The organism is Klebsiella sp. CN_Kp100, assembly GCF_040065315.1.
GTDB lineage: Bacteria > Pseudomonadota > Gammaproteobacteria > Enterobacterales > Enterobacteriaceae > Klebsiella > Klebsiella oxytoca.
The window spans coordinates 228772-342598 of record NZ_JBEAIJ010000001.1; the positions used below are offsets into that span (position 1 = coordinate 228772).

A 113827-nucleotide genomic window follows, 5' to 3' on the forward strand; every position below is an offset into this window, starting at 1 on the left:
TGCGGTATGCCGACGATATTGACGGTCTGCGCCAGGCCGAAAGCCGGGCCGACGGCGATAATCACTTCGTCCTGCTGGGTTCCCTGACGCGCTTCGCCCACTTCCGTCAGGAAGCCGTCGCCAGCGGGCGGCGTGGCCTGGGGCGCCGCGGAGGCCGCTGGCGCAGTAAACGAGACGGGTTTATCGCTGCCCTTCATCTCGCTGAGCACTTCTTCAATTATCTGGCGCAGCAATTTTTCATTAATTTCCATTTCTCACCCCTTAATCAATCTCGTTGGGATCAAGAGCGCCAGGGATGTTTTTAATCTCTTCCCAGCGTTCGCCCTGCAGGCGATAGCCCGTTGCCGGACCGGCATAGTCGTTAACGTCGTTGACGGCTGACAGCACCTGCCCATCGCCGACGATAATTGCGGAGGTATGCAGATAGTCTCCGGTCAGCTTGGCTTTCTGGATGTTGAGCATGTCCTGGGCAACGTCGGTGAACCCGCCCTGCGCCAGCGCTTTCACTACTTCCAGGCCGTTGCGGTTTTTATTGATGATTTCCTGGGCGAACTTGATGTCTTCGACGATGTTGCGTTCCGGCATATCTTTCGAACCGTGGGCGTAGGTCGCGGCTTCAACTTCTTCATCGGTAATCGGCGGCAGCCCCATTCCGGCAAAAACGGCCTGCAGCGCGCGGGCAGCCTTATTACGGATGGCGATAACATCTTCTTCGCGAACCGGACGCAGACCACCGTCCACCTTCAGGTCGCGCTGGATGACGTTGTAGTCGTCAAAGTCTTCGGCATCTTCGTTGGAACCGGCGAACATGTTGTCGTAGTTCGGCACCGCGGAATAACCGGAAGAGATAAAGTCGGTCCCCGGCAGAAACTGCATCAGCAGGCGCGCGGTACGACGCATATCGGAGTGGGTGAAGGTCTGGTCGTTACTGGAGGCGCACTCCAGATCCAGCGACGAACAGATCAGGTTTTCCGCCAGCACCGCGCGAATGCCGGAAGGTACCGCAGACGGCACGCCGATGCAGCTAACGGAACCGTTTTGCAGGCCCTGTACGCCCGCGGCTTTGGTGATGTAGATGCAGCGCGCTTCCAGGTAAAGCATGGATTTGCCTTCGGCGTAGCCCATCTGCACTTCGGAGCCGGAGCCGGAGGTGAAGCGCATTTTCAGACCGCGAGAGGCGTAGGAGGAGGCTAAGAAACCCTTCGACCACGGCGTGTCGTCGCCGTCGGTAAAGACCGGTTCGGTACCGTAGACGGAGATGGTTTCGGCGTAGCAGGTGTGGCCCAGCATGCCGAGCTTCAGCTCGGTGGCTTCTTCCAGCGAGCACTGAGTCAGTACGCCCGGACGGCCTACCTGCGAGCCGACCAGCAGCGCGATGGCGTTGAACGGCGCGTAGCGCGCTACCGCAACGGTGGTTTCCTGTTCGTCAAATCCGCGCCATGCGCCTTCGGCGGCGTCGGCGGCAATCTGTACCGGGTTATCTTTGACGTTGGTGACGTGCGCCTGCTGGGATGGGGTGCGGCGGGCGCGCATTTTCTGCATCGCCATCATCATCTCAACGACGTTCATATGCGAAACCACTTCGACAATTTTTGCCGGCGTCATCGCGGTGGTCAGCGGGACGATTTCGCTGCGTTTAACGTTCGGATCGCACAGCATATTGGCCAGCTTAACCGAATCCATCGCCATCACTTCTTCGGCGCGATTCAGGTTAATGCCGTAGCGGGCGATAAAGTGGTCGATCAGGTCAAAATCGCTCACCGGTTTCCCGTCCAGCTCGGTCACCGCGCCGTTAACGATTTTTATCGACGGTTTCGGATCGTTCGGGCTTTCCATCGCGATAAAGCCTTCTTCGATCCACTCCTTAACGAAGCCGTCCTGATTCACAGGGCGTTTCGCCAGTGCTTCAAATCTTTTCGATCTCATGAATCAGCCTCGTGGGTATCAGATGTAGGACGGGCGATCGTTTTTCGGTTCAGAACCGAGGGTCGCAAGGACGGTTTTACCGATTTCGCGCGCGGAGGTGACTGCCTGGCGGACCGCGCCGGAGTCGCCGGAAATCACCAGGATGGCTTCGTTACTGAAGCTGGTGCCGTGCGCCGGAGAGCTATACGCCACGACTTCTACGTTGGCTGACTTCAGGGCGGTATCGGCCATCAGCACGCCAACGGAGGCCGGTGCGCCGACGATAATGCCGCAGGCGCGGCCAATCGGCGCGCCGAAGGCTTTTTCCAGGGCGTAGCTGGCGCGGGCGGTGTACTGCAGCTCGATATGTCCGGCTTCATTGCCGTAAACATCGCCGAAGGTGCGGTCGAGCTCTTTCAGCGCAACTTCAATCCCGCGCTTAACGTCGGAAACGTCGTTGCCGCCTAATATAATCAACGAACCGTGGCCTGCACCGCCTTTGGTATCGCGCGGAAGCTCAATGCTGACCACTTCGGTGTTGGTGGCTTTCACCGCTTCGTCCGCCGCCATAATGTGCGGGCCTGCGCCGGTACGGGCGCCGAGAATGCCGATGGAGCGATAGCGCTTTTCAAGCTTCATCGCGTCCAGCAGGGCGGTATCGACGTTGGCGATAACCAGACCCAGGGTGTCGCCAATGGCGGTCCCGACAAATTCCGTTAAACTGCAGCTTTTTTCTGCCATAGCCGTCTCTCGTATTGGATGGTTTTCAGTAGGGATGGCCTGCTGTTCCGGCGTTGCCACGCGGGCAATCACCTGAGCCATGATCTGTTCAACCAGCTCATTGCTGCTCATTGGCTAATTCCCTTCGGTAAGATTTTTTCTACATCGGTGTGAGGGCGTGGGATGACGTGTACGGCTTTCACTTCACCCACGTTACGTGCGGCGGCGGCACCCGCATCGGTGGCCGCTTTTACCGCGCCAACATCGCCGCGCACGATGACGGTTACCAGCCCGGAGCCAATCTTTTCATAGCCCACTAACATCACATTGGCTGACTTAACCATTGCATCAGCGGCCTCTATGGCTGCGGTTAAGCCTTTGGTTTCTACCATTCCTAGTGCTTCTTGTTGCATAAAGACCTCGCATGGAGTGTTCCGATAGTTGGGACTATAAGAAGATGCGAGGAAAAAGAATGGCTGACTTCAATTTGATGGTGAAAAAATAGTGGGTATTGGATAATATAAAATTGTCGTTTATTTATTTAACTGTTTGATGTTATTTGTTATTTTTATTTGTGCTGATGTGATTATCTTGTTTTGTATATTCCATATTTACAAATTTGTTCATGACGATTTTAATTTTATCTGCTATGCGAGAGAATCTGATTTGTGATGTTTGTTGGAAAACGATGAGTTGGTTTTAGCAATATTTTTGCATGCCATGGCGGTGGCATAATTGCGAAAGCCGCGCGTGAGCAATGCAATTCTGAGTTATTTAATGACAATAATTTGTTATTGATGCCCGAATTTTCCGGAGGCTGCCGTCAGCAGGTTGCCAACAATTTGCGGACGGGAGTTCATATAGTGGTGCCCGTTGTACTCTACTGCCAGCAGGATGTTGGCTGGTCAGGACACGAACTCTGCTAAGAAGGTGTCATAATGAATGATTCGTTAAAAGCGCAATGTACCGCCGAGTTTTTGGGCACCGGGCTATTTTTGTTTTTCGGCATCGGCTGCCTGAGCGCGTTAAAGGTGGCGGGAGCCAGCCTCGGACTGTGGGAGATATGCATTATCTGGGGGTTGGGGATCTCGCTTGCCGTGTATCTGACTTCGGGGATCTCCGGCGGGCATCTCAACCCGGCGGTGACCGTCGCTTTATGGCTGTTTGCCTGCTTTCCCGGACGAAAAGTTTTCCCCTATATCGTTTCACAGGTTGCCGGCGCCTTTGGCGGCGCGGTGCTGGCCTATGTGCTGTACAGCACGATGTTTACCGAGTTTGAATCCGCCCACCATATCGCGCGCGGCAGCGTAGAGAGCCTGCAGCTGGCGAGTATTTTCAGCACCTACCCGGCGGCATCGCTGAGCATCTGGCATGCGGCGCTGGTTGAAGTGGTGATCACCTCCATGCTGATGGGGATGATTATGGCGCTGACCGACGACGGCAACGGCGTACCGAAAGGGCCGCTGGCCCCGCTGCTGATCGGCCTGCTGGTGGCGGTAATTGGCGCTTCAACCGGGCCGCTGACCGGCTTTGCGATGAATCCGGCGCGTGATTTTGGGCCGAAGCTGTTTACGTGGATGGCGGGTTGGGGCGATATCGCGATGACCGGCGGAAGGGATATTCCGTACTTTATTGTGCCGATTATTGCGCCACTGATCGGCGCTTGTCTCGGCGCGGCCATCTATCGTTATCTGATTGGTAATAATCTACCGTGTAATACCTGTAAATTAGAGGATTAAGGTCACGGCTGAAATAGCCAAAATTTTTCATGAACCGGTATCACGAACTCGCCAAAAACGTCTCCCACGGATGGGAGACTTTTGCTATCGTATTATTCTTTTATCGTTGGCGGCAATTGATGATGAAAGGAAGTAAATATTAAAGAAATGTTTTATTTATAACAAAAAATTAACTGAGAGGTTTTATCATGATTTCTGCGAGCACACTGAACTCAGAACTCATTAATAAAATCGCACAGGATTTTGCGCAGGCCACCAGTCTGGCGGTGGTGGTCGTCAATATTCATGGTGATGAAATATCTGAACTGTTTAACTTCACACCTTTTTGCCAGCTGATGCGCCAGCATCCCCAGCACAGCACCCGCTGTCGAATGAGCGACCGCTGCGGCGGGCTTGAGGCGTCTAAAACCGATCAGCTCTGTATCTACCGCTGCCACGCCGGGTTAACCGATTTCTCCATTCCTCTGGTCATTGCCGGGCACCTTGTGGGCTTTGTGCTTTGCGGCCAGGTGCGCTTAAGCAACGATGTTGAACTGGTCGATATCCTCAACGTGGATGACCGCTGGCAGGCCGACCCTGAGCTGCTTAAAGCGTTTCGCGACGTGCCGGAAATGGACTACTCCAGAGTGATTGCTTCTGCTGATTTACTGAAGCTCATCGTCGAAAACTGCCTTAAAAAACAGCTCAACTTTGTGGTGATTAAAGATAATCCCCAGCAGCCGGAACCTGCGCGCGCCAGCCGCGTTGCCAGCCCTCATGACAGCAAAATGAAGAAGGCGCTGCGCTACATTGATGCCCATTTATCCGACGAGCTTCGCCTGGAAGACGTCGCCGCTCACGTTTATCTCAGCCCCTATTACTTCAGTAAGCTGTTCAAAAAATATCAGGGTATTGGCTTTAATGCCTGGGTGAACCATCAGCGGATGGTGAGCGCCAAAGAGCTGCTTTGCCACAGCGACTGGAGCATCGCCAGCATTGCGCGGAATTTAGGATTTTCGCAAACAAGCTATTTTTGCAAAGTTTTTCGCCAGGCCTATCAGGTGACTCCGCAGGCCTATCGCCAGCAAATTAACGCCAGATCACAAACTGAGCCATTTTAAATGACAATAATTTGTTATTGCCGATTTTTGTTATACCCGCGTATCTGGCTCATTATAAAATGAAAATATCTCATTCAGAGCAATAAATTGTCATAGCGCAACAAATTAATAATGAGAGAACGATAAGCTGCACCAGTTTTTATTTATTTGATGAGATAGAGTGATATCCGAAATGGCTTTCAGCGCGCCATCGGCGTAATGAAACGGCTTTGGTAATTAAAAATTAAACACGACGGGAGCCATTCTGCTTCCGTAAGATGTTCCGGGAATCATTCGAGTGGGTTTCATCCCGCTCGATAAAACCGACAGGCGCCAGGGAAGGGGGTGTGAATCCCCCGCAGCCCCCGCTGCTGTGATGCTGACGAACCCATATTTAGCCACTGATCTGCTTACCGGATTGGGAAGGATGGGGGAGGACGACGCTAAGCCAGAAGACCTGCCTGTCGGTAATAATCAACAACTTCGGTGGGAAGTGGGTTGCTCAGATGCGTACAGTCGAAAGACTGGGAATGCACGCAGCCCTACCACCCGGCACAGGATCGGGGTATGGCAGCCAGGCAGCACGCATTCATTCTTGCAGGTACCGGCAGCGGTTGTGGTAAAACTACGGTCACGCTTGGCCTGCTCAGCCTGTTGAAGCAGCGCGGCATGCGGGTTCAGCCCTGCAAAGTCGGCCCGGACTACCTCGACACCGGCTGGCACACCGCCGTCAGCGGCGTCGCTTCCCGCAACCTCGACAGCTTTATGCTCCCGGAGCCGGTGCTTAACGCGCTATTTTGCGAACAGATGCAGCGGGCGGATATCGCGGTCATTGAGGGCGTGATGGGGCTTTATGACGGCTTCGGTACCGACCCAGGCTACTGCAGCACCGCCGCGATGGCTAAACAGCTCGGCTGTCCGGTCATTTTGCTGGTAGATGGCAAAGCGGTTTCCACCTCCATCGCCGCCACGGTGATGGGATTTCAACACTTCGACCCCAGTCTTAACATTGCCGGCGTTATCGTCAATCGCGTCAACAGCGAAAGCCATTATCAGCTGCTCAAAGGCGCCATTGAACGCTACTGCGAGCTGCCGGTGCTCGGCTACGTACCGCGAGTGGAAGGGGTGGCGTTACCCGAACGCCATCTGGGACTGGTTACCGCCCGCGAGTCGCTGGTTAACCAGCAGCCGTGGCGCGATTTTGCCCAAACGCTGGCGCAAACGCTGGATATTGAACAGCTTCTTACCCTCAGCCAGCTCTCCATCCTACCCGCCGGGGAGTGGCCGACGCTGCCGTCCCCTGATGCTGGCGCGGGCCTGACGCTGGCGCTGGCCGACGACGAGGCCTTCAACTTTTACTACCCGGACAACCTCTCGCTGCTTGAACGCTGCGGAGTGAATATCGTGCGCTTCAGCCCGCTGCACGATAGCGAGCTTCCACCGTGCCAGATGATTTGGCTCGGCGGCGGCTATCCGGAAATTTATGCTGCCGCGCTGGCGGCCAATACGCCGATGCTGGCGCAGCTGCAGGAGGCGCACCGGCGCGGGGTGGCGATTTACGCCGAATGCGGCGGTCTGATGTATCTCGGCAGCTCCCTGGAAGACGCCAACGGTGATATCTACCCGATGGCCAACCTTATTCCCGGCCATAGCAAAATGGGCAAACGGCTTACCCGCTTTGGCTACTGCGAGGCGCGAGCTATGCGCAAATCGCTGCTGGCGGCGCCGGGCGAAACCCTGCGCGGACATGAATTTCACTACTCGGATTTTACTCCCGAGTCCCCGGCGGTTCTGGCCTGCCGCAAGGTCCGCGACGGTATGACCCTTCAGCAGTGGTCCGGCGGCTGGCAGGTGGGCAACGCGTTCGCCAGCTATCTGCACCTGCACTTTGCGCAGCGCCCCACCATGCTCAACCACTGGCTGGCTGCGGCAAGGAGCGCGCTATGACGCTACTGGCATGGGGCGTTGCCTGGCTTCTCGATTTTATCATCGGCGATCCGCAAAGCTGGCCGCATCCGGTGCGCTGGATTGGCAACCTGATCGCCGCCGTTCAGCGCGGCGTGCGCCGCTATTGCCGTAGCGATGTTGCCTTGCGCATTGGCGGCGGGGTGATGTGGATAGTTGTAGTCGGACTGACGTGGGGCGTCTGCTGGTGCGTGCTGACGCTGGCGCAGAGGATTCATCCGTGGCTTGGCTGGCTGGTTGAGGTCTGGATGATTTTCACCGTGCTGGCCGGACGCTGTCTGGCGCAGTCGGCGCGGGACGTCGAGCGACCGCTGCGCGCGGGGGATCTGGCGGAAAGCCGTAGCAAGCTGTCATGGATTGTCGGGCGCGACACGTCGCAGCTTGCGCCGCAGCAGATTAATCGCGCGGTTGTTGAGACGGTGGCGGAAAACACCGTTGACGGGATTATCGCGCCGCTCTTCTTCCTGCTGCTCGGCGGCGCGCCGCTGGCGATGGCCTATAAAGCGGTCAACACCCTGGATTCGATGGTCGGCTATAAGCACGAAAAATACCGCGCCATCGGCATGGTTAGCGCTCGCCTTGATGATGTCGCCAACTTTATCCCCGCTCGCCTGAGCTGGCTGCTTATCAGCCTCGCCGCTCTCCTCTGTGGTGAAGCGAGTGGCCGCGCGTTGCGCATCGGCTGGCGCGATCGCTACAACCACAGCAGCCCAAACTGCGGATGGTCGGAGGCCGCCGTCGCCGGGGCGCTCGGCATCCGGCTTGGCGGCCCTAACGATTACTTTGGTCAGCGCGTGGAGAAGCCGTGGATTGGCGAGGCGACGCGCGACGTTTCCGTAGACGATATTTCCCGAACGATTCGACTGATGTGGGTGTCTTCGACCCTGGCGCTGGCGCTGTTTATGGCGATCCGGTTCTGGCTGGTCGGCGCAGCCTGAGGACAAATGAATGCACTATATCCAGCAACCGCAGGCGATTGAGGCGAAAAGCTTCGACATTATTGGCGACATTATTGCGCAGACCCGCCCGGACTACCGCTTTGCCAGCCCGCTACACGAAGCCATTATCAAGCGGGTGATCCACACCACCGCCGATTTTGACTGGCTGGATATCCTGTGGTTTTCTCCCGACGTGCTTCCTCGCTTAAGCGCCGCCCTGAGCCAGCCCTGCACGCTTTATACCGATACCACCATGGCCCTTTCCGGGATCAATAAAACTCTGCTGGCGAAATTCGGCGGCGAGTGCCGCTGCTATATCAGCGATCCGCGCGTGGTGGCGGAGGCCAAAGCGCAGGGGATGACCCGCTCGATGGCGGCGGTCGATATTGCGGTTGCCGAAGAGGGCGAGAAGGTGTTTGTTTTCGGCAATGCGCCCACCGCGCTGTTTCGTCTGCTGGAGCATGATGTCGCGGTCAACGGCGTGATTGGCGTGCCGGTCGGCTTCGTCGGCGCGGCGGAGTCGAAAGACGCCCTGACGCAGAGCGGCCTGCCGGGCATTGCCGCGCTGGGTCGTAAAGGCGGCAGCAACGTCGCCGCCGCTATCGTCAACGCCATTTTATACCACTTACAGGGGGCGAGATGAGCGAGCAATCCTTCGACGCCCCGGTGTGGCACAACGGTAAGGCGCTGCGTAAAGGCTATACCACCGGATCCTGCGCGACGGCGGCGGCAAAGGTCGCGGCGCTGATGGTGATGCGCCAGCACCTCATTCATCAGGTCTCCATTGTGACTCCTTCCGGCGTCACCCTGTGTCTTAACGTCGAATCGCCGCACGTCGAAGGGCAGCAGGCGATCGCCGCGATTCGTAAAGACGGCGGCGATGACGTTGATGCCACCCACGGCATGCTGATTTTCGCTCGCGTGACGCTCGACGACTCCGGCGAGATAACCCTGCGCGGCGGCGAAGGTATCGGCACCATCACCCGTAAAGGAATCGGCCTGCCTATCGGCAGCCCGGCGATAAACCGCACCCCGCGCCACACCATTGAGTCGGCGGTGCGCGAAGCGATAGGCCCGTCGCGCGGGGCGACGGTAGAGATTTTCGCCCCGGAGGGCGAGGAGCGGGCGCAGAAAACCTATAACTCGCGGCTGGGGATCCTGGGTGGTATCTCGATTATCGGCACCACCGGTATCGTGACGCCGATGTCGGAAGAGAGCTGGAAGCGTTCGCTGTCGCTGGAGCTGGAAATTAAGCGCGCGGCGGGGCTGGAGCGGGTGGTGCTGGTGCCGGGCAACCACGGTGAACGCTTCGTACGCGAGCAGATGGGCATCGACTCGCAGGTGGTGGTCACCATGAGCAACTTCGTCGGCTACATGATTGAAGAGGCCGTCCGCCTCGGGTTCCGTCAGATTGTGCTGATTGGCCATCCCGGCAAGCTGATTAAAGTCGCCGCCGGGATCTTCCATACCCACAGCCATATCGCCGATGCGCGCATGGAAACGCTGGTCGCGCATCTGGCGCTGTTGGGGGCGCCGCTGGCGCTGCTGCAACTGGTGAGCGAATGCGATACCACCGAAGCGGCGATGGAGCACATTGACGCGTACGGTTTTCAGACTATCTATAACCATCTTGCTGAACGCATCTGCCTGCGGGTGATGCAGATGCTGCGTTTTACCAAAACGCCGCCCGTCTGCGACGCCATCATGTTCTCCTTTGATAACAAGGTTCTCGGCAGCAATCGCCCGGTGGCCGAGATTGCGCGGGAGATGTCATGTTAACGGTGGTTGGCATGGGGCCGTCAGGCCTACATTTGATGACGCCGGCGGCGCAAGATGCGGTCGCCAGTGCGGATGCGCTGGTAGGCGGTAAGCGGCATTTGCAGCAGTTCCCCGGATTTCGCGGCGAACGGTTTGCGCTGGGCGCCAATATTGCCGAACTGCTGGTCTGGCTCGGCGAACGCGCAGCGCAGAAGGTGGTGGTGCTGGCCTCAGGCGACCCGCTCTTTTACGGGATCGGCACGCGGCTGATAGCCCACTTTGGCATCGATCGCGTGCGCATTATTCCCGGCATCAGCGCGGTGCAGTATCTCTGCGCGAAGGCTGGTATCGATATGAACGATATCTGGCTGACCAGCAGCCACGGGCGAGACGTCTGTTTTGATGAGCTGGCGCGTCAGCGCAAGGTGGCGATGGTGACCGACGGGCGCTGCGGGCCGCGGGAAATCGCCGCCCAGCTGGCGGCGCGGGGTAAAGGGTATCGCTGGATGGTGATTGGCGAAAATCTGGCGATGGATAACGAGCGGATCCACTGGCTACCGGTCAGTGAGGTCGATGCCGAATATGAGATGAACGCGGTGGTGATCCTCGATGAAAGATGAGCTTTTTCTGCGCGGCGAGAAGGTGCCGATGACCAAAGAAGCGGTTCGCGCGCTGGCGCTGGCCAAACTTGAACTGCACCGGGCAAGCCACCTGATTGATATCGGCGCCGGTACCGGCAGCGTGTCGATTGAGGCGGCGCTGCAGTATCCCTCTTTGCAGGTAACCGCCATCGAACGCAACCCCGCGGCTCTCCGGCTGCTGGACGAAAATCGCCAGCATTTCACCTGCGGCAATATTGAGATCCTGCCCGGTGAAGCGCCGATGGTGATTACCGAGCGGGCCGACGCCATTTTTATGGGCGGCAGCGGCGGCCGTCTCGACGAACTGATTGACTGGTCGTGGAAGCAGCTCTATCCCGGTGGCCGTCTGGTGATGACTTTTATCCTGCAGGAGAACCTGAACGCGGCTCTCGACTATCTGCAGCAGCGGGGGATTACACAGATTGATTGCCTGCTGCTGAACGTTTCATCGTTGACCGCGCTGGGCAGCGGCCACTATTTCAAACCGAATAATCCCGTTTTTGTTATCGCCTGTCAGAAGGAAGAAAACCATGGCTGAGACATTTGACCCCCGTAGTGTGTGGTTCGTTGGCGCAGGGCCGGGCGACCGTGAGCTAATTACCCTCAAGGGCTACCGCTTGCTGCAGCAGGCCCAGGTGGTGATCTACGCCGGGTCGCTGATAAACACCGAGCTGCTGGAGTATTGTCCGCCCGGCGCCGAGTGTCACGACAGCGCCGAACTGCATCTGGAGCAAATTCTCGACCTTATGGAAGCCGGCGTTAAAGCCGGGAAAACGGTAGTGCGTTTACAGACCGGGGACGTGTCGCTGTATGGCTCGGTCCGCGAGCAGGGCGAAGAGCTGACCAAACGCGGTATCGACTGGCAGGTGGTGCCGGGCGTCAGCGCGTTTCTGGGCGCGGCGGCGGAGCTGGGCGTCGAGTACACCGTGCCGGAAGTCTCCCAGAGCCTGATCATCACCCGCCTTGAAGGGCGCACGCCGGTGCCGGCGCGCGAGCAGCTTGAATCATTTGCCAGCCACCAGACTTCAATGGCGATTTACCTTTCCGTGCAGCGCATTCACCGGGTAGCGGAGCGCCTGATTGAAGGCGGCTATCCGGCAACCACGCCGGTGGCGGTGATCTATAAAGCGACCTGGCCGGAAAGCCAGACCGTACGCGGTACGCTGGCGGATATCGGCGACAAGGTACGCGAGGCGGGGATCCGCAAAACGGCGCTCATTCTGGTCGGGAATTTCCTGGGCTCTGAGTATCACTACTCAAAACTCTACGCGGCGGACTTTAGCCATGAATACCGTAAAGCCTGAATCAATCGCACTTTTCTGCCTGACGCCAGGGGGCGTTCGGCTGGCGAAACGGCTGGCGGCGATGCTGCCGTTAACCTGCTTTACCAGCGAGAAGCTGCTGGAAGAGGGTTTTCTCCCCTTTGAAAACGGTTTTGCCAGCGCCGCGCGCGAGGCCTTCAGCAGCTATTCGGCGCTGATTTTCATCGGCGCCACCGGGATCGCGGTACGCGTGCTGGCCCCGCTGGTCAATGATAAGTTCAGCGATCCGGCCGTGGTAGTGATCGACGAACGTGGCCAGCACGTCATTAGCCTGCTTTCCGGCCATGCGGGGGGCGCGAATGCCCTCAGCCGCTATCTGGCCGGGATGCTCGGCGCCGACCCGGTGATCACCACCGCCACCGACGTCAACGAGTTGGCGGCCCTGGATACGCTGGCATTCCAGCTTAATGCCCGGATGAGCGACTTCCGCGCGGCGGTGAAAACCGTCAACCAGATGCTGGTCAGCCATCAGCGCGTCGGTCTGTGGTGGGACGAAGAGCTGGATGAAGACGTCCGCCACTGCGACCGGCGGGGGTTTATCACCGTGGCCGATCTGCACCAGCTTCCCGAGCTGGATGCGCTGGTCTGCGTCACGCTGCGCAACGAACTGCCGCCGATCGCCGTGCCGCACTGGAAACTGGTGCCGCAGCGGGTGGTCGCCGGAATTGGCTGCCGCCGCGATACGCCATTCCCGCTATTAGCGGCGCTGCTGGCGCGCCAGCTTGAGGCGCAGCGCCTGGATCCGCTGGCGCTGAAAGCTATCGGCAGCGTCACGTTGAAGAAGCACGAGCAGGGGCTGATTCAGCTGGCTTCCTGCTGTCGCGTACCGTTCGAAACCTTTCCCGCTGATGCCCTGCGCGAGCATGAGCATCACTTTCCCGCTTCATCGTTCGTCAGAAAAACCGTCGGCGTGGGGAGCGTATCCGGTCCGGCGGCCTGGCTGCTGAGCCATGGGCAACTGTTAGGCGAAACCCTGCGCGAACAGGGCGTCACTATTACTTTGGGAGTTTCACACTGATGTTAAGCGTAATCGGAATCGGCCCTGGCTCGCAGTCCATGATGACCATGGAGGCCATTGAAGCGCTGCAGGCGGCGGAAATCGTCGTTGGCTATAAGACCTACACGCACCTGGTGAAAGCCTTTACCGGCGATAAGCAGGTGATCAAAACCGGAATGTGCAAAGAGATTGAGCGCTGCCAGGCGGCGATTGAGCTGGCGCAGGCCGGGCATAACGTGGCGCTGATCAGCAGCGGCGATGCCGGTATTTACGGCATGGCCGGACTGGTGCTCGAACTGGTCAGCAAGCAGAAGCTGGATGTGGAAGTCCGCCTGATCCCGGGGATGACCGCCAGCATTGCCGCCGCCTCGCTGCTGGGCGCGCCGCTGATGCACGACTTCTGCCATATCAGCCTCAGCGACCTGCTGACCCCGTGGCCGGTGATTGAAAAACGCATTGTCGCCGCCGGGGAAGCCGACTTCGTCATCTGTTTTTACAATCCGCGCAGCCGCGGCCGCGAGGGCCATCTGGCGCGCGCCTTTGAGCTGCTGTCGGCCAGTAAAAGCGCGCAGACCCCTGTGGGAGTCGTGAAATCCGCCGGACGTAAAAAACAGGAGAAATGGCTGACCACCCTGGGGGAGATGGATTTTGCACCGGTCGATATGACCAGCCTGGTGATCGTCGGCAACAAAGCGACGTATATCCAGGATGGCCTGATGATCACGCCGCGAGGCTACGTGCTGTGAGCCACGGCGAGGTGCTGGTGATGGGCGGAACCAGCGACGCGAGGGCGCTGTGTCAGCAGCTTGACGCGGCGCAGGTCCCCTACACCCTGTCGGTGGCGACGCCCACCGGTCAGCAGCTGGCGGGGGATATTCGCGGCCAGGTGCGCTGCGGGCGCCTCGAGCTGGAGGAGATGATTGCCTGGCTGAAGGCTAACCGGACCCGCTGGGTGATCGATGCTTCGCACCCCTACGCCGAAGCGGTAAGCCGCAATATCGTCCGGGCCTGTGAAACCGCCGGCGTGCTGCTGAGCCGCTATCAGCGCCCAGAGCAGCTGAGCGGCCTGACGCATCCGCTGCTCTATACCGTGGAGAGCATTGAACAAGCCTGCGAGGTGGCGCGGCGTTTCGGCCAGCGCGTGCTGCTCACCACGGGAAGTAAAGATCTGGCGCGCTGGCGGGTGGGATTAGGTGACAAAACGCTGCTGGCCCGGGTGTTGCCGGTCGCCGATGTCATCGCGCAATGCGCCGCGCTGGGGTTTGGCGTAGGCGAGATTTTCGCCCTGTGCGGGCCGTTCAGCGCCGCGTTCAACGCCGCTTTCTACCGCCAGTGCCGGGCCGACGTGGTGATCACCAAAGCCTCCGGGGCCGAAGGCGGCTATCAGGAAAAAGTACAACCCTGTCTGGATGCCGGTATCCCCTGCATCGTGATTACGCGCCCGGCGCCGCTGGTGACGGGTGAAGAGTTACTGGAAAGTCAGGCTGCCTTTGCCCGGCGCTTATCGCGCTGGCTGGCCGCTGCTTAAGGAGTCAGAAATGAAAAAAGCGCTTCTGGTGGTCAGTTTTGGCACCAGCTATCCCGACACCTGTGAAAAGAACATCGTCGCCTGCGAGCGCGAGCTGGCGGCCAGCTGTCCGGACCGCGACACGTTTCGCGCCTTCACCTCCGGGATGATTATCCGCAAGCTCAAACAGCGCGACGGTATCGAGATTGATACGCCGCTGCAGGCATTGCAGAAGCTGGCCGAGCAGGGCTACCAGGATGTGGCGATTCAGTCGCTGCACATTATCAACGGCGATGAGTATGAAAAGATCGTCCGCGAAGTGCAAAGCCTGCGCCCGCTGTTCCTCCGCCTGACGCTGGGGGCGCCGCTGCTGAGCAGCCATAACGATTATGTCCAGCTGATGCAGGCGCTGCGCCAGCAGATGCCGCCGCTTGCCGCCGATGAAACGGTGGTCTTTATGGGCCACGGCGCCAGCCATCACGCTTTCGCCGCCTACGCCTGTCTGGATCATATGATGACGGCGAAGGGATTTCCGGCGCGGGTCGGCGCGGTCGAGAGCTATCCGGAAGTCGATATTCTTATCGATAGCCTGCGCCAGCAGGGGGTGAAGGGCGTACACCTGATGCCGCTGATGCTGGTGGCCGGCGATCACGCCATTAACGATATGGCCTCGGACGAAGAGGACTCCTGGAAAACGCTGTTCAACGCCGCCGGTATCACGGCGACACCCTGGCTGAACGGGCTGGGAGAGAATCCGGCGGTGCGCGCAATGTTCGTCGCTCACCTGCAGCAGGCGCTGAGCCTGGCAATGGAGGAGGCGGCATGAGCGGCAAACTATATGCCTTAAGTACCGGCCCTGGCGCCGCCGACCTGATCACCGTGCGCGCGGCGCGGGTGCTGGGCACGCTGGACATTCTCTACGCGCCCGCCGGACGTAAAGGCGGCGACAGCCTCGCGCTCTCCATCGTGCGCGAGTATATCGGCGAACGGACCGAAGTACGCTGCTGCCATTTCCCGATGAGCGCCGACAGCGCGGAAAAAGAGGCGGTGTGGGATGAGGTTGCCGCCGCGCTGGTTCAGGAAGTGGAAGCGGGCAAGCAGGTCGGCTTTATTACCCTCGGCGACGCCATGCTGTTCAGCACCTGGGTGTTCTTACTCCAGCGTATCGGCTGCCCGGAGTGGCTGGAGATTGTTCCCGGCGTCACCTCTTTTGCCGCCATTGCCGCGCGTTCAAAAACGCCGCTGGCCATGGAGCAGCAATCGCTGGCGGTGATCTCCTGCACCGCGCCGGAAACGGAAATCGAGCAGGCGCTGCGCCAGCATGAAAGCCTGGTGCTGATGAAAGTGTACGGGCGGTTTCCCCGCATCAAAGCGCTGCTGGCGAAAAACGGTCTGCTGGATGCCGCGCTGATGATGTCTGAAGCCACGCTGCCGGGCGAGCAGTGCTGGCGCCATCTCAATGACGTCAGCGACGACCAGCCGCTGCCCTATTTCTCGACCATTCTGGTCAATAAACAGTGGGAGTATGCAGAATGAAACTTGAACAACAGCTAAAACAGCTGTCTTTCAGCGGGTTAGCTGCGGCGCTATTGCTGATAGTGGTTCCCGAAAAGGCTTTCGCGATGCACATCATGGAGGGGTTTTTACCGCCGATGTGGGCCCTGGCATGGTGGCTGCTGTTTTTACCCTGCCTGTGGTACGGGCTGGTGCGCCTGCGCCGCATTGTGCAGGAAGATAACAATCAGAAGGTGCTGCTGGCGCTGTGCGGGGCGTTTATTTTTGTCCTCTCGGCGCTGAAAATTCCTTCCGTAACCGGCAGCTGTTCCCACCCGACCGGCGTCGGCCTGGCGGTGATTCTCTTCGGGCCTGGCGTGGTGGCGATCCTTGGCGCCATCGTACTGCTGTTCCAGGCGCTGCTGCTGGCGCACGGCGGGCTGACGACGCTCGGCGCGAACGGGATGTCGATGGCGGTCATCGGGCCGGTGGTCGGCTATATGGTGTGGAAAATGGCCTGCCGCGCGGGCATTCGCCGTGACGTCGGGGTGTTTCTCTGCGCGATGCTGGCGGATCTGGTGACCTACTTTGTCACCTCCGTACAGCTCGGCGTGGCCTTTCCGGATCCCGCCGCCGGCGCGACCGGATCGATCGTCAAGTTTATGGGGATCTTCTGCCTGACGCAGATCCCGATCGCCATTGCTGAAGGGCTGTTAACCGTCATGATCTACGACCAGTTGACCAAACGTCAGCTGATTACCGCACAGGGGCATTAACATGAAAAAGACGCTGATATTGTTCGCCATGGTGGTGGCGCTGGTGATCCTGCCGTTCTTTGTCGATCACGGCGGCGAATTCGGCGGTTCAGACGGCGAGGCGGAGAGCCAGATTCAGGTGGTCGCGCCGCATTATGAGCCGTGGTTCCAGCCGCTGTACGAACCGGCTAGCGGAGAAATTGAGAGCCTGCTGTTTACGCTCCAGGGCTCTCTCGGCGCGGCGGTAATTTTCTATATTCTGGGCTACAGCAAAGGCAGACAGCGCCGTGATGACCGGGTTTGACCGACTCAGCTATCAGAGCCGCTGGTTTCACGTCGCACCGGAGCGCAAGTTCCTGTTCTGGCTGCTGCTGATGGTGCTGGCTTTTACCCTGCCTCCGTTGGGGCAGGGTATCGAAATGGCACTGATTGCCGCCTTAACCTGCTGGCTGCTGCGGGTCTCGCCGTGGCGCTGGTGCCGTTGGATGGCGCTGCCGTTTGGCTTCCTGCTGATCGGTGTGCTGACCATTCTGTTCAGCGTTAGCCGCAATCCGCAGGATCTGCTGGTGAGCCTACCGCTGGGCAGCGTCTGGCTGGGCATGACGTCGGAGGGGTTGACGACCGCCAATCAGACCTTCTGGCGCAGCCTGGCGGCGCTGGCGTCCACCTTCTGGCTGGTGCTGAATCTGCCGTTCCCGCAGCTTATTTTGCTGCTCAAGCGCGGACGGGTACCGCGGCTGCTGACCGAGCAAATCCTGCTGACCTGGCGTTTTATTTTTATTCTTTTAGACGAAGCGCTGGCGATTCACCGTGCGCAAACATTACGTTTTGGCTACCGTAGCGTGCCGAAGGGCTATCATTCGCTGGCGATGCTGGTAGGACTGCTGTTTACCCGGGTGATGATTCGCTACCAGCAGATGAGCACCACGCTGGATATCAAACTGTATCAGGGTGATTTTCACCTTTAAGGATAAGTATGCTTGCCACGACCGATCTCTGGTTTCGCTATCAGGACGAGCCGGTGCTGAAGGGGCTGACGCTGGATTTTTCCCATCACGCCGTGACCGGACTGGTAGGGGCGAACGGCTGCGGAAAATCCACGCTGTTTATGAACCTGAGCGGTCTGCTGCGCCCGCAGAGCGGGGCGGTGCTATGGCAAGGAAAACCGCTGGACTACAGCAAGCGCGGCCTGCTGGCGCTGCGTCAGCAGGTGGCGACCGTTTTCCAGGACCCGGACCAGCAGATTTTCTATACCGATATCGACAGCGATATCGCCTTTAGCCTGCGGAACCTGGGCGTAGCGGAAGAGGAAATTGCCCGCCGGGTGGACGATGCCCTGACTCTCGTCGATGCCCAGGGGTTTCGTCACCAGCCGATTCAGTGCCTGAGCCACGGGCAGAAAAAGCGCGTGGCGATAGCCGGCGCGCTGGTGCTGCAGGCGCGCTATTTACTGCTCGACGAGCCGACGGCGGGTCTCGATCCTTCGGGACGCGCGCAGATGATCGACATCATTAAGCGTATTGCCGATCGGGGCAACCACGTGGCGATCTCCAGCCACGATATCGATCTGATCTATGAAATCAGCGATGCGGTTTACGTGTTACGCCGCGGCGAAGTGCTGGCGCACGGCGAACCCGGGGAGGTGTTTGCCCGCAGCGAACTGATGGCCCAGGCCGGGCTCACCCAGCCGTGGCTGGTGAAACTGCACGCGCAGCTCGGGCTGCCGTTGTGTAAAACTGAAGAAGAATTTTTTACGCGGATGCGAAGCAACGCGATGAAGGAGGCGTCATGACGCTGGCAATTATGTTACAGGGCACCGCTTCTGACGTCGGCAAAAGCGTGCTGGTCGCGGGGCTGTGCCGCATCTTTTATCAGGACGGGCAGCGCACCGCGCCGTTTAAATCGCAGAATATGGCGCTTAATTCCGGTATCACGCCGGATGGCAAAGAGATGGGCCGCGCGCAGATTTTCCAGGCCGAAGCGGCGGGTATTATCCCGGATGTGCGCATGAACCCGGTGCTGCTTAAGCCAACCAGCGACCGCAAAGCGCAGGTGGTGCTGATGGGCAAGGTGGCGACCGATATGGACGCGGTGAGCTATCACGAATATAAACCGCGCCTGCGGGAACAGATCCTCGCGGTTTATAACAGCCTGGCCGCCGAACATGATGTGCTGGTGCTGGAAGGGGCAGGAAGTCCGGCGGAGATCAATCTGCGCGATCGCGACATCGTCAATATGGGCATGGCCGAGATGGCCCAGTGCCCGGTGATCCTCGTGGCGGATATCGATCGCGGCGGCGTATTCGCCTCTATCTACGGCACGCTCGCGCTGCTGCACGATCGCGAGCGCGCGCGGGTCAAGGGCGTGATTATTAATAAATTTCGCGGCGACGTGGCGCTGCTGTATTCCGGGATCGAGCAGATAGAAACGCTCACCGGCGTCCCGGTGCTCGGCGTCATGCCGTGGCTGGACGTCGATCTTGAAGATGAGGACGGCGTCGCGCTGCAAAAAGGGAAATATCTGCGCACCGACAGGCGCGATATTGAGATTGCCGTGATTCAGGTGCCGCACATCTCCAATTTTACCGATTTCAACGCGCTGGCGGCGCAGCCGGACGTCCGCGTCCGCTATGTTCGCCAGCCGCAGGAGCTGGCGGGCGTGGATATGGTGATCCTGCCGGGCAGTAAAAATACGCTCGGCGACCTGGGCTGGCTGCGCGAGAGCGGCATGGCGCATGCGGTACTGCAGGCCCGGCGTCAGGGCGTACCGGTGCTGGGGATCTGCGGTGGCTATCAGATGCTCGGCGAAACCATTATCGATGAGGTAGAGTCGGGGCTTGGCACGCAGCCGGGGCTGGGGTTGCTAAATACCGTCACCCACTTTGCGCAAAGCAAGACGACGACCCAGGTAACGGCGACCCTGGCAACAGCGCTGCCGGCGTGGCTGGCGGCGACGGCGGGGCTGACCGTAAGCGGCTACGAAATTCATATGGGCGAAACCGAGCTGCGCGACGGCTGCCGTTCGCTGATGCAATTACATAAAGGCAGCCTGAGCGTGGCGGACGGCGCGGTCAGCGATGACGGCCTGGCGTTTGGCACCTATCTGCACGGCCTGTTCGATAGCGATGCATTTACCCGCGCGCTGGTTAACGGCCTGCGCCAGCGTAAAGGGCTGGCGGCGCTGGATAGCGATTTCGAGTATGCGCAGTATAAATCGCGCCAGTTCGATCTGCTGGCGGATACGATGCGTCAGCATATTGATATCGAAAAAATCTACGCCATCATGCGCCAACATCAGGAGCCCGTATGCTGACTTTAGTGACCGGCGGGGCGCGCAGCGGTAAAAGCCGCCATGCCGAAGCGCTGATCGCCCATGCGCCGCAGGTACTGTATATCGCCACCTCGCAGGTCTTTGATGACGAGATGGCGGCGAGGATCCAGCACCACCGCGACGGCAGGCCCGCGCACTGGCGCACCGCCGAGCGCTGGCAGCAGCTTGATGAGCTGATCACCCCGGATATCGCCCCAGAGGAGGCGATTTTGCTGGAATGCATCACCACCATGGTGACCAACCTGCTGTTTGCGCTGGGGGGCGACAGCTCGCCGGACGGCTGGGATTATGCGGCGATGGAGCGGGCGATAGACGCCGAAATCGCGGTACTGATTGCCGCCTGCCAGCGCTGCCCGGCCCGCGTGGTGCTGGTGACCAACGAGGTAGGGATGGGGATTGTGCCGGAGAACCGTCTTGCCCGCCATTTCCGCGATATCGCCGGACGCGTCAACCAGCGCCTTGCGGCGGCGGCAGACGAGGTGTGGCTGGTGGTGTCGGGCATTGGCGTAAAAATCAAATAGGCCAGGCGCGCCGTAACGGGCGTTATTCTTCCTGCTGGCTCTGCTATGAGTCAGCCAACAAGACGAGAACCTCTATGCAAAGCTTAACCTCTCTACTGGGCGCGATCCCTGCGCCTGATGAAAACGCGATGGCGCGCGCCCGACTTCATATTGATGGTCTGCTGAAACCGCCCGGAAGCCTTGGACGCCTTGAAGATCTTGCCGTGCAGCTGGCGGGTATGCCCGGTCTTGAAGGCGTGCCGCAGGTGAAAAAAAAGGCGCTGCTGGTGATGTGCGCCGACCACGGCGTGTGGGACGAAGGGGTCGCCATTTCGCCAAAAGCGGTGACCGCAATTCAGGCGGCGAATATGACGCTGGGCAAAACCGGCGTTTGCGTACTGGCGGCGCAGGCGGGCGCGAAGGTGCACGTGATTGATGTTGGAATCGATGCCGAGCTGATACCGGGCGTCATCAACATGCGCGTGGCGCGCGGCTGCGGCAATATCGCCGTTGGTCCGGCAATGCGCCGCAGCCAGGCGGAAGAGCTGCTGCTGGAGGTGATGCGCTATACCCGGGGGCTGGCGGAGGATGGCGTCACGCTGTTTGGCGTCGGGGAGCTCGGAATGGCCAATACCACCCCGGCGGCGGCAATCGTCAGCGTCCTGACCGGCAGCGATGCCCAGGAGGTGGTGGGAATTGGCGCTAATCTGCCGTTGGCGAAGGTCGGCAATAAAGTTGAGGTGGTACGACGGGCCATCGCCGTTAACCGCCCCGATCCGCATGATGGTCTGGACGTGCTGGCAAAAGTGGGCGGTTTTGATTTATTGGGGATGACGGGTGTGATGCTGGGCGCGGCCTCCTGCGGTCTGCCGGTGGTGCTCGATGGCTTCCTCTCCTACGCAGCGGCGCTGGCGGCGTGCCGAATTGCGCCGCAGGTGAAACCCTATCTTATCCCGTCGCACTATTCGGCGGAGAAGGGGGCGCGTACGGCGCTGATGCATCTCGAGCTGGAGCCCTATCTGAATATGGGAATGCGTTTGGGCGAAGGCAGCGGCGCGGCGCTGGCGATGCCGATCGTTGAAGCGGCCTGCGCGATGTATCACGAAATGGGGATGCTGGCGGCGAGCAATATTGTGTTGCCGAAGGGCTGAGAAGGTGAGGGAGCGGCGCTTAGCCGTTCCCTGAATCAGGTATAAGATTTTGCGAATCGCAGAAACAAAAAAACACCCTTGAGGGTGTTTATGATGTTGGTTGCGGGGGCCGGATTTGAACCGACGACCTTCGGGTTATGAGCCCGACGAGCTACCAGGCTGCTCCACCCCGCGTCACCGTACTGCTTATATTGTCTTAAATTTTGATTGGTTGCGGGGGCCGGATTTGAACCGACGACCTTCGGGTTATGAGCCCGACGAGCTACCAGGCTGCTCCACCCCGCGTCACCGTACTGCTTATATTGTCTTAAATTTTGATTGGTTGCGGGGGCCGGATTTGAACCGACGACCTTCGGGTTATGAGCCCGACGAGCTACCAGGCTGCTCCACCCCGCGTCCGTGGAAGCGCACTATACTCCGCTAACGTTTTGATGCAACCCTTTTTGGCAGAAATCATCAATTTTGTAAAAAATGGTGCATATAGAATCACTTCCAGCCTATTTTTTGCGCAAAATTGCCTTTGCGGTACCTAAGCGCATTTCATTAGCCCTGGGGGTTTGTTATCTTCATCACGCACCCGGGCTTAGCAGCATAAAGAAGAGATACCATGAAAGGACGTTGGGCAAAATATGCAGTAACAGGCGCAATGCTGGCAATGCTGGCCGCCTGTTCCTCAAAACCGACCGATCGCGGTCAGCAGTATAATGAAGGTAAACTCACCCAGCCGTTTTCATTGGTTAACCAACCTGATGCGGTAGGTTCGCCGATCAACGCCGGCGATTTCTCCGAGCAGGTGAGACAGATTCGTAGCGCCTCTCCGCGCCTCTATACCAGCCAGAGCAACGTCTACAATGCGGTTCAGGAGTGGCTGCGTTCCGGCGGCGATACCCGTACGCTGAGCCAGTTTGGTATCGACGCCTGGCAGATGCAGGGAACGGATAACTACGGTAACGTCCAGTTTACCGGCTACTACACGCCCGTGGTTCAGGCGCGCCATACTCGCCAGGGCGAGTTCCAGTATCCGATTTACCGGATGCCGCCGAAGCGCGGCAAGCTGCCGTCCCGCGCCAGCATCTACGCCGGGGCTCTGAGCGACAACTACATCCTGGCCTACAGCAACTCGCTGATGGATAACTTCATCATGGACGTGCAGGGCAGCGGCTACATTGATTTTGGCGACGGCTCGCCGCTGAACTTCTTTAGCTATGCCGGGAAAAACGGCTGGCCCTATTACAGCATCGGTAAAGTGCTGATCGACCGCGGGGAAGTAAAGCGCGAAGATATGTCGATGCAGGCAATTCGCGAATGGGGCGAAAAGCACAGCGAGGCGGAAGTCCGCGAGCTGCTGGAGCAGAACCCGTCGTTCGTCTTCTTTAAACCGCAGTCCTTCGCGCCGGTGAAAGGCGCCAGCGCGGTGCCGCTGATCGGTCGCGCGTCGGTGGCCTCCGACCGTTCCATTGTTCCTGCAGGCACCACGCTGCTGGCGGAGGTGCCGCTGCTGGATAATAACGGTAAGTTTAACGGCCAGTACGAGCTGCGTTTAATGGTGGCACTTGATGTTGGCGGGGCGATTAAAGGCCAGCACTTCGATATTTACCAGGGCATTGGCCCGGATGCCGGGCACCGTGCCGGCTGGTATAACCACTATGGCCGCGTATGGGTGCTGAAAAACGCCCCGGGCGCAGGCAACGTCTTTAGCGGCTAGTGCTCACATTTTCCCCGGTCGCGCTGCGCTTACCGGGGCTACGGTCGCCTGGATAAGCCATTGACGACGTAATCCGGGAATATTTCCCGGAGCGACGGCTGATTTTGTTGCCCGGGTAAGGCCCTTGCCTCGCGACCCGGGAATGTCCACTTATTTTGAGGTTATATGTCTGTTGTAATTAGCGATGCCTGGCGCCAGCGCTTTGGCGGCACGGCGCGTTTATATGGTGAAAAGGCGCTGCAATGTTTTGCCGACGCGCACGTCTGCGTGGTCGGCATCGGCGGCGTAGGCTCATGGGCGGCGGAAGCGCTGGCGAGAACCGGAATTGGCGCGATTACCCTCATCGATATGGATGATGTCTGCGTGACCAACACCAATCGCCAGATCCACGCCCTTGGCGGCAACGTAGGTCTGGCGAAAGCCGAGGTGATGGCGGAACGCATTCGCCTGATTAACCCCGAGTGCCGGGTGACGGTGGTGGACGATTTTATCACGCCGGAAAACGTCGCCGAGTATCTGGGCGTTGGCTTTAGCTATGTGATCGATGCCATCGACAGCGTGCGCCCGAAAGCGGCGTTAATCGCTTACTGTCGTCGCCATAAGGTGCCGCTGGTCACCACCGGCGGCGCGGGCGGACAAATCGATCCGACGCAAATCCAGGTCGCCGATCTGGCGAAAACCATCCAGGATCCGCTGGCGGCAAAGCTGCGTGAGCGTTTGAAGAGCCAGTTTGGGGTGGTGAAGAACAGCAAAGGTAAGCTCAACGTGGATTGTGTGTTTTCCACCGAAGCGCTGGTTTATCCGCAGGCGGACGGCAGCGTTTGTGCGATGAAAAGCACCGCTGAGGGGCCGAAGCGAATGGATTGCGCATCCGGGTTTGGCGCCGCGACGATGGTAACCGCAACCTTTGGCTTTGTCGCCGTCTCCCATGCGCTGAAGAAAATGCTGGCGAAGGCGGAGCGGCAGACGGCGTAAATTCCCGGGTCGCGGCGCAGGCGCCTTACCCGGTCTACAAGACAATTCCCCGGAGGCGGTGCTGCGCACCTGGCCGGGCGACAAAACGGCACGAACCCGTAGCCCGGCAAGGCGCGTCAAGCGCCGCCCCCGGGATGAGCTTAAACCTCAACCTCGCGGGCGGCGGCGAGCACCGCCTCACTCAGGGCGTTGAGCCCCTGGCTGCGCGAGGCGCTCAGCTGGCCGCGCAGCCCCAGCGCATCAAATAGCGCCTGCGGATCCTGCGCCAGCAGATCAGCGGCGCTTTTGCCTTCAATGGCGGTCAACAGCACCGCCAGCATGCCGCGTACGATACGGCCTTCGCTATCGCCGAAGAAATGCAGCTTGCCGTCGACGTCAATGAAGTGTCCCAGCCAGACGCGGTTTTCACAACCGGCAATCTCTTTGGCCCGCGCTTTGAGGTCGTCCGGCAGCGCAGGGAGCTGCTTACCCAGTAAAATTAGCTGGCGGTATTTATCCTCCCACTGGCTGAGCGGGGTAAACGTCTGGAGAAGGGTCGCTTCGGTGACGCGGGTACCAAAAGGGTGAGAAGTCGTCATTAATCCACCAGTATTTCCAGAGCGCGGTCCACGGCGTGCACCAGCGCGTAAACATCGTCCTGCGTGTTATAAGGCGCGAATGAGGCCCGCAGGGTACCGCTGACGCCAAGCGCCGCCAGCAGCGGCTGAGCGCAGTGCTGACCGGCGCGCAGCGCAATCCCCGATTCCGCCAGCAGCGTCACCATATCGCTATGGTGAACGCCGTCAAAATCAAACGCCAGCAGGCTGGCGTCCTGGCAGCGGAACGAACGGAATCCCGGACGTTTCGCCAGCTCCTCTTCCGCCAGCGTCGCCAGCCCACGGCTCCAGTTTTCCGCCTGTGCGATATCCGTCTCGTCCAGCCACTCCAGCGCTGCGCTCAGGCCAATCACCCCGGCGATATTGGGCGTTCCCGCTTCGAAGCGCCAGGGCGCGGGCTGGGTTTTAAAGCCGTCGAAAGTGACTTCGGCGATCATTTTACCGCCGCCGAGCCACGGCGACATTTTCGCCAGCCGTTCGCTTTTGCCATACAGCGCGCCGATGCCGGTCGGCCCGTAGAGCTTATGGCCCGAAAAAGCATAAAAGTCGATATCCAGCGTCTGAACGTCCGCCGGGAAATGCACCGCCCCCTGCGCGCCGTCGACCATTACCACCATCCCGGCATCGTGGGCCAGGCGAATCGCCTGTGCCAAATCCGGACAACCGCCGGTGACGTTGGACATCTGGCCAATCGCCAGCACCCGGCTGCGCGGCGTGATGAGCGCGCCAAGCGCGGCCACGTCCGGCAGGCGATCGGGAGCGATCGGTAGCTTCACTATCCTCGCGCCGGTTTGCTCTGCAACCATTAACCACGGCACCAGATTGGCATGATGTTCCGCTTCGCTGACGATAATCTCATCGCCGGGCTTCAGGCGCGGGCGCACGTAGCATTGCGCCACCATGTTAATGGCTTCAGTGGTGCCGCGCGTCCAGACGATATCCTGGCCGGAAGGGGCGTTGAGCAGCGCCGCCACGCGTTCGCGCGCGTTTTCATAGCGGTCGGTTAGCTGCCGGGCGGCAGCAAACTGGCTACGGTGGACGTTACCGCCGCTGAGGCGATAGAACTGATCGCTGGCCTCAATGACCGCCAGCGGCTTGAGCGCCGTCGCTGCGCTATCAAGATAGACGCCAGCGTCGGCCAGCGCCGGAAACTGAGCGCGAAATTGGGCGGGGTTGAATGCGTTCATGAGACTCCTCGTATCGATACCAGGATCGTCGCGCAAATCAGCGGGTGATACAAGTTTTCTGCTAACTACTGGAATTTTCTGAATATGAATTCGCCGGCGTGAAAGATGGTTATGCTAAATAGTGTTGGGTTTGTGTTTTAACCTGGTACAGAACGAATCATAAACAGTATAAATAGTCGTAAGGAGAGAAAGATGAAAATGAATAAGACTGCCGCCATTATTTCTGCCTGTGTGCTGACCTTTGGCCTGAGCGCCTGTTCCTCTAACTACGTGATGCACACTAACGATGGGCGCACTATCGTTACCGACGGTAAACCGCAAACGGACAATGATACTGGCATGATTTCGTACAAAGATGCCTGGGGTAACAAGCAGCAGATTAACCGTTCTGACGTCAAACAGCTGGGCGAGCTGGATAACTGATTCAGGTATAGCAGGCAAAAAAAAGCACCGCGCAGTGCGGTGCTACATTAAATCACTATGGACAGACAGGGTAAATGTACAGGAAGTGAAAAGGGGTAGCTTCGCTACCATGGTCCGCAAACCCGGACCAATTGCAAACACAACAACACAACATCACAACCGTAAGCCAAAAGCTTGTTGGAACACGCATTCCAAAAAAAGCTCTTCGTTCCGGCTCAGGAAGTGCCGCCACTATAGGTATTTGCTGGTAGAAGCTCAACGGACAAATTATAATAGCTCAGATAAAAAAAACTAATAGGTTAACTGTTGTTTCCTATTTGTTAAATTGCCTTAACATCTAAGCCAGAATAACTATGTCCAAGCGTTTGCCACCTCTGAATGCATTACGTGTTTTTGATGCAGCCGCCCGCCACCTTAGCTTCACTCGCGCCGCCGATGAGCTTTTTGTGACGCAGGCCGCAGTCAGCCACCAAATCAAGTCCCTGGAGGATTTCCTCGGCCTCAAGCTGTTCCGTCGACGCAATCGTTCTCTTCTTTTAACGGAGGAGGGGCAGAGCTATTTTCAGGATATCAAAGAGATTTTTTCGCAGCTCACCGAAGCGACCCGCAAGCTTCAGGCCCGAAGCGCAAAAGGGGCCTTAACCGTCAGTATGCTCCCCAGTTTTGCCATCCAGTGGCTGGTGCCGAGGCTGACAAGCTTTAATTCAGCTTATCCGGGAATCGATGTCAGAATCCAGGCGGTAGACCGCCAGGAAGATAAGCTGGCCGACGATGTCGACGTGGCAATTTTTTATGGCCGCGGCAACTGGCCGGGGCTGCGCGTGGAAAAACTGTACGCCGAATATCTGCTTCCGGTATGTTCCCCGCTTTTACTTACCGGCGATAAAGCGTTGAAAACGCCTGCCGATCTGGCGCAACATACCCTGCTGCACGACGCTTCCCGCCGCGACTGGCAAACTTATACCCGTCAGCTGGGTCTAAACCATATCAATGTTCAACAGGGACCTATTTTTAGCCACAGCGCAATGGTGCTGCAGGCGGCAATCCATGGACAGGGGGTCGCGCTGGCCAACAATGTGATGGCGCAGTCCGAGATTGAGGCAGGCCGACTGGTCTGCCCGTTTAATGATGTTCTGGTCAGTAAGAATGCGTTTTATCTCGTTTGTCATGACAGTCAGGCAGAACTGGGTAAAATAGCCGCCTTCCGCCAGTGGATTCTGGCAAAAGCGGCTAATGAACAAGAAAAATTTCGCTTTCGTTATGAACAATAAATCATCGTAGGGTAAACACATGACCAGCCGTTTTATGCTGATATTCGCCGCGATAAGCGGTTTTATCTTTGTGGCTTTGGGCGCGTTTGGCGCGCACGTTTTAAGTAAAACGATGGGCGTTGCGGAAATGGGCTGGATCCACACCGGCCTGCAGTATCAGGCTTTCCATACGCTGGCTATTTTTGGCCTGGCGGTGGCGATGCAGCGCCGCATCAGCATCTGGTTTTACTGGAGCAGCGTCTTTATGGCGCTTGGTACCGTTCTTTTTAGCGGCAGCCTCTACTGCCTGGCGCTATCGCATTTACGCCTGTGGGCGTTCGTTACGCCGGTAGGGGGCGTCTGCTTCCTCGCCGGTTGGGTATTAATGTTAATTGGTGCAATTCGTCTGAAACGTAAGGGCGTTGTTCATGAATAAAGTTGTCCTCTATTGTCGCCCTGGGTTTGAGAAAGAGTGCGCAGCAGAAATTACCGATAAGGCCTCGCGCCTTGAAGTATTTGGTTTTGCCCGGGTCAAAGATGACTCCGGCTATGTGATTTTTGAGTGCTATCAGGCTGAAGATGGCGAAAAGCTGGTGCGCGAACTGCCGTTCAGCTCGCTGGTATTTGCCCGCCAGATGTTTGTGGTCGGCGAACTGCTGCGCGATCTGCCGCCGGAGGACAGGATTTCCCCAATCGTCGGTATGCTGCAGGGCGTCGTGGAAAAGGGCGGCGAGCTGCGCGTAGAGGTCGCCGATACCAACGAAAGCAAAGAGCTGATGAAGTTCTGCCGCAAGTTTACGGTACCGCTGCGCGCTGCGCTGCGCGAAGCGGGCGTGCTGACCAGCTATGAAACGACAAAACGTCCGGTGGTGCACGTTTTCTTTATCGCGCCGGGCTGCTGCTACACCGGCTATTCGTTGTCTAACAACAACTCACCGTTCTATATGGGCATTCCGCGCCTCAAGTTTCCGGCCGATGCGCCGAGCCGCTCGACTCTCAAGCTGGAAGAGGCGTTTCACGTCTTTATTCCGGCGGATGAGTGGGACGAGCGCCTGGCGAACGGTATGTACGCCGTGGATCTCGGCGCCTGCCCCGGCGGCTGGACCTATCAGCTGGTGAAACGCAATATGTGGGTCTCCTCGGTGGATAACGGCCCGATGGCGCAAAGCCTGATGGATACCGGCCAGGTGACCTGGCTGCGCGAAGATGGCTTCAAGTACCGCCCAACGCGCAACAACATCTCGTGGATGGTGTGCGATATGGTGGAGAAGCCGGCGAAAGTGGCTGCGCTGATGGCGCAGTGGCTGGTGAACGGCTGGTGCCGTGAAACCATCTTTAACCTTAAGCTGCCGATGAAAAAGCGCTATGAAGAGCTGTCGCGCAACCTGGCCTATATCCAGGAGCAGCTGGATGAGCACGGCATCAACGCGCAAATCCAGGCGCGCCAGCTGTATCACGATCGCGAAGAGGTGACGGTTCACGTTCGTCGCCTGTGGGCTGCCGTCGGCGGTCGCCGCGACGAACGCTAGTTTGCCCCTTTTGCAGGCCGGATAGGGTGTTAAGCCGCTATCCGGCGCTGCAATAGCCGTTACGACTGCGACACGTCCGAAACAATATGCGTCACATCATCCAGATGGCCAATTCGGGCCTCCCCTGAACGATTAAACTTGCTCTTATCAATCAGCAAAAGCGATTGCGAGGCGCGCTTAAGCAGCAGCGATTTGAACTCGGCGTTGACCGTATTTGAATCCCAGAGCGCGCCGCCGCTGTCGATACCTTCACAGGAAAAAATGAACAGATCGATCTCCAGCGATTTGAGCTGGGAGATAAGCGATGAACTCACGTAACAGCCGTATTTACGCTGAAGCGTCCCCCCGGAGCAGGTGAGCTGAATATTCTCTCGCTTGCTCAGCTCCTGGCATATCGGCTGACTGTTGGTAAAAACGTGAAGGTTGAGATCAGGTAGCTGGCGAGCCAGGTACCAGCAGGTGGAACTGGCATCGAGGGCGATAACCATCCCTTCGTCTATCCAGGCCAGCGCCTCGCGGGCGATATCCGCTTTGTGCGCATAGTGGCTTTTTAAACGAATATGAAAAGGGTCGCCGCTGTCCTGGCTTTGCCGGTGAATGACTTTTGCCCGACCGTGGTTACGCAGTACTTTTCCCTGGGACTGAAGCTCGCTGAGATCGCGGCGGATGGTTTCTCTGCTGACGTTAAGCTGTAGCGATAAGGCTTCGGTGGTCAGACTATTATGGTTTATGAGCAGGTCTAGTATCGCTTGCTGTCGTGCCGCTTTCATTTTTCTCACCCTGGCGTTCGCTGAGCGCCCGCACCAGACGGGCGCTGCGGCATGAGATTACGGCGTTACTCCTTTTTTTAAAAGAATATTCCCGTACTTAGCGCGCTCACCTGTGATAACGATCGCAAAGGCTTTTTGCGCCCGCTCGTAGAAAGCAAAGCGGTCAATGCGGGCGATCTCAGGGCAGGGCGCGGCGGCGGAAAGCGCCTCGCGATAGCGCGTTTCGACCTGCGGGTCGAGGGTGTCGCCTTCCACGGCGGCCATCATCACCAACGGCGGAGCGTAGCTGTCTAACTCAAACAGCGGAATAATCGCCTGCAGCAGGTCGCTTACCCGCAGACCGTCGGCGCGAATGACCTGTGGACCCATGCTGTGCGCCGGGAAGTGGGCATCGGAAAAGACGATCTCATCTCCGTGCCCCATTTCCGCCAGGACTTTCAGTAGCTCCGGCGATATTAACGGGGAAATCGTTTTTAGCATCTCATACTCCCTCAATCATTTCGGGTTCGGTTTGCGGGTAAAAATAGCGATACTGATAGCTCACCTGCGCTCTGGCCTGTTCAGGGCTGTGGAATTCACCGACGCCGTACCAGCCAAACATGGCGGCGCCAGCCACGGTGGTTTCGGCGTCATCCAGTACTTTGACAGGCATATCGAGCGTATTGGCTTTGATCTGATTCCACAGCGCGTTGCGGCTGCCGCCGCCGACCAGCAGCAGTTCGCTGGCGTTAAAATGGCCGATTTTTTGTAGCGTTTGCAGGTTACGCGCCAGCTGTTCGGCTAATCCTTCCAGCGCGGCGCGATAGAAATGGCCGCGAGTGGTATTCAGCGTGACGCCCTGCCAGCCCGCATTCCGGCAGGAGAGCAGATCGCACTGCATCCTTACCCCCTCAGAACCGGCGGGAATGACGCGCGCTTCTTCAATCAGCGTGCGCCACGGCGTTTCTGGCGTCCACAGCAGCTGGCGTACCCACTCCAGCACGCCTGAAGCCAGCCACTGCATACCGGGGTTATAGCATCCCGGCTGGCTATCCAGTTCGCAGGTCGATCCCGCATAGTGGCTGAGCAGCGGCGTATTCACCTGAACGCTGCGCACCATCAAAATTTCCCACGTACCGGAAGAGAGCACCGGTTCATCCTGCTCCGCGCCAGCGCCAAACAACGCGAACTGGGTATCGTGCCCGGCGGAGATAACCGGGATCCCGGCGGGTAATCCCAGCATCTTCGCGGCATCGTTTTGCAGGGTACCAATCTGCTGGCCCGCCTCCACCAGCCGGGGAAACAGGCGGCGCGGCAATCCCGTCGCCTGCAGAATCTGCGCGCTGAAATCTCGCTGGTGGATATCCAGCATCTGGCTGGTACCCGCCATGGTGATATCGGTCGTGAATTCCCCGGTCAGGCGCTGGTTGATCAGCGAGGAGATGAATAGCCAGGCATGGGCCTGCTCCAGCAGCTGCGGGTGGTTTTCTTGCAGCCATATCAGCTTATAGAGGGTGTTAAAACCAAATGCGCCGACGCCGGCGATCTGCTGGAGCTGCTGCGCGGGCATAAAGCGGCCGATATTGTCCATCACCGCTGCGGTTCGCGGGCATTTCCAGCTGATGACCGGATAGAGCAGCTTGCCCTGTTCATCCACCAGCGCGCCGTCCACGCCGAAGGTGGTGACCGTGATGCCGCGAACCGTGCAGGATGAGAGCGCATCGCCAATCTGCCGACAGCACTCGGCGAAGCGTTGCAGGATGGCCTCCAGCGACCACTGGTGCCATGCGCTGTTCTCCACGGCGATATCGCTGGCGTTAGCCGTTGCGGCGCGGGCGATAATATTCCCCTGGCGATCAACGGCAATCGCCCTGACGTTGGTGGCGCCGCAGTCGAGAACCAGGATGACTTCATTCTTCATAATCTCTCCCGAGACGTTGCCGGATGGCGGCGTAAACGCCTCATCCAGCCTACGGAGACGTTATCATCCGTAGGCCGAATAAGCGCAGCGCCATCAGGCATTTTTAACGTTTATACAGCGGGCCGTAGTTCTGGCAGGCGCGGTAATCCTGGCCTTCGCTATCCATCCCGTGCGCAGCCCAGCTGGACGGGCGGTAAATTTTCGCCTCTTCTACGTTATGCATGCATACCGGGATCCGCAGCATAGACGCCAGAGTGATAAAGTCGGCGCCAACGTGGCCGATGGTCAGCACGCCGTGGTTAGCGCCCCAGTTCGCCATCACCGAGTAGACGTCGGAGAACGGGCCCTTACCGGTCAGGCGCGGCGCAAACCAGGTGGTGGGCCAGGTGGAGTTGGTGCGGGCATCCAGCCGATCGTGCATCTCTTTCGGTAGTTCCACGCTCCAGCCTTCGGCGATTTGCAGAACCGGGCCAAGGCCTTTAATAATATTCACGCGAGTCATGGTAAAGGGCACGCCGCCTTCGGTCAGAAAGCGAGAGGAGAAGCCGCCGCCGCGGAAATATTCATGAATCGCCGGGCACCATTCGGTGGCGGCGAGGCAGGCGTCGGCCTCCTGCTGGCTGATTTCCCAGTGCGGCTTCATGGTTGGCTTGCCATCCGCATCGCGCTGTTTGCAGGCGCCGTCCAGCGCCGCCGAACCGGAGTTGATCAGATGGATAATGCCGTGTTCCGCCAGCCCGGTGAGCGGCTGGCCGGTGACGCGTTCTACCGCTTCCGGCGACCAGTAGGTACGCACGTCGGCAAACACCTGGGCGGTACCGGTCAGCTGATGGCCCATCAGCATCGCCACGCCGTTGAGGCTGTCGTTTTCCGTGGCGACAACGAAGGGTTCGCGTACGCCATTCCAGTCGAACGAGCTGTTAAGCAGCGCCTCGGCGGTGTCGCCGTTAGGGTATTGATCGGTCCAGTGACGCTGGCCCTGGAAGCCTGCGGCAATGGCGTTGTAGCCCAGCGACTCTTCGACCAGTCCTTTTTCCGCCAGCTTCTTGTTGCCCTGCATCATGTCGCGAATGCACATCGCCATCAGCAGGCTCTCTTTGAGTACCGCGCGGCTCTGCTCGGCATTACGTTTATACTGCTGCGCGTTCTGGTCTTCGCCGTAGCGGAAGGTTTTATCCGCCCACGCCAGCGCCATTTCCAGCTCGCTTTCATCATAGATTTTCTGATCGATACGGCGGCGCAGTTCGGTCATATCCACCGCCTGGACCTTCATACCGAGCCAGGACTCGAAGAAGTTGTGATCGACGATAGAACCGGCGATTCCCATCGATACGCCGCCGACGGAAAGATAGCTTTTGCCCTTCATGCTGGCGACCGCTAAACCGGCGCGGGCAAAGCGCAGCAGTTTTTCTTCAACATCAGACGGAATGGAGGTGTCGTCGGCGTCCTGTACGTCGTGGCCGTATATGGAGAACGCCGGGATGCCCTTCTGGCTGTGGGCCGCCAGCGCTGCCGCAAGGTAAACCGCGCCAGGTCGCTCGGTGCCGTTAAAGCCCCAGATAGCTTTTGGCCGCATCGGGTCCATATCGATAGTTTCGCTGCCGTAGCACCAGCAGGGGGTGACGGTGATGGTGACGCCGACGTTCTGGCTGCTGAATTTCTCTTCGCAGGCGGCGGATTCCGCCATCCCCGCAATGCAGCTATCGGCGATGACGCACTCGATCTGCGCGCCGCAGGCGTGGCGCAGCTTTTCCGTAATCAGCGCAGCGGTAGCCTTCGCCATATTCATGGTTTGCTCTTCCAGCGACTCGCGTACCCCCATGCGGCGTCCATCGATCACCGGGCGAATGCCAATTTTCGGTAAACTGATTTTTTTCATTCCAGATCCCTCACGTTATGCGGATAAATGTTTAGTTAGCTGCCGTTTGCGAACGGAAACGGGCAAAGATGAAGATGACGGCAAAGCACAGCGCCGGTACCAGCTCGGCGGTAGGGATGTTGCCGGCGGCGTCGCTGACAAAGCCCATAACCGGAGTGACGATGCCGCCACCAATAATGGTCATGACGATAAACGAGGAGCCGTACTTGGTGTCCTGCCCCAGATTCTTGATGCCCAGCGAGAAGATGGTCGGATACTGAATCGACATAAAGGCACTGCACAGCGTCAAGGCCAGCAGGCCCACATGGCCGCCGCTGAAAGCGGAGATCAGGCACAGGAGCATGGCGAGCAGGGCATAGGCCGCCAGCACTTTATGCGGCGCGAAGCGGCTGATGAGCCAGGTGCCGGAGAAACGGCCGATAAAGAAGCACACCATAGTGCCGGTCAAATAGTTGGCGGCGAAACCGGGCGTCATGCCGGGGATCTCTTCGATGGCGTAGCGAATCAGATAGCTCCAGCAGGCGGTTTGTGCGCCGACGTAGCAAAACTGCGCCAGCACCGCCCAGCGCCAGTGGCGAACGCGCACCAGGCGGGCAATAGAAGCGGAGAAGGAACTCTGGTTGGCATCACTGTGGTCGTCGCTCTGCAGGGCCGGAAATTTGGTCAACATAATCAACAGAGCGACCAGTAAGACAACCGCGACGATGATCATATAGGGGGTTTGCACCGAGAGCACCAGGCTGTGCTTATAAGCGCTAAGCTGCTCCGGAGCCATTTTATCGAGTACATCCTGCGATTGATGCGGCACGTTAGACAAAATAAGGCTTTGCCCAAAGACCACCGCAATAATGGCGCCAAAAGAGTTAAAGGTCTGCGCCAGATTAAGCCGGAAGTGGCCGCCGCTTTCTGGCCCTAACACGGTAACAAAAGGGTTTGCTGCAGTTTCTAAACAGCCTAACCCCGCCGCAATAATAAACAGGCCGATCAGGAATAAGGTATAATTCATGACCTCGGCGGCGGGCCAGAATAGCGCGGCGCCAAAAGCGTATAAGAATAGCCCGGTAATAATGCCGGCTTTGTAACTGAGTTTTTTCATCAAGATCCCGGCCGGGATCGGAATAACAAAATAGCCAAAATAAAAAGCGGATTGAATCAAACCAGCCTGGAAGTTAGTTAAGGTAAAGGCTTGTTGAAATTGTGGTAATAAAATATCGTTAAGATTATTAGCGACCGCCCAAAGAAAAAATAGCGAGCACAGCAGGGCAAAGGGAATAATGTAGCGCTTGCTTTGCCCTGTCTCGACCGCATGAAAACTCTGCGTTTGTATCGTTGTGTTTCCCATAGCATCCTCATTGGTTCAGAAGCGTATTCAGCAGCCGGCTTTGCCCACCAGACCGCAAAAATCAGGTGAGTTCCTGTGACGAGAACGATGATGAAATAAACATCGCGGGATGAACTCATGAATTCATTTTCAAATAAAAAATGCCTTTTAATATGATGGCGGTCACACTAAGCATGCGGTGAGTGATTTTATGTGATTATCATCACTTTAATAATCAGCAAAACATGACCGTTTGAGAAAGATAATTCTAAAACCCACAGAACGAATGCCCGATTTAATTTATAATGTGGAAAACGGTCAGTTGTTAACATTATCGGTAAAATGACCGTTTTTAAATCTATTGATGATAACGGGCATTTTTTCACAACGTAAAAATGAGCAAACGGTTTTTTTAAGCTGAAATAAGTGAGGGGTATCACAGAACCAGTGGATGTAAATTCCTTTCTGATTATTCGGGATGATGATGGTGAGCAATTATTTGATTATTCAACAGCGTCGGCGCGCCATGCCCGGCGAGCGGTCTGTTGTCGTATTGCGCATTATTAAGAGAGGTAAAGAATGGAACGTAATAGACTGGCCCGGCAGATTATTGATACCTGCCTGGAGATGACCCGCCTGGGGTTAAATCAGGGGACGGCAGGCAACGTAAGCGTGCGGTACCAGGGGGGGATGCTGATCACACCAACCGGTATACCTTATGAAAAGCTGACGGAAGCGCACATTGTTTATATCGATGCCGAAGGTCAGCATGAACAGGGCAAACTGCCGTCCAGCGAGTGGCGTTTTCATATGGCGGCTTATCAGACGCGTCCTGATGCTCATGCGGTGGTGCATAATCATGCGGTTCACTGCACGGCGGTATCGATCCTCAATCGTCCCATTCCCGCCATTCACTATATGATTGCGGCGGCCGGCGGTAACTCCATTCCTTGCGCACCCTATGCCACTTTTGGTACTCGTGAGCTGTCTGAACACGTGGCCGTGGCGTTGAAAAATCGCAAAGCGACCCTGCTGCAGCACCATGGCCTGATCGCTTGTGAAGAGAATCTGGAAAAGGCCCTGTGGCTGGCGCATGAAGTTGAGGTACTGGCGCAGCTCTATCTCAGCACCCTGGCCATCATCGATCCGGTGCCGGTGCTTGATGATGAGGCTATCGCCATCGTGCTGGAGAAATTCAAAACCTACGGATTGCGTATCGAAGAGTGATCTCGTACGCGAACGTTTCTGCCGGCTGCGGTGTACAGATTCACCGCCGTCTGCGACTGGGTAACCCGGACAGATGCGCAGCATCGCCTCCGGGAAATTCAGCCACGGTGCACTTTGGTCCCGGGGGCGGCGCTGGACGCGCCTTGCCCGGGCTACAGGTACTCCGCCGTCTGCGGGCCGGTAGTCCCCACGGTTCACCGCCGTCTGCGGTTGGGTAGCCCGGACAGATGCGCAGCATCGCCTCCGGGAAATTCAGCCACGCTGCGCTCTGCTCCCGGGGGCGGCGCTGGACGCGCCTTGCCCGGGCTACAGGTACTCTGCCGTCTGCGGGCCGATAGTCCCCACCATTCACCGCCGTCTGCGATTGGGTAGCCCGGACAGATGCGCAGCATCGCCTCCGGGAAGCTGTGTGCTCCGTAGCCTGATGCTATCGTGCCAGCCGCAGCTGCTGCAGGTTGCCATCCAGCTGTAAATCGGTTTGCAGGCGCGCGATTTCCCGGCAGGTGAAGGCCATCTCTTTGTGTTCTTCCAGCTTTTTACGCCACTTCTCCGGCACGTCCGCCAGCCGGGCGTAGATCCCTTCCAGATCCTGAAAATCGGTTAATAACTGGGCTGCGCTTTTGGGCCCAATGCCCGCCACGCCGGGAACCCTGGAGCTGCTGATGCCCGCCAGCCCCCAGTAGTCGGGTAGCTGCTCCGGCGTCACGCCGAACTCTTTGGCGATAAACGGCGCGTCGAGCCAGCGTTTCTGGAAATAGTCGCGGATGCGGATCGTCGGCGACAGCAGCTGGCAGTAGCCTTTGTCGGTTGAAACGATGGTCGCCTGGTGCCCGGCCTGCGCCACCTTAACCGCCAGAGTCGCGGCAAGATCGTCGGCTTCGCTGCCGCTGAGCGCCCAGCAACGAAACCCGCGCTGCTCAAATGCCGCCCGCAGCGCCGGCATTTCCGCCTCGAGGGTTTCCGGCATCGGCGCGCGCCCGGCTTTATAATCGGGCAGGCGCTGGTGCCGCCAGCCGTGTCCGCGATCTTCGTCATCAAATACCGCCACCACGTGGGTCGGCTGGCTGTGGAGCACCAGCTGCTCGAGGGCATGTAAGCAGGTATCGACGCAGGGTGAACCCTGCACCGCGTGGATGCGGCGAATCAGATTAAGTGCGTCGACGATGAGTAAATGAACGGCCACGATTCTCCCCTTAAAACCTGGCCCATCAGGCTATTTTATTTGCTGGTTTGACGCCGGGCAGTGTGCAAAAGCCTCACGTACTACCTCTACGCTCCGGCTTCTGCGCGCTCTTCGGGCCAAACTGTCTGCAACGATGATGCCTGGTGGGTTAGGCTCCTGTTCTCAATGCTTTTTAGGGTAACATCGCCGCGCCGATGAGGCTATTGGCGCCTGTAAAATCAGGAAGATGACTCGCAGTTTCCGGCTAATCGACGTGCATCAGCAGGCCGAGATCGCTATTGGTGGCTTCGCCGTACCACACGGCTTCGCGCACTGAAACCGGTTTGTTGATAAGCCCCAGCGCGTAAAACCGATCGGCGATACTTTGCTGGGCGCGAATCACTTTAAGGTCCATTGTGCGCGGGCGATGGCTGCGGCGCGCCAGGGCTCGGGTCAGAGAAGCGGCGTTAAGACCCAGCTCGGCGGAGAGCAGCTCCGCGGCTTTTTCCCGATGCTGGTCGATAAACTGCCCGGTCTGCGCCAGCTCGGCGAATAGCCGCTGCATAATATCGCTATTGCGGCTGGCGTAGCCGCGGCGCGACAGATAGAACTGATGGTTGTTGACACGCCCCTCGCCGCTGGCTACTACCCGTAATTCGCCGCTATCTTCCGCGTCGCTAAGCAGTGGATCCCACATCATCCAGGCGTCCACCGCCAGGTAGTCGCTGGCGGTCAGCGGATATTTTGGCGGAATATAGACCACTTTAACGTCGTTTAATCCCAGCCCGGCCTCTTCCAGAATATGCAGCAGCAGCCAGTGCACGTTCGAACCTTTATTCAGCGCGATACGCTTGCCGCGCAGGTCGGCAATGGTGCGAATGTCGCTGTGCTGTGGGACGACCATGGCCACGCTTTGCGGCGCGGGCGGTTCCCAGGCGACGTAGACCAGCTCGCTATTATTGGCCTGAGCGAAAACCGGCGGCGCTTCGCCGGTGGTGCCAAAGTCGATTTCATCGCAGGCCAGCGCGTGCAGGAGCTGCGGCCCGGCGGGAAACTCGCTCCACAGCACGCTGACGCCGCGGCTGGCAAAGGCTTTCTCCAGACTTTGCCGCGCCTTCAGAATGCCAAGATTGCCAAAACGCTGGAAGCCGATGCGCAGTTCCCGATCGCGAGAAACGTTATTGACCGCCGCTCCGAAGAGGGGTTCCTGGCGGCGGCGGCTTTTAATGATGCCAAAATTGGCCAGCTGCGTGCGCAGCGTGTGGCGGCTAATGCCGAGCAGCGCTGCGGCCTGGCTTTGGTTATCGTCGCATTGCGCCATCGCGCCGCGAATCAACGCCCCGGTGACCCTTTCCCACAGCGGCTCGCCCGGCAGGGAGAGTTGATGACGAATAAAGTCGTCCAGTTCGTTATCGCTTACCGCCGGAGAGGCGTCGCTTAGGGTGGTTAACCGGAGCTGAGCGGGGGCGATCTCCTCTTCTTTACTCAGCAATACCGCATTATGCAGAGTGTTCTCAAGTTCGCGAATATTGCCCGGCCAGGGGTACTCCATCAGCCTTGCCAGCGTCTCCGGGGCCAGACGACGAACCGGTCGACCCAGGCGGCGGGCGTAGAGCGTAAGGAAATGGTCCGCCAGAACGGGAATATCCTGGCGGCGCTGGCGCAGCGGCGGCAGCGGGACGATGGCGATATTCAGGCGATAGTAGAGGTCTTCGCGGAAACGACGCTCGCGGATAGCCTGCATCAGGTCTACGTGGGTGGCGGCGATCACCCGGACATCGACCTTAATCGCTTTACGCGAGCCGACGCGGGTAATTTCGCGTTCCTGCAGGACGCGCAGAAGCTTCACCTGGAGCGCCAGGCTAAGTTCGCCGATTTCATCCAGCAGCAGCGTGCCGCCGTCTGCCGCTTCAAACCAGCCGGGATGGCTTTGCACCGCGCCGGTAAACGCGCCTTTTTCATGGCCGAACAGCTCCGCTTCCGCCAGGCTTTCGCTGAGCGCGCCGCAGTTAACGGCGAGAAACGGCCGCTGACGACGCGGACTATGATGATGCAGGTAGCGGGCGACAACCTCTTTACCAGTACCGGTTTCGCCGACGATCAGCACGGTCGCTTCGGTGGGGGCCAGTTTATCCAGCAGGCTCTGAAAGGCTTTTGACGCCGGATCGATGAGCGCGGGCGTGGCGGCTGGGGTTTGCGGATTCAGCATGGGTGACCTCCGGTATGTGATGTCCTGAACTTATCCTGTGCCGGAGACGGAAACCAGAGGGCAAACCTGTCGTGCTGCTGCAAAGGCGGCAGCCTGAACGCATTGGCTGCTGCATTTGCGACAGCGTTATAAAACTAACTTTTATTTAACTCAATGATTTAAATATGTAAATTTTTTATTCACCATTGGCATGATTATCGCTAACACTCATATAACCAAATTAAAACATCTCTTCGATAAATATCGGATATGGTTATATAGGAAATGGATAATGACGCAAAAAACCGACGATAAAATCAATGTGTTCTGGTTTCTGCCTACCCACGGCGATGGCCGCTATCTGGGTACCGCAGAAGGCGGCCGCCCGGTTGACCTGCCTTACCTGCAGCAGGTGGCGCTGGCGGCCGACAGTCTCGGCTACTACGGGGTGCTGATCCCGACGGGGAAAAGCTGTGAGGACTCATGGCTGGTGGCATCGGCCCTGGCGCCGCTGACCCGCCGCCTGCGCTATCTGGTGGCCGTTCGTCCTGGCCTGCAGCCGCCAACGCTGGCGGCGAGAATGGCGGCGACGCTCGATCGCCTGTCGGGCGGCCGGCTGCTGATTAACGTCGTTACCGGTGGCGATCCGGTGGAGAACAAAGGCGACGGCATTTTCCTCAGCCACGGCGAACGCTATCAGGTGACCCGCGAATTTCTCGACGTCTACTCGCGCCTGCTGCAAGGTGAAAAGGTGGACTATCGCGGTGAGCATATCCACGTGGAAGGCGCTGAAGTGCTGTTTCCACCGGTGCAGGAAAACGGCCCGCCGCTCTACTTTGGCGGATCGTCCGAGGAGGCCATCGACGTCGCCGCCGATCAAATTGATACCTACCTGACCTGGGGCGAGCCGCCGGCGCTGGTGGCCGAAAAGCTGGCTGTGGTGCGCGAGCGCGCCGCCGCCCGGGGCCGTACGCTGCAGTACGGGATTCGTTTGCACGTGATTGTTCGCGAAACCGAAGAAGAGGCGTGGGCCGCCGCCGATCGGCTGATTTCTCATCTTGACGACGAGACTATCGCCCAGGCGCAGAAAATTTTTGCCCGTATGGACTCTACCGGCCAGGCGCGAATGAGTTCGCTGCATAAAGGATCGCGCGACAATCTGCGTATTGCCCCGAATCTGTGGGCGGGCGTGGGGCTGGTGCGCGGCGGGGCCGGAACGGCGCTGGTTGGCAATCCGCAGCAGGTAGCAGAACGCATCCGTGAATATCAGGCACTCGGTATCACCAACTTTATCTTCTCCGGCTATCCGCATCTGGAAGAGGCCCATCGCTTTGCCGACCTGGTCATGCCGTTATTGCCGCTGGCAGGCCATGAGCAGCCGAAGGCGCGTAGCGTCAATACCGGCCCGTTCGGCGAAACTATCGGCGGCGATAAACGTCCGGTGAAACAGGTGAGCGCAAGCTGAGGGGGACCGTATGTTGCACAGGTTTCTGAAGGCGGTGGGCTATGCAAACTGAACCGCACGTGGTGATTGTCGGCGGCGGATTTAGCGGCGCGGCGGTGGCGATTCATCTCCTGCGCCTGGCGCCGGTTGGCGTGCGGGTCACGCTGCTGGAGCCGCGAGAGGTGCCCGGCGCGGGCGTGGCCTACTCCACGACCGAACCGAGTCACAGAATCAACGTTCCCGCCGCGCGAATGCAGCTTGCCGGTGAAGAGGAGGGCGCGTTCGATCGCTGGTACCGCAGCCAGCCTGCTTTTGCAGAAGATCCGCAGGCGCTGCTGGAGGATGGCGCGGTTTATCCGCAGCGCGGTCAGTTTGGTCGCTACGTCGCCCAGCGTTTCGCCGAGGAGGCGCGCGCCAGCGCAGGGCGGCTGACGCATCTGCGCGAACAGGCGCTGAGCATTCATCATGGCGAGGTCGTTACCGACAGCGGTCGGCGGCTATCGGCCAATCTACTGGTGCTGGCCATTAGCCATCCGCCCCCCTCTCTGCCGACGCTGACGATGCCGTTTGCGACTCATCCGGCGCTCATTGCTAATCCCTGGCGAGCGGGCGTGCTGGAAGCTATCGCACCGGAAGCGAGCGTCGCGATCGTGGGCACCGGCCTGACGATGGCGGATACCGTTGCCACCCTGACGCGGCTGGGCCATCGGGGGCCGATAACCGCATTTTCACGCCGCGGGCTGCTGTCCCGCAGCAACCTGAGCGGCAGCGGTGACCCCTGGCCTGGCGAATACGATCGCGGATCGCTGCGCCAGCGGCTGCGGCAGATCCGCGAGGATATCGCTCGCGCGGAGCCGCAGGGGCTGGCCTGGCAGGTGGTGATGGACGCGGTACGTAATCAGGGACAACGCATCTGGCAGGGGCTGACGGTCGCCGATCGCCAGCGCTTCTTGCGTCATTTGCGCAGCTACTGGGACGTTCACCGCTACCGTATCGCTCCGCAGGTCGCCGGGGTTATTGAACAGCGCCAGCGCGACGGCAGCCTGCGGGTGCTGGCGGCCCGGCTGACGGCGCTGGAAGGCGATGCGCAAAGGCTGACGTTAACCCTGGCGCTCCGGTACGGTGAAGCACAGCGGGTGAGCGCTGACCACGTTATTTTAACCACCGGCCCGGCGCACGGGGCGCTGACCGATAGCCAGCCGCTGCTGCGCCAGCTAAGCCAGGATGGGCTGATTCGCGCCGACGCGTTCGGCCTCGGCCTGGACGTCGATCTTCGCTCGCGGGCCATTGGCCGGGAAGGGCAAGCTAATCCCAAACTACTGGTTTCCGGCCCTGCCGCGCGGGCCCGCTTCGGAGAGCTGATGGGGCTACCGCAGGTGGCTGACCATGCCGCTGACGTGGCCGCCGAAGCGCTGCAGACTCTGGGCGTCAAACAATCCGTCCGATGTCCGGCGTTCTGAACGCCTTTTATCCCCTGATTCCCTTAACTGATTATGCGCGCGGCCCGACAGCGGGGCGCGCCGTGGAGAAGCGCTATGTCATCACAACGTGAAATTCGTCTGAACGCTTTTGATATGAACTGCGTCGGCCATCAGTCGCCGGGGCTGTGGGCCCATCCGCGCGACCGCTCCTGGCAGTATAAAGACCTCGAATATTGGGTCGACCTGGCGCGTCTGCTGGAGCGCGGAAAGTTTGACGGGCTGTTTATCGCCGATGTGCTGGGCGTCTATGATGTACTGAACGGCAACGGCGATGCGGCGATCCGCCAGGCGGCGCAGGTGCCCGTCAACGATCCGCTGGCGCTGATTACGCCGATGGCGCTGGTGACGGAGCATCTGGGATTCGGCCTGACCGCTTCGCTCTCCTTTGAGCATCCCTATCCGTTCGCCCGCCGTCTTTCGACCCTCGACCATCTGACGAAGGGGCGGGTGGGCTGGAATATCGTGACCTCCTATCTGGAGAGCGGGGCGCGGAACATTGGGCAAAAAGCGCAGACCGACCATGACGCCCGCTACGACTACGCCGATGAATACCTGGAGGTGGTCTATAAACTGCTGGAAGGCAGCTGGGAAGACGGCGCGGTGCTGCGCGACAGGGAGCGCAAGATCTTCAGCGATCCGCGAAAAATTCATCCGATCAACCATCAGGGGAACTTCTTCTCGGTACCGGGGATCCACCTTTGTGAGCCGTCGCCGCAGCGTACGCCGGTGCTCTATCAGGCGGGCGCCTCCAGCCGCGGCAAGCAGTTCGCCGCCGGCCACGCGGAGTGCGTATTTGTCGGCGCGCCGTCGAAGGTACTGCTGAAAAAGACGGTGGCGGATATTCGCCGTCGCGCCGAGGAAGCCGGGCGCGATCCGCGCAGCATCCTGATCTTCAATATGCAGACGGTCATCGTCGGCGAAACCGACCGTGAAGCCCAGGCTAAATGGCAGGAGTATAAACCGTACGTCAGCTACGAAGGGGCGCTGGCGCTGCTCTCCGGCTGGACCGGTATCGACCTTGGCCAGTATCAGCCGGACCAGGTGCTGGAGTATCTGCATACCAATGCGATTCAGTCGATGGTGGAGGCGTTTTCCACTGCCGATCCGAACAGCCAGTGGACCGTGCAGAAGCTGGCGGACTGGGCGGGAATTGGCGGCTTCGGGCCGCTGGTGGTCGGCAGTCCACAGACGGTCGCCGATGAGCTGCAGTCCTGGGTCGAAGAGACCGACGTCGATGGGTTTAATCTCGCCTATGCGGTGACCCACGAAACCTTCCGCGACGTGGTGGATTTACTGGTCCCGGAGCTGCAAAAGCGCGGCGTGTTTAAGCAGGAGTATCGCGAAGGAACCCTGCGCGAGAAGCTGTTCGGCGCCGGCCCGCGGCTGGCTGCGCCGCATCCGGGTGCAGGCTATCGCCACGGCGCGCGGGTGGCGGTCGGGAGCGAAGAGAAGGTGAGTTAATTTTGCTGGTCCCCCTCTCCCCGAAGGGCGGGGGACTGAACTGTGGGGCGGTAGGTTTTTCCCGGAGGCGGCGCTTGACGCGCCTGTCCGGGCTACGGGTCCACCGATGTCTGCGGATCGATAGCCCGGGTAAGGCGCTGGCGCCGGACCCGGGAAGGGAAAGCTTACTGCTTATCCAGCGACCAGGTCGCGCTGCGGACGTCCACCTTCACCGGTAGCAGACCGATGCGGGTGAAAGTGTCCGCCAGCGCCTGCTGCTCGTTATAGACCGCAGGTGTCATCCGCTCGGCGCCATAGGGCAGGCGCGCCAGCGTCTTCAGCCAGATAGCCTTATCCAGCCCGGTAGAGGCCGAGAGGATCCCGGCGGCATCGTCCTGATGGCTGTTGGCCCATTCGCTCAGTTTACCCAGTTCATCGACCACCTGCTTCGCGGTTTCAGGATAAGTGTCGGCAAATTTGCGGCTGGCCAGGTAGAAGGTATAGTGCGGTACCAGCCCTTCGGCATTGCGGATCTGTCGGGCTTTGGCGTTTGTTTCCACCTCGGCGAGGAACGGATCCCAGATAACCCATGCGTCAATCGCGCCACGCTGGAAGGCGGCGCGGGCGTCGGCAGGCGGCAAATAGACCGGAGTGATATCTTTATAGCTTAATCCGGCTTTCTCCAGCGCAGCTACCAGCAGGTAGTTTACGTCGGAGCCTTTGTTGAGCCCCACGCGCTTGCCCTTAAGGTCAGCCACGCTCTTAATCGCCGAGTTTTCCGCCACTACGATGGCCTCGGTTTTTGGATTCGCCGGCGAGTGGGCTAAGTAGACCAGATCTGCCTTCGCCGCCTGGGCAAAGGCCGGCGGCGCATCGCCGGTTGCGGCGAGGTCGATGCTGCCGACGTTCAGCCCTTCCAGCATTTGCGGCCCGGCGGGGAATTCAATCCAGCGCACGGCGATGCCCTGCTTTTTAAACGTTTCATCGAGGGTGCCGCGATATTTCAGCAGCGCGAAGATATTGGCTTTCTGATAGCCGATATTGACGGTTTCCGGCGTTTTCGCCAGCGCGGAAGCGGATACGCCAGCCAGCATGAGCAGCAGCGCCGGACGAGACAGTCTGAGCATGATTTGTTCTCCTTGAGCGGTTTACCGTAAGGTAACAAATCGTCTTTATAACTAATAAATAACTAAATTATCATTTATATAACATAAATGAAGGGGGAGGGCAGGGGAAGGAAACCCGGCATGCCGCAGCATACCGGGAGGGGGCGTTAATCGCAGGCGACAATCTTCATGGCCAGGCCGCCGCGTGAGGTTTCACGATATTTGGCATTCATATCTTTGCCCGTTTCGTACATGGTCTCGATGACTTTATCGAGGCACACCCGCGGCTCGCTGGTGCGGCGCAGCGCCATGCGCGCGGCGTTGACCGCTTTAACCGCAGCGATAGCGTTACGCTCGATGCACGGCACCTGTACCTGACCGGCGACCGGGTCGCAGGTCAAACCGAGGTTGTGCTCCATACCGATTTCGGCGGCGATGCACACCTGGCCCGGGCTGCCGCCCAGCAGTTCCGCCAGTCCGGCCGCCGCCATCGAACAGGCAACGCCGACTTCGCCCTGGCAGCCCACTTCGGCGCCGGAAATCGAGGCGTTCATCTTATAAAGTGAGCCAATGGCGCTGGCGACCAGCATATAGCGTGCCAGCGAGTTGGCGTTCACTTTGCGGATAAATTTGTCGTAGTAGGCCAGTACCGCGGGCACGATGCCGCAGGCGCCGTTGGTTGGTGCGGTCACGACGCGTCCGCCGGCGGCGTTCTCTTCGTTAACCGCCAGGGCGAACATATTAATCCAGTCAACAACCGCCATCGGGTCGCTGCTGGTGTTGTCCTGGCTTACCAGCATCCGGCGCAGCGCGGCGGCGCGGCGGGGAACCCGCAGCTTGCCCGGCAGAACGCCCTCGGTGGTGATGCCGCGTTCAATGCCGCTGCTCATCACTTCCCAGACGGCGGCAAAGTGCTGTTCCAGCGCTTCTTTACTGTGCAGCGCCAGCTCGTTTTGCATCATCAGACCGGAAAGCGACAGCCCGCTTTCACGGCAGTGGCGCTGGAGGTCGGCGGCGTTTTTATACGGAAAAGGTACGGCGACCGGCGCTTCGCGGGTGACGCCGAAATGCGCTTCGTCGACGATAAACCCGCCGCCGATGGAGTAGTACGTCTGGCTGTAGAGAACCTGGTCGCCGGCGAGGGCGGTAATTCGCATGCCGTTCTCATGCAGCGACAGATTGTCGGCATGGAAATTCATGCACTGATCGACCGGGAACGCCACTTCCTGCTGGCCGTTTGCCAGCATCAGGCGGCCATGGGTGTTGACGTCCTGGATAAAACTGGGGATAGCGTCAATGTCGACGGTATCCGGCAGGTTGCCCGCCAGTCCCATAATAATCGCGATGTCGGTATGGTGGCCTTTACCGGTCAGGGAAAGGGAGCCGTAGACATCGACGATGACTTTGGTCACCTCGAAGAGCAGCCCGCGCTCAATAAGATCGTCCGTGAATTGTTTGCCCGCTTTCATCGGTCCAACGGTGTGGGAGCTGGAAGGGCCAATGCCGATTTTAAAAATATCGAATACGCTGATCATGATGCATCCAGTGCTGTCGGGGAGCGCCGCCGTCAGGCGGCGCGGGGATATTAGCTAAACAGAGAGTAGAAAATCGCGGAGATAGCAATCAGGCCCATAATCACCACGAAAACGTTGCTGACGTGTCCGCTGTATTTGCGCATAGCCGGGACTTTCTGAATGGCGTACATCGGCATCAGGAACAGAATCATCGCAATGATCGGGCCGCCCAGGGTTTCGATCATCCCGAGGATGCTTGGGTTCAGCGTTGCCACAATCCAGGTGGTGACCAGCATGAACAGGGCAGTGATTTTGTTCAGTTTATTGATTTCGATGGACTTGCCTTTACCGCGCAGGGATTTAATCACCATGCCGTTAAAGCCTTCGCGAGCGCCCAGATAGTGGCCGAGGAAGGATTTAGTGATGGCTATCATCGCGATGATCGGCGCCATCCAGGCGATGATTGGCGCGTTAAAGTGGTTCGCCAGGTAAGACAGAATCGAGATGTTCTGCTCTTTTGCCGCCGCCAGATCCGCCGGGGAGAGGCTCAGTACGCAGCTGAAGACGAAGAACATAACGGTCAGTACCATCATAATGTGCGCGCGGGCCAGAATGCTGGAGCATTTTTTCTCAGCGCCTTCGCCGTACTCTTCGCGTTTAGCAACGGCGAAGGAGGAGATGATCGGCGAGTGGTTAAAAGAGAATACCATCACCGGTATTGCCAGCCACAGGGTCATCCACAGGCCGTTGCCGGTTGCGGTAGCGCTACTCAGGGAGAGGGTTTCCAGCGCCGCGCCGTTCCACTGCGGGATCAGGTACAGAGCCAGAATCATCAGCGCGACCACGAACGGGAATACCAGCACGCTCATCGCTTTGACGATCATCTGCTCGCCGAAGCGCACGATAGTCATCATGCCGACAATCAGTATCAGGGAAAGAATGGCGCGCGGCGGCGGCGTTATGTGCAACTGGTGCGCCATAAAGCTTTCGACGGTATTGGTGATCGCCACGCTGTACACCAGCAGAATCGGGTAGATGGCGAAAAAGTAAAGCAGGGTAATCAGTTTACCTGCGCCGACGCCGAAGTGCTCCTCGACGACTTCGGTGATGTCTTCGCCCGGGTTCTTACCGGACAGCACGAAACGGGTCATTCCGCGGTGGGCGAAGAAGGTCATCGGAAAGGCCAGAATCGCCATGATGATCAGCGGGATCATACCGCCGACGCCGGCGTTGATCGGCAGGAACAGTACGCCCGCGCCGATAGCCGTGCCGTACAGGCCCAGCATCCACATGGTGTCCGTCTTACGCCAACCGCTACGGGTAGCATCCGTAACGATGGTGCTGGTTTGAGTGGTTTCCATCTGTATCTCCTGGAGGAAGCAACAAAATCTAATGAAAAAAAACGACTAAATAATATGAAATTCGTTTGTGTACGGTTTTTTAGGCATTTTCTCCGTAACAATTGGTGCGGGAAGATACATTTATATGGTGAATGCATCAGTGATCGCGATCCCAAATGCAATAATCCACTTTTAATGTGCGTATTTTTAGTCCAACAGCCTGTTTCTGGTGATCAGCCAGAGAATTGTGGCGCGGAGGCTATCATTTTCAGCATATGAGATAATAGTGGTGTGACGTAATAACGAGGTTTTTACTGTAAAAATGCGATGTTATCGACGTTTTTACGTTAAAAGGCGTTTTTCCTGGTGATATTTATTGCTGTATTTGGAAACGCAAACGATTGGCTTTGTAAAAATGCATCTGGAAAATTCACAAAGTAAATGAATCATTTGGAAATAATACGCGCTGAGTGATGAGCGAGGGAGCGGGGCAGCAGTACTGTGGCCTGGCGAGGAAGCGTTGCCCGGGCAGAGCGCGAACCGCTGCCCGGGAGAAGAACAGAAGAGAACTCAGGAACAGATTTCGTAGCAGGGGATATAGGCGGTGCCGCCCGGCAGCTTCATACGATGCTGAGCGACGAAGCCCTGCAGCAGATCGTCCATGCGGCGCATCATTGCCGGGTCGCCGTGAATTTTATACGGACCGAATTTCTCGATAGCCTGGATGCCCACCTCTTTGACGTTACCAGCGACGATACCGGAGAAGGCGCGGCGGAGATCCGCTGCCAGCACTTCTACCGGCTGGTCCGGATAGAGTTTGAGATTGGCCATATTCTCATGGGTAGGATCGAACGGCATCTGCAGATCCGGAGCAATGCGCATCGACCAGTTGAAGCTGTAAGCGTCGCCGGTCTCGCGACGATTCTCTTTCACCATCGGCATTGCTTTTTTCATCTGGCGAGCTACTTCAGCGGCGTCGTCAACGATAATGCGATAGTGGCGACGGGCGGATTCGCCCAGCGTATGGACGATAAACTCATCCAGCACGCGGAAATAATCGGCGCTCTCTTTTGGCCCGGTAAGAATCAGCGGCAGAACCTGCGACTTGTTCGACGGATGCATCAAAATGCCCAGCAGATAGAGCAGCTCTTCCGCTGTACCTACGCCGCCCGGGAAGATGATAATGCCGTGAGCGATGCGCACGAAGGCTTCCAGACGTTTCTCGATATCCGGCATGATGATCAGCTCGTTGACCAGCGGGTTAGGCGGCTCGGCGGCGATAATGGACGGCTCGGTCATGCCGATAAAGCGGCTGTCTCTGTAGCGCTGCTGCGCGTGGCCGACGGCAGCGCCTTTCATCGGCGCTTCCATGGCGCCCGGCCCGCAGCCGGTACAGATATTCAGCTCACGCAGGCCCAGCTGAGTGCCGACGCGGCGAGCGTAGAGATACTCGTTTTCGTTAATCGAGTGGCCGCCCCAGCAGACAATCATATTTGGCGCTTCGCCGACGTGCAGGGCGCGGGCGTTGCGCAAAATAGAGAACACCAGGTTGGTTATATGCACCGAGCTTTCAAGATCGAGATTCGGGAAGCGGACGGTATTATGGATCTGGCCGTAGACAAACAGGATATCGCGCAGTACGGCAAACAGGTTGGCCTGCAGGGAACGGATAATACGCCCGTCAACGAAAGCATCTTCCGGCGGGTTAATCAGTTCCAGCTTCACGCCGCGTTCGCGACGCAGCACGTTAATATCGAAGTTTTCAAAACGAGACAGGAGCTCCTTGCTGTTATCGGTCAGGCTCCCCGAGTTGAGCACAGCAAGCGAGCAGTTGCGAAATAGTTGATACAGGTCACTGCTGGCGGTGCGTTTAAGCATATCCACTTCCAGCTGCGACAGCATATCCATTGAACCAAGCGGGCTAACATGTGTAATCAAGTGAACTCCTTACAGGACGATTATCGTCTTCCTGTGATTACAATAGCCCTGCTGATGGCGTTTTCACAACCTTGCGCGCGGGTTAACGCACGCAAATTGTGAAAATGTTTACTATTGGCGAGCGAGGCGGCCGATGGCCGGAACAAAATCGGTGTTGCTGCGCCACGGGTTGATGTCCAGGCCGCCGCGTCGCGTATAGCGCGCATAAACGGAAAGGGCTTCCGGCTGGCAGAAACGCTGAATATCGCTGAAGATGCGCTCTACGCACTGTTCGTGGAATTCGTTGTGATGGCGGAACGAAACCAGATAGCGCAGCAGCTTTTCGCGATCGATTTTTGCCCCGCGATAGCGGATCTGTACCGAACCCCAGTCGGGCTGGTGGGTAATCAGGCAGTTGGATTTCAGTAAATGGCTGACCAGCGTCTCTTCTACCACTTTGCCGCCAGCGGCATCCTGCAGGTAATCAGCGCTGAACTGATAGTTATCAATTTCAATATCCTGATCGTCAATACAGGTGCCGTGCAGATGCGCCACCGGCTGGCCTTCGAGTTCATCGAGGCGATACAGCGACACCTTGACTTCCCCTTGCGCACAGGCGCTGAGATCGCGCGCCAGCGTCGCCTCGACCTCCTGCCAGTCGGCAAAACGCGTCTGGTTAAAGCTATTGAGATAGAGCTTAAAGCTTTTTGATTCCACCAGATTCACGGTCGTGTCGCTGAGCTCAACGTGACCCACGGCAACCTGCGGCAGGCCTTTCGCATTCAGCCAGGAGAGTTCATACAGCGTCCAGATATCGGCGCCGTGAAACGGCAGGCTATCGGCGTGCAGGCCCAGCGGATCGCGGTTCAGGCTGCGCGGTACGCCCTGAAGCAGGCTGGCGTCGTAAGTATCGCGGTAATCGGTTGATTTGCCGAGCGTCAGGCCGGCGAGCGCCTGATGGTTATCGTAAGAAGACATGTTTCACCATAGTTAAAGCGGTTACACTATATGCCAAGTGTATCCTGTCTAACGTGAAGAGAGAAACCGGTGGATCAGCAAACCGCAGAAGCGCTACAAGCATTTACCCAACGTTATTGTGAGGCGTGGCAGCAGCAGCGCTCTAGCCTGCCGCGTAGCGAAGAGCTTTACGGCATTCCGTCGCCGTGCATCAGCGCCACGGATGATGATGGCGTTTTCTGGCAGCCGCAGCCGTTTTCTTTAGAACAAAACATTAACGCGGTTGAACGGGCGCTGGAGATTGTGGTACAACAACCGCTTCATGCTTATTATACCACTCAGTTTGCCGGCGATATGCAGGCGCGTTTTGCCGGTGAGAGCATGACGCTGCTGCAAACCTGGAGTCCGGACGACTTCCAGCGGGTGCAGGAAAATCTGATTGGCCATCTGCTGGTGCAAAAGCGTTTGAAGCTGTCGCCCACGCTGTTTATCGCCACGCTGGACAGCGAACTGGACGTTATTTCGGTCTGTAATATGAGCGGCGAAGTGATCAAAGAAACGCTCGGGACCCGTAAACGTACGACCCTTTCTCCCTCGCTTGCGAGTTTCCTTAATTCCCTTAAGCCCGTTCTGTAATCTAAAGTTCCTGAGCTTTTGTGAGAGATCTCTTACAAGACCTGTAAGAGATCGTCATCATTTGAGGCGATCCCCTGCAAATACTATTTCAATAAAATACATTAATTTCAAATGGTTAATGGTTTTATGATTCATCATGAAGACGATAAATCTTAAGATATTGTCTTAACAAGGGTTGTAAGACGGGGCGGAATCAGGGATTCTATACACGTCGACAGGGAGTCGATAAATGAAGTGAACATCAGGATGATGACGCTTCGAGAGGACCCGCCAGGACGGCGTCGCAAGGACAGGCTTCAGGATGAAGCACAGGATAGCGCAGGATTGCGTAAAGGACACCTCCAGGAAGGAGAAAGAGAGCCGGTCAGGATGCCCGGTGGATCAGGAAGATCGGGATAGACTTACGGATGAGTTATTTCACATCGGGGTGGTGTGAAAGCAGGATGCAACAGTTTACGGATGAACATGGTCAGGAGACCTCAGGAAAAGTTTTCAAGGACGAGCAGGGAGCACCAATGTAGCTGGATTGCTGCAAAACGAACCGGGAGCACTGTTTATACAGTGCTCCCTTTTTTTATTTCTCTTCTGAATTTGCTATTCTGCGCCGGTTTTCAACTCATCGAGGTTTCCCATGACTCTTGACCATCGCGTGCGCGAGCGCCTGCTCGCCATTGAAGCGCTGCTGCGCGAAACGGAACACTGGCAGGATAGCGCTCCCGACAGCCGCGCGTTTGCCAGCGAACAGCCGTTTTGCCTCGACACCATGGAGCCGCTTGAATGGCTGCAGTGGGTATTAATACCGCGCATGCATCAGCTTCTGGAAAGCGGCATGCCGCTGCCGCAAAATTTCGCCGTTGCCCCCTACTATGAGATGGCCCTGGATAATGCTCATCCCGTGCGCGAGCGGGTGCTTGCCGAGCTGCTTCTGCTGGATGCGCTGTTTGCCGGCGGCGACGCCTGATGCTGGAGATTTTATATCAGGACCCGTGGCTGGTAGCGGTGAACAAGCCTTCGGGCTGGCTGGTGCATCGTAGCTGGCTGGATCGTGATGAAAAAGTGGTGGTGATGCAGACCGTGCGCGACCAGATAGGCCAGCACGTGTTCACCGCTCACCGCCTCGACAGGCCGACTTCCGGCGTGCTGCTAATGGGACTGTCGAGCGAAGCGGGAAGACTGTTGTCGCAGCAGTTCGAGCAGCATCAAATGCAGAAACGCTATCATGCGATAGCCCGCGGCTGGTTGAGCGAAGAAGCGGAGCTTGATTATCCTCTGGTTGAGGAGCTGGATAAAATTGCCGATAAGTTCGCCCGCGAAAATAAAGATCCGCAGCCGGCGGTCACCCATTATCGCGGCCTGGCGACGGTAGAAATGCCGGTGGCGACCGGACGTTATCCTACCACCCGCTATAGCCTGGTGGAGCTGGAACCGAAAACCGGACGTAAGCACCAGCTGCGCCGTCATCTTGCCCATCTTCGCCATCCGATTATCGGCGACAGTAAACACGGCGATCTGCGGCAGAATCGCAGCGCGGCCGAACACTTTGGCTGCGATCGGCTAATGCTTCATGCCAGCCAGCTATCGTTAACGCATCCTTTTACCGGTGAACCGCTGGTTATTCGCGCTGGCCTTGACGACGTCTGGATGCGCGCGCTGTCGCAGTTTGGCTGGCGCGGCCTTCTCCCGTTAAATGAAAGGGTTGAGTTTGCCGACGACTGCGGTCAGGATGAAGAGATACAGGTCACTTCAGGGAGATAGTCATGGCAGAAGTCGGAATTTTTGTCGGTACGATGTATGGAAATTCGCTCCTGGTCGCCGAAGAGGCGCAGGCTATTTTGAGCGGACTGGGGCATCAGGCGAAAGTCTTTGAAGATCCCGAAGTCAAAGACTGGGAGTCGTATACCGGAAAATATGCGCTGGTGGTGACATCGACCACCGGGCAGGGCGATTTACCGGACAGCATTGTGCCTTTATACGAAGGCATCAAAGATATGTATCAGCCGCATTTGCGTTATGGAATTATTGCCCTGGGCGATAGCACCTACGCTAACTTCTGCGGCGGCGGTTTGAAGTTTGATGCGTTATTGCAGGAACAGGGCGGCACGCGCGTTGGCGATATGCTGACGATCGATGCCAGCGAAGATCCGGAACCTGAAAGCGTTGCTAACCCATGGGTAGCGCAGTGGGCGTCGCTGCTTGATTAACAACCTTATCCCATCAGGGCTATTTTGTTTGCCATTTTGCCCCCGGGCGGTGCTCAGACTGTTTGGCTAATACCCTGGCGGCACAGGTCCTAAAAGTTTCGCCCTCTCCCTACACTAGAGGGCGCCCCTTTTTTTACTGATGTTAAATGCCAGTGGCCAGATAAACGGCCAAAATCATCGTAGCAATTCTTCAGGCGCACGGCTTCGGGCATTTGCCTTAAAACCTGTGTAATGCCATGGTCTTTACCGGGCTATTTCACGGGGTCAAGAGAGTTGATTCACACTCCTGTCTTTTGCACCGCGCTTTGCGTCTATGAACGGGCGCGGCTTTTCATTTCCGTGAACCATCCCCCATCTCATTAGGCATAAGCCATAAATCAGATTTACTCAGGCGGCGAAAGCTGTGTATTTGCACGGTGAGCCCGTCAGCCCCTCTTTTTATACTTTTCCTGCCAGTTAAAAATGCAGTGCCAGATATAACGAAAATTATGAAAAACACTAACACGTCATTCTGAGTACCCTACAGGTTGTGCTGTTCAGAATGAACGTAGCTAACGCTATGATTCAGGAGTGCAACAATGAGTTCATTAAGTCAGGCGGCAGGCGGCGCTGAAAAGCGCACCAATGCTCGCTACTGGATAGTGGTGATGTTGTTTATCGTCACATCCTTCAACTACGGCGACCGCGCCACCTTATCCATTGCCGGTTCGGAGATGGCCAAAGATATTGGTCTTGATGCCGTCGGCATGGGCTACGTCTTTTCCGCGTTCTCCTGGGCCTACGTGATCGGCCAGATCCCGGGCGGCTGGCTGCTTGACCGCTTCGGTTCTAAACGCGTCTACTTCTGGTCCATTTTTATCTGGTCCATGTTTACCCTGCTGCAGGGTTTCGTCGATATCTTTAGCGGCTTCGGCATTATCGTCGCGCTGTTCACCCTGCGTTTTCTTGTCGGCCTGGCCGAAGCGCCTTCCTTCCCCGGCAACAGCCGGATCGTCGCGGCGTGGTTCCCGGCGCAGGAGAGGGGCACGGCGGTGGCTATCTTTAACTCCGCGCAATATTTTGCCACCGTTATTTTTGCGCCGATCATGGGTTGGCTGACGCATGAGGTGGGCTGGTCGCACGTGTTCTTCTTTATGGGCGGTCTCGGCATTATCATCAGCTTTGTCTGGCTGAAGGTGATTCATGAACCTAACCAGCATCCGGGTGTAAACCAAAAAGAGCTCGATTACATCGCCGCAGGCGGCGCGCTGATCAATATGGATCAGGCGGCGGCCAAAGCTAAGGTGCCGTTTAGCGTAAAATGGGGGCAAATCAAGCAGCTGCTGGGTTCTCGCATGATGATTGGCGTCTATATCGGCCAGTACTGCATTAACGCTTTGACCTATTTCTTTATCACCTGGTTCCCGGTTTATCTGGTGCAGGCGCGCGGCATGTCGATCCTGAAGGCCGGTTTTGTCGCGTCGGTTCCGGCGATCTGCGGTTTCGCGGGCGGGGTTCTCGGCGGGATTATTTCCGACTGGCTGATGCGTCGTACCGGCTCGCTGAACATCGCACGTAAAACGCCTATCGTCATGGGGATGCTGCTGTCGATGGTGATGGTGTTCTGTAACTACGTCAACGTGGAGTGGATGATTATCGGCTTCATGGCGCTGGCCTTCTTCGGTAAAGGCATCGGTGCGCTGGGCTGGGCGGTCATGGCGGATACGGCGCCGAAAGAGATCAGCGGCCTGAGCGGCGGTCTGTTCAACATGTTCGGCAATATCTCCGGTATCGTGACACCCATTGCTATCGGCTACATCGTTGGCACCACCGGTTCGTTTAACGGCGCGCTGATTTATGTGGGCGTTCATGCGCTGGTGGCGGTGCTGAGCTATCTGGTACTGGTGGGCGATATTAAACGTATCGAACTGAAACCTGTCGCAGGAAAATCATCATGACAACGCAATCGAGCCCTATTATCACCGACATGAAGGTTATCCCGGTGGCCGGGCAGGACAGTATGCTGCTTAACATCGGCGGCGCGCACAATGCGTACTTTACCCGCAATATTGTGGTGCTGACCGATAACGCCGGCAATACCGGGGTCGGCGAAGCGCCGGGCGGCGAAGTGATTTATCAGACGCTGGTGGATGCCATCCCGACGGTATTAGGCCAGGAAGTCGCCCGCCTGAACAAAGTGGTTCAGCAGGTGCATAAAGGCAACCAGGCCGCGGACTTTGATACTTTTGGTAAAGGCGCCTGGACATTCGAGCTGCGGGTGAACGCGGTGGCGGCGCTGGAGGCTGCGCTGCTGGATCTGCTGGGCAAGACGCTCAACGTGCCGGTTTGCGAGCTGCTGGGGCCGGGCAAGCAGCGCGATGAGGTGACCGTGCTGGGCTATCTGTTCTACGTGGGCGATCGCACCAAAACCGATCTGCCCTATCTGGAAAGCACGCCGGGCAACCATGAGTGGTATCGTCTACGCCATCAGGAAGCGCTGAACAGCGAGGCGGTGGTGCGCCTGGCGGAGGCCTCACAGGACCGCTACGGCTTTAAAGATTTTAAACTGAAAGGTGGCGTGCTGCCCGGCGAGCAGGAGATCGAAACCGCCCGCGCGTTGAAAAAGCGTTTTCCCGATGCGCGCATTACGGTTGATCCCAACGGCGCCTGGCTGCTGGATGAAGCCATCGCCCTGTGTAAAGGGCTGAACGAGGTGCTGACCTACGCGGAAGACCCCTGCGGCGCCGAACAGGGTTTCTCTGGCCGTGAAGTGATGGCGGAGTTTCGCCGCGCCACCGGTCTGCCGGTGGCAACCAATATGATCGCCACTAACTGGCGCGAAATGGGCCACGCGGTGATGCTGAATGCCGTGGATATTCCGCTGGCCGATCCGCACTTCTGGACCCTTTCCGGCGCGGTGCGCGTGGCGCAGCTGTGCGATGACTGGGGCCTGACCTGGGGCTGCCATTCCAATAACCACTTTGATATTTCACTGGCCATGTTCACCCACGTCGGCGCAGCGGCGCCGGGCAACCCCACGGCCATCGATACCCACTGGATTTGGCAGGAGGGAGATTGCCGCCTGACCAAGAATCCGCTGGAGATTAAGCACGGAAAAATTGCTGTTCCGGACGCGCCTGGACTCGGCGTCGAGCTGGACTGGGAGCAGGTGCAGAAAGCGCATGAGGCGTATAAAAAGCTGCCCGGCGGCGCGCGTAATGACGCAGGCCCAATGCAGTATCTGATCCCCGGATGGACTTTTGACCGTAAACGCCCCGTTTTCGGCCGTCACTGATTTGAATAAGGACTAAATTATGAGCGCACAATTTTCGACCCCCGTTGTTTCTTCTATGCAGGTCATTCCGGTCGCGGGTCACGACAGCATGCTGATGAACCTGAGCGGCGCGCACGCCCCGTTCTTCACGCGTAATATCGTGGTAATCAAAGATAATTCCGGCCATACCGGCGTCGGCGAAATTCCCGGCGGAGAGAAAATCCGCAAGACCCTTGAGGACGCGATCCCGCTGGTGGTCGGTAAAACGCTGGGTGAATATAAAAACGTGCTGACCGCCGTACGCAATACTTTCGCCGATCGGGATGCCGGCGGACGCGGTTTGCAGACCTTCGATCTGCGTACCACAATTCACGTAGTGACCGGGATCGAAGCGGCGATGCTTGACCTGCTGGGCCAGCATCTGGGCGTGAACGTGGCGTCTCTGCTGGGCGATGGACAGCAGCGCAGCGAAGTGGAAATGCTGGGCTATCTGTTCTTCGTCGGCAATCGTAAAGCTACACCGCTGCCTTATCAGAGCCAGCCGGATGACCCGTGCGACTGGTATCGCCTGCGTCATGATGAGGCGATGACCCCGGATGCGGTGGTGCGTCTGGCGGAAGCCGCATATGAGAAATATGGTTTTAACGATTTTAAACTGAAAGGCGGCGTACTGGCCGGGGAAGAGGAAGCGGAGTCTATCGTCGCGCTGGCTAAGCGCTTCCCGCAGGCGCGCGTGACCCTCGATCCGAACGGCGCGTGGTCGCTGGATGAAGCGATCAAAATTGGTAAATACCTGAAAGGATCTCTGGCCTATGCGGAAGATCCGTGCGGCGCCGAGCAGGGCTTCTCCGGGCGTGAAGTGATGGCGGAGTTCCGCCGCGCCACCGGACTGCCGACGGCGACCAATATGATCGCGACCGACTGGCGTCAGATGGGCCACACGCTGTCGCTGCAGTCCGTGGATATTCCGCTGGCGGATCCGCACTTCTGGACCATGCAGGGCTCCGTCCGCGTGGCGCAGATGTGCCACGAGTTCGGCCTGACCTGGGGCTCGCACTCTAACAACCACTTTGATATCTCGCTGGCGATGTTTACCCACGTGGCGGCAGCCGCGCCGGGTAAAATTACCGCTATTGATACGCACTGGATCTGGCAGGAAGGCAACCAGCGCCTGACCAAAGAACCGTTTGAAATTAAAGGCGGGATGGTACAGGTACCGACGAAACCGGGGCTGGGCGTGGAGCTCGATATGGATCAGGTGATGAAAGCACATGAGCTGTATCAGAAACACGGTCTGGGCGCGCGCGATGATGCGATGGGAATGCAGTATTTGATCCCGAACTGGACGTTTGATAACAAGCGTCCGTGCATGGTGCGCTAAGGAGATGCCGGTCCCTTCGGGGGCCGGTTTCCTGCACGGCGTCGGGTAATCGTTCATTTTAAGGACAGCATATGAAGATAGTGATCGCACCGGATTCATACAAGGAGAGCCTGAGTGCGCTGGATGTTGCAACCGCGATAGAGCAAGGTTTTCGGGAAGTTTATTCCGATGCGGAATACGTCAAACTGCCGGTCGCCGACGGTGGCGAAGGAACCGTTGAAGCCATGGTTGCCGCGACCCAGGGATGCCGGATAGCGGTCACCGTCACCGGTCCGCTCGGCGAGCCCGTAGAGGCTTTTTTTGGTCTTTCGGGCGATAAGCAGTGCGCGTTTATTGAAATGGCGGCCGCAAGCGGTCTGGAGAGCGTACCGCCGGCGCGACGTAACCCTCTTCTGACGACTTCATGGGGTACCGGCGAGCTGATTCGCCATGCGCTGGACGCGGGCGTCAGGCAAATTATTATCGGCATCGGCGGCAGCGCGACTAACGATGGCGGCGCCGGGATGGTGCAGGCGCTGGGGGCGAAACTGCTGACCCGGGATAACCAGCAGATTGGTGCCGGCGGACAAGCGCTGGAGAGCCTCGCGCGCATCGACGTGAGCGAGTTAGATAAGCGCCTCGCCGGATGCCGCATTGACGTCGCTTGCGATGTCACCAATCCGCTGACGGGCCCGCAGGGCGCGACGGCAGTATTTGGCCCGCAGAAAGGGGCGACGGCGGAGATGATCGCCAGCCTCGATAAGGCGCTGGCCCATTTTGCTGAGATTATCCATCGCGACTTAGAGCTTGATGTGTTGCATCTTGAAGGCGGCGGCGCGGCGGGCGGCATGGGCGCGGGCCTGTATGCCTTTTGCGGGGCTAAGCTGCGGCCGGGCATTGAGATCGTGACCGACGCTTTGCATCTTGCCGATATCGTGGCGGATGCGGATCTGGTGATCACCGGCGAAGGGCGCATCGACAGCCAGACGATTCACGGCAAAGTGCCGGTTGGCGTGGCGCGGGTGGCAAAACGCTATAATCTGCCGGTTATCGCGATTGCCGGGAGCCTGACGGCGGACGTCGGCGTAGTCCATGAGCACGGGCTGGATGCGGTATTCAGCGTTATTTATTCCATTTGCACCCTGGATGAGGCGCTGGAAAATGCCGCCGAAAATGTGCGCATGACGGCGAGAAACGTCGCCGCTGTGCTGAAAATGGGCCAGGTATTATAGATTCTTCCCCGGTCGCAGTGCGCGAGCCGGGGCAGGCGTTTTAGATTCCCTGAAGCTTACAGGCTTCCCGCGCGACGTTGTCCATTTCATCCAGCAGTTCCAGAAGCTCCGGCTCCAGCTCCTCGGCGGCGGTGCCCGCGCGCAGCTGGCTCTCGAGAGTGTGGCAGAGTTTCTTCAGGCGCGGCACGCCGCTATAGCTACAGCTGCCGTGCAGCTTATGAATGAGATCCAGCAGGCCTTCCGGCTGCTCTCCCACCAGCTGTTCTTCCACCTTGTTACGCACTTCCGGCATAAAAGCGAGCAGCATCTGCAGCATTTCCCGCGCCAGATCCGGTTTCATCGCCGCCTGGCGTAGCGCCAGCTGCCAGTCTAGGGTGATGTCATGGTTAACCGGTAGGTCAACCGGCTCCGCCGCGGCCTGCGGCGCAGCGGCCTGTCCCGGCTGGTAGCGCAGCAGCAGATTGTAGAGCTTATCTTCCTCAATGGGCTTCGCCAGATAATCGTTCATCCCCGCGCTGAGCAATTTCTCTCGCTGCCCTTCCAGAGCATGGGCCGTCACGGCGATCACCGGCGTTTGCTGTTGATGAGGGAGCTGATGGATCAATTCGCAGGCGCGGATGCCGTCCATTTCCGGCATTTGAATATCCATCAGAATCAGATCCTGCTGCATTTCTCTGGCTCGTTCAACGGCGTTCTGGCCGCTGTCGCAGAGGATGACATGCTGGACTAAATCTTCAAGCAGAGCGCCGATGAGCTTAAGATTCGCCGGATTGTCATCGACGGCCATTACCGTCATGGGCAGCTTTGTACTACCGGAGCGCGGCAGCAGGAGCGTCGGCTGGGTCTGGCAGGTGGCCGTCAGCGCCGGAAGCAAGCGCGTTGAGGTCAGGGGCTTAAGCAGACAGGCTGCGATACCGTCGTGTTTAAGCGTTTCGGCGCTCACCTGGGCGTGGCACGGTAGCGCCAGCAGCAGATGATCGGCAAGCTTACGGGCTCTGGCCAGCTTATCGCGATGCTGGTTCAGATCGCGTATCGACACCGGAATGCCCGCCAGCAGGATATCGTAATGGGCATCCGGTAGGGCAGTCATCGTCGGACTGTAGACCACCTCCAGCGGCGTTGTCGCCAGCAGCTCCATGGTGCACTGCGCCGCCGCTGCGTTAGCCTCAATGTAGGCCAGCTTTTTACCCGCCAGACATTGGGTCGGTACACTGTCGGGTACCGCGTTAGGGTTGAGATCGAGGCTGATATGGAACCAGAACGTCGAGCCGCGATTAGGCTGGCTATGGAAGGAAATATCGCCGCCCATCTCTTTTACCAGCCGCTGGGTGATAACCAGCCCCAGCCCGGTTCCGCCGTGGCGACGGGAAATACTGGCGTCTGCCTGGCGGAAAGCCTGAAACAGACGCGACTGGTCGCGCTCGGGAATACCGATGCCGGTATCGTGGATCTGAACTTCGATTTGCACTCTTGAATTGCTGATAGCGCGCTGTTCCACCAGCACGTCAATGTTGCCATGTTCGGTGAACTTAATGGCGTTGCCCATCAGGTTAGTAATAATTTGCTGCAGGCGCAGCGGGTCACCAATCACGTTATCCGGCACATCGTTTTTGATGTTCAGGGTCAGCTCCAGCCCCTTATCGTGCGCCGAATGCGCCAACAGCGTGACCACCTCGTCGAGCGAATTTCGCAGCAGGAACGGAATGCTCTCCAGAATGAGCTTCCCGGCTTCGAGCTTAGAGAAGTCCAGAACATCATTAATGATGGCCAGCAGATTGTTCGCTGAACGCTCAATAGTGGTCAGATGATCGCGTTGGGTGGTATTTAAATCGGTTTTCAGCGTCAGGCGGGTAAAGCCAATGACGCCGTTAAGCGGAGTGCGCAGCTCGTGGGACATATTGGCGAGGAATTCGGATTTGATTCGCGCCGCTTCCTGCGCGCGTTTTTTCGCCAGGTCCAGCTCAACGTTCTGGATTTCCATCTGTTCAAGCGTTTCACGCAGGTCGGAGGTGGCCTGATCGACGTTATGCTGCATCTCTTCATGATACGCCGCCAGCGACATCGCCATGGAGTTGATCCCGTTTTTCAGCATATCCAGTTCGCCGAGCATAAAACCTTCCACGCGGCTATCAAGCTGGCCCCGGCGGATGCGGTCAACGGTATTCACCATGTTGCGAATCGGCCCGGTCACGTCGCGCATCAGTCGCCAGCCGAAGATCAGCGCGATGCCGATGCAGAACAGCATCATCACGCTGGAGATGAAGATCTCTTTGTACTGCTGCAGCCGCACCGATTTGAGATCCAGCTCCAGCGCCACGTAGCCCAGCATATTGTCCGGCATCTTGGCATCGCTTCCCGGTGATTCATCCGGTGAATAGCTTTCTGAAATAATTGGGGTGCGCAAAATCATCAAATCGCCGTGACGAATCACGCTTAAACGGCGGGGAAAAGGCGCCCCTTTTGGTAGCTGAAGTTCGCCGGGATCGAGCTGAAAGTTGGAGGTGACAAACAGCCTGTTGTGCGAGTCATAGATGGAAATGGCGCGCACAATATCGGAATGGCGGCGATGCAGCACGCTGATCAGCTGCCCGATTGACTCGCGGTTTTGCAAATTCATGCCATATTCACTGGAGACCGCCAGCGGTTCGATGATACTGGCTCCGGCATCTTCCAGCTGGCGCTGTAGGTCGTTATAGCGGTGTGCGACGAAGAATATACTGAGCAGCAGACCGATCAGAACGGTTGGCGCCAGAATAAGAATCATCATGCGGGCACGAAGGCTGTAGTTGGTCATGCGGTTCCATTATGGGAGAATATATACATCATCCTTACAGGCTGCTGAGGCATTGGTTACGCTGGCTCACCCTGAAAGAACTCGTGTATAGAGTCAGTATATTTAATTGAGACAAATCTCTACGATGGCGCAATTCTACTCTGCAAAACGGCGTGTGACGACGCGCCAGATCATAACCGTTACAGTAAATGACCTTGATCCCTTTGGGCAGGGCGTTGCGCGTCACCAGGGTAAGGCGCTGTTTGTTAGCGGTTTATTACCGCAGGAGCAGGCCGAAGTGGTCCTGGTCGAGGATAAAAAACAGTATGCCCGCGCGCAGGTTAAACGCCGTCTTAGCGACAGCCCGCAGCGGCAGGCGCCGCGCTGTCCGCATTTTGGTATCTGCGGCGGATGTCAGCAGCAGCACGCCAGCGTTGAGCTGCAGCAGCAGAGCAAACGCGCCGCCCTCGCGCGGTTAATGAAGCGCGAGGTTGATGACATTATAGCCGCTTCGCCGTGGGGCTATCGCCGCCGGGCGCGTCTGAGCTTGAATTATCAGCCAAAGACCCAACAATTACAGATAGGCTTCCGGAAGGCCAACTCCAGCGAAATTGTTGATGTGGTGCAGTGCCCTGTTTTGGTGCCCACTCTTGGTGCGCTACTGCCCGCGGTACGAGAATGTCTCAGCGGATTGCAATCGCTGCGTCAGCTTGGCCACGTGGAGCTGGTGCAGGCTGACAACGGCCCGCTGATGGTTTTACGCCATACCGCGGCCCTTCCGGCTGCAGATAAAGAAAAGCTGGAACGTTTTTCGCAATCTCACGGTCTTTCACTGTATCTCGCCCCGCAAAGCGAGATACTGGAACAGATTCGCGGGGAAGCGCCCTGGTATACGTCCGACGGTCTACGCTTAGTGTTCAGTCCGCGCGACTTTATTCAGGTCAACGACGGCGTAAACCAGCTCATGGTGCATACGGCGCTGGAATGGCTGGATATCCAGCCTCAGGATCGCGTGCTGGATCTCTTTTGCGGCATGGGCAACTTTACCCTGCCGCTGGCAAAGCGCGCGGCGCAGGTCGTGGGGGTTGAAGGTGTTCCGGCGCTGGTGGCGAAGGGGCAAGAAAACGCGGCGCTGAACGCGTTGCATAATGTGACGTTCTTTCATGAAAATCTTGAAGAGGACGTCACCCGCCAGGCGTGGGCGAAGCACGGTTTTGATAAAGTTCTGCTCGACCCGGCGCGCGCCGGTGCGGCGGGCGTTATGTTACATATAATAAAATTAGCGCCGCGTCGGGTGGTGTATGTTTCTTGTAATCCGGCGACTCTGGCGCGCGATAGCGACGTTTTATTGCAGGCGGGATATACCATTCAACGCCTGGCGATGCTGGATATGTTCCCGCATACCGGTCATCTGGAATCAATGGTGTTGTTTGAGCACAAGAATCATTCAAATCGCAGTGCAGCGGCATCCACAGGCGCAGGCGACTGAGATAAAAGACGAACGCCAACGTTGATGCGGTTTGAAGGATGAAGTGTAAAAGTTGAGGCTTGCCGACTTCGGCAGGCGGTCCCTTAAGGAGAGGACAATGGTTGCGGTAAGAAGTGCACATTTAAATAAAGCTGGTGAATTTGACCCGAAGAAATGGATCGCGAGTCTGGGAATTTCCAGCCAGCAGTCGTGTGAACGCTTAGCCGAAACCTGGGATTATTGTCGAGAGAAAACGCAGGGACACCCGCAGGCCGATCTCCTGCTATGGCGCGGCGTGGAGATGGTAGAAATTCTCTCCATGCTCAGTATGGACATCGATACGCTGCGAGCGGCGATGCTATTCCCGCTGGCGGATGGCAACGTCGTCAGCGAAGAAATCATGCAGGAGAGCGTCGGGAAATCCGTCGTCACCCTGATCCACGGCGTGCGGGATATGGCCGCGATACGTCAGCTTAAAGCCACCCATACGGATTCGGTCTCCTCTGAACAGGTGGACAACATTCGCCGCATGCTGCTGGCGATGGTTGATGACTTCCGCTGCGTGGTGATTAAAATCGCCGAGCGTATTGCCCATCTGCGTGAAGTGAAAGATGCGCCGGAAGATGAGCGCGTGCTGGCGGCGAAAGAGTGCACCAATATTTACGCGCCGCTGGCCAACCGTCTGGGGATCGGCCAGCTTAAGTGGGAGCTTGAAGATTACTGCTTCCGCTATCTGCACCCGGCGGAATATAAACGCATCGCTAAGCTGTTGCACGAGCGGCGCATCGATCGTGAACATTACATTGACGAGTTCGTCAGCCACTTACGCACGGAAATGAAAACCGAGGGCGTCAAGGCTGAGGTTTACGGTCGTCCTAAGCATATCTATAGCATCTGGCGCAAAATGCAGAAAAAACATCTCGCTTTCGACGAGCTGTTTGACGTGCGGGCGGTGCGGATTGTCGCCGAGCGCCTGCAGGACTGCTATGCCGCGCTGGGGATAGTGCATACTCACTACCGCCATCTGCCGGATGAGTTTGATGATTACGTCGCCAACCCTAAGCCCAATGGCTACCAGTCCATTCATACCGTCGTGCTTGGTCCCGGCGGCAAGACGATCGAAATTCAGATCCGTACCCGCCAGATGCATGAAGATGCCGAGCTGGGCGTGGCTGCGCACTGGAAGTACAAAGAGGGCGCCAGCGCGGGGGCCAGCGGCGGACGCGGCTATGAAGATCGCATTGCATGGCTGCGTAAACTGATCGCCTGGCAGGAAGAGATGGCCGATTCCGGCGAGATGCTGGATGAAGTGCGTAGCCAGGTCTTTGACGACCGGGTTTATGTCTTTACGCCGAAGGGTGACGTAGTGGATTTACCTTCGGGTTCGACTCCGCTCGATTTTGCCTACCATATTCACAGCGATGTCGGTCACCGCTGCATCGGGGCGAAAATCAGCGGACGTATTGTGCCGTTCACCTATCAGCTGCAGATGGGTGATCAGATTGAAATCATCACTCAAAAACAGCCTAACCCAAGCCGTGACTGGCTGAATCCGAACCTTGGCTACGTCACTACCAGCCGCGGGCGTTCCAAAATTCATGCCTGGTTCCGCAAGCAGGATCGCGACAAGAATATTCTTGCCGGACGGCAGATCCTCGATGATGAGCTGGAGCATCTGGGCATCAGCCTGAAGGATGCGGAAAAGTATCTGCTGCCGCGCTACAACTTTAATGAGCAGGACGAACTGCTGGCGGCGATTGGCGGTGGCGATATTCGCCTCAACCAGATGGTTAATTTCCTGCAGGCGCAGTTTAATAAGCCCAGCGCGGCGGAGCAGGATGCGGCGGCACTTAAGCAGCTGCAGCAGAAAACCTATACTCCGCAGAATCGCAGCAAAGACAATGGTCGCGTGGTGGTGGAAGGCGTCGGCAATCTGATGCACCACATTGCGCGCTGCTGCCAGCCGATCCCCGGCGACGAGATTGTGGGCTTTATCACCCAGGGCCGAGGGATCTCGGTGCACCGGGCGGATTGCGATCAGCTCGCGGAGCTACAGTCTCATGCTCCGGAGCGCATCGTTGACGCAGTGTGGGGAGAGAGCTACTCGGCGGGCTACTCGCTGGTGGTGCGGGTCCAGGCCAACGATCGTAGCGGCCTGCTGCGCGATATCACTACTATTCTCGCCAATGAGAAGGTCAACGTGCTGGGCGTTGCCAGCCGCAGCGATACGAAGCAGCAGATGGCAACCATCGATATGACCATTGAGATCTACAACCTGCAGGTTCTGGGCCGGGTACTTGGCAAGCTGAATCAGGTTCCGGACGTCATCGACGCCCGTCGCCTGCACGGCGGGTAAAAGGAAAACGGTAAAAACGCAGCTCAGCTAACAGCTGCGTTTTTACCCTGATAGCCATGGAGCTCCCCGACGGGCGCTGGCTTACTGGATAGGCTTCAATGGATTTGAGCTTAAGTTTCTTTATTCTTTATCTCCTCTCATCCCTCACGCTGATCGCTGTGCAAATCTGGCTGTTTTTTATCGTTTATTCGCCAGACGGATCCTTGAGTTCACACCTGATATGCCGCGCTGCAAATGCCCTTGCCATGTTTGTGCAGCTTTGCGTGACGGTGAAAGGGGAGTTTCCTTTTAACATGCTTTCGTCGCAAATCCGCTATATTGACGACCCGGTGCGCATGCTGGCGTTGGTATTTATCGTGCTGCACGGCATAGTTTATGTATTTTGTAATACGCGGCGGCTTGCCAAAACCGAAACGCGAATGGCGTGACTGAAATGATGAAAAGTGCAGGATCAATAACTATGAAGGCAAATAATGAGATGGAACGGCTGCTCGGCATTATGCAGCGGCTACGCGATCCGGAAAACGGCTGTCCGTGGGACAAAGAGCAGACGTTTGCCACCATCGCTCCCTATACGCTTGAAGAAACCTATGAAGTGCTCGACGCCATCTTCCGCGAAGATTTTGACGATTTGCGCGGCGAGTTGGGCGATCTGCTGTTCCAGGTTGTCTTCTACGCTCAAATGGCGCAGGAAGAGGGGCGCTTTGATTTCAGCGATATCTGCGCCGCTATCAGCGACAAGCTTGAGCGCCGCCACCCGCATATTTTCGGCGATGCCTCCGCCGGTAGCAGCAGCGAAGCGCTGGCCCGCTGGGAGCAGATCAAAAGCGCTGAGCGAGCGGAAAAGTCCCAGCACTCCGCGCTGGACGATATTCCGCATAGCCTTCCGGCGTTGATGCGCGCGCATAAAATCCAAAAACGCTGCTCGGCGGTGGGTTTTGACTGGACCTCTCTCGGACCGGTGCTGGATAAAGTTCATGAAGAAATAGATGAAGTGATGCATGAAGCGCAGCAGGCCGTGGTGGATGAAGCTAAACTGGAGGAGGAAGTTGGCGACCTGCTGTTTGCAACGGTCAATTTATCCCGCCATTTAGGCGTCAAAGCCGAGGTTGCGTTGCAAAAAGCCAATCTCAAATTTGAACGTCGCTTCCGTGAAATTGAGCGGATTGTCGCCGCGCGCGGCCTGGAAATGACCGGCGTCGACCTCGATACTATGGAGCAGGTGTGGCAGGAAGTAAAACGCCAGGAAACTGATCTCTAAAGAGTTTTCGTGATCAAGCGCTATTTGTGTGATTTTTTAAATAACAAGCGCTTGATTTACGTCAAAAACATTTCGCCAAAAGCGGCTATTTTCTCACTCCCCGCGTTTGTGTGGGCCTGATGAAAAGGAGGGATAATGAAAGTTTGTGGCGTCAGTCATGATCGGGTATACTGCTTTCCCGTCCTGGTTATTCCATCGTCTTTTAAACCTAACTTCTCAGGTTCAGCATGACAACGAACTATATTTTTGTGACCGGCGGGGTCGTATCCTCTCTGGGTAAAGGCATTGCCGCAGCTTCCCTCGCAGCCATTCTTGAAGCCCGTGGGCTTAACGTGACCATGATGAAACTGGATCCGTACATTAACGTCGATCCGGGTACCATGAGCCCAATCCAACACGGGGAAGTGTTCGTTACCGAAGACGGCGCTGAAACCGATCTGGACTTAGGTCACTACGAGCGCTTCATTCGCACCAAGATGACTCGTCGCAACAACTTCACTACCGGCCGTATCTACTCTGATGTCCTGCGCAAAGAGCGTCGTGGCGACTATCTGGGCGCGACCGTGCAGGTGATCCCGCACATTACCAACGCGATTAAAGAGCGCGTGCTGGCGGGCGGCGAAGGTCATGATGTGGTGCTGGTTGAAATCGGCGGTACCGTAGGCGATATCGAGTCGCTGCCGTTCCTTGAAGCGATTCGGCAGCTGGCGGTGGATATCGGTCGTGAAAACGCCCTGTTTATGCATTTGACCCTGGTGCCGTACATGGCCGCCGCGGGCGAAGTCAAAACCAAACCGACCCAGCACTCCGTAAAAGAGCTGCTCTCCATCGGTATTCAGCCAGACATTCTGGTTTGCCGCTCCGATCGCGCCATTCCGGCGAACGAACGCGCCAAAATTGCTTTGTTCTGCAATGTGCCAGAAAAAGCCGTTATTTCGATGAAAGACGTCGATTCCATTTATAAAATTCCGGGCCTGTTGAAATCTCAGGGGCTGGACGATTATATTTGTAAACGATTCAGCTTAAACTGTCCGGAAGCGAACCTGGCCGAATGGGAACAGGTTATCTACGAAGAAGCGAACCCGGCAGGCGAAGTCACTATCGGTATGGTCGGCAAGTACATTGAACTGCCGGATGCCTATAAATCAGTGATTGAAGCGCTGAAACACGGCGGTCTGAAAAATCGCGTTACCGTCAACATCAAGCTGATTGATTCGCAGGATGTGGAAACGCGCGGCGTCGAAATTCTGAAGAATTTAGACGCTATCCTGATTCCTGGCGGCTTCGGCTATCGCGGCGTCGAAGGTAAGATCGCTACCGCGCGCTATGCGCGTGAAAACAACATTCCATATCTGGGTATTTGCCTGGGTATGCAGGTTGCGCTGATTGAGTTTGCGCGCAACGTAGCGGGGATGGAAAACGCCAACTCAACGGAATTTGTGCCAGACTGTAAGTACCCGGTCGTGGCCCTGATTACCGAATGGCGTGATGAAGACGGTAATGTCGAAGTTCGCTCTGATAAGAGCGATCTCGGCGGCACGATGCGCCTCGGCGCACAGCAGTGCCAGCTGGCTGAAGATAGCCTGGTGCGCCAGCTGTATGGCGAACCAACCATTACTGAGCGCCATCGTCACCGCTACGAAGTCAACAACATGCTGTTGAAGCCGATTGAAAATGCGGGCCTGCGCATTGCGGGCCGTTCCGGGGATGATCAGTTGGTCGAGATCATCGAGGTGCCTAACCATCCGTGGTTCGTCGCCTGTCAGTTCCATCCGGAGTTTACTTCGACGCCGCGTGATGGTCACCCGCTGTTTGCCGGCTTTGTGAAAGCCGCTGGCGAGTACCAGAAGCGTCAGGCGAAGTAAAAGAGTTAGAACGGCAATGCACCCATCCGGGTGCATTGTTTGTCTGGAGTTTTAGTTTAACTTGTACTGAGGAAAACCTAATGTCCAAAATCGTTAAAGTCATCGGTCGTGAAATCATCGACTCCCGTGGTAACCCGACTGTTGAAGCCGAAGTACACCTGGAAGGTGGTTTCGTCGGTATGGCAGCTGCTCCGTCAGGTGCTTCTACTGGCTCCCGCGAAGCGCTGGAACTGCGCGATGGCGACAAATCCCGTTTCATGGGTAAAGGCGTACTGAAAGCTGTTGCTGCGGTAAACGGCCCGATCGCTCAGGCAATCCTGGGCAAAGATGCCAAAGATCAGGCTGGCATCGACAAAATCATGATCGACCTGGACGGTACTGAAAACAAATCTAACTTCGGTGCGAACGCTATCCTGGCCGTCTCTCTGGCTAACGCCAAAGCTGCCGCTGCTTCTAAAGGTCAGCCGCTGTACGAGCACATCGCTGAGCTGAACGGCACTCCGGGCAAATACTCCATGCCGGTTCCGATGATGAACATCATCAACGGCGGCGAGCACGCTGACAACAACGTCGACATCCAGGAATTTATGATTCAGCCGGTAGGCGCTAAATCCCTGAAAGAAGCCGTACGTATGGGTTCTGAAGTGTTCCACAACCTGGCTAAGGTTCTGAAAGCTAAAGGCATGAACACTGCTGTTGGTGACGAAGGTGGCTACGCGCCGAACCTGGGTTCCAACGCTGAAGCGCTGGCTGTTATCGCTGAAGCCGTTAAAGCCGCTGGCTACGAGCTGGGCAAAGACATCACTCTGGCGATGGACTGCGCGGCTTCTGAATTCTACAAAGACGGTAAATACGTTCTGGCCGGCGAAGGCAACAAAGCGTTCACTTCCGAAGAGTTCACTCACTTCCTGGAAGAGCTGACCAAACAGTACCCGATCGTTTCTATCGAAGACGGTCTGGACGAATCTGATTGGGACGGTTTCGCATACCAGACTAAAGTACTGGGCGACAAAATCCAGCTGGTTGGTGACGATCTGTTCGTAACCAACACCAAGATCCTGAAAGAAGGTATCGAGAAAGGCATCGTTAACTCCATCCTGATCAAATTCAACCAGATCGGTTCTCTGACCGAAACTCTGGCTGCGATCAAAATGGCGAAAGACGCTGGCTACACTGCCGTTATCTCTCACCGTTCTGGCGAAACTGAAGACGCTACCATTGCTGACCTGGCTGTTGGTACCGCTGCAGGCCAGATCAAAACTGGTTCTATGAGCCGTTCTGACCGCGTTGCTAAATACAACCAGCTGATTCGTATCGAAGAAGCGCTGGGTGAAAAAGCGCCGTACAACGGTCGTAAAGAGATCAAAGGTCAGGCATAAGCCTGTCTTAATCTGATATGAAAAAGCCAGCCTACGGGCTGGCTTTTTTTATCTCTACAAAAGTGGCTACTTAAAATCTACCGCCATTTGCTGCGGGATAGAAAGCCCGCGCGTGGTCTGTACGCAGCGGTCAATGTAATCGGTAAAGCGCGGCGGTTTTGGCATACCCATGCTGAGCAGCTTGTCGTTGCTGAATCGTACGTTGAGCGTGGCGAAGGCGCCGTAAAGGCGCATGGCTTTTAGCATCAGCCGTTCGTTGCAGGGGCCAAAAATAGCCTTCAGCTCACGACGCATTTTGACCAGCGTTTCATAGCTGACCTGCGCGTATTTATCGCCGACCGGCGCCTGTTCGAGGGCGGAGGCCATTGCGTTATCGATATCCGCAAACCTTACGCTGTTTTCTTCCCCCGCAGAAATATGCACCACTTCTCCGCGCGCCAGCGGGCTGACAAGCAGCATCAGCAGCGCATCGGCACAGTAATCGACGGGGATCACATCAATGCGGTCTTCCATCGAACACATAAATTTTTGCAGCATCAGCCCCATGCTGAATACCCAGAAAATACTGCTGGAGGGCTGACAGCCGTGATGAGTGTGGCCAACAACAATAGAGGGACGGGCGATCGCCAGCGGTAGGGTTGAGCATTCCTGCCGCATGAGACGCTCAATCATTGATTTAGAGTGCGTGTACTCGACCAGATGCGCAGCGCGTTCACGAAACGCTGTGCTTTCCGCTACCAGAGAATCGGGATCTGGCGAGCAGGACATCGCGGTGCCGACGTGCAGAAAGCGCTCAAGGCGGCTGACCTGAGCCATCCGCCGGGCAAACTGCAGCGTACCTTCGACGTTGACCTTCCAGATAAGCGGGTTGTTACCAAATGAGGCGACGGCAGCGCAGTTGAGCACGTGGGTAACCTGATTCAGGCGCGGGTCGTCGAGAAAGGGCTGCGGATTGGCCAGATCCCCCAGCAGAATGTTGCCTGGCGTCAGGGCCGTTAGTCTCTCTTCGCTAATATTGAATTTTCGCAGATTTTCCTTTACCCGCTCTACGGCAGCTACACTATTATCTGCACGAACTAACAGTAATAGATTAGGCGCATTCTTTTTATTCAGAATGCTTTCTAACACTGCTCCACCGAGAAATCCGGTCGCGCCAGTAATTAATAATGTATTCATGAATGCAGTCTCATTATGGTTGGTTGACTGGATTCTAGGCGCGAAAAATTAAACGGATATTAAATGGGTGAAGATCATAACGTACGGTTTATTAAGGTTATTTTAAGGTTGTTTTACGTCGTGGATCGAATTTGACCCTTCGCTATGGCAATAAATTCATTATTTCGTGTATCCATTTGTACATCATTGAAATTTATTATTTTTAAATTTGTTATTTTTATTTTTGGCTTTCAGGGTGATACATGTTTTGTTACACCAAAAATTTCTGCTATGCCGTTTAATAGTAGCCTTATTATTATCAGGCTAGTTAAATCAGCCGCCCCTGGATAGGGATATCGACCAACTGACGGACGTTTATCAATAAGGATTAGGCTTACCCACCACGCGGCGCAGCGCAGGACAAGATCTGCGCGAGTAAATCTGCGATAATGCGCGCTCTTAACCCAATACAGAGATGATTATGCAGTACCCGATTAACGAGATGTTCCAGACCTTGCAAGGCGAAGGTTACTTCACCGGCGTTCCCGCCATTTTTATTCGTTTACAGGGATGCCCGGTTGGTTGCGCCTGGTGCGATACCAAACATACCTGGGATAAACTTGCCGATCGAGAAGTCTCTCTGTTCAGCATTCTGGCAAAAACCAAAGAGAGCGATAAATGGGGCCCGGCAAGTAGCGAAGATCTGCTGGCCATCATCGGGCGTCAGGGCTGGACTGCTCGTCACGTGGTGATTACCGGCGGCGAACCCTGTATTCATGATTTAACGCCGCTGACCTTGCTGCTGGAGCAAAACGGCTTTAGCTGCCAGATTGAAACCAGCGGCACTCACGAAGTTCGCTGTACGCCTCATACCTGGGTGACGGTATCGCCGAAGGTGAATATGCGCGGCGGCTATGATGTCCTTTCTCAGGCGCTGCAGCGAGCTGATGAAATAAAACATCCTGTTGGACGCGTGCGCGATATCGAAGCGCTCGATGAACTGCTGGAGACGCTGGCTGACGACAAGCCGCGCATCATCGCGCTGCAGCCAATTAGCCAGAAAGAGGACGCGACGCGCCTGTGCATCGAAACCTGCATCGCGCGCAACTGGCGTTTATCTATGCAGACGCATAAGTATCTGAACATCGCCTGATCCCTCCTTTTTTGCCGGGCTGGCTGATAGCTGTCCGGCAAGCACTTTATTCATATATGAATTCATCAAGCCCCCTCGCTTCAGCGTAGTAGTTAAGATTCCCGCTCATACCTGCGGTGGTATAATCGATTCGTACATCAGCCGCCCCGGCGCGCTGTCGATATGTTGACTTAAGGATCGAGTTAAACATGCAGCCAATTGAGCCATCCCATGCTTTTTCTATGGAGTTCTTCTCCCTCAAAGGGAAAACCGCCATTGTCACCGGGGGGAATAGCGGACTGGGGCAGGCTCTTGCCCTTGCTCTGGCCACGGCGGGAGCCAATCTGTTTATTCCCGGACGACGCGTCGATAATGCGCAAATCCGTGAACGCATTGAGCAGCAGGGCGCTGAAGTGGAGTTCATGCTGGCGAATATTACCGACAACGGCATGCCGCAGCGCATTATCGCCGCCTGCTGCCAGCGTTTCGGCACGGTCGATATCCTGGTGAACAATGCCGGTATTTGTCGTTTGAATAAGGTCCTGCGCTTTGGCCGCGCCGACTGGGACCCGATGATTGAGACCAACCTGACGGCGGCTTTCGAGCTCAGCCATGAGGCGGCGAAAATAATGGTTCCCCGCCGCTGTGGCAAAATTATCAATATCTGTTCGGTGTTTTCTTATTTAGGCGGCAGCTGGTCGCCGGCTTATGCAGCAACCAAACATGCCCTCGCGGGGTTAACCAAAGCCTATTGTGAAGAGCTCGCTCCATATAACATTCAGGTTAACGGTATTGCCCCCGGCTATTATGAGACCGACATGACGGCGATCGTCCGCAACACGCCTAAGGAAAACAGGCGCGTCCTGGCGCATATTCCGGCCGGCCGCTGGGGTGAGGCGCAGGATCTGATGGGCGCAGTCGTCTTCCTGGCCAGCCGGGCCTCGGATTACGTGAATGGCCATATCCTGGCGGTAGATGGCGGTTATCTGGTGCGCTAGCCGCGAACTAGCCCAGGCGAGGCGGGAAACGGCGAGAGGTGAAAAGGCCATCGCGCCGCTAACAGGCGACCTACGCGATGGCGAAAGGGATCACTCGCCGCGATAGACGCAGCCCGCCGTGCAGGTTTCTTTGATCATCACCGCGCTGAGTAGCGGAACCAAAGGCTTCATCTGCTCCCAGATCCATTTTGCCAGGACTTCGCTGGTAGGATTGGAAAGTCCCGGAATATCGTTCAGATAGTAGTGATCCAGGCGATCGTAGGTGGGTTTGAATGCGGCTTTCAGCTCGGCGAAATCCATGATCCACCCGGTATGGGGATCGACTTCACCGGTAATCTCCAGGCGTACCATAAAAGAGTGACCGTGCAGGCGTCCGCACTTGTGGCCTTCCGGTACGTGCGGCAGGCGGTGAGCGGCTTCGAAAGTGAAATCTTTAAACAGCGTGGTGGACATCTTTTATTCTCAATATGGCAAAAAAACCGCCGTAGGGTACCGGAAAGTACATTTTTTATCATTAACTAAAACGGTCCTGAACACAAAATGGACATATCCATGCGGTTTATGGGAATTATATCTTTATATTACAGCAGCTTATTTAATCGATTTTGTTGTTAATAACTATAACCAAAACAGGTTAGTCCATTTGGTTATTTGTTATTTCCATCCCTTCTTTAATTGTTACTATCTGCGCCGTTAACCTTCTATTCTCTTCTGTTTTATCACGCTGACAGGGCGTGAATCACAGCTTTGCTTACTGGAACATAACGACGCATGACGACACAGGCCCCACCTTCCAATTTGCTACCGCTGAGTCCGGAGCAAATGGCGCGCCTTCAGGCGGCCACGACTGACTTCACGCCTACCCAGCTAGCCTGGGTTTCCGGCTATTTTTGGGGGATGCTGAATCAGCAGCCCGGCGCGGCGGTTGTTGCGCCAGCCCAGGCGGCTGAAGTGCCGTCCATCACGCTGATTTCGGCCTCGCAAACCGGCAATGCCCGCCGCATCGCTGAAGCGCTGCGTGACGATCTACAGGCGGCGCAGCTGAATGTGAAGCTGATTAACGCAGGCGACTATAAATTTAAACAAATTGCCACCGAAAAACTGCTGGTCGTCGTGACGTCAACACAAGGCGAAGGTGAGCCGCCGGAAGAAGCCGTCGCACTGCATAAGTTCCTGTTCTCGAAGAAAGCGCCCAAGCTAACCGATACGGCATTTGCCGTGTTTGGCCTCGGTGATACCTCCTATGAATTCTTCTGCCAGTCCGGCAAGGATTTTGATAACAAGCTGGCCGAGCTGGGCGGTGAACGCCTGCTGGATCGGGTTGACGCTGATGTGGAGTATCAGACCGCCGCTGCCGAATGGCGCGCCCGCGTGGTTGAGGTGCTGAAAGCGCGCGCGCCTGCTGCTTCTCCGTCTCAGCTGGTTACCAGCGGGGCGGTGAATGAAATCCACACCAGCCCGTATACCAAAGAGGCGCCGCTGACTGCGACGCTGGCGGTGAATCAGAAAATCACCGGCCGTGATTCAGAAAAGGATGTGCGCCATATTGAAATCGACCTCGGCGACTCCGGCCTGCGCTATCAGCCGGGCGATGCGCTGGGTGTCTGGTATCAGAACGATCCGGCGCTGGTGAAGGAGCTGGTGGAGCTGCTCTGGCTAACAGGTACGGAACCGGTCACGGTCGACGGCAAAACGCTACCGCTTGCTGAAGCGCTGGAATGGCATTTTGAGCTGACGGTCAACACCGGCAATATCGTGGAAAACTACGCCACCTTAACCCGCAGCGAGTCTTTACTGCCGCTGGTGGGCGATAAGGCACAGCTCCAGCACTACGCCGCAACCACGCCGATCGTCGACATGGTGCGTTTCTCGCCGGCGCAGCTGGATGCCCAGGCGCTGGTTGACCTGCTGCGCCCGTTGACGCCGCGGCTCTACTCGATCGCCTCTTCGCAGGCGGAAGTGGAAAGCGAAGTCCACGTCACCGTTGGCGTAGTGCGTTATGATATTGAAGGTCGCGCTCGTGCCGGCGGCGCTTCCAGTTTCCTGGCCGACCGCGTCGAAGAAGACGGCGAAGTTCGCGTTTTTATCGAGCATAACGATAACTTCCGTTTGCCTGCGAACCCGGAAACGCCGGTGATCATGATTGGTCCCGGTACCGGCATCGCGCCTTTCCGCGCGTTTATGCAGCAGCGCGCGGCGGAAGGCGCAGAGGGTAAGAACTGGTTGTTCTTCGGCAACCCGCACTTTACTGAAGATTTCCTCTATCAGGTGGAGTGGCAGAGCTACGTCAAAGAAGGCGTGCTGAGCCGCATCGACCTGGCCTGGTCCCGCGATCAACAACAAAAAGTCTACGTTCAGGACAAACTGCGCGAGCAGGGAGCCGAACTGTGGCGCTGGATTAACGACGGTGCCCATATTTATGTCTGCGGCGATGCCAATCGTATGGCAAAAGACGTTGAGCAGACGTTACTGGAAGTGATTGCCGAATACGGCGCGATGGACGCCGAAGCGGCGGACGAATTTTTAAGTGAGCTGCGCGTAGAGCGCCGTTATCAGCGAGATGTCTACTAATGAGCGAAAAACATCCAGGCCCGCTGGTGGTCGAAGGTAAACTGACTGACGCCGAGCGCATGAAGCTCGAAAGCAACTACCTGCGCGGCACCATTGCGGAAGATTTGAATGACGGCCTGACCGGCGGTTTTAAAGGCGATAACTTTCTGCTGATCCGTTTTCACGGTATGTATCAGCAGGATGACCGCGATATCCGCGCCGAACGTGCGGCGCAGAAGCTGGAGCCGCGTCACGCGATGCTGCTGCGCTGCCGCCTGCCGGGCGGGGTGATCACCACCAAACAGTGGCAGGCGATCGATAAATTCGCCGCCGATAACACCATCTACGGCAGTATCCGTCTGACCAACCGTCAGACCTTCCAGTTTCACGGCATTCTGAAGAAGAACGTCAAGCCGGTACACCAGATGCTGCATTCGGTCGGACTGGATGCGTTGGCCACCGCTAATGACATGAACCGTAACGTGCTCTGTACGTCCAACCCGAACGAGTCTCAGCTGCACGCCGAAGCTTATGAATGGGCGAAGAAGATCTCCGAGCACCTGCTGCCGCGCACTCGCGCCTATGCCGAGATCTGGCTGGATCAAAAGAAAGTCGCCACCACCGATGAAGAACCGATCCTCGGCCAGACCTATCTGCCGCGTAAGTTCAAAACGACCGTGGTGATCCCGCCGCAGAACGATATCGATCTGCACGCGAACGATATGAACTTCGTGGCTATTGCTGAAAACGGCAAGCTGGTGGGCTTTAATCTGCTGGTGGGCGGCGGTTTATCGATTGAGCACGGCAATAAGAAAACCTACGCTCGTACGGCGAGCGAGTTTGGCTATCTGCCGCTGGAGCATACCCTGGCGGTAGCGGAAGCGGTGGTGACGACCCAGCGCGACTGGGGCAACCGTACCGACCGTAAAAATGCGAAAACCAAATACACCCTGGAGCGCGTTGGCGTTGAGACCTTTAAAGCAGAAGTGGAGCGTCGGGCGGGCATCAAGTTTGAACCGATTCGTCCATACGAGTTCACCGGCCGCGGCGATCGTATCGGCTGGGTGAAAGGTATCGACAATAACTGGCATCTGACGCTGTTTATTGAAAACGGACGTATCCTTGATTATCCGGGCCGCCCGCTGAAAACGGGTCTGCTGAAGATCGCGAAGATCCATAAGGGCGAATTCCGTATTACGGCAAATCAGAATCTGATTATTGCCAGCGTACCGGAAGATCAGAAGGCGAAGATCGAGAAGCTGGCCCGCGAGCACGGCCTGATGAACGCCGTTACGCCGCAGCGCGAAAATTCGATGGCTTGCGTCTCATTCCCGACCTGCCCGCTGGCGATGGCGGAAGCCGAGCGCTTCCTCCCGTCATTCATCGATAAAGTCGAGGCGGTGATGAGCAAACATGGCGTTGGCGACGAGCATATCGTTACCCGCGTCACCGGTTGCCCGAACGGCTGCGGTCGCGCGATGCTGGCGGAAGTGGGCCTGGTGGGTAAAGCGCCGGGCCGCTACAACCTGCACCTTGGCGGCAACCGTAGCGGGACGCGGATTCCGCGCATGTACCGGGAAAACATTACCGAGTCGGAAATTCTCGACTCAATCGACGAACTGGTAGGGCGCTGGGCGAAAGAGCGCGAAGCGGGTGAAGGCTTCGGCGACTTTACGGTGCGTGCGGGCATTATTCGTCCGGTGCTCGATCCAGCCCGGGATTTCTGGGAATAACACCCGCTGCCCGGTGGCGTTTCGCTTACCGGGCCTGCGGTCTTGTCGACCGGGTAAACGCAGGGCCCCCTGCAAAAACAGGCAAATGAGGTTCTTATGTCCGTACTCGATTTAAACGCGCTGAACGCATTACCGAAGGTCGATCGCGTTTTACAGCTAGCGGAAACCAATAGTCAGCTGGAAAAGCTGAGCGCGGAAGCGCGCGTTGCGTGGGCGCTGGAAAATCTGCCGGGGGAATACGTGCTCTCTTCGAGCTTTGGTATTCAGGCGGCGGTGAGCCTACATCTGGTCAATCAGGTACGCCCGGATATCCCGGTAATTCTGACCGATACCGGCTATCTGTTTCCCGAAACCTACCAGTTTATCGATGAGTTAACGGACAAACTCAACCTGAACCTGAAGGTCTATCGGGCGAAGGAGAGCGCCGCATGGCAGGAAGCGCGCTACGGTAAACTGTGGGAGCAGGGCGTTGAGGGCATTGAAAAATATAATGACATCAACAAGGTTGAGCCGATGAACCGGGCACTGCAAGAACTGAGCGCGCAAACCTGGTTTGCGGGCCTGCGCCGCGAGCAATCCGGCAGTCGCGCCCACTTACCGGTGCTGGCGATCCAGCGTGGCGTGTTTAAGGTGCTGCCGATCATCGACTGGGATAACCGCACGGTTTACCAGTATCTGCAAAAGCACGGCCTGAAATATCATCCGCTTTGGGATCAAGGCTATTTGTCGGTAGGAGATACCCACACCACGCGCAAATGGGAGCCGGGGATGGCGGAGGAAGAAACGCGCTTCTTTGGCCTGAAAAGAGAGTGCGGGCTGCACGAAGGTTAATATGAGTCCCGGGGCTGCCCTGCGTATTCCCATAAAAGCGGGGTAAAATAGCAGAGCTCTGTTTAGCGGTGGCCAGGGCATGATGGCCATCACGCTCCTGGCTTCTGCCATCCCGAAAAATCAACAGTAAGATGGTGCTGCGATCGCTTAATCGGCTGAGCAGCACCGTATTTTAGGCATAACCGTAGCTCCTTCAACACAACCGGGTGCTGAAACTGGCATGGGAAGGCCGAAAGATAAGCTGCCGGGATTCGACTCAATTTTCTGCGGCCCGTGTTCAACACAAGCCTGGGCTTTCCTGGGTTTTGCTGCAACTAAGAATCTCATTTTATGAATTCATTATTGATTCATATATTCTTATTGTTAGTCGTGTAGCCGGCATGGATGAACAACGTAAGTGATTCATGTTTTATTACGAGCTTATCTAATAATTATCCGCTACGCGCTAATTTCTCGTTTCTTCCCGGCTTGACACAGACTACGAATTATATTTATATTTTTTCCTTCGGGGCGAATGCAGAACGAATAAATTTCACATTTTCTTTCACCATATGAATACCGTAATGTTTTTCTGAACGCCTTGCTTATGCCTCTCCGTATTTATGTCTGCCGGGGATCTTTATCTTAAATAAAGCGCAAGGTAGCGTCATGTTCTTTGAAAAGGAAATAGTTATAAAAGGCAATTATTATATCTCCCTTGAAAGGGGAATTGAACGCTGTTACGCCAAAAGTGCCGGTAAACGATGTATATATCTCGAAGATCAACATTTCATTCAGCAATCTGGTACGGACGAGTTTGCATTCGACATGCTATCTGATGCAGTTTCTTTCAGAAAAAACCTCATCAGTAAATATCAAAGAATTTTCAAACTTTTTTGCGGCATTCTGGTAGATGAACCGGGAACTGCCTGTTCTCAAGAAAGCAGCACTTTCCCTCAACCGAGAAGACATCAGAAAAGCAAACGACAGAACAATTTTCTGCGTAAATTAAAGGGATTATCAAGGAATGTTCTCTCATCATACGCGATAAATTAATGATTATTTACGAGTGAACCAGGAAAAATTGGGCCGTCGAAAACATAAACGAGAAACTTAAGGATAGTGCGGAAAGGTTACTGATTATTAAAAATGGAACGCAGTACGATATCGACTACCCAGGCAGATCGTATGGCTGCCTCACAGGAAATGGATATAAATATGATTTACCTGAACCATCACGCTATAACTATCACCGCTTCTGCAGTTCGCTCTACCGTCACTGCGTTTTGGTTCCAGACGCATTTCCAGCGGCATACAATGTCAGCGCGCGTTTTATTGATTTACCATCTGCATCCGGTTTTTCCGCGCTATTTGCTCTCTGGTTATTGCGTAAAACGTTTGCTGCGCATGTTGTTTTCGGCGGCGGGTGGATACTGTCAGGGATGAGCTTTCCGGGCATATCTAAAGATTTTGTCGAATCGTACTAACAAAACCCACCGGATCGGCTACGTGGATTGTCGTGGCGTGCTTTCATTGGCCAGAGAAGGGTACGCAGCCCTGCCAGAGGCACAGTAAATGCCCTTTCTCACCTGCAGGTTGGCCAGCAAGCGCAATTATGACTGGCGCTTCTGCAATGGCAGACTGGCTGAGCAGAAGGAATTTTCTGGCGGATGTAAGCCGTGGAGACGGTAAAGGATACACACGGGATAGGTATGACATGAAACGGAGTTCGTACTATGCAGGAAATAGTTAAAGCAGTGCCGCTGTTATGTTTTTTACTGCTGGGCTGTGATCCGGCAGAAAAAGAAGCACCGCGCGGCAGCGGGAAGAGCAGCTACGTGGCGGCTAATCTGCTGGGCTATAACCATATGGCAGGCACGAATATCAACTGGTTCTCCGTCAACGGCTACCGGGGACACGCCGGGGGGTTTACCTGCTGCATATCGCTGCCGGAAAAATGGCGGCCCAATATGCAGGTGGCAGTGGAGTGGGAAGTGGATCCTGACCCGTTTCCGAAGGATATCCCCAGATTCAGCGACCCTAAGTATGATGAATATATAGAAAAACACAGGGCTAACTATCGCCATTATAAAGCGGTGGCCACTATTCCCGAATATGAAGATTCCTGCGGCCTGCAGGTGCATTTCTTGCCCTGTCAGCAGATTAAAGTAACGGCCACCTGCCACGGCGTGGAACATCCTGATCACCCGATTAAAGAACCTTTCGACCTGCCGGAGCCTGCCCAGTGCCCGCCAGAAACGCCATGATTTTATTGTTGTGAGCTGTGCGTTATTCACCGCAGCAGAGGCTGCGCCTTCAGTGTGACATGAAACGGAATTCGTACTATGCAGAGAATAGTTAAAGCAGTGCCGCTGTTATGTTTTTTACTGCTGGGCTGTGATCCGGCAGAAAAAGAAGCACCGCGCGGCAGCGGGAAGACCAGCTACGTGGCGGCTAATCTGCTGGGCTATAACCATATGGCAGGCACGAATATCAACTGGTTCTCCGTCAACGGCTATCGGGGGCACGCCGGGGGGTTTACCTGCTGCATATCGCTGCCGGAAAAATGGCGGCCCAATATGCAGGTGGCAGTGGAGTGGGAGGTTAACCCTAACCCGTTTCCGAAGGATCTCCCCCACTTCGATGATCCAAACTATGAACATTATATGGAAAAATATAAGGCTGCCTTTCGTCATTATAAAGCGGTGGCCACTATTCCCGAATATGAAGATTCCTGCGGCCTGCAGGTGCATTTCTTGCCCTGTCAGCAGATTAAAGTAACGGCCACCTGCCACGGGCCGACCCATCCTGATCACCCGATAAAAGATCCCTACCGTCAGTCGGAGCCTGCCCAATGTCCCCAATAACCGAATCTTTTAAGAAACGTCTTGGTAATCATCAGCTTACCACTACGGGCGATCCGTGCTGGGTTCCTCCCGCTTTTCCGAAAGAGGGCCGGTTGCTTTTAAGCCAGCGGCAGGTCAACGCCAATATAATCAAAATCGACAGGGAGGAGGCATTATTTCGCCAGGAGTCCCGCCGGCAAAAAAGCAGCCCCTGCTGTAAGAGCCTGCATATCAGCCTGTTTTTTGACGGTACCAATAATAATGCGCTAAAAGATACCGCCTGCATGCCGCCGCACCCGTCGAACGTGGCAATACTATACCGCGCCTGCGCGCCTGATGATCTCATGGCAAATGAGCGTGGATTTTACGCCTTCTATATTCCCGGCGTCGGTACGCCTTTTCCGCAGATTGGCACCTATGACTATTATTCGTCGGGACTGCAGTTTGCTGTCGGCGGCGAGGACCGTATCAACTGGGGGATGGTGCAGCTGTGTAATGCCCTGAACCATACCGTGACAAAAAATTTCCTCGGCAACGGCATAATGAAAAGGGCGGTTCAGGCGATGAACAGCTCCAGCACTCCGGCGGCTGTGGAACTGGGGTTATTCGCGGGCAGCGCGGCGATGTCTTACAACCGTGAAAAAGTAAACCAGGCCTATCTGGACTCGCGGAAGACAATGCCTGGTCAGATGCGGATGCGGTTGCGTATGTTTGAACAGCTCTTAAGGCTGGTGCAGGAAAAATTCGTGCGCGCGCAGTGCAAGACGGCAGCGATAAAGCTGTTTGTGTACGGTTTTTCCCGCGGCGCGGCAGAAGCCCGCGCTTTTGTCAGCTGGCTGGATGAGGCGCTGGCCGAAGGGCTACTCGGTTTCCCGGCAGGAACGCTGCTCGGCGTGAAGGTTTCGGTGGAATTTTTAGGCCTCTTTGATACCGTGCCGGCAGTGGGAATTGCCAATGTGGTTCCGGGTTTTACCGGTCACAACGGCTGGGCGAAACAGACGCAGCCGCTGACGCAGTCGGGGTTAATCAAGCGCTGCTATCATCTGGTGGCGGCTCACGAGCAGCGCCAGGCATTTTCGCTGGACTCCATCCGTACCGCCGCTGGCAGCTATTTATCCCAGACTCAGGAAGTGGTCTACCCCGGTATGCACTCCGACGTTGGCGGGGGATACCCCTGTGGGGATCAGGGCAAGGGCCGGGGCGGTGCGGGCGATCTGTTATCGCAAATTACTCTGCATGATATGTATGCGGCCGCGATGGATGCCGGGGCGCCGCTGTCGTTTCATCCTGATGTTTTTGCCCTGTTGCACCCGGATTTAAGGCAAATTTATGCATTTCGGGAAATGCAAGGTATGACCTTCGATGAATTTAATATCTCTCCCGAACTGATAGACACCTTTAACAACTGGCGGTCGACCCTCTCCCTTGACAATCAGCAGGAGGATCCGCTGTCTGACGATGCGATCTACGCGCCGTTTCGTTTTGAGTCAGTCTGTCTGGAAGAGATGCTGGAAGCGGAAATGATCTGGATGACCGGCTGGCGTATCGCACGTTTTACTTCGCCCAGGACATCGCCAATAAATCTCACGTCGCAGCCCTTCTTCCAGCATGCGCCCCAGCACCCGGAGATTACCGCCCAGCCGTATGCGGCAGGGTTCAGCCAACAGGCGCAGCGCGCCCTTGCCCGTGAGTGGTCGCTTTTGCAATGCAAAGCTGAGGCGATAGCGCAGGAGCGTAATAAAGAGGCGTCCAGACACAGGGGCGATGAAAATTGGTTCCCTGGCCCGGAGCTTGTTGGGGAACCGTTGTTCGATGCCAACAACGCCCGCGGTCAGCTTTGGGAAGCCGCCACCGAGTTTGCGGCGGACTACATGCGTAAAGCTCGCCCCCAGGCGCTGTTTAAACCGGCGATGAAGCAGAAAGCGCAGGGGGCGATCGATTCGGCCACCTGCACTATTGCCGCAAGTGCCGAAACCGGCTTTTCATGGGAGATAAGCACGACGGCGGCAAATCTACAGATACTGGATCCACTGCTCGCCCAGGCGGCCTACTTTTATACCCATCAGAATGAATCCTATGAATATCTGCGATTTAAGCAGGCGGGCGAGTACAGATTCCGTCAGCATATTGAGCCGTGCCTGTTGAAACGAGAGCAGAACGATAAAATCAGCGGGCTGATCAATCTGTATGATAACTATATCCATGATTCCCGGGCCTGGTTTATGCACTCGGAAAGCGGCGTCAGAGAGCCTTTTGGCAGCTACTTTTTATCCAGAATGATCTATTTTGGCGATAAGTGGAGCAAGGCCGTCCAGCTGCGCTTTGATGGGCAAACGATGTCAGGTATTAGCGAGGCGCTGCAGGATAAGGCCATTTTTGCTCATGTGCCAACCTACGGTGTAAAGGTCTTTAACCGTGATACCGGGCAAGAAATTCCCATTGACGAAAGCAGTCTGCCAGCGCCCACGCATGAGTTTATCGCGCAGCTTAAACCCCTGGTTAAACAGCGCCAGCAGGCAACGGAAACGGCCAGGCGCGAGCGCATCGCAAATGCGCTCAACGACTTATGGGACTCCGAAATACTCCATTCGCCTCAAGTGTAATTTGACAGAGGTGAGAGGTCAGTGGTGGCGTATTTGTTATCTGAACAGGTTCGGGGCAGCGTTTTTTCAGCTCCCCAGATATAAACCTGGCTGTCGGCGATGGAGCGCATGCTGACAGCCAGTAGCAGGAACAACGGTATTAAAAAATGAAAACGCATCATGGCGACAGTCCTTGTTGCCGCACTTTATCGTTAGTCTATTTTGAGGCGGGTCTCTTCTCCGCCTTCGCCAGCTCTTTCACCAGCGGCAGCATAACCCTCATCACATCGCGGCTGCGCTGAGCAATACGGCCCGGCAGGGCTTTATCAATATACTGCTGGTTATCCAGCTGAACGTTGTGCCAGCTGGTACCGTCCGGGAACGAACGAGATTTGGCGCGCTGCTGGTAGCCATCTTTTCGTCCCAGAGACCAGTTGGTGGCTTCGACGGTTAATACCGGGATCCCGGCTTCGTCAAACACGCTGGCATCATTACAGCAGCCGGTCCCTTTTGGATAGTCAGGATTCAGGCCAGGATTGCTGGCGGCGCTAATACCTTTACTACGAGCGATAGCCAGCGCCCGGTCGCGGGTGAGCTTGCGCACCGAGGATGGCGTGCTGCGGCCGCTATTAAAATAGAGCTTATCGCCCACCACCAGATTATCGAGGTTAATGACCAATAGGGTATTTTTCTTCTCCGCGTCGCTCATACGCTTAAGCATATTCTGCGCACCCAGACGACCCTCTTCTTCACCGCTGGTGGCGACGAAGCGAATACCATAACGCGTAGGGATATTCTTTAACTGCTCAGCAAGCTCCAGCATGACCCCCAGACCGAGGGCGTTGTCATCGATGCCCTGCAGCGTCAGGCCGCCGAGGTTATTTTCTATGTCGGCATCGGTCTGCGGCGCGTAGGTATCGAGATGGGCCATGATGATGATTTGCTGGCGATCTTTCCCCTCATGCGCGGCGATAACCGTGCTGCCGGTGACGTTTTGCCAGTTTTTGCGATTATCGTTGTTGGTGTAAATGTATCGGGTATTAAAACTGCGAATATCGCTCTCGTAGCCCATTTGCGTGAACTGCTGACGCAAATAATCAGCCGACAGCATCTCGGCGGGCGAACCGGTCATTCTTCCGGGAAAAAAGGTAGCGATGTGACGAGCCTGAGCATTGGCGGTGTCGCCCAGAGCGCTTATTGCCGGGGCGGCGGTGAAGACAAAACCTGCGCTCAACGCCAGGGGAAGCAGGCGACGGCACAATGCGGAAAACATAGGGGGGTCCTTTAGCACTTAAAACAATTTCACCCGCGTAGTATGAAACTGTGATCGGGGTTAAACAATTTCAATCGCTCTTAAATGGTGGAAAAACCGCGTGTTAAGCACTTTTTGATATTAGCTTTTCCAGGCCGTTATTCTTTTGAGTCACAACTCATTCCATTTCGTAATTTCATTTGCTCTAAACCGCACCCTATAGTCGCTCTATTGCTGATTGTAAGAGAGTTGTTGCGCAGTGGAATACTTGCCGATATTTGCCGAAGTGAAAGAGAGACCCGTACTGGTGATCGGCGGCGGCGAGATTGCCGCGCGCAAGATCACCTTTCTGCTGCGTGCTGAAGCGAAGGTACAGATTGTCGCCGACGCGCTAATTCCGGAACTTGCCGGCAAGGTTGAGCGTCAGGAAATTCAGTGGCGGGCCACAGAATTTGAAGAGCAGCAGCTTGATAACGTATTCCTGGTGATTGCCGCTACCGAAGATGACGCGCTGAACCTGCGCGTTTATGCCGCGGCCAACGCGCGCTACCGGCTGGTCAACGTGGTTGATAATCAGGCGCTGTGCTCGTTTGTTTTCCCGTCAATCGTCGATCGTTCTCCGCTGCTGGTGGCTATCTCTTCCAGCGGCAAAGCGCCGGTGCTGTCGCGAATTTTGCGCGAAAAAATCGAAGCGCTGCTGCCCACCAACTTGGGGCGGCTGGCCGAAACGGCGAGCTACTGGCGTCATCATATTAAAACCCATCTGAAAACCACTGCCGAACGCCGTCGTTTTTGGGAACGCGTGTTTACCGGCCGCTTTGCCAGCCTGATGCTGGCGGGCAATAAAGCCGAAGCGGAAAAGGCGCTGGAAGATGAGCTCCGACAGCCGGAAAAGCGGCTCGGTGAAATTATCCTCGTCGGCGCGGGGCCTGGCGATGCTGGATTGCTGACCCTGCGCGGCCTGCAGGCTATCCAGCAGGCGGATGTGGTGTTTTACGACAATCTGGTCACGCCGGAAGTCCGCGAGCTGGTGCGTCGCGACGCGGAGACAATCTGCGTGGGTAAAAGCGCCGCCGGCGTCTCCGTACCGCAGCAGGACATTAACCGCATGCTGGTAGAGGCGGCGAAAGCGGGCAATACGGTGATTCGCCTGAAAGGCGGCGACCCGTTTATTTTCGGGCGCGGCGGCGAAGAGCTGCAGGCTGCGGCTGAAGCCGGTATTCCGTTTCAGGTTGTCCCGGGCGTGACGGCAGCGGCTGGCGCCACGGCTTATGCCGGGATCCCGCTGACCCACCGCGATTACGCGCAAAGCGCAACTTTTATTACCGGGCACTTCGGTGCGGAAAACTCCCCGCTCAACTGGACTCGGCTGGCGCAAAGCGGCCAGACCCTGGCGATTTATATGGGCAGCCTGAAAGCGGCGGAAATCAGCGCTCAGCTGATCGCTAACGGTCGCGCGGGCGACACCCCGGTGGCGGTGATCTCGCGGGGTACTCGCGCCGATCAGCAAACCCGGACCGGCACATTACAACAACTCGAAAACCTGGCGAAAGATGCCCCGATGCCCGCGCTGCTGGTAGTGGGCGAAGTGGTGCGATTACATCATCAGCTTGCCTGGTTTCAACACACCTCATCCTCAGACGCCTTTAAGGCTTCTGTAGTAAATCTGGCTTAAGGAACGGTTATGGACCAAAAACGACTTACTCACCTGCGGCAACTGGAGGCGGAAAGCATCCATATTATTCGTGAGGTGGCCGCCGAATTCTCTAACCCGGTGATGATGTACTCCATCGGTAAAGACTCCAGCGTAATGCTGCATCTGGCGCGTAAAGCGTTTTATCCAGGAACTCTGCCGTTCCCGCTGCTGCACGTTGATACCGGCTGGAAATTCCGCGAAATGTACGAGTTCCGCGACCGTACCGCTAAAGCCTACGGCTGCGAACTGCTGGTACATAAAAATCCGGAAGGGGTGGCGATGGGGATTAACCCGTTCGTTCACGGCAGCGCCAAACATACCGATATCATGAAAACCGAAGGCCTTAAGCAGGCGCTGAACAAATACGGCTTCGATGCTGCGTTCGGCGGCGCGCGTCGCGATGAAGAGAAATCTCGCGCCAAGGAGCGTATTTACTCCTTCCGCGACCGCTTCCATCGCTGGGACCCAAAAAACCAGCGCCCGGAACTGTGGCACAACTATAACGGCCAGATTAACAAGGGTGAAAGCATCCGCGTGTTCCCGCTCTCCAACTGGACCGAGCTGGATATCTGGCAGTACATCTATCTGGAAAATATTGAAATTGTTCCGCTGTACCTGGCGGCAGAGCGTCCGGTGCTGGAGCGCGACGGGATGCTGATGATGATCGATGACGATCGCATTAATCTGCAGCCCGGCGAGATGATCAAAAAACAGATGGTGCGCTTCCGTACCCTTGGCTGCTGGCCGCTGACCGGCGCGGTGGAGTCCAATGCGCAAACGCTGCCGGAGATCATCGAAGAGATGCTGGTGTCGACCACCAGCGAACGACAGGGGCGCGTGATTGACCGCGACCAGGCAGGCTCCATGGAGCTGAAGAAACGTCAGGGTTATTTCTAAGGAGCCGCCATGAACACTACGATTGCACAACAAATTGCTGATGAAGGCGGCGTAGAAGCCTATCTGCACGCCCAGCAGCACAAAAGCCTGCTGCGCTTTCTGACCTGCGGCAGCGTTGATGACGGTAAAAGCACGCTGATTGGTCGATTGCTGCACGATACCCGACAGATTTACGAAGATCAGCTCTCATCTCTGCATAATGACAGCAAACGTCACGGTACGCAGGGCGAAAAATTGGATCTGGCGCTGCTGGTGGATGGCCTGCAGGCCGAGCGCGAGCAGGGCATCACCATCGACGTCGCCTATCGCTATTTCTCTACCGAGAAGCGCAAGTTTATTATCGCCGATACGCCGGGGCACGAGCAGTACACCCGTAATATGGCGACCGGTGCATCAACCTGCGAACTGGCGATCCTGCTGATCGACGCCCGCAAAGGCGTGCTCGATCAAACCCGTCGTCACAGCTTTATTTCGACACTGCTGGGGATCAAACACCTGGTGGTGGCGGTGAACAAAATGGATCTCGTCGAGTTTAGCGAAGAGACTTTCAACACCATCCGCGAAGCGTATCTGACCTTTGCGGAGCAGCTGCCTGGCGATCTCGACATTCGCTTTGTTCCGCTTTCTGCCCTGGAAGGGGACAACGTCGCCAGCCAGAGTGAGAAAATGCCGTGGTACAGCGGTCCGACGCTGCTGGAAGTGCTGGAAACCGTTGAGATTCAGCGCGTGGTGGAAAGCCAGCCGCTGCGCTTCCCGGTACAGTACGTAAACCGCCCGAACCTCGACTTCCGCGGATTTTCCGGGACGGTGGCCTCCGGTAGCGTGAGCGTAGGGCAGCGTCTTAAGGTGCTCCCGTCCGGAGTGGAATCCACCGTTGCGCGCATCGTCACCTTCGACGGCGATCTGCCAGAAGCGGCGGCCGGGGAAGCGATCACCCTCGTGCTGAAGGATGAAATTGATATCAGCCGTGGCGATCTGCTGGTCGATGCGGCAGTTTCTCTGCCCGCAGTACAAAGCGCCAGCATCGATGTGGTATGGATGGCGGAGCAGGCGCTGACCCCGGGCCAAAGCTACGACATTAAAATCGCCGGTAAGAAAACTCGCGCCCGCGTTGATAGCGTTCGCTACCAGGTGGATATCAACAACCTGACCCAGCGCGAAGTGGAAACGCTGCCCCTGAACGGCATCGGGCTGGTCGATCTCACTTTTGACGAGCCGCTGGTGCTGGATAAATACCAGGATAACCCGGTTACCGGGGGCCTGATCTTTATCGACCGTTTGACCAACGTCACCGTTGGCGCAGGTATGGTTCATGAACCCCATGAACGGGTTCAGGCGAGCGCTTCACAGTACAGCGCGTTTGAGCTTGAGCTGAACCAGCTTATTCGCAAGCACTTCCCGCACTGGGACGCTCGCGACCTGCTGGGAGGCAAGTAATGGCCCGACATGACGAAAACGTCGTCTGGCATGACCATAAGGTAACACGTAAAGATCGAGAAGCGCTGCATGGGCATAAAGGCGCAGTGGTCTGGTTTACGGGACTTTCCGGTTCGGGAAAATCAACCATTGCCGGCGCGCTGGAAGAGGAGCTGCATCGGCTCGGCGTGAGCACCTGGTTACTGGATGGCGATAATGTGCGTCACGGCCTGTGCAGCGATCTTGGCTTCAGCGACGACGACCGCAAAGAAAACATTCGCCGCGTGGGGGAAGTGGCGAAGCTGATGGTCGATGCCGGGCTGGTTGTATTGACGGCGTTTATATCTCCGCATCGCGCAGAGCGACAAATGGTGCGCGAACGTATAGGGGAAGGGCGCTTTATCGAAGTGTTTGTCGATACGCCGTTAGCGATCTGCGAAGCGCGGGATCCGAAGGGCCTGTACAAGAAGGCGCGGGCCGGGGAATTGCGCAACTTTACCGGGATCGATTCAGTGTATGAATCCCCGGAGAGGGCAGAAATTCACCTCGACGGTGAACAATTGGTAACAAATTTGGTGCACCAACTATTAGACCTGCTACGACAGAGCGATATTATCAGATCCTGAAACGGCGGCGGCATCAGCGAATGATGCCGGTCGCCAGGTCAACAGGATTCGATATGCGCAATACCCAGAACCTCAGTATTATTCGTTCAGAACCGCCGCCGGCCGCCAGCGACGAGACCACGTGGTCTCTGTCGGGGGCGGCCGTGGGCTTTATTTCATGGCTGCTGGCGCTGGGTATTCCCTTCCTGATCTATGGCAGTAACACGCTATTTTTTCTCCTCTACACTTGGCCGTTCTTCCTGGCGCTGATGCCGGTTGCCGTTGTGGTTGGCATCGCGCTGCATTCGCTGCTGGACGGCAAACTTCAGTACAGCGTCTGCGCGACGATTCTGACCGTCGGGCTGATGTTCGGTCTGCTGTTCCTCTGGCTACTGGGGTAGTCTTTTCACGAATGAATCTGGCCTGGGTATCAACGGTAAAAATGTGGTACAGTCCCCGCGTTACGCGGCGTCGTCCGCGCGCCAGAGTAGAGAACTCGGGCGAGTTATGGGATGATGATGCCGTTTTTCAGGGGGCAGGATGGGTAAACTAACGCTGCTGTTATTGGCTTTGCTGGTCTGGCTACAGTACTCGCTGTGGTTCGGCAAAAATGGTCTGCATGACTATAGCCGGGTTAATGACGATGTCTCCGCGCAGCAGGCAACTAACGCTAAATTAAAAGCACGCAACGATCAGCTGTTCGCCGAAATTGACGATCTCAACGGCGGCCAGGAAGCTATCGAAGAGCGCGCGCGCAATGAACTCAGTATGACCCGCCCGGGCGAAACGTTTTATCGTCTGGTGCCGGATGCGTCGAAACGCAACCAGGCCGCGGGGCAACAGCAGAATAATCGATAAACAGGCCCAGGATTACAACATGGCAGCCACTTTTCCGGGCGTTTGCGCCGTGGTGCCGGCAGCCGGTTTTGGCCGCCGCATGCAAACGGAATGCCCGAAACAATATCTCTCTATCGGTAACAAAACGATTCTCGAACACGCGGTCGCCGCGCTGTTGGCAAACTCGCGTATACAGCGGGTGGTGATTGCCGTCAGCCCGGGAGACGAGCGCTTTAGCCAGCTGCCGTTGGCGAATCATCCTCAGATCACCGTTGTTGATGGCGGTACAGAACGTGCGGACTCCGTCCTTGCGGGCCTGAAGGCTCTTAGCGAGGCCGATTGGGTGCTGGTACACGATGCCGCGCGCCCCTGCCTGCACCAGGACGATCTCAGCCGCCTGCTTCAACTCTGTGAGACCAGCCGAACGGGCGGCATTCTGGCCGCTCCGGTTCGCGATACCATGAAACGCGCGGAGCCGGGCAGGGCGGCTATTGCCCATACCGTCGAACGCAACGATTTATGGCATGCGCTGACGCCACAATTTTTCCCTCGCGAACTGCTTGTTGATTGCCTGACGCGGGCGCTTAATGAAGGGGCGACCATCACCGATGAAGCCTCGGCGCTGGAGTACTGCGGCTTTCATCCTGAGCTGGTCGCCGGACGAGCTGATAATATTAAAGTGACGCGCCCGGAAGACCTGGCGCTGGCCGAATTTTACCTTACCCATTCCCGACACCAGGAGAAGGCTTAATGCGAATTGGACACGGTTTTGACGTACACGCTTTTGGCGGTGAAGGCCCCATCATCATCGGCGGCGTGCGCGTACCTTATGAAAAAGGGCTGCTGGCGCATTCCGACGGCGACGTCGCGCTGCACGCTCTGACCGATGCGCTGTTGGGCGCGGCGGCACTGGGCGACATCGGCAAGCTGTTCCCGGATACCGACCCGGCCTTTAAGGGGGCCGATAGCCGCGAACTGCTGCGCGAAGCGTGGCGGCGCATCCAGGCAAAAGGCTTTACCCTTGGCAACGTTGACGTCACCATCATCGCCCAGGCGCCGAAAATGCTGCCGCATATTCCCCAGATGCGCATCTTTATTGCTGAAGACCTCGGCTGCCATATGGACGATGTTAACGTCAAAGCCACCACCACTGAAAAGCTGGGCTTTACCGGCCGTGGCGAAGGCATCGCCTGTGAAGCGGTGGCGCTGCTGCGTAAGGCGGAGAAATGATCGCTTTTGACGAACTCACTTATCTGCATGGAAAACCGCTGAGCCAGGGGCTGCTAAAAGCCAATCCGGAAGACTTTGTGGTGGTTGAGGATCTCGGCTTTGCGCCCGATGGCGAAGGCGAACATGTGCTGGTGCGTATTCTGAAAAACGGCTGCAATACCCGTTTTGTCGCTGACGCGTTGGCCAAATTCCTTAAAATTCATGCGCGCGAAGTGAGCTTTGCCGGGCAGAAAGACAAACATGCGGTGACTGAACAGTGGCTGTGCGCCCGAGTGCCGGGCAAAGAGATGCCCGACCTGAGCAAATTCCAGCTTGAAGGCTGTCAGGTACTGGAGTACGCGCGCCATAAGCGCAAGCTGCGCCTCGGGGCGCTGAAGGGGAACCAGTTTACGCTGGTGCTGCGCGAAATCAGCGATCGCGACGATGTCGAAACGCGTTTACAGGCGATTGCTGAGCATGGCGTACCCAACTATTTTGGCGCCCAGCGCTTCGGTATCGGCGGCAGTAACCTGCTGGGGGCGCTGCGCTGGGCCGAGAGCGGCGCGCCGGTGCGCGATCGCAATAAACGCAGTTTTTGGTTGTCGGCGGCCCGCAGCGCATTGTTTAATCAACAGGTTGGTATTAGATTAAAAAAACCGGAATTTAATCAGGTTGTTGATGGCGATGCGCTACAATTAGCGGGGCGCGGAAGCTGGTTCGTTGCGACTTCTGAAGAACTGACGGAGCTCCAGGCGCGGGTAAATAATCGCGAACTGATGATTACCGCTGCGCTTGTAGGTAGCGGCGACTGGGGCAGCCAGCGGGACGCGCTGGCCGCCGAACAGGCGGCCGTCGTTGAAGAGACGCAGCTACAGACGCTGCTGGTGCGTGAAAAAGTAGAGGCCGCCCGCCGGGCGATGCTGCTTTATCCCCAGCAGATGAGCTGGAACTGGTGGGATGACGTTACCGTTGAACTGCGTTTCTGGCTGCCCGCAGGCAGCTTCGCCACCAGCGTAGTAAGGGAGCTTATCAATACAACGGGTGACTATGCGAATATTGCTGAGTAACGATGACGGGATCCACGCGCCGGGCATTCAGACCCTGGCGAAGGCCTTACGGGAATTCGCTGAGGTTCAGATAGTTGCACCCGATCGTAACCGCAGCGGGGCGTCGAATTCCCTGACGCTGGAGTCTTCGCTACGCACTTTCACTTTCGACAACGGCGATATCGCCGTGCAAATGGGCACGCCGACGGACTGTGTCTACCTCGGCGTCAACGCCCTGATGCGGCCGCGTCCGGATATTGTGGTCTCTGGCATTAACGCCGGGCCCAACCTTGGCGACGACGTCATCTATTCCGGCACCGTTGCCGCCGCCATGGAAGGCCGTCATCTGGGCTTTCCGGCGCTGGCCGTTTCGCTAAACGGCTACCAACACTATGAGACCGCCGCTGCGGTCACCAGCTCGATTCTCCGGGCATTAAGCCGCGAACCGCTGCGTACCGGGCGCATTCTCAATATCAACGTGCCGGATCTTCCGCTTGATCAGATAAAAGGTATTCGCGTTACCCGCTGCGGCAGCCGCCATCCTTCCGATCAGGTCATTCCGCAGAAAGATCCGCGCGGCAATACGCTGTACTGGATCGGTCCTCCGGGGGAAAAGTACGACGCCGGTCCGGATACCGACTTTGCCGCGGTGGATGAAGGCTATGTCTCGGTCACGCCGCTCCATGTCGATTTAACCGCCCACAGCGCGCATGAGGTGGTTAGCGGCTGGCTCGATCGCGTTGGGGTTGATACACAATGGTAAGCAAACGTGTTGAAAGTCTTCTCAATCAGCTTCGCACTCAGGGCATTGTCGACGAGCGCGTGCTGGACGCTATCGCGCAGGTGCCGCGAGAAAAGTTTGTTGATGAAGCCTTTGAACATAAGGCGTGGGAAAACACGGCATTGCCGATTGGCCAGGGGCAAACTATTTCGCAGCCCTATATGGTGGCGAGGATGACCGAGCTTCTGACGCTTACGCCGGAGTCAAGGGTGCTGGAAATCGGCACCGGCTCTGGTTATCAGACGGCAATTCTGGCGCACCTCGTGCACCACGTCTGCTCGGTCGAGCGTATTAAGAGCCTGCAGTGGCACGCGCGCCGTCGTCTGAAACAACTTGATTTACATAATGTTTCAACCCGTCACGGTGATGGATGGCAGGGTTGGCAGGCACGCGCGCCGTTTGACGCGATTATCGTGACCGCAGCGCCGCCGGAAATCCCGGCCGCACTGCTGGCGCAATTAGACGATGGCGGCGTGCTGGTGCTGCCGGTAGGCGAAGAGCACCAGTTTTTAAAGCGCATCCGTCGACGCGGCAATGAGTTTGTCATTGATACCGTCGAGGCCGTGCGCTTTGTTCCCCTCGTTAAAGGGGAGCTGGCCTGAACCGGATTATTCCAGGTTTTTTTGCCTGCATTTAGGCATAGGGTGGACGCATTTTTCGTGTCCTGGCCGGGCACCGTCCGGTGAGCAAGATATTGGTAGTTAACATATTCCTGGGGGATAAATGAGCGCGGGAAGCCCAAAATTTACCTTAAGCCGCATTGCGGCTTTGTCACTGGTGTCACTCTGGCTGGCAGGCTGCAGCAGTTCCAACAATCCGCCTGCGCCGGTCAGCACGGCTGGCGGGGCTTCGTCTTCGGGCACCAATTCCGGGATGCTGATCACGCCTCCGACCAATACCGCGCCGCAGGCTCGTCCGGTACAAACTCAGCCGGTACAGACGCAGCCTGTGCAGATCCAGCCGATGGCTCAGGAGCCTGTGCAAACGGTAAACGGCAAAATCGTCTACAACCGTAAGTATGGGGATATTCCGAAAGGTAGCTATACCGGCGGCAGCACCTATACTGTTAAACGCGGCGACACGCTATTCTACATTGCGTGGGTTACCGGGAACGATTTCCGCGATCTGGCGCAGCGCAATAATATCCCGGCACCGTACGCTTTGAACGTCGGTCAGACGTTGCAGGTTGGCAATGCATCCGGACAGCCGATTACCGGTGATAATCCTGTTGCCCAGGCGAGCGTGAAGGCCAGTAATGGTGGAATGTTGAGCGCAAATTCTGCACAAAAATCCACCGCGGTAGTTGCGTCACAACCAACTATTACGTATTCTGAATCTTCAGGTGAACAGAGTGCTAATAAGATGTTGCCGAACAACAAGCCCGCGACGACGACAACCGTCGCGCCAGTTACGGCTCCAGCTGTCAGCACCACCCAATCGACTGCAAGCAGTACGTCTACCAGTTCGCCGATCTCTTCATGGCGCTGGCCGACTGATGGCAAGGTTATCGAGAACTTTAGTGGGGCCGAAGGTGGCAATAAAGGTATTGATATTGCAGGCAGTAAAGGACAGGCTATTGTCGCGACCGCAGATGGGCGCGTCGTCTATGCCGGTAACGCACTGCGCGGTTACGGTAATCTTATTATCATCAAACATAACGATGATTACCTGAGCGCCTACGCCCATAACGATACGATGCTGGTAAAAGAGCAACAAGATATCAAGGCGGGGCAGAAGATCGCTACCATGGGTAGCACAGGTACTAGTTCGACACGATTGCATTTTGAAATTCGTTACAAGGGGAAATCCGTCAACCCGCTGCAGTATTTACCGCAGCGATAATTTGGCAAAGTACGGATAGCTCAGTATTGCTAAGAAAGGCGCCAGGGCGGCAACGATGTCTTCTTTAACGGGGCATAAAGGTTATCGTCCGGGCGTCCTTCGAGTGATATTTAGCCAAAGTGCTTTGCTCAGGGATCACGGGTAGGAGCCATCTTTATGAGTCAGAATACGCTGAAAGTTCATGATTTAAATGAAGACGCGGAATTTGATGAGAACGGAGTCGAGGTTTTTGACGAGAAAGCCTTAGTTGAAGAGGAACCCAGTGATAGCGATCTGGCTGAGGAAGAGCTTCTTTCGCAGGGAGCAACCCAACGGGTGCTTGATGCGACGCAGCTTTATCTCGGAGAGATTGGTTATTCCCCACTGCTGACTGCCGAAGAAGAGGTTTATTTTGCCCGTCGCGCGCTGCGTGGTGACGTTGCGTCACGCCGCCGGATGATCGAAAGTAACCTGCGTCTGGTTGTCAAGATTGCCCGCCGTTACGGCAATCGTGGTCTGGCTCTGCTGGACCTGATTGAAGAAGGTAACCTGGGGCTGATTCGCGCAGTTGAGAAGTTTGACCCGGAACGTGGGTTCCGTTTTTCAACTTACGCGACCTGGTGGATTCGCCAAACGATTGAACGGGCAATTATGAACCAAACCCGTACCATTCGTTTACCTATCCACATCGTCAAAGAGCTGAACGTCTATCTGCGTACCGCGCGCGAGTTGTCCCACAAGCTGGACCACGAGCCGAGCGCCGAAGAGATAGCCGAACAGCTGGATAAGCCAGTTGATGACGTAAGCCGCATGCTGCGTCTGAACGAGCGCATTACCTCAGTGGATACTCCGCTGGGTGGCGACTCGGAAAAAGCGCTGCTGGACATCCTGGCCGATGAAAAAGACAACGGCCCGGAAGACACCACGCAGGACGATGATATGAAACAAAGCATCGTCAAATGGCTGTTCGAACTGAACGCCAAGCAGCGTGAAGTGCTGGCTCGTCGCTTTGGCCTGCTGGGCTATGAAGCCGCGACGCTTGAGGATGTTGGCCGTGAAATTGGCCTGACCCGCGAACGCGTGCGTCAGATCCAGGTTGAAGGTCTCCGCCGTCTGCGGGAGATTCTGCAAAGCCAGGGGCTGAACATCGAAGCGCTGTTCCGCGAGTAAGACACCTTTCGTTAAAAAGGCTCAATCGTTTTTCGATTGGGCCTTTTTCTTTTTCATCGTCTGCTCTCTATATCCGGGCCGTTTCGTGGAGATGCAGCCAGCTTATCTGCCCCTCCTGCTGGCGGAAAAGCGCCGTTGACCAGCGCGCTGTATCCGCTTTGCCGGGTAAAACGTGCGTTTCCCGATATATCACCGCGGCCCCATCGTGCCATTCGGCAAGCATCGCGGCGCTATCAATGACGATTTTTAAGCCGGGGCGGCTGGCGCGTGACCCTTGAAAAAAAGCGCTGACCGCCTGCTGGTCCATGCGTGTCCCGTTAATCGGGATCATGGTAAATTCCGCGCTGAAGCGCTGCATTAACCCTTCGATGCTGCCAGTTCCCTGATTCAGCCAGGCTTCAATGGCCACATGGGCGGCAATGACTTCTTCAATATAGCGACTCATTTGTTCTCCGTTTTACCGTGCAGGCGCATGATTATCGCCCGGTTATCAAACCTAAGGCAGCGCAGCAGCGGCAGCAGCGTAAAAATAGCGGCGGCGATAAACACGCCACGCCAGGCCTGCGGTGCTGGCCAGTAAAGCAAAAATGCGCTCAATAACCCCGCCAGCAGCGCAGCGCCAATCAGGAAACTCAGCTGACGATTGAGGTTCCACAGCGCGCTGGCGTCCGGCATATCGCAGTTAGCCACATTAAGAAACGCGCTGCTTTGGGCCGTACTGCTGCACAGACTGCCGCCTGCGCCCATTAAGACAAATGCCGCGATCAGCGTGCTGCTGGCGGTTGGTGAATTAACGCTGGCCAGCGCGACGATCCCGGCGGCCTGAAGCAGGCAGCCGGCCGCAATCAGAGGGCGGGGGCCAAGACGATTAAAATAGCGACCGGTCGTGACGATCGCCACGAAAGAGGCCAGTGACCAGGGCAGCATCAGGGCGCCGATAGCGGAGGGTGACAACCCCGTTACGCTTTGCAAATAAAACATCCCGACGACGTTAATTCCGATAAACGTCCCCGGCACGCAGAGATACACCAGCATAGAAAAACGCAGCAGCGGGTCACGCAGTAAAGCGAGCGGTAATAAACCTCCCGCTCGCACAACGCTTCTCTCTTCTTTTAGCCACAACGCTGCCAGCGCTAACGTCAGAAGGGCTATCGGCAGGCTGGCAAGGAAGACCCAGCGCCAGCTAAGTGATTGCACCAGAAGACCTCCCAGCGCCGGGGAGCACGCCGGCGCCAGTAGCCCGACCAGCATCACCGCGGCAGAGAGCTTTGCCCGCTCGTGAGTCTTAAACTGCTGCCAGGTTAATGCCTGACCTATTGGAATCAACAGTCCACCGCCCATTCCCTGCAGGACGCGCCACAGAACCAGATTTAGCAATGAGTCGGCCATCCCTGTTGCCAGCGCGCCGATGCTAAACAGGCTGAGCGAAAGCAGAAACACCCGTCGGGCGCCAAACCGCTGGCTGAGCCTGGCGCTAAACGGCAGCACCAGGGTGAGTCCTGCAATATAGCCATTGCTGACCCACGCCAGTTCGCCTGGCGACGCGTGCAGCGTCCGGCTCATCGCCGGAAAAGCGACGCTGGCGATAAACATATTGATTAAGTCGAGAAAGAAACCCAGCAGAAAAAGGGTTGCGACCTTGTTGCGATACGTCATTGATTACTCTCCCCATGAAGGCCGCTACTGTAAACCTCAGCATCAGGGCGAATAAACGCGACATTTGGATATATACTGTCTGAAATTTTTTGACAATGAGCGATATGATGCTGAACCTGCAGCGGATGACCATGTTTGTGGCGGTGGTGGAGAGCGGCAGTTTTACCGCGGCGGCGGCGGCCCTCGGGCAAACCAAGGCCGTGGTCAGTTTTAACGTCAGGCAGCTGGAGAGCGAGCTGGGCGTTACGCTGCTGTTGCGATCGACCCGACGGCTTACGCTGACTGAAGCCGGGTCGCTGTTTTATCAGCGTGGCCTCGCGCTGCTGAAGGCAGCGGAAAATCTGCAGGACGACGTCCGGGGCAGCCATGTGGGATTGAGCGGCGAACTGCGGGTCGCGACCACGTCAGAATATGGTGCCCAGGTGATTGTTCCGGCGCTGGCGGCGTTCAGCCTGCCGCATCCAGCGCTCCGCGTGCGGCACGTTTCTTCTTCTCACCACGCGGATTTAATCTCAGATCGTGTTGATGTGGCGATTCGTCTCGGGACGCTGGCGGATTCACGTTACCGCGCGGCGCTGATCTCGCGCTTTGCTATCGTACCAGTCGCCTCTCCGGCGTGGCTGGCGCAGCATCCGGTGAAGACGCTAGAGGATCTGGCCCATTCCGCGTGGATTATTCATGAACGTCTGACGACGCCGCTGCGCTGGCAGCTCAGCGGGCCGCAGGAACGGTGTATTCCCTTTGAAATTAAAAAGGCGCCACGGATATCGGCGGATAGCGCCAGCGCGCTGATGGCTTTTGCGCTGGCGGGGAGCGGCGTAGCGCTGCTCCCCGAATGGCTGGCGGCCGCTGCGCTGGCGGATAACGCCCTCGTGCGGATTATGCCGGAATTCCGCTTCCCGTCTCAGGGAGTGTATGCGGTTTATCCGGACGCGCAGCATGTTCCCGCCAGGGTTCGGGCGTTTATTGATTTTCTCCGCGAGCGTTTGGGTTAACGCTCTTGCTCTTGCGCCATCAGCTTATGGATGAGTTGCGAAAACTGGCGGCGCTCTTCATCACTGAGACGGCCTAAAAACTCTTCATCAACGGCGTTACCCAGCGGCATAGAGCTTGCCAGAAGCGCTTCGCCTTCGGCGGTTAAATAGACAAACCGCCGACGTTTGTCCGCCGGATCGTGTTCGCGACGAACCAACCCCCGGCTTTCCATACGGCTCAGCATTTCCGCCAGCGTCGCTTTGGTGCTGACCGCCGCTTCCGTTAACGTCACCTGTTCGATGCCGGGATGCTCGGCAATTGAACGCATTACCGCATACTGCGGTTTGGTCAGGTCCGGCAGTTCGTGCTGCCAGCGAGCGGTGTGCTGCTGAAAAAGCTGGCGCAACAGGTGGAACGCCTCGTTTCTTAACTCCATGACAACTCCGTAATCAAACCGTCGATTCTATGATAGCCGTTCGCACGGGGATTTAGCATTTTTCCTTTTTTGATTAAAAATGCGGCCGTGTACGAACGAACTTGCATGAATAGCCCTGCAAGAGTAGCTTTAATAAAAACGTTCGTATACGAACAAAGTGTGAGGCGATGATGAAGCTAATTGTTGGGATGACCGGAGCGACAGGTGCTCCGTTGGGGGTTGCGCTGCTTAAAGCGCTGCGTGAGATGCCGGAAGTGGAAACGCATCTGGTGATGTCAAAGTGGGCCAAAACGACCATTGAGCTGGAAACGCCTTACAGCGCCCGTGAAGTCGCCGCACTGGCCGATTTCTCCCATAGCCCGGCGGATCAGGCCGCCGTCATCTCATCAGGTTCATTTCGCACCGACGGCATGATTGTTATTCCCTGCAGTATGAAAACGCTGGCGGGTATTCGTGCCGGTTATGCCGAGGGGCTGGTTGGCCGGGCCGCGGACGTGGTGCTGAAAGAGGGGCGTAAGCTGGTACTGGTACCGCGCGAAATGCCGTTAAGCACCATCCATCTGGAAAACATGCTGGCCCTGTCACGCATGGGGGTGGCAATGGTGCCGCCCATGCCCGCTTATTACAACCATCCTAAAACCATTGAGGACGTCACGGACCACGTTGTCACGCGAGTGCTGGATCAGTTCGGTCTGGAGTATCACAAAGCGCGCCGCTGGAGCGGGTTACGGGCGGTAGAGAATGTTTCACAGGAGAATGAATAATGGCTTTTGATGATTTGCGCAGCTTTTTGCAGGCGCTGGACGACCAGGGGCAACTGCTGAAAATTAGCGAAGAGGTTAACGCGGAACCGGATCTGGCCGCCGCGGCGAACGCCACCGGACGTATCGGCGATGGCGCGCCGGCGCTTTGGTTCGATAATATTCGCGGATTTACCGATGCTCGCGTAGCAATGAATACTATCGGTTCCTGGCAGAACCACGCTATCTCGCTGGGCTTGCCGCCGAATACGCCGGTGAAAAAGCAGATCGACGAGTTTATTCGCCGTTGGGATAAGTTTCCGGTAACGCCGGAGCGGCGGGCAAATCCGGCGTGGGCGGAAAATAGCGTCGACGGTGAAGACATTAATCTGTTTGATATTCTGCCCTTGTTCCGTCTTAACGACGGCGACGGTGGTTTTTATCTCGATAAAGCCTGCGTGGTTTCGCGCGATCCCCTCGACCCGGATAATTTTGGCAAGCAAAACGTCGGCATTTACCGTATGGAGGTGAAGGGTAAACGTAAGCTCGGCCTCCAGCCGGTGCCCATGCATGATATCGCCTTACATCTGCACAAAGCGGAAGAGCGCGGTGAAGATCTGCCGATCGCCATTACCCTGGGCAACGATCCGATTATTACTCTGATGGGCGCTACGCCATTGAAATACGATCAGTCGGAATATGAGATGGCGGGCGCGCTGCGGGAAAGCCCGTACCCTATCGCCACCGCGCCGCTGACCGGCTTTGACGTGCCGTGGGGCTCAGAGGTCATCCTCGAAGGGGTGATTGAGAGCCGCAAGCGTGAAATCGAAGGTCCGTTCGGTGAATTTACCGGCCACTATTCTGGCGGCCGTAATATGACGGTGGTGCGTATCGATAAGGTTTCATACCGTAGCAAACCGATTTTTGAGTCGCTCTATCTTGGTATGCCGTGGACCGAAATTGACTACCTGATGGGCCCGGCCACCTGCGTGCCGCTGTATCAGCAGCTGAAGGCCGAATTCCCCGAAGTGCAGGCGGTCAACGCAATGTACACCCACGGCCTGCTGGCGATTATCTCCACCAAAAAACGCTACGGCGGCTTTGCCCGCGCGGTTGGCCTGCGCGCGATGACCACCCCGCACGGCCTGGGCTACGTGAAGATGGTGATTATGGTTGATGAAGATGTGGATCCGTTCAACCTGCCGCAGGTGATGTGGGCGCTCTCTTCAAAGGTCAACCCGGCGGGGGACCTGGTGCAGTTACCGAATATGTCGGTACTTGAGCTTGATCCCGGCTCCAGCCCGGCGGGAATTACCGACAAATTAATTATCGACGCCACCACGCCGGTTGCGCCGGATCTCCGCGGCCACTACAGCCAGCCGGTACAGGATCTTCCTGAAACCAAAGCCTGGGCTGAAAAACTGACCGCCATGCTGGCCAACCGTAAATAAGGAGGAAAAGATGATTTGTCCACGTTGCGCCGATGAACATATTGAAGTGCTGGCAAAATCGCCGGTAAAAGATGTCTGGACGGTATTTCAGTGCCAGCACTGTTTCTACACCTGGCGCGATACTGAACCGCTACGCCGCACCAGCCGCGAACATTATCCGGAAGCGTTTCGCATGACGCAGAAGGATATTGATGAATCGCCGATGGTGCCGAGTATTCCGCCGCTGCTGGCGGAAGATAAACGATAAAATAAACGGGCCCGCTCAGTCGGGCCTTTTTTATTTGTTTGGTTAATCAATGCAAAATATTTATTAATTAATCTTTCAAATGTCAAAATGGTTGATAGAGCAGATACGTTTGCGAGCCTTCTTCCAGTTTATAATAAAATCAACGGGTTTGATAAATTACCGATAAGTTTTGCGGCCGGGGAAATATAGAATAGCGGCGGGTGCTTGAGGCTATCTGGCTTTGAGCATTGACAAGGATTCAGATAGACGAAAGCCCCAGGAGATATTTCTATCAACTGAGGCTGACGGATGAACCTGAACAATTCAGATGTTAGTCTCTTCTTTGCAGGGAGGCAAGACATGCTGACAAAATATGCCCTTGCGGCAATCGTCGTACTGTGTATTACGGTACTGGGATTTACGCTTTTGGTGCGCAGCTCGCTGTGCGAACTCAGTATTAAAGAGCGTAGTATGGAGTTTGAAGCTGTTCTCGCTTACGAATCGAAGAAATAGCATCAGCGCGGGGGCAACCCCGCGTATTGGTTGTCAGGATGCATCCTCTCGCACCCAGTTTGCATTTGTTAAAACGGCAGCACCGCAAAGTGCTGCCGTTTTTTCACTTTAAAAGGAACTACACCAGGCTTTTCAGACGATAGAGCCACTCCAGCGCCTGGCGCGGAGTCAGCGAGTCCGGGTCAAGATTCTCCAGCGCTTCAACCGCGGGCGAGGTCTCTTCCGGAGCAGAAAGCAGCGACATCTGGGTACCGTCCACCTGCGTGGCGGCAGCGCTCGGCGCGATGCTCTCCAGTTCGCGCAGCTTCTGCCGCGCGCGTTTAATCACCTCTTTCGGCACACCGGCCAGCGCGGCAACCGCCAGGCCATAGCTCTTACTCGCCGCACCATCCTGCACGCTGTGCATAAAGGCAATGGTATCGCCGTGCTCCAGCGCATCAAGATGGACGTTGGCCACGCCTTCCATTTTCTCCGGCAGCTGGGTTAGCTCGAAGTAGTGGGTGGCAAACAGGGTCAAGGCCTTGATCTTATTCGCCAGATTTTCCGCGCAGGCCCACGCCAGCGACAGGCCATCGTAGGTCGAGGTGCCACGACCGATTTCATCCATCAGCACCAGACTATGCTCGGTGGCGTTATGCAGAATATTGGCGGTTTCGGTCATCTCTACCATAAATGTTGAGCGGCCGCTGGCCAGGTCATCCGCCGCACCGACACGGGTGAAAATACGATCGATAGGGCCGATTTCGACTTTATCCGCCGGAACGTAGCTGCCGATATACGCCAGCAGGGCGATCAGCGCGGTCTGACGCATATAGGTACTTTTACCGCCCATATTCGGGCCGGTGATAATCAACATTCTCCGCTGCGGAGCGAGGTGCAGAGGGTTAGCGATAAAAGGCTCTTTCAGTACCTGCTCAACCACCGGATGGCGGCCTTCGCTAATACGAATGCCCGGTTTATCGCTGAAGGTCGGGCAGCAGTAGTTGAGGGTCTCGGCGCGCTCGGCAAGGTTCACCAGCACATCGAGCTCCGCCAGCGCGCTGGCGCTCTGCTGCAGGTCGCCAAGATGCGGTAGCAGTAAATCGAAAAGCTCATCGTACAGCTGCTTTTCCAGCGCCAGCGCTTTCCCTTTGGAGGTCAGAACCTTATCTTCATACTCCTTCAGCTCAGGAATAATATAGCGCTCGGCGTTCTTAAGGGTCTGGCGACGGACGTAATGGATCGGCGCATGCTGGCTCTGACCGCGGCTAATCTGGATGTAGTAGCCGTGAACGGCGTTGTAGCCGACCTTCAGCGTATCCAGCCCCAGACGCTCGCGCTCGCGAATTTCCAGCTTGTCGAGGTAATCGGTCGCGCCATCGGCCAGACCACGCCACTCATCCAGCTCCGCGTTGTAGCCGGGGGCGATAACGCCGCCGTCGCGAACCAGCACCGGCGGCGCATCGATAATCGCCCGTTCAAGCAGGTCGCGTAGTTCGTTAAACTCGCCCATTTTCTCGCGAAGCCGCTGTACCGGCGCGCAGTCGACGTCTGCCAGCATCGCACGCAGCGCAGGCAGCTGCTGGAATGCGTGACGCATACGGGCTAAATCTCGTGGACGAGCGGTGCGCAGCGCCAGGCGAGCCAGTATACGTTCAAGGTCGCCAACCTGACGGAGTATCGGCTGCAGTTCAGTGTAATGCTCCTGCAGCGCGCCAATGGTCTGCTGGCGCTCTACCAGTACTGCGGTGTCGCGCGCCGGCATATGCAGCCAGCGCTTAAGCATACGGCTGCCCATCGGAGTGACGGTGCAGTCGAGTACCGAGGCCAGAGTATTATCAAAGCCGCCGGCCAGGTTTTGGGTTATCTCCAGGTTGCGGCGAGTAGCGGCATCCATAATGATGCTGTCCTGCTGGCGTTCCATGGTGATGGAACGGATGTGCGGCAATGACGTACGCTGGGTGTCCTTGACGTATTGCAGCAGGCAGCCGGCGGCACACAGGCCGCGCGGGGCGTTTTCAACGCCGAATCCGACCAGATCGCGCGTACCGAACTGGAGATTGAGCTGCTGGCGCGCGGTGTCGATTTCGAATTCCCACAGCGGACGACGGCGCAAGCCGCGGCGCCCCTCAATCAACGAGGATTCGGCAAAGTCTTCCGCGTACAGCAGTTCGGCGGGATTGGTGCGCTGGAGCTCCGCCGCCATCGTCTCGCGGTCAGCGGGTTCGCTCAGGCGAAAACGTCCGGAGCTAATATCGAGGGTGGCGTAGCCAAAACCTTTACTATCCTGCCAGATGGCGGCCAGCAGATTATCCTGACGTTCCTGCAGCAGCGCTTCATCGCTGATAGTTCCGGGGGTCACAATGCGAACGACTTTGCGTTCAACTGGCCCTTTAGTGATAGCCGGATCGCCAATCTGTTCGCAAATGGCCACCGACTCCCCCTGATTAACCAGCTTGGCGAGATAGTTCTCCACCGCATGATGCGGGATCCCGGCCATCGGAATCGGTTCGCCTGCGGAAGCGCCGCGTTTGGTCAGCGAGATATCAAGCAGCTGCGATGCGCGTTTCGCATCGTCATAGAAGAGTTCGTAAAAATCACCCATCCGGTAAAACAGCAGGATCTCCGGATGCTGGGCTTTCAGCTTGAGATACTGCTGCATCATGGGCGTATGGGCGTCAAGATTCTCTAGTGTACTCATCAGTTTTTGATGTCCATTTACTTAAGTTTTAATGAGTTAGCGGATTTTATTGTTTTCATGACGTCACGCTGCGGCTCATTGGTTCCCGTGAAATTGTGCATTTCTTTTCATTGACTCATGAGCCGCATGATAACGGAGTCTTCTGGCCAGGAAAACAAGAAGCGGCAACGGCGTGGTGCGGAAAGATTCTCCGGTTGTGTCTGAGTATGACCCGCAGAAAGAGCTGATAACTTCTTTGTTAAAAAATTGTGATCTATGTTAAAATTATTTTAAGGTGAATTCATGGCATCTATAATTTATTAATTACCTGGCGTAATTTGTTTTTAGGATATATCTCAGTGTTCTGCGAGTTAAATTTCTGACGCGGGATTGTTCGCGAGGTTAAATCTTTTTTTAATTCCCTGCTAAATGTATTTCTTTTTACCCCAAAAATGATTTGTTAGTATTTTTGCCGACCAGGGGATCTGGATTTAATTAAATTATTAATATTAATTAATAGTCTAATTATTGAAACGGATTTTTCGGTGATGCGGAGGGCTGCAGATTGTTGTGAGAATATACCGCAGCAATTTTATAGCTCCTTACTCTTTAGGATAAAAATTTATAACGCAGGAATTTTCTATGAAACTGAATAAAGTTGCTATGGCTGTGGCATTAACTGCTGCTCTCGGCTCTATGTCTGCTCTGGCTGCTGATACAACCAACGGGGTTATCGAGCTTCAGGGTGAACTGGTGAACACTGCTTGTGGTTTGGCCCCGTCGTCCAGCCCGGTAACCGTTGATTTTGGTCAGGTTCCAGTTTCCCTGCTGCAGGGCGGTGGTCAGGCAACTGAAGCTAAAAGCATCGAACTGCAGTACTGCGACACCACCATCGCTAGCAGCGCCGTTGTTTCCTACACCCCGACTTCGGTTAACCCGAACGATCCTACTCTGGCTGCATTCACTTCTGGTACCGCATCCGGCGCGGGTATCGGCCTGAAAGACAGCGCTAGCCAGACTGTGACCTGGGGCGCGCAGACGACTCCGGTCACTCTGGTTGATGGCACCAACACCATTCCTTTCGTGGCCTTCCTGAAAGCGGAAGCTGCTGCGAGCGGTTCTACCACTACCGTTACCGCGGGTGCATTCCAGTCAACGATCAACTTCACTATCGATTATCAATAATCGATTTTGAATTATCGCTCGCGGGGAGACTTCTCCCCGCGATATTGGAATAGGTGCCAGATAATATGGAATTCTGAGTATGGTTAAGGATACAGAGAAAAAGAGACTGATGGCGTTATTCGTATCGGTATTACTCTTCTCCGGACATGCTTTGAGTACTAATTTTACGCCCGGACAGTTGGCGCTTTCGGGGGAGCTGGTTGCTGCCGCCTGCGATATCGATCCCAACTCGCGCGAACTGTGGGTGGATTTCGGTAATATCTCGGCTCGCGATATTAATATGGACCAGGAAGGTAAGCTGATCCGACCTTTTCTGGTGCGCTTAGTCGGCTGCGCCTCTTTCGGTAGCGAAAATCCATCAACGCCCGGTGCCTATGCCACCATCACCTTTACCGGAAATGCTTCGTCGCAAGACCCGACGGTATTAATTCCGGATGGCGAGGGAAAAGGCTTTGGGATACAGATTCGCGATCGCCACGGGGAGATTTTAACTTTTGGAGAACCCTCTTCCGGGTATCTTCTGAGTGATGAGAATAATACGCTGAAATTTACCGCTTCGTTGGTTCCGGTTCAGCAACATATTAAGGCTGGAGATTTTTACGCCGTCACTCGTTTCTTTATGGATTACAACTAGAAATAAGCCAGCTATTGCTGTTGTAGCTTGTTTGTCGCGCACGATATTTTACTGAATGATTCGGGATGAATAGTCATGTCAGCAGAACTAAAAATAAAAATAATCCTCTCTCAGATCCTTTTTTTCTGCTGTGCTTCTGTGGCTTGCGCCTCCACTGATGTGGAATTCAACACCGACGTCTTGGATGCCGCCGACCGCGACAATATCGATTTAACGCGTTTCGCCACCGACAACTATGTGCCACCGGGCGAGTACTTATTAGACATTAAAATAAATGGTCAGGCTGTAGGGCAGCAAAAGGTTCGCTATCTGGCTTCCAAAGACGAGAAGCATACTCAGGCCTGCATTAACGGCGAAATTCTTGCAAGATTGGCATTAAAAGAAGAAGCCCAGCAGAAGGTCGCGCAGCCGTTTGCCGATTGTTATGACCTCCTCAGCCTTCCGGGCGCCACGCTCAGTAACTACGCCGGGGTGCTGGATATCACCATTCCGCAAGCGTGGATGAAATATAACGATCCAAACTGGACGCCGCCTGAGCGCTGGGACCAGGGGATCGGCGGATTTTTGCTCGACTATAGCCTCACCGGCCAATATACCCGCCAGCTTGATATGCACAAGGATTACAGCACCCTGAGCGGATATGGCCAGACAGGCTTCAACCTCGGCGGCTGGCGCGTACGCGGCGAATATCAGACCAGTTACTACAGCGCGACGCATCAATTTGATTTCGATATGAATCAGTTCTACGCCTATCGTCCGCTGCCGATGATGGCGGCAAAGCTGACGGCAGGGGAGATCTATCTTGATTCGCAGGTTTTCGACACCGTTCGTTTTACCGGGCTGAATCTCGCCAGCGATGAGCGTCAACTGCCGCCAAACCTGCAGGGCTACGCGCCGGAAATCCGCGGTCTGGCAAAGACCAACGCTAAGGTGACGGTGAAGCAGAGCGGACGCATCATTTATGAAACGACGGTGCCTGCCGGGCCGTTTAATATTCAGGATTTACGGAGCTCGGTGCGCGGTACGCTGGATGTTCAGGTGGAAGAGCAGGACGGCTCCATCTCCACATTCCAGGTTAACACTGCCAATATTCCTTATCTTACGCGTCCAGGCTACGTGCGCTACAACGTCGCTATCGGTGCGCCGTCCCGCTATAGCCATAAAATTCAGGGGCCAGGTTTCGCTTCCGGTGATTTCTCCTGGGGGATCACCAATGCCTGGTCGCTCTACGGCGGGTTGCAGAGCGCAGGAGCCGAATATACCGCGGTTTCCGCCGGTATCGGTCGCGATCTCAGCGTCTTCGGCGCGCTCTCGCTGGATGCCACGGAATCTTACAGTCAGCAGTCGAACCAAAAGCGACTGAAAGGAACCTCGTTTAAGCTGAGCTATGCGAAAACCTTCGACGAATATAACAGTTCAATTACCTTCGCCGGGTATCGCTTCTCGCAGGAGGACTTCCGTTCTTTCTCGCAGTATCTCAACGAGCGTTATGAGGGGTACGACAGTCTTGGCCGTGAAAAAGAAGTTTATACCATCACCGGTAATAAAACTTTCTGGGCCGATGAGCCAGGTAAGGCGACAACCGTCTTTCTGACCTATACCCACCAGAATTACTGGAACAGAAGCAGCCAGGATCGCTACGGCATCTCGTTAGGACGCTCGTTTAACGTCGGTAATATTCGCGGGATCACCACCAATATTTCGGCCTATCGTTCTGATTATGAAGGTCGGAAGGACGACTCTATTGCTCTCTCACTTTCTATTCCGGTTGGCGATAGTAAATGGAGCGGCCTGGACGTGCAGACCAATAACGGTAAAACCAGCCCGATGCTCTCGTATACCGATAGCAGCGACTATAACAACCTGTGGCGGCTGCGTGCGGGAGCGAGCCAGAGCGGTTATGCCAACGTCGACGGCTATTATCAGCGCCGCTCGCAGTATGCCGAAATCAACAGTAACGCCAGCTATCAGCAGGATAACTATCTCTCCCTGAGCAGCACGCTGCGCGGCGGATTCACCGCCACCCGGCACGGCGCGGCGCTCCACAACAGCGGTGCGACGCTCAATACGGCCCGCGTTATGGTGAATACCAACGGTATCGGCGACGTTCCGCTTAATGACGGTAAATCAAGAACCAATAATTTCGGCATCGCCGTTATTCCGGACATCGTGAGCTACAACAGCTTTGACACCCGAGTCGACGTGGATGCGATGTCGGAATCCATCGAACCAGCAAAAGCTATCAGCACCGCCACGCTGACCGAAGGCGCCATTGGCTATCAGACCTTTGGCATGGCGAAGGGCGAAAAAATGATGGGCATTATTCGGCTGGCTGATGGCACCTATCCGCCGTTCGGCGCTGAGGTGATTAACGACGATGGCGTAAGCGTATCCATGATTATGGAAGGCGGGCAGGGATGGCTGGCAGGGGTTAATCCTCAGGAGCTGCTAAGCGTCGTTTGGGGCGGGAAGAAGCAGTGTCAGATCGCTATCCCGCCCACCATAGAGCGTCGTGCGACAGCCGCGCTATTGCCGTGTAAATGACAGTGACAGTAATAAAAGGTCAAAAATGAGCATAACAAGCAACAAACTCTGCTGGATGGGCGCTCTGATGCTGGCGGCGGTAAGCGGTACCGCTCAGGCAGGCGTTTCGCTGGACCGCACTCGCCTGATTATCACCGGTAAAGACAGCTCGGCGAGCGCCAATTTAACCAACACCAGTCCGGATATTCCGTTTCTGGCGCAATCCTGGGTCGAGGACAGCAAGGGCAATAAGATTACCTCTCCGCTGGTGGTGCTACCGCCTTTACAGCGTATCAACGGCGGACAAAAAGGGGTGGCGCGGGTCACCAAAACGGATGGCATTAACCAATTACCGCAGGATCGCGAAAGCCTGTTTTATTTAAGCGTGCGCGAAATTCCGCCCAAGCCGGATAAAGCTAATGTCCTGCAGTTAGCCATGCAGTCGCGGATTAAATTATTTTTCCGCCCGACCGCCATTATTCCCAAAAGCAAAAGCGAGATATGGCAGGACCAGGTCGTCTTCCAAAAGAGCGGAAATAAGATGACCGCGCAAAATCCGACGCCCTATTACATCACCATCATTGGCTTATCCCGCGTGAAGGGTGAAAAAATCACCAAATTCCCGGGGATCATGGTTGCGCCGAAGTCCAGCCTGGAATTCAGCGTCACCGATGGCGGCGTGCGAGAGTTTGCCATGATGTATGTGAATGACTATGGCGGTCATCCCGAACTGAAATATCGCTGTGAAGGAAATACCTGTAAAGCTCTGCCGCCATCGCAGCAAGGGTAATTAAAGAGGAACCTGATGATGAAAACGCGTTTATCGCTTTTAGCACTGTTTGTATTCGGTATCAGTATGCCCGCGTTGGCCGAGGCTGATATTCCGCTACAGCCGCAGCACTATAACCGGGATCATCAGGGGGAAGATGGCGGTAACGTCATATTCAACGGTTCCGTCTATGCCTCACCTTGCGTGCTGGCGCCGCAGAGCCGTCTGCAGATAATTGAGATGGGTGAAATTAGCGCCCGTCGTTTTCATCAGGCAGGCGACCGCAGCCAGCCGGTGCTGGTTCGCGTCGAGCTCAGGGATTGTCTGAAGGGCGCATCGCAGGCGCGGGACAGCATCGCATCAAGAACGACGGGCAATAGCAAGCACCTCTACACCACCGGCGAGCAGGCGGTACAGCTGACCTTTATCGGCGAGTCCGATGAGCACAATCGCCAGCTGCTGCGCCTGACCGGCAGTATTTCTGGCGCCGGTATTCGCCTGCTGGATATCAAAGAGCGGGCGCTGGATATTAACCAAACGCAGCCGCCGTTTATTGTGAAAACCGGCGACAGCAGCCTGACGTTTATTGCCGTGCTGGAGTCGACCGCGCGTAACGTGACTGCGGGTAATTTTAGCGGACTGCTGCGTTTAAAAATGGAGTATCTGTGATGGCGACAATGCTTATCGGGCGGAAATCTTGCGTCACTATTTTACTCTGCGGCGGTTTATATTCCCTGAACGTCGGTGCGGCGGTTGAAGGGGAAATTACCCCGGTCGGCGGGCCTAAAATGTATAATATTGACGTGGCCAATCAGGATATTACCAATAATAGCCCCGGAGCAACCATTCCTTATGTCTTTTCCCTGGGTGGACAATATTCTGGGGTTGCCAGCTGTACGATTCCGATGGAAAATCAGGCTATATATTACTCGGCTACCGCATCAATACTGCAGCAGGGAAGTACACCAGGGTATTTAAAACTCAATGATTATATGGATGTAAAAATAGAGATTTATATCCGCGGTGAACGGATGGATTATTTTGCCGTTCCTTTTAATAATGAAACGAATGGAGCGTATCAGAACAAATGCGTTCCGCCAACCACCCAGTTTAATAACTTTGAGTCCGGCGCCCAGGGGCGGGTAACGTTTATGATTACCAAGCCGATTGTCAACGGCGTGAACCTGCTGGGTACAGAAATCGCAAAGCTTTATGGACGTCTGGGGAATTACAGCGCAGGGATGGGCACTACGCCGATGTCGATTATCTCAATTAATTCCGGGGTGATTACCGTCCCGGATAAATGTGTTGTCAATTCGGGTTCACCGATCACCGTTGATTTCAATACTATCCCCAGCGCGGGTTCCCTGCTTAATGGCAACAACTACAGCCAGTCTGTGCCAATCCAGGTGAAATGCGAAGGGGGAAGCTTTGCAACCGGTAATCTGAATATTCGCCTGGGGATCCAGCAGGCCAATACCGCCAGCTTTAATAGCGATTATTTAGGTACGACTGGCGCCGTCGATCGCTCAAATCTTGGCATTATCCTCAAGGATTCAGGCGGCAATTTAGTTGCCGCGAATAGGTTTTATGACGTCCCGGGTTTTACCAATAACCAGGGAACCTGGAATCTGACGGCCGCGCCGATTGCGAATGCCGGGACCAACGTTCTCGAAGGGGATTTCCAGGCATCGGCCACCGTGGTCGCTGAGTTTCAGTAAGGGGACAGCATGCGTCAATTTATCGCATCAATGGTACTCATAGGTTCGCTATCGGCGGCCACCCCGGCACAGGCTATCGGGGAGCTGATCGGCGGCGATTTAAACTTCAAGGGAACCGTCGTTGCCCATGGTTGCAGTATCGTTCCCTCGTCAAAAAATATCGCCGTAGATTTTGGCGAAATTTCCACTCGTACGCTCTATGCGGAGAGAAAATCCCAACCTAAAGCTTTTGTGATTGAGCTTAAGGATTGCAGTACTGATGTGTTTAATTCCGTTACCGTAACCTTTAGCGGAACGGAAAATGCCAATATGAGCGACCGTCTGGCGATAACGCCGATAGCGCCTAACTCCGCCAGCGGTATTGGCATTGGTTTTGAAGAGAATGATGGTACGGCGATTTCACTAAATACGCCAACGACCGCGGTTGCCATTTCCAATGCCACCATGCAGTTAAATTTTAAAGCTTTTGTGGAAGGGGAACCGGATGCCTTGAGTAACAAAACTTTGCAAACCGGGGCCTTCCAGGCAACTGCGAATTACACCATAAATTACCAGTAGATTAGATCAAGGATGATTAACTATGAGCCGTCATTTCTTTCTCTACGATAAAAACATCTTTTTCGCGGAAGGCGTGCGTTCGGTGGTGGCCGATCTGGCCGCGCATGAAGACGACTGCGCTTTCTCCAGGCTTGACCAATTCTCACAATTGATCAACACCCTGCGTCAGCCAAAGCAAAAAGATGAACTGCGCTGGATCCTCTGCGATGTCGACAGTTTGCCGGATGAGCGTTTTAATGCGCTCTACACCATTAAAGAGTATTACTGCCGGGAAAATCAGCAGCTGGTAATTTTATTGGGAGAAAATAATATCTCTCTGTTTTTTGCGTTGCATTCTTTGCTGCCGGAA

The 113827-nt window shown here is 56.4% G+C and carries 107 protein-coding genes, 3 tRNA genes and 1 riboswitch (2 of these 111 running past the window's edge); of the genes, 80 read left to right on the top strand and 30 right to left on the bottom strand.

Features of this window, described 5'->3' with window-relative positions; genetic code table 11:
- The 4 genes in view from pduD to pduA are tightly spaced (at most 18 nt apart) and all read right to left on the bottom strand, a layout consistent with a single transcriptional unit that may run on beyond the window.
- Positions 1–251: the 5' portion of a propanediol dehydratase medium subunit PduD gene (pduD, locus tag ABLV12_RS01085; RefSeq protein WP_004105135.1), read on the bottom strand. It extends 424 nt beyond the left edge of the window; only the first 251 of its 675 coding nucleotides appear in the window; it begins with the start codon at positions 249–251; the stop codon falls past the left edge of the window.
- Positions 252–261: 10 nt separating this feature from the next.
- On the bottom strand, positions 262–1926 hold the full coding sequence (pduC, locus tag ABLV12_RS01090; RefSeq protein ID WP_004105132.1) for a propanediol dehydratase large subunit PduC: 1665 nt from the start codon (positions 1924–1926) through the stop codon (positions 262–264).
- 18 nt (positions 1927–1944) lie between these two features.
- A complete protein-coding gene (pduB, locus tag ABLV12_RS01095; RefSeq protein ID WP_004105122.1) occupies positions 1945–2757 on the bottom strand; it encodes a propanediol utilization microcompartment protein PduB in 813 nt (270 codons plus the stop codon).
- Positions 2754–3038, bottom strand: coding sequence for a propanediol utilization microcompartment protein PduA (pduA, locus tag ABLV12_RS01100; RefSeq protein ID WP_001183618.1), 285 nt, complete (start codon positions 3036–3038; stop codon positions 2754–2756). Before pduA ends, pduB begins: the two co-directional genes overlap by 4 nt.
- A 525-nt stretch (positions 3039–3563) precedes the next feature.
- Between pduA and pduF the strand changes: the two genes are divergently transcribed.
- The 21 genes from pduF (at position 3564) to cobT (ending at position 21801) form a co-directional block, all read left to right on the top strand.
- Positions 3564–4364: a propanediol diffusion facilitator PduF gene (gene pduF / locus ABLV12_RS01105; RefSeq protein ID WP_004105118.1), complete on the top strand. Its 801-nt coding sequence runs from the start codon at positions 3564–3566 to the stop codon at positions 4362–4364.
- Positions 4365–4552: 188 nt separating this feature from the next.
- On the top strand, positions 4553–5464 hold the full coding sequence (gene pocR, locus ABLV12_RS01110) for a regulatory protein PocR (protein ID WP_004105115.1): 912 nt from the start codon (positions 4553–4555) through the stop codon (positions 5462–5464).
- Between the two features lie 290 nt (positions 5465–5754).
- Positions 5755–5923: riboswitch (cobalamin riboswitch) on the top strand.
- An 87-nt stretch (positions 5924–6010) separates the two neighbouring features.
- Positions 6011–7390: a cobyrinate a,c-diamide synthase gene (locus ABLV12_RS01115; RefSeq protein WP_064397386.1), complete on the top strand. Its 1380-nt coding sequence runs from the start codon at positions 6011–6013 to the stop codon at positions 7388–7390.
- The gene (cbiB, locus tag ABLV12_RS01120; RefSeq protein WP_201506230.1) at positions 7387–8346 is read left to right on the top strand and encodes an adenosylcobinamide-phosphate synthase CbiB; all 960 of its coding nucleotides are present in this window, start codon (positions 7387–7389) and stop codon (positions 8344–8346) included. The genes ABLV12_RS01115 and cbiB overlap by 4 nt, the downstream gene beginning before the upstream one ends.
- A gap of 10 nt (positions 8347–8356) precedes the next feature.
- Entirely contained in the window at positions 8357–8989 is a 633-nt protein-coding gene (locus ABLV12_RS01125) for a cobalt-precorrin-8 methylmutase (RefSeq protein ID WP_004105109.1), read from the top strand.
- Complete coding sequence (cbiD, locus tag ABLV12_RS01130; protein ID WP_023330004.1) at positions 8986–10125, top strand: cobalt-precorrin-5B (C(1))-methyltransferase CbiD; 1140 nt, start codon at positions 8986–8988, stop codon at positions 10123–10125. The genes ABLV12_RS01125 and cbiD overlap by 4 nt, the downstream gene beginning before the upstream one ends.
- Positions 10119–10724 (top strand): cobalt-precorrin-7 (C(5))-methyltransferase, encoded by a 606-nt coding sequence (locus ABLV12_RS01135; RefSeq protein ID WP_004114996.1) that lies wholly within the window; start codon positions 10119–10121, stop codon positions 10722–10724. The genes cbiD and ABLV12_RS01135 overlap by 7 nt, the downstream gene beginning before the upstream one ends.
- The gene (locus tag ABLV12_RS01140) at positions 10714–11283 is read left to right on the top strand and encodes a decarboxylating cobalt-precorrin-6B (C(15))-methyltransferase (protein ID WP_348866727.1); all 570 of its coding nucleotides are present in this window, start codon (positions 10714–10716) and stop codon (positions 11281–11283) included. The genes ABLV12_RS01135 and ABLV12_RS01140 overlap by 11 nt, the downstream gene beginning before the upstream one ends.
- Complete coding sequence (locus ABLV12_RS01145) at positions 11276–12049, top strand: cobalt-precorrin-4 methyltransferase (RefSeq protein ID WP_004114994.1); 774 nt, start codon at positions 11276–11278, stop codon at positions 12047–12049. Before ABLV12_RS01140 ends, ABLV12_RS01145 begins: the two co-directional genes overlap by 8 nt.
- Positions 12030–13085, top strand: a complete 1056-nt coding sequence (cbiG, locus tag ABLV12_RS01150) for a cobalt-precorrin 5A hydrolase (RefSeq protein WP_004114992.1) — start codon at positions 12030–12032, stop codon at positions 13083–13085. Before ABLV12_RS01145 ends, cbiG begins: the two co-directional genes overlap by 20 nt.
- Complete coding sequence (locus tag ABLV12_RS01155; protein ID WP_004105101.1) at positions 13085–13810, top strand: precorrin-3B C(17)-methyltransferase; 726 nt, start codon at positions 13085–13087, stop codon at positions 13808–13810. The genes cbiG and ABLV12_RS01155 overlap by 1 nt, the downstream gene beginning before the upstream one ends.
- Entirely contained in the window at positions 13807–14592 is a 786-nt protein-coding gene (locus ABLV12_RS01160; protein WP_064397393.1) for a cobalt-precorrin-6A reductase, read from the top strand. Before ABLV12_RS01155 ends, ABLV12_RS01160 begins: the two co-directional genes overlap by 4 nt.
- 10 nt (positions 14593–14602) lie before the next feature.
- Positions 14603–15397: a sirohydrochlorin cobaltochelatase gene (locus ABLV12_RS01165; protein ID WP_004105099.1), complete on the top strand. Its 795-nt coding sequence runs from the start codon at positions 14603–14605 to the stop codon at positions 15395–15397.
- The gene (locus ABLV12_RS01170; RefSeq protein WP_004105097.1) at positions 15394–16107 is read left to right on the top strand and encodes a cobalt-factor II C(20)-methyltransferase; all 714 of its coding nucleotides are present in this window, start codon (positions 15394–15396) and stop codon (positions 16105–16107) included. Before ABLV12_RS01165 ends, ABLV12_RS01170 begins: the two co-directional genes overlap by 4 nt.
- On the top strand, positions 16104–16841 hold the full coding sequence (cbiM, locus tag ABLV12_RS01175; protein WP_004105094.1) for a cobalt ECF transporter S component CbiM: 738 nt from the start codon (positions 16104–16106) through the stop codon (positions 16839–16841). Before ABLV12_RS01170 ends, cbiM begins: the two co-directional genes overlap by 4 nt.
- Before the next feature lies 1 nt (position 16842).
- Positions 16843–17124, top strand: coding sequence for an energy-coupling factor ABC transporter substrate-binding protein (locus tag ABLV12_RS01180; RefSeq protein ID WP_004105092.1), 282 nt, complete (start codon positions 16843–16845; stop codon positions 17122–17124).
- Positions 17111–17788, top strand: a complete 678-nt coding sequence (locus ABLV12_RS01185; RefSeq protein ID WP_064397395.1) for an energy-coupling factor ABC transporter transmembrane protein — start codon at positions 17111–17113, stop codon at positions 17786–17788. The genes ABLV12_RS01180 and ABLV12_RS01185 overlap by 14 nt, the downstream gene beginning before the upstream one ends.
- Before the next feature lie 8 nt (positions 17789–17796).
- Positions 17797–18612, top strand: a complete 816-nt coding sequence (locus ABLV12_RS01190; RefSeq protein WP_004105088.1) for an energy-coupling factor ABC transporter ATP-binding protein — start codon at positions 17797–17799, stop codon at positions 18610–18612.
- Positions 18609–20132 carry a cobyric acid synthase gene (locus tag ABLV12_RS01195; protein WP_016809885.1) on the top strand — a complete coding sequence of 508 codons (1524 nt, stop codon included), beginning with the start codon at positions 18609–18611 and terminating at the stop codon, positions 20130–20132. Before ABLV12_RS01190 ends, ABLV12_RS01195 begins: the two co-directional genes overlap by 4 nt.
- Entirely contained in the window at positions 20126–20671 is a 546-nt protein-coding gene (gene cobU, locus ABLV12_RS01200; RefSeq protein ID WP_004105085.1) for a bifunctional adenosylcobinamide kinase/adenosylcobinamide-phosphate guanylyltransferase, read from the top strand. The genes ABLV12_RS01195 and cobU overlap by 7 nt, the downstream gene beginning before the upstream one ends.
- 74 nt (positions 20672–20745) lie before the next feature.
- Complete coding sequence (cobT, locus tag ABLV12_RS01205) at positions 20746–21801, top strand: nicotinate-nucleotide--dimethylbenzimidazole phosphoribosyltransferase (RefSeq protein WP_004105084.1); 1056 nt, start codon at positions 20746–20748, stop codon at positions 21799–21801.
- Between the two features lie 97 nt (positions 21802–21898).
- On the opposite strand, the gene ABLV12_RS01210 is transcribed toward cobT, so the two are convergent.
- The 3 genes from ABLV12_RS01210 to ABLV12_RS01220 form a co-directional block, all read right to left on the bottom strand.
- Positions 21899–21975: transfer RNA gene (locus tag ABLV12_RS01210), tRNA-Met, on the bottom strand.
- A gap of 34 nt (positions 21976–22009) precedes the next feature.
- Positions 22010–22086 (bottom strand) — tRNA-Met (locus ABLV12_RS01215).
- A 34-nt stretch (positions 22087–22120) separates the two neighbouring features.
- Positions 22121–22197, bottom strand: a tRNA-Met gene (locus ABLV12_RS01220).
- A gap of 211 nt (positions 22198–22408) precedes the next feature.
- Here ABLV12_RS01220 and mltA point away from each other — a divergent pair.
- Together mltA and tcdA are read left to right on the top strand one after the other, a co-directional pair.
- On the top strand, positions 22409–23506 hold the full coding sequence (mltA, locus tag ABLV12_RS01225) for a murein transglycosylase A (RefSeq protein WP_004105083.1): 1098 nt from the start codon (positions 22409–22411) through the stop codon (positions 23504–23506).
- A 165-nt stretch (positions 23507–23671) separates the two neighbouring features.
- On the top strand, positions 23672–24481 hold the full coding sequence (tcdA, locus tag ABLV12_RS01230) for a tRNA cyclic N6-threonylcarbamoyladenosine(37) synthase TcdA (RefSeq protein WP_348866728.1): 810 nt from the start codon (positions 23672–23674) through the stop codon (positions 24479–24481).
- A 140-nt stretch (positions 24482–24621) separates the two neighbouring features.
- Here the strand turns inward: tcdA and csdE are convergent, their stop codons facing one another.
- Positions 24622–25059 carry a cysteine desulfurase sulfur acceptor subunit CsdE gene (gene csdE / locus ABLV12_RS01235; RefSeq protein ID WP_348866729.1) on the bottom strand — a complete coding sequence of 146 codons (438 nt, stop codon included), beginning with the start codon at positions 25057–25059 and terminating at the stop codon, positions 24622–24624.
- Positions 25059–26264, bottom strand: coding sequence for a cysteine desulfurase CsdA (gene csdA / locus ABLV12_RS01240; RefSeq protein ID WP_004105078.1), 1206 nt, complete (start codon positions 26262–26264; stop codon positions 25059–25061). The genes csdE and csdA overlap by 1 nt, the downstream gene beginning before the upstream one ends.
- 198 nt (positions 26265–26462) lie before the next feature.
- Between csdA and ABLV12_RS01245 the strand changes: the two genes are divergently transcribed.
- The 4 genes from ABLV12_RS01245 (at position 26463) to rlmM (ending at position 29466) form a co-directional block, all read left to right on the top strand.
- Positions 26463–26687 (top strand): YgdI/YgdR family lipoprotein, encoded by a 225-nt coding sequence (locus tag ABLV12_RS01245; RefSeq protein ID WP_024274638.1) that lies wholly within the window; start codon positions 26463–26465, stop codon positions 26685–26687.
- 353 nt (positions 26688–27040) lie between these two features.
- Positions 27041–27958 (top strand): glycine cleavage system transcriptional regulator GcvA, encoded by a 918-nt coding sequence (gcvA, locus tag ABLV12_RS01250; protein WP_004114967.1) that lies wholly within the window; start codon positions 27041–27043, stop codon positions 27956–27958.
- Positions 27959–27977: 19 nt separating this feature from the next.
- Positions 27978–28373: a DUF423 domain-containing protein gene (locus tag ABLV12_RS01255; protein WP_004105073.1), complete on the top strand. Its 396-nt coding sequence runs from the start codon at positions 27978–27980 to the stop codon at positions 28371–28373.
- Positions 28366–29466, top strand: coding sequence for a 23S rRNA (cytidine(2498)-2'-O)-methyltransferase RlmM (gene rlmM / locus ABLV12_RS01260; RefSeq protein WP_004114964.1), 1101 nt, complete (start codon positions 28366–28368; stop codon positions 29464–29466). Before ABLV12_RS01255 ends, rlmM begins: the two co-directional genes overlap by 8 nt.
- A 59-nt stretch (positions 29467–29525) precedes the next feature.
- Here rlmM and fucR read toward each other — a convergent pair whose 3' ends face one another.
- From fucR to fucP, 5 genes are all read right to left on the bottom strand, one after another.
- Complete coding sequence (gene fucR, locus ABLV12_RS01265; protein WP_004105071.1) at positions 29526–30236, bottom strand: L-fucose operon activator; 711 nt, start codon at positions 30234–30236, stop codon at positions 29526–29528.
- A 57-nt stretch (positions 30237–30293) separates the two neighbouring features.
- Positions 30294–30716: an L-fucose mutarotase gene (gene fucU, locus ABLV12_RS01270; RefSeq protein WP_004114960.1), complete on the bottom strand. Its 423-nt coding sequence runs from the start codon at positions 30714–30716 to the stop codon at positions 30294–30296.
- Between the two features lies 1 nt (position 30717).
- Entirely contained in the window at positions 30718–32136 is a 1419-nt protein-coding gene (gene fucK, locus ABLV12_RS01275) for an L-fuculokinase (protein WP_160886995.1), read from the bottom strand.
- A 103-nt stretch (positions 32137–32239) separates the two neighbouring features.
- A complete protein-coding gene (fucI, locus tag ABLV12_RS01280) occupies positions 32240–34015 on the bottom strand; it encodes an L-fucose isomerase (protein ID WP_023321544.1) in 1776 nt (591 codons plus the stop codon).
- A gap of 31 nt (positions 34016–34046) precedes the next feature.
- Positions 34047–35357 (bottom strand): L-fucose:H+ symporter permease, encoded by a 1311-nt coding sequence (fucP, locus tag ABLV12_RS01285; RefSeq protein ID WP_064397402.1) that lies wholly within the window; start codon positions 35355–35357, stop codon positions 34047–34049.
- Between the two features lie 558 nt (positions 35358–35915).
- On the opposite strand from fucP, the gene fucA reads away from it, so the two are divergent.
- Entirely contained in the window at positions 35916–36563 is a 648-nt protein-coding gene (gene fucA, locus ABLV12_RS01290; protein ID WP_004114950.1) for an L-fuculose-phosphate aldolase, read from the top strand.
- Between the two features lie 427 nt (positions 36564–36990).
- Here the strand turns inward: fucA and xni are convergent, their stop codons facing one another.
- Positions 36991–37746, bottom strand: a complete 756-nt coding sequence (gene xni, locus ABLV12_RS01295) for a flap endonuclease Xni (RefSeq protein WP_004105061.1) — start codon at positions 37744–37746, stop codon at positions 36991–36993.
- A gap of 244 nt (positions 37747–37990) precedes the next feature.
- On the bottom strand, positions 37991–39934 hold the full coding sequence (locus ABLV12_RS01300) for a sigma-54-dependent Fis family transcriptional regulator (RefSeq protein WP_265782742.1): 1944 nt from the start codon (positions 39932–39934) through the stop codon (positions 37991–37993).
- Between the two features lie 271 nt (positions 39935–40205).
- On the opposite strand from ABLV12_RS01300, the gene ssuD reads away from it, so the two are divergent.
- From ssuD to ABLV12_RS01315, 3 genes are all read left to right on the top strand, one after another.
- Positions 40206–41378, top strand: coding sequence for an FMNH2-dependent alkanesulfonate monooxygenase (gene ssuD / locus ABLV12_RS01305; protein ID WP_004105057.1), 1173 nt, complete (start codon positions 40206–40208; stop codon positions 41376–41378).
- 41 nt (positions 41379–41419) lie between these two features.
- A complete protein-coding gene (locus ABLV12_RS01310; RefSeq protein WP_348866730.1) occupies positions 41420–42817 on the top strand; it encodes an FAD/NAD(P)-binding protein in 1398 nt (465 codons plus the stop codon).
- 75 nt (positions 42818–42892) lie between these two features.
- A complete protein-coding gene (locus ABLV12_RS01315) occupies positions 42893–44299 on the top strand; it encodes an LLM class flavin-dependent oxidoreductase (RefSeq protein ID WP_004105053.1) in 1407 nt (468 codons plus the stop codon).
- Between the two features lie 164 nt (positions 44300–44463).
- Here the strand turns inward: ABLV12_RS01315 and ABLV12_RS01320 are convergent, their stop codons facing one another.
- The 5 genes from ABLV12_RS01320 to queF all read right to left on the bottom strand — a co-directional run bounded on the left by ABLV12_RS01320 (position 44464) and on the right by queF (position 51133).
- On the bottom strand, positions 44464–45405 hold the full coding sequence (locus ABLV12_RS01320) for a sulfonate ABC transporter substrate-binding protein (RefSeq protein ID WP_142478687.1): 942 nt from the start codon (positions 45403–45405) through the stop codon (positions 44464–44466).
- Positions 45406–45551: 146 nt separating this feature from the next.
- The gene (locus ABLV12_RS01325) at positions 45552–46919 is read right to left on the bottom strand and encodes an L-serine ammonia-lyase (protein ID WP_335269661.1); all 1368 of its coding nucleotides are present in this window, start codon (positions 46917–46919) and stop codon (positions 45552–45554) included.
- Between the two features lie 50 nt (positions 46920–46969).
- On the bottom strand, positions 46970–48259 hold the full coding sequence (locus tag ABLV12_RS01330; protein WP_004105047.1) for an HAAAP family serine/threonine permease: 1290 nt from the start codon (positions 48257–48259) through the stop codon (positions 46970–46972).
- A gap of 549 nt (positions 48260–48808) precedes the next feature.
- Entirely contained in the window at positions 48809–50176 is a 1368-nt protein-coding gene (ppnN, locus tag ABLV12_RS01335) for a nucleotide 5'-monophosphate nucleosidase PpnN (RefSeq protein WP_004105045.1), read from the bottom strand.
- Positions 50177–50287: 111 nt separating this feature from the next.
- The gene (queF, locus tag ABLV12_RS01340) at positions 50288–51133 is read right to left on the bottom strand and encodes an NADPH-dependent 7-cyano-7-deazaguanine reductase QueF (RefSeq protein ID WP_004114939.1); all 846 of its coding nucleotides are present in this window, start codon (positions 51131–51133) and stop codon (positions 50288–50290) included.
- A gap of 69 nt (positions 51134–51202) precedes the next feature.
- Between queF and syd the strand changes: the two genes are divergently transcribed.
- The 8 genes from syd (at position 51203) to ABLV12_RS01380 (ending at position 59794) form a co-directional block, all read left to right on the top strand.
- Positions 51203–51748 carry a SecY-interacting protein gene (gene syd / locus ABLV12_RS01345; protein ID WP_004114937.1) on the top strand — a complete coding sequence of 182 codons (546 nt, stop codon included), beginning with the start codon at positions 51203–51205 and terminating at the stop codon, positions 51746–51748.
- Positions 51749–52379: 631 nt separating this feature from the next.
- Positions 52380–52709 carry a YqcC family protein gene (locus ABLV12_RS01350; protein ID WP_004114935.1) on the top strand — a complete coding sequence of 110 codons (330 nt, stop codon included), beginning with the start codon at positions 52380–52382 and terminating at the stop codon, positions 52707–52709.
- The gene (gene truC / locus ABLV12_RS01355) at positions 52709–53503 is read left to right on the top strand and encodes a tRNA pseudouridine(65) synthase TruC (RefSeq protein ID WP_023329992.1); all 795 of its coding nucleotides are present in this window, start codon (positions 52709–52711) and stop codon (positions 53501–53503) included. Before ABLV12_RS01350 ends, truC begins: the two co-directional genes overlap by 1 nt.
- A 2-nt stretch (positions 53504–53505) precedes the next feature.
- On the top strand, positions 53506–53949 hold the full coding sequence (locus ABLV12_RS01360; protein WP_004105033.1) for a flavodoxin: 444 nt from the start codon (positions 53506–53508) through the stop codon (positions 53947–53949).
- A gap of 578 nt (positions 53950–54527) precedes the next feature.
- Positions 54528–55886: a galactarate/glucarate/glycerate transporter GudP gene (gene gudP / locus ABLV12_RS01365; RefSeq protein WP_004105031.1), complete on the top strand. Its 1359-nt coding sequence runs from the start codon at positions 54528–54530 to the stop codon at positions 55884–55886.
- On the top strand, positions 55883–57223 hold the full coding sequence (locus ABLV12_RS01370) for an enolase C-terminal domain-like protein (protein ID WP_348866731.1): 1341 nt from the start codon (positions 55883–55885) through the stop codon (positions 57221–57223). The genes gudP and ABLV12_RS01370 overlap by 4 nt, the downstream gene beginning before the upstream one ends.
- A gap of 19 nt (positions 57224–57242) precedes the next feature.
- Positions 57243–58583, top strand: coding sequence for a glucarate dehydratase (gudD, locus tag ABLV12_RS01375; RefSeq protein WP_023329991.1), 1341 nt, complete (start codon positions 57243–57245; stop codon positions 58581–58583).
- Positions 58584–58654: 71 nt separating this feature from the next.
- On the top strand, positions 58655–59794 hold the full coding sequence (locus ABLV12_RS01380; protein ID WP_016807598.1) for a glycerate kinase: 1140 nt from the start codon (positions 58655–58657) through the stop codon (positions 59792–59794).
- Between the two features lie 40 nt (positions 59795–59834).
- On the opposite strand, the gene barA is transcribed toward ABLV12_RS01380, so the two are convergent.
- Entirely contained in the window at positions 59835–62588 is a 2754-nt protein-coding gene (gene barA / locus ABLV12_RS01385; RefSeq protein WP_004105019.1) for a two-component sensor histidine kinase BarA, read from the bottom strand.
- Between the two features lie 124 nt (positions 62589–62712).
- On the opposite strand from barA, the gene rlmD reads away from it, so the two are divergent.
- The 6 genes from rlmD (at position 62713) to eno (ending at position 70896) form a co-directional block, all read left to right on the top strand.
- Entirely contained in the window at positions 62713–64056 is a 1344-nt protein-coding gene (rlmD, locus tag ABLV12_RS01390; RefSeq protein WP_017145476.1) for a 23S rRNA (uracil(1939)-C(5))-methyltransferase RlmD, read from the top strand.
- A gap of 97 nt (positions 64057–64153) precedes the next feature.
- Positions 64154–66391, top strand: a complete 2238-nt coding sequence (gene relA / locus ABLV12_RS01395; RefSeq protein WP_004105015.1) for a GTP diphosphokinase — start codon at positions 64154–64156, stop codon at positions 66389–66391.
- A gap of 98 nt (positions 66392–66489) precedes the next feature.
- Positions 66490–66819 (top strand): hypothetical protein, encoded by a 330-nt coding sequence (locus ABLV12_RS01400; RefSeq protein WP_348866732.1) that lies wholly within the window; start codon positions 66490–66492, stop codon positions 66817–66819.
- Between the two features lie 32 nt (positions 66820–66851).
- Entirely contained in the window at positions 66852–67652 is an 801-nt protein-coding gene (mazG, locus tag ABLV12_RS01405; protein WP_064397411.1) for a nucleoside triphosphate pyrophosphohydrolase, read from the top strand.
- Between the two features lie 227 nt (positions 67653–67879).
- Complete coding sequence (gene pyrG, locus ABLV12_RS01410; protein ID WP_004105009.1) at positions 67880–69517, top strand: glutamine hydrolyzing CTP synthase; 1638 nt, start codon at positions 67880–67882, stop codon at positions 69515–69517.
- An 80-nt stretch (positions 69518–69597) separates the two neighbouring features.
- Positions 69598–70896, top strand: coding sequence for a phosphopyruvate hydratase (gene eno / locus ABLV12_RS01415; protein WP_004105008.1), 1299 nt, complete (start codon positions 69598–69600; stop codon positions 70894–70896).
- Positions 70897–70962: 66 nt separating this feature from the next.
- Here eno and ABLV12_RS01420 read toward each other — a convergent pair whose 3' ends face one another.
- Positions 70963–72072 (bottom strand): SDR family oxidoreductase, encoded by a 1110-nt coding sequence (locus ABLV12_RS01420; RefSeq protein ID WP_004105006.1) that lies wholly within the window; start codon positions 72070–72072, stop codon positions 70963–70965.
- A gap of 460 nt (positions 72073–72532) precedes the next feature.
- Between ABLV12_RS01420 and queE the strand changes: the two genes are divergently transcribed.
- Together queE and ABLV12_RS01430 are read left to right on the top strand one after the other, a co-directional pair.
- On the top strand, positions 72533–73204 hold the full coding sequence (gene queE, locus ABLV12_RS01425; protein ID WP_004114912.1) for a 7-carboxy-7-deazaguanine synthase QueE: 672 nt from the start codon (positions 72533–72535) through the stop codon (positions 73202–73204).
- Positions 73205–73392: 188 nt separating this feature from the next.
- Positions 73393–74181 (top strand): SDR family oxidoreductase, encoded by a 789-nt coding sequence (locus ABLV12_RS01430; protein ID WP_348866733.1) that lies wholly within the window; start codon positions 73393–73395, stop codon positions 74179–74181.
- A gap of 90 nt (positions 74182–74271) precedes the next feature.
- Here ABLV12_RS01430 and queD read toward each other — a convergent pair whose 3' ends face one another.
- Positions 74272–74634, bottom strand: a complete 363-nt coding sequence (gene queD / locus ABLV12_RS01435) for a 6-carboxytetrahydropterin synthase QueD (protein WP_004104999.1) — start codon at positions 74632–74634, stop codon at positions 74272–74274.
- A gap of 318 nt (positions 74635–74952) precedes the next feature.
- Here queD and cysJ point away from each other — a divergent pair, with 318 nt between their 5' ends.
- The 7 genes from cysJ to ABLV12_RS01470 all read left to right on the top strand — a co-directional run bounded on the left by cysJ (position 74953) and on the right by ABLV12_RS01470 (position 84723).
- The gene (gene cysJ / locus ABLV12_RS01440) at positions 74953–76752 is read left to right on the top strand and encodes an NADPH-dependent assimilatory sulfite reductase flavoprotein subunit (RefSeq protein ID WP_024274627.1); all 1800 of its coding nucleotides are present in this window, start codon (positions 74953–74955) and stop codon (positions 76750–76752) included.
- Positions 76752–78464 carry an assimilatory sulfite reductase (NADPH) hemoprotein subunit gene (gene cysI / locus ABLV12_RS01445; protein WP_004104995.1) on the top strand — a complete coding sequence of 571 codons (1713 nt, stop codon included), beginning with the start codon at positions 76752–76754 and terminating at the stop codon, positions 78462–78464. The genes cysJ and cysI overlap by 1 nt, the downstream gene beginning before the upstream one ends.
- 96 nt (positions 78465–78560) lie before the next feature.
- Positions 78561–79295: a phosphoadenosine phosphosulfate reductase gene (cysH, locus tag ABLV12_RS01450; RefSeq protein WP_004114901.1), complete on the top strand. Its 735-nt coding sequence runs from the start codon at positions 78561–78563 to the stop codon at positions 79293–79295.
- Between the two features lie 648 nt (positions 79296–79943).
- Positions 79944–80330: a hypothetical protein gene (locus ABLV12_RS01455; protein WP_072031407.1), complete on the top strand. Its 387-nt coding sequence runs from the start codon at positions 79944–79946 to the stop codon at positions 80328–80330.
- 680 nt (positions 80331–81010) lie between these two features.
- Positions 81011–81541 carry a DUF3304 domain-containing protein gene (locus tag ABLV12_RS01460; protein ID WP_348866734.1) on the top strand — a complete coding sequence of 177 codons (531 nt, stop codon included), beginning with the start codon at positions 81011–81013 and terminating at the stop codon, positions 81539–81541.
- Between the two features lie 78 nt (positions 81542–81619).
- A complete protein-coding gene (locus ABLV12_RS01465; RefSeq protein ID WP_348866735.1) occupies positions 81620–82141 on the top strand; it encodes a DUF3304 domain-containing protein in 522 nt (173 codons plus the stop codon).
- Positions 82129–84723, top strand: a complete 2595-nt coding sequence (locus tag ABLV12_RS01470) for a DUF2235 domain-containing protein (protein WP_348866736.1) — start codon at positions 82129–82131, stop codon at positions 84721–84723. Before ABLV12_RS01465 ends, ABLV12_RS01470 begins: the two co-directional genes overlap by 13 nt.
- Before the next feature lie 196 nt (positions 84724–84919).
- Here ABLV12_RS01470 and ABLV12_RS01475 read toward each other — a convergent pair whose 3' ends face one another.
- A complete protein-coding gene (locus tag ABLV12_RS01475) occupies positions 84920–85975 on the bottom strand; it encodes an aminopeptidase (RefSeq protein WP_004114889.1) in 1056 nt (351 codons plus the stop codon).
- A gap of 247 nt (positions 85976–86222) precedes the next feature.
- On the opposite strand from ABLV12_RS01475, the gene cysG reads away from it, so the two are divergent.
- The 11 genes from cysG (at position 86223) to ABLV12_RS01530 (ending at position 95043) form a co-directional block, all read left to right on the top strand.
- Entirely contained in the window at positions 86223–87629 is a 1407-nt protein-coding gene (cysG, locus tag ABLV12_RS01480; protein ID WP_181554164.1) for a siroheme synthase CysG, read from the top strand.
- 9 nt (positions 87630–87638) lie between these two features.
- Positions 87639–88547: a sulfate adenylyltransferase subunit CysD gene (gene cysD / locus ABLV12_RS01485; protein WP_004104981.1), complete on the top strand. Its 909-nt coding sequence runs from the start codon at positions 87639–87641 to the stop codon at positions 88545–88547.
- Between the two features lie 9 nt (positions 88548–88556).
- Complete coding sequence (gene cysN / locus ABLV12_RS01490) at positions 88557–89984, top strand: sulfate adenylyltransferase subunit CysN (protein ID WP_064372428.1); 1428 nt, start codon at positions 88557–88559, stop codon at positions 89982–89984.
- Complete coding sequence (gene cysC, locus ABLV12_RS01495) at positions 89984–90589, top strand: adenylyl-sulfate kinase (protein ID WP_004104979.1); 606 nt, start codon at positions 89984–89986, stop codon at positions 90587–90589. Before cysN ends, cysC begins: the two co-directional genes overlap by 1 nt.
- A 53-nt stretch (positions 90590–90642) precedes the next feature.
- A complete protein-coding gene (locus ABLV12_RS01500; RefSeq protein ID WP_004104978.1) occupies positions 90643–90969 on the top strand; it encodes a DUF3561 family protein in 327 nt (108 codons plus the stop codon).
- A gap of 139 nt (positions 90970–91108) precedes the next feature.
- Positions 91109–91426: a cell division protein FtsB gene (gene ftsB, locus ABLV12_RS01505; RefSeq protein ID WP_004104977.1), complete on the top strand. Its 318-nt coding sequence runs from the start codon at positions 91109–91111 to the stop codon at positions 91424–91426.
- A gap of 19 nt (positions 91427–91445) precedes the next feature.
- Positions 91446–92156, top strand: a complete 711-nt coding sequence (gene ispD, locus ABLV12_RS01510) for a 2-C-methyl-D-erythritol 4-phosphate cytidylyltransferase (RefSeq protein ID WP_348866737.1) — start codon at positions 91446–91448, stop codon at positions 92154–92156.
- The gene (gene ispF, locus ABLV12_RS01515) at positions 92156–92635 is read left to right on the top strand and encodes a 2-C-methyl-D-erythritol 2,4-cyclodiphosphate synthase (RefSeq protein ID WP_004104972.1); all 480 of its coding nucleotides are present in this window, start codon (positions 92156–92158) and stop codon (positions 92633–92635) included. Before ispD ends, ispF begins: the two co-directional genes overlap by 1 nt.
- Positions 92632–93681: a tRNA pseudouridine(13) synthase TruD gene (gene truD, locus ABLV12_RS01520; protein ID WP_004104970.1), complete on the top strand. Its 1050-nt coding sequence runs from the start codon at positions 92632–92634 to the stop codon at positions 93679–93681. Before ispF ends, truD begins: the two co-directional genes overlap by 4 nt.
- The gene (gene surE, locus ABLV12_RS01525; RefSeq protein WP_004114878.1) at positions 93662–94423 is read left to right on the top strand and encodes a 5'/3'-nucleotidase SurE; all 762 of its coding nucleotides are present in this window, start codon (positions 93662–93664) and stop codon (positions 94421–94423) included. The genes truD and surE overlap by 20 nt, the downstream gene beginning before the upstream one ends.
- Positions 94417–95043, top strand: coding sequence for a protein-L-isoaspartate(D-aspartate) O-methyltransferase (locus ABLV12_RS01530; RefSeq protein WP_004104966.1), 627 nt, complete (start codon positions 94417–94419; stop codon positions 95041–95043). Before surE ends, ABLV12_RS01530 begins: the two co-directional genes overlap by 7 nt.
- 99 nt (positions 95044–95142) lie before the next feature.
- Here the strand turns inward: ABLV12_RS01530 and ABLV12_RS01535 are convergent, their stop codons facing one another.
- Complete coding sequence (locus ABLV12_RS01535; protein ID WP_224226457.1) at positions 95143–95277, bottom strand: peptidase; 135 nt, start codon at positions 95275–95277, stop codon at positions 95143–95145.
- Between ABLV12_RS01535 and nlpD the strand changes: the two genes are divergently transcribed.
- Together nlpD and rpoS are read left to right on the top strand one after the other, a co-directional pair.
- Positions 95219–96283 carry a murein hydrolase activator NlpD gene (nlpD, locus tag ABLV12_RS01540; protein WP_230133338.1) on the top strand — a complete coding sequence of 355 codons (1065 nt, stop codon included), beginning with the start codon at positions 95219–95221 and terminating at the stop codon, positions 96281–96283. The genes ABLV12_RS01535 and nlpD overlap by 59 nt on opposite strands.
- Positions 96284–96439: 156 nt before the next feature.
- On the top strand, positions 96440–97432 hold the full coding sequence (gene rpoS, locus ABLV12_RS01545; protein WP_004104962.1) for an RNA polymerase sigma factor RpoS: 993 nt from the start codon (positions 96440–96442) through the stop codon (positions 97430–97432).
- Between the two features lie 67 nt (positions 97433–97499).
- Here the strand turns inward: rpoS and ABLV12_RS01550 are convergent, their stop codons facing one another.
- Together ABLV12_RS01550 and ABLV12_RS01555 are read right to left on the bottom strand one after the other, a co-directional pair.
- Positions 97500–97877: a DUF4440 domain-containing protein gene (locus tag ABLV12_RS01550; RefSeq protein WP_004104960.1), complete on the bottom strand. Its 378-nt coding sequence runs from the start codon at positions 97875–97877 to the stop codon at positions 97500–97502.
- The gene (locus ABLV12_RS01555) at positions 97874–99088 is read right to left on the bottom strand and encodes an MFS transporter (protein ID WP_017145487.1); all 1215 of its coding nucleotides are present in this window, start codon (positions 99086–99088) and stop codon (positions 97874–97876) included. The genes ABLV12_RS01550 and ABLV12_RS01555 overlap by 4 nt, the downstream gene beginning before the upstream one ends.
- A 107-nt stretch (positions 99089–99195) precedes the next feature.
- On the opposite strand from ABLV12_RS01555, the gene ABLV12_RS01560 reads away from it, so the two are divergent.
- Positions 99196–100083 (top strand): LysR family transcriptional regulator, encoded by an 888-nt coding sequence (locus tag ABLV12_RS01560; protein WP_064398087.1) that lies wholly within the window; start codon positions 99196–99198, stop codon positions 100081–100083.
- Here ABLV12_RS01560 and ABLV12_RS01565 read toward each other — a convergent pair.
- Positions 100080–100499, bottom strand: coding sequence for a MarR family transcriptional regulator (locus tag ABLV12_RS01565; RefSeq protein WP_016809803.1), 420 nt, complete (start codon positions 100497–100499; stop codon positions 100080–100082). The genes ABLV12_RS01560 and ABLV12_RS01565 overlap by 4 nt on opposite strands.
- A 170-nt stretch (positions 100500–100669) precedes the next feature.
- Here ABLV12_RS01565 and ABLV12_RS01570 point away from each other — a divergent pair, with 170 nt between their 5' ends.
- From ABLV12_RS01570 to ABLV12_RS01585, 4 genes are all read left to right on the top strand, one after another.
- On the top strand, positions 100670–101263 hold the full coding sequence (locus tag ABLV12_RS01570) for a non-oxidative hydroxyarylic acid decarboxylases subunit B (protein ID WP_004104955.1): 594 nt from the start codon (positions 100670–100672) through the stop codon (positions 101261–101263).
- Entirely contained in the window at positions 101263–102690 is a 1428-nt protein-coding gene (locus ABLV12_RS01575) for a non-oxidative hydroxyarylic acid decarboxylases subunit C (RefSeq protein WP_004114871.1), read from the top strand. Before ABLV12_RS01570 ends, ABLV12_RS01575 begins: the two co-directional genes overlap by 1 nt.
- Before the next feature lie 10 nt (positions 102691–102700).
- A complete protein-coding gene (locus ABLV12_RS01580) occupies positions 102701–102937 on the top strand; it encodes a non-oxidative hydroxyarylic acid decarboxylases subunit D (RefSeq protein ID WP_004104951.1) in 237 nt (78 codons plus the stop codon).
- A gap of 339 nt (positions 102938–103276) precedes the next feature.
- Positions 103277–103429: a Hok/Gef family protein gene (locus ABLV12_RS01585; RefSeq protein WP_064507196.1), complete on the top strand. Its 153-nt coding sequence runs from the start codon at positions 103277–103279 to the stop codon at positions 103427–103429.
- 118 nt (positions 103430–103547) lie between these two features.
- Here ABLV12_RS01585 and mutS read toward each other — a convergent pair whose 3' ends face one another.
- Entirely contained in the window at positions 103548–106109 is a 2562-nt protein-coding gene (gene mutS, locus ABLV12_RS01590; protein ID WP_348866738.1) for a DNA mismatch repair protein MutS, read from the bottom strand.
- Between the two features lie 621 nt (positions 106110–106730).
- Here mutS and ABLV12_RS01595 point away from each other — a divergent pair.
- The 8 genes from ABLV12_RS01595 to ABLV12_RS01630 form a co-directional block, all read left to right on the top strand.
- Positions 106731–107273, top strand: a complete 543-nt coding sequence (locus ABLV12_RS01595; protein ID WP_004104944.1) for a fimbrial protein — start codon at positions 106731–106733, stop codon at positions 107271–107273.
- 79 nt (positions 107274–107352) lie between these two features.
- Entirely contained in the window at positions 107353–107907 is a 555-nt protein-coding gene (locus ABLV12_RS01600) for a fimbrial protein (RefSeq protein ID WP_004104942.1), read from the top strand.
- Positions 107908–107982: 75 nt separating this feature from the next.
- The gene (locus tag ABLV12_RS01605) at positions 107983–110451 is read left to right on the top strand and encodes a PapC/FimD family outer membrane usher protein (protein WP_004104940.1); all 2469 of its coding nucleotides are present in this window, start codon (positions 107983–107985) and stop codon (positions 110449–110451) included.
- 25 nt (positions 110452–110476) lie between these two features.
- Entirely contained in the window at positions 110477–111220 is a 744-nt protein-coding gene (locus tag ABLV12_RS01610) for a molecular chaperone (protein ID WP_004104938.1), read from the top strand.
- Between the two features lie 18 nt (positions 111221–111238).
- Entirely contained in the window at positions 111239–111868 is a 630-nt protein-coding gene (locus ABLV12_RS01615) for a fimbrial protein (protein ID WP_004104936.1), read from the top strand.
- Positions 111868–112920, top strand: coding sequence for a fimbrial protein (locus ABLV12_RS01620; protein ID WP_004114806.1), 1053 nt, complete (start codon positions 111868–111870; stop codon positions 112918–112920). Before ABLV12_RS01615 ends, ABLV12_RS01620 begins: the two co-directional genes overlap by 1 nt.
- A 9-nt stretch (positions 112921–112929) precedes the next feature.
- Complete coding sequence (locus ABLV12_RS01625; protein ID WP_004114804.1) at positions 112930–113478, top strand: fimbrial protein; 549 nt, start codon at positions 112930–112932, stop codon at positions 113476–113478.
- A gap of 22 nt (positions 113479–113500) precedes the next feature.
- Positions 113501–113827: the 5' portion of a hypothetical protein gene (locus ABLV12_RS01630; RefSeq protein ID WP_004104924.1), read on the top strand. Its footprint extends 345 nt past the window's final position; the window shows 327 of its 672 coding nt (coding positions 1–327); it begins with the start codon at positions 113501–113503; the stop codon falls past the right edge of the window.

Coding starts and splice junctions, on each gene's coding strand:
- ABLV12_RS01555 (WP_017145487.1), bottom strand. CDS start 99,088: ATGACGTATCGCAACAAGGTCGCAACCCTTTTTCTGCTGGGTTTCTTT.
- cysD (WP_004104981.1), top strand. CDS start 87,639: ATGGACCAAAAACGACTTACTCACCTGCGGCAACTGGAGGCGGAAAGC.
- cobT (WP_004105084.1), top strand. CDS start 20,746: ATGCAAAGCTTAACCTCTCTACTGGGCGCGATCCCTGCGCCTGATGAA.
- ABLV12_RS01255 (WP_004105073.1), top strand. CDS start 27,978: ATGACCAGCCGTTTTATGCTGATATTCGCCGCGATAAGCGGTTTTATC.
- ABLV12_RS01565 (WP_016809803.1), bottom strand. CDS start 100,499: ATGGAGTTAAGAAACGAGGCGTTCCACCTGTTGCGCCAGCTTTTTCAG.
- barA (WP_004105019.1), bottom strand. CDS start 62,588: ATGACCAACTACAGCCTTCGTGCCCGCATGATGATTCTTATTCTGGCG.
- ABLV12_RS01430 (WP_348866733.1), top strand. CDS start 73,393: ATGCAGCCAATTGAGCCATCCCATGCTTTTTCTATGGAGTTCTTCTCC.
- cysI (WP_004104995.1), top strand. CDS start 76,752: ATGAGCGAAAAACATCCAGGCCCGCTGGTGGTCGAAGGTAAACTGACT.
- ABLV12_RS01600 (WP_004104942.1), top strand. CDS start 107,353: ATGGTTAAGGATACAGAGAAAAAGAGACTGATGGCGTTATTCGTATCG.
- gcvA (WP_004114967.1), top strand. CDS start 27,041: ATGTCCAAGCGTTTGCCACCTCTGAATGCATTACGTGTTTTTGATGCA.
- ABLV12_RS01575 (WP_004114871.1), top strand. CDS start 101,263: ATGGCTTTTGATGATTTGCGCAGCTTTTTGCAGGCGCTGGACGACCAG.
- ABLV12_RS01370 (WP_348866731.1), top strand. CDS start 55,883: ATGACAACGCAATCGAGCCCTATTATCACCGACATGAAGGTTATCCCG.
- csdE (WP_348866729.1), bottom strand. CDS start 25,059: ATGACGACTTCTCACCCTTTTGGTACCCGCGTCACCGAAGCGACCCTT.
- eno (WP_004105008.1), top strand. CDS start 69,598: ATGTCCAAAATCGTTAAAGTCATCGGTCGTGAAATCATCGACTCCCGT.
- cysH (WP_004114901.1), top strand. CDS start 78,561: ATGTCCGTACTCGATTTAAACGCGCTGAACGCATTACCGAAGGTCGAT.
- ABLV12_RS01460 (WP_348866734.1), top strand. CDS start 81,011: ATGCAGGAAATAGTTAAAGCAGTGCCGCTGTTATGTTTTTTACTGCTG.
- fucI (WP_023321544.1), bottom strand. CDS start 34,015: ATGAAAAAAATCAGTTTACCGAAAATTGGCATTCGCCCGGTGATCGAT.
- cysN (WP_064372428.1), top strand. CDS start 88,557: ATGAACACTACGATTGCACAACAAATTGCTGATGAAGGCGGCGTAGAA.
- ABLV12_RS01330 (WP_004105047.1), bottom strand. CDS start 48,259: ATGGAAACCACTCAAACCAGCACCATCGTTACGGATGCTACCCGTAGC.
- pyrG (WP_004105009.1), top strand. CDS start 67,880: ATGACAACGAACTATATTTTTGTGACCGGCGGGGTCGTATCCTCTCTG.
- relA (WP_004105015.1), top strand. CDS start 64,154: ATGGTTGCGGTAAGAAGTGCACATTTAAATAAAGCTGGTGAATTTGAC.
- ABLV12_RS01320 (WP_142478687.1), bottom strand. CDS start 45,405: ATGCTCAGACTGTCTCGTCCGGCGCTGCTGCTCATGCTGGCTGGCGTA.
- cobU (WP_004105085.1), top strand. CDS start 20,126: ATGCTGACTTTAGTGACCGGCGGGGCGCGCAGCGGTAAAAGCCGCCAT.
- mltA (WP_004105083.1), top strand. CDS start 22,409: ATGAAAGGACGTTGGGCAAAATATGCAGTAACAGGCGCAATGCTGGCA.
- ABLV12_RS01420 (WP_004105006.1), bottom strand. CDS start 72,072: ATGAATACATTATTAATTACTGGCGCGACCGGATTTCTCGGTGGAGCA.
- ABLV12_RS01115 (WP_064397386.1), top strand. CDS start 6,011: ATGGCAGCCAGGCAGCACGCATTCATTCTTGCAGGTACCGGCAGCGGT.
- ispF (WP_004104972.1), top strand. CDS start 92,156: ATGCGAATTGGACACGGTTTTGACGTACACGCTTTTGGCGGTGAAGGC.
- ABLV12_RS01180 (WP_004105092.1), top strand. CDS start 16,843: ATGAAAAAGACGCTGATATTGTTCGCCATGGTGGTGGCGCTGGTGATC.
- cbiG (WP_004114992.1), top strand. CDS start 12,030: ATGAATACCGTAAAGCCTGAATCAATCGCACTTTTCTGCCTGACGCCA.
- ABLV12_RS01475 (WP_004114889.1), bottom strand. CDS start 85,975: ATGTTTTCCGCATTGTGCCGTCGCCTGCTTCCCCTGGCGTTGAGCGCA.
- cbiM (WP_004105094.1), top strand. CDS start 16,104: ATGAAACTTGAACAACAGCTAAAACAGCTGTCTTTCAGCGGGTTAGCT.
- truC (WP_023329992.1), top strand. CDS start 52,709: ATGCTGGAGATTTTATATCAGGACCCGTGGCTGGTAGCGGTGAACAAG.
- pduB (WP_004105122.1), bottom strand. CDS start 2,757: ATGAGCAGCAATGAGCTGGTTGAACAGATCATGGCTCAGGTGATTGCC.
- ABLV12_RS01310 (WP_348866730.1), top strand. CDS start 41,420: ATGCAAACTGAACCGCACGTGGTGATTGTCGGCGGCGGATTTAGCGGC.
- cysJ (WP_024274627.1), top strand. CDS start 74,953: ATGACGACACAGGCCCCACCTTCCAATTTGCTACCGCTGAGTCCGGAG.
- tcdA (WP_348866728.1), top strand. CDS start 23,672: ATGTCTGTTGTAATTAGCGATGCCTGGCGCCAGCGCTTTGGCGGCACG.
- ABLV12_RS01570 (WP_004104955.1), top strand. CDS start 100,670: ATGAAGCTAATTGTTGGGATGACCGGAGCGACAGGTGCTCCGTTGGGG.
- ABLV12_RS01585 (WP_064507196.1), top strand. CDS start 103,277: ATGCTGACAAAATATGCCCTTGCGGCAATCGTCGTACTGTGTATTACG.
- ABLV12_RS01610 (WP_004104938.1), top strand. CDS start 110,477: ATGAGCATAACAAGCAACAAACTCTGCTGGATGGGCGCTCTGATGCTG.
- ABLV12_RS01550 (WP_004104960.1), bottom strand. CDS start 97,877: ATGAGTCGCTATATTGAAGAAGTCATTGCCGCCCATGTGGCCATTGAA.
- ispD (WP_348866737.1), top strand. CDS start 91,446: ATGGCAGCCACTTTTCCGGGCGTTTGCGCCGTGGTGCCGGCAGCCGGT.
- ABLV12_RS01470 (WP_348866736.1), top strand. CDS start 82,129: ATGTCCCCAATAACCGAATCTTTTAAGAAACGTCTTGGTAATCATCAG.
- ABLV12_RS01615 (WP_004104936.1), top strand. CDS start 111,239: ATGAAAACGCGTTTATCGCTTTTAGCACTGTTTGTATTCGGTATCAGT.
- rlmD (WP_017145476.1), top strand. CDS start 62,713: ATGGCGCAATTCTACTCTGCAAAACGGCGTGTGACGACGCGCCAGATC.
- ABLV12_RS01315 (WP_004105053.1), top strand. CDS start 42,893: ATGTCATCACAACGTGAAATTCGTCTGAACGCTTTTGATATGAACTGC.
- ABLV12_RS01595 (WP_004104944.1), top strand. CDS start 106,731: ATGAAACTGAATAAAGTTGCTATGGCTGTGGCATTAACTGCTGCTCTC.
- ABLV12_RS01170 (WP_004105097.1), top strand. CDS start 15,394: ATGAGCGGCAAACTATATGCCTTAAGTACCGGCCCTGGCGCCGCCGAC.
- ABLV12_RS01580 (WP_004104951.1), top strand. CDS start 102,701: ATGATTTGTCCACGTTGCGCCGATGAACATATTGAAGTGCTGGCAAAA.
- ABLV12_RS01125 (WP_004105109.1), top strand. CDS start 8,357: ATGCACTATATCCAGCAACCGCAGGCGATTGAGGCGAAAAGCTTCGAC.
- ABLV12_RS01400 (WP_348866732.1), top strand. CDS start 66,490: ATGGATTTGAGCTTAAGTTTCTTTATTCTTTATCTCCTCTCATCCCTC.
- fucU (WP_004114960.1), bottom strand. CDS start 30,716: ATGCTAAAAACGATTTCCCCGTTAATATCGCCGGAGCTACTGAAAGTC.
- gudP (WP_004105031.1), top strand. CDS start 54,528: ATGAGTTCATTAAGTCAGGCGGCAGGCGGCGCTGAAAAGCGCACCAAT.
- ABLV12_RS01605 (WP_004104940.1), top strand. CDS start 107,983: ATGTCAGCAGAACTAAAAATAAAAATAATCCTCTCTCAGATCCTTTTT.
- ftsB (WP_004104977.1), top strand. CDS start 91,109: ATGGGTAAACTAACGCTGCTGTTATTGGCTTTGCTGGTCTGGCTACAG.
- rlmM (WP_004114964.1), top strand. CDS start 28,366: ATGAATAAAGTTGTCCTCTATTGTCGCCCTGGGTTTGAGAAAGAGTGC.
- ABLV12_RS01350 (WP_004114935.1), top strand. CDS start 52,380: ATGACTCTTGACCATCGCGTGCGCGAGCGCCTGCTCGCCATTGAAGCG.
- ABLV12_RS01455 (WP_072031407.1), top strand. CDS start 79,944: ATGTTCTTTGAAAAGGAAATAGTTATAAAAGGCAATTATTATATCTCC.
- pduC (WP_004105132.1), bottom strand. CDS start 1,926: ATGAGATCGAAAAGATTTGAAGCACTGGCGAAACGCCCTGTGAATCAG.
- ABLV12_RS01360 (WP_004105033.1), top strand. CDS start 53,506: ATGGCAGAAGTCGGAATTTTTGTCGGTACGATGTATGGAAATTCGCTC.
- queD (WP_004104999.1), bottom strand. CDS start 74,634: ATGTCCACCACGCTGTTTAAAGATTTCACTTTCGAAGCCGCTCACCGC.
- queE (WP_004114912.1), top strand. CDS start 72,533: ATGCAGTACCCGATTAACGAGATGTTCCAGACCTTGCAAGGCGAAGGT.
- rpoS (WP_004104962.1), top strand. CDS start 96,440: ATGAGTCAGAATACGCTGAAAGTTCATGATTTAAATGAAGACGCGGAA.
- ABLV12_RS01195 (WP_016809885.1), top strand. CDS start 18,609: ATGACGCTGGCAATTATGTTACAGGGCACCGCTTCTGACGTCGGCAAA.
- fucA (WP_004114950.1), top strand. CDS start 35,916: ATGGAACGTAATAGACTGGCCCGGCAGATTATTGATACCTGCCTGGAG.
- cbiB (WP_201506230.1), top strand. CDS start 7,387: ATGACGCTACTGGCATGGGGCGTTGCCTGGCTTCTCGATTTTATCATC.
- fucR (WP_004105071.1), bottom strand. CDS start 30,236: ATGAAAGCGGCACGACAGCAAGCGATACTAGACCTGCTCATAAACCAT.
- truD (WP_004104970.1), top strand. CDS start 92,632: ATGATCGCTTTTGACGAACTCACTTATCTGCATGGAAAACCGCTGAGC.
- ABLV12_RS01500 (WP_004104978.1), top strand. CDS start 90,643: ATGCGCAATACCCAGAACCTCAGTATTATTCGTTCAGAACCGCCGCCG.
- mazG (WP_064397411.1), top strand. CDS start 66,852: ATGAAGGCAAATAATGAGATGGAACGGCTGCTCGGCATTATGCAGCGG.
- pduF (WP_004105118.1), top strand. CDS start 3,564: ATGAATGATTCGTTAAAAGCGCAATGTACCGCCGAGTTTTTGGGCACC.
- ABLV12_RS01465 (WP_348866735.1), top strand. CDS start 81,620: ATGCAGAGAATAGTTAAAGCAGTGCCGCTGTTATGTTTTTTACTGCTG.
- cysC (WP_004104979.1), top strand. CDS start 89,984: ATGGCCCGACATGACGAAAACGTCGTCTGGCATGACCATAAGGTAACA.
- ABLV12_RS01620 (WP_004114806.1), top strand. CDS start 111,868: ATGGCGACAATGCTTATCGGGCGGAAATCTTGCGTCACTATTTTACTC.
- ABLV12_RS01625 (WP_004114804.1), top strand. CDS start 112,930: ATGCGTCAATTTATCGCATCAATGGTACTCATAGGTTCGCTATCGGCG.
- ABLV12_RS01165 (WP_004105099.1), top strand. CDS start 14,603: ATGAAAAAAGCGCTTCTGGTGGTCAGTTTTGGCACCAGCTATCCCGAC.
- ABLV12_RS01530 (WP_004104966.1), top strand. CDS start 94,417: ATGGTAAGCAAACGTGTTGAAAGTCTTCTCAATCAGCTTCGCACTCAG.
- mutS (WP_348866738.1), bottom strand. CDS start 106,109: ATGAGTACACTAGAGAATCTTGACGCCCATACGCCCATGATGCAGCAG.
- ABLV12_RS01190 (WP_004105088.1), top strand. CDS start 17,797: ATGCTTGCCACGACCGATCTCTGGTTTCGCTATCAGGACGAGCCGGTG.
- ABLV12_RS01560 (WP_064398087.1), top strand. CDS start 99,196: ATGCTGAACCTGCAGCGGATGACCATGTTTGTGGCGGTGGTGGAGAGC.
- fucP (WP_064397402.1), bottom strand. CDS start 35,357: ATGGGAAACACAACGATACAAACGCAGAGTTTTCATGCGGTCGAGACA.
- gudD (WP_023329991.1), top strand. CDS start 57,243: ATGAGCGCACAATTTTCGACCCCCGTTGTTTCTTCTATGCAGGTCATT.
- ABLV12_RS01135 (WP_004114996.1), top strand. CDS start 10,119: ATGTTAACGGTGGTTGGCATGGGGCCGTCAGGCCTACATTTGATGACG.
- pocR (WP_004105115.1), top strand. CDS start 4,553: ATGATTTCTGCGAGCACACTGAACTCAGAACTCATTAATAAAATCGCA.
- ABLV12_RS01300 (WP_265782742.1), bottom strand. CDS start 39,934: ATGCTGAATCCGCAAACCCCAGCCGCCACGCCCGCGCTCATCGATCCG.
- ABLV12_RS01245 (WP_024274638.1), top strand. CDS start 26,463: ATGAATAAGACTGCCGCCATTATTTCTGCCTGTGTGCTGACCTTTGGC.
- ssuD (WP_004105057.1), top strand. CDS start 40,206: ATGACGCAAAAAACCGACGATAAAATCAATGTGTTCTGGTTTCTGCCT.
- ABLV12_RS01145 (WP_004114994.1), top strand. CDS start 11,276: ATGGCTGAGACATTTGACCCCCGTAGTGTGTGGTTCGTTGGCGCAGGG.
- cbiD (WP_023330004.1), top strand. CDS start 8,986: ATGAGCGAGCAATCCTTCGACGCCCCGGTGTGGCACAACGGTAAGGCG.
- surE (WP_004114878.1), top strand. CDS start 93,662: ATGCGAATATTGCTGAGTAACGATGACGGGATCCACGCGCCGGGCATT.
- ABLV12_RS01155 (WP_004105101.1), top strand. CDS start 13,085: ATGTTAAGCGTAATCGGAATCGGCCCTGGCTCGCAGTCCATGATGACC.
- ABLV12_RS01140 (WP_348866727.1), top strand. CDS start 10,714: ATGAAAGATGAGCTTTTTCTGCGCGGCGAGAAGGTGCCGATGACCAAA.
- ABLV12_RS01325 (WP_335269661.1), bottom strand. CDS start 46,919: ATGATCAGCGTATTCGATATTTTTAAAATCGGCATTGGCCCTTCCAGC.
- queF (WP_004114939.1), bottom strand. CDS start 51,133: ATGTCTTCTTACGATAACCATCAGGCGCTCGCCGGCCTGACGCTCGGC.
- fucK (WP_160886995.1), bottom strand. CDS start 32,136: ATGAAGAATGAAGTCATCCTGGTTCTCGACTGCGGCGCCACCAACGTC.
- ABLV12_RS01185 (WP_064397395.1), top strand. CDS start 17,111: ATGACCGGGTTTGACCGACTCAGCTATCAGAGCCGCTGGTTTCACGTC.
- ABLV12_RS01380 (WP_016807598.1), top strand. CDS start 58,655: ATGAAGATAGTGATCGCACCGGATTCATACAAGGAGAGCCTGAGTGCG.
- csdA (WP_004105078.1), bottom strand. CDS start 26,264: ATGAACGCATTCAACCCCGCCCAATTTCGCGCTCAGTTTCCGGCGCTG.
- pduA (WP_001183618.1), bottom strand. CDS start 3,038: ATGCAACAAGAAGCACTAGGAATGGTAGAAACCAAAGGCTTAACCGCA.